General features: G+C 54.6%; 104 protein-coding genes, 4 tRNA genes, 3 rRNA genes and 1 riboswitch (2 of these 112 cut by a window edge). Of the genes, 60 read left to right on the top strand and 51 right to left on the bottom strand.

Translation table 11 applies throughout. The features are described from left to right. Positions 1-339 carry the beginning of a nucleoside transporter C-terminal domain-containing protein gene (locus tag VIJ98_RS19565; protein WP_323275608.1) on the bottom strand. The gene continues 846 nt to the left of window position 1, outside the view, so only the first 339 of its 1,185 coding nucleotides appear in the window; the start codon lies at positions 337-339; its stop codon lies off the left edge, out of view. Between the two features lie 144 nt (positions 340-483). On the opposite strand from VIJ98_RS19565, the gene rph reads away from it, so the two are divergent. After that, positions 484-1,200, top strand: a complete 717-nt coding sequence (rph, locus tag VIJ98_RS19560) for a ribonuclease PH (RefSeq protein ID WP_323275606.1) — start codon at positions 484-486, stop codon at positions 1,198-1,200. A gap of 49 nt (positions 1,201-1,249) precedes the next feature. Then, positions 1,250-1,891, top strand: coding sequence for an orotate phosphoribosyltransferase (gene pyrE / locus VIJ98_RS19555; RefSeq protein WP_008109749.1), 642 nt, complete (start codon positions 1,250-1,252; stop codon positions 1,889-1,891). 153 nt (positions 1,892-2,044) lie between these two features. Here pyrE and slmA read toward each other — a convergent pair whose 3' ends face one another. The 3 genes from slmA to coaBC all read right to left on the bottom strand — a co-directional run bounded on the left by slmA (position 2,045) and on the right by coaBC (position 4,414). Beyond that, positions 2,045-2,641: a nucleoid occlusion factor SlmA gene (slmA, locus tag VIJ98_RS19550; RefSeq protein WP_008109747.1), complete on the bottom strand. Its 597-nt coding sequence runs from the start codon at positions 2,639-2,641 to the stop codon at positions 2,045-2,047. A gap of 116 nt (positions 2,642-2,757) precedes the next feature. Further along, on the bottom strand, positions 2,758-3,216 hold the full coding sequence (gene dut / locus VIJ98_RS19545; protein WP_008109745.1) for a dUTP diphosphatase: 459 nt from the start codon (positions 3,214-3,216) through the stop codon (positions 2,758-2,760). Then, positions 3,194-4,414, bottom strand: coding sequence for a bifunctional phosphopantothenoylcysteine decarboxylase/phosphopantothenate--cysteine ligase CoaBC (coaBC, locus tag VIJ98_RS19540; protein ID WP_323275604.1), 1,221 nt, complete (start codon positions 4,412-4,414; stop codon positions 3,194-3,196). Before coaBC ends, dut begins: the two co-directional genes overlap by 23 nt. 185 nt (positions 4,415-4,599) lie before the next feature. On the opposite strand from coaBC, the gene radC reads away from it, so the two are divergent. The 4 genes from radC to mutM all read left to right on the top strand — a co-directional run bounded on the left by radC (position 4,600) and on the right by mutM (position 6,794). Continuing rightward, positions 4,600-5,256, top strand: a complete 657-nt coding sequence (gene radC / locus VIJ98_RS19535; protein ID WP_091004304.1) for a DNA repair protein RadC — start codon at positions 4,600-4,602, stop codon at positions 5,254-5,256. Positions 5,257-5,499: 243 nt separating this feature from the next. Continuing rightward, complete coding sequence (rpmB, locus tag VIJ98_RS19530; RefSeq protein ID WP_007885297.1) at positions 5,500-5,736, top strand: 50S ribosomal protein L28; 237 nt, start codon at positions 5,500-5,502, stop codon at positions 5,734-5,736. An 11-nt stretch (positions 5,737-5,747) separates the two neighbouring features. Then, complete coding sequence (gene rpmG, locus VIJ98_RS19525) at positions 5,748-5,915, top strand: 50S ribosomal protein L33 (RefSeq protein ID WP_001051798.1); 168 nt, start codon at positions 5,748-5,750, stop codon at positions 5,913-5,915. A 69-nt stretch (positions 5,916-5,984) separates the two neighbouring features. Beyond that, the gene (gene mutM / locus VIJ98_RS19520) at positions 5,985-6,794 is read left to right on the top strand and encodes a bifunctional DNA-formamidopyrimidine glycosylase/DNA-(apurinic or apyrimidinic site) lyase (protein WP_323275559.1); all 810 of its coding nucleotides are present in this window, start codon (positions 5,985-5,987) and stop codon (positions 6,792-6,794) included. A gap of 1 nt (position 6,795) precedes the next feature. On the opposite strand, the gene coaD is transcribed toward mutM, so the two are convergent. From coaD to VIJ98_RS19480, 8 genes are all read right to left on the bottom strand, one after another. Next, entirely contained in the window at positions 6,796-7,281 is a 486-nt protein-coding gene (gene coaD / locus VIJ98_RS19515) for a pantetheine-phosphate adenylyltransferase (RefSeq protein WP_008109737.1), read from the bottom strand. Next, the gene (locus VIJ98_RS19510) at positions 7,278-8,054 is read right to left on the bottom strand and encodes a glycosyltransferase family 2 protein (protein ID WP_258144181.1); all 777 of its coding nucleotides are present in this window, start codon (positions 8,052-8,054) and stop codon (positions 7,278-7,280) included. Before VIJ98_RS19510 ends, coaD begins: the two co-directional genes overlap by 4 nt. A 3-nt stretch (positions 8,055-8,057) precedes the next feature. Next, the gene (waaA, locus tag VIJ98_RS19505; RefSeq protein WP_008109734.1) at positions 8,058-9,332 is read right to left on the bottom strand and encodes a lipid IV(A) 3-deoxy-D-manno-octulosonic acid transferase; all 1,275 of its coding nucleotides are present in this window, start codon (positions 9,330-9,332) and stop codon (positions 8,058-8,060) included. 85 nt (positions 9,333-9,417) lie between these two features. Beyond that, positions 9,418-10,551 carry a glycosyltransferase family 4 protein gene (locus VIJ98_RS19500; protein ID WP_323275555.1) on the bottom strand — a complete coding sequence of 378 codons (1,134 nt, stop codon included), beginning with the start codon at positions 10,549-10,551 and terminating at the stop codon, positions 9,418-9,420. Beyond that, positions 10,544-11,620, bottom strand: coding sequence for a putative lipopolysaccharide heptosyltransferase III (rfaQ, locus tag VIJ98_RS19495; protein ID WP_323275873.1), 1,077 nt, complete (start codon positions 11,618-11,620; stop codon positions 10,544-10,546). Before rfaQ ends, VIJ98_RS19500 begins: the two co-directional genes overlap by 8 nt. 73 nt (positions 11,621-11,693) lie before the next feature. Further along, positions 11,694-12,644: a glycosyltransferase gene (locus tag VIJ98_RS19490; protein WP_407330311.1), complete on the bottom strand. Its 951-nt coding sequence runs from the start codon at positions 12,642-12,644 to the stop codon at positions 11,694-11,696. Between the two features lie 47 nt (positions 12,645-12,691). Further along, a complete protein-coding gene (locus VIJ98_RS19485) occupies positions 12,692-13,801 on the bottom strand; it encodes a glycosyltransferase family 9 protein (RefSeq protein ID WP_323275551.1) in 1,110 nt (369 codons plus the stop codon). Between the two features lie 42 nt (positions 13,802-13,843). Next, positions 13,844-14,968, bottom strand: coding sequence for a glycosyltransferase (locus VIJ98_RS19480; RefSeq protein WP_323275871.1), 1,125 nt, complete (start codon positions 14,966-14,968; stop codon positions 13,844-13,846). A 319-nt stretch (positions 14,969-15,287) separates the two neighbouring features. On the opposite strand from VIJ98_RS19480, the gene VIJ98_RS19475 reads away from it, so the two are divergent. Then, on the top strand, positions 15,288-16,256 hold the full coding sequence (locus VIJ98_RS19475) for a polysaccharide deacetylase family protein (RefSeq protein ID WP_323275549.1): 969 nt from the start codon (positions 15,288-15,290) through the stop codon (positions 16,254-16,256). 15 nt (positions 16,257-16,271) lie between these two features. Here VIJ98_RS19475 and rfaC read toward each other — a convergent pair whose 3' ends face one another. Genes rfaC through rfaD form a run of 3 tightly spaced genes read right to left on the bottom strand, consistent with a single transcriptional unit; the run spans position 16,272 to position 19,236 of the window. Further along, the gene (gene rfaC / locus VIJ98_RS19470) at positions 16,272-17,240 is read right to left on the bottom strand and encodes a lipopolysaccharide heptosyltransferase RfaC (RefSeq protein WP_008109720.1); all 969 of its coding nucleotides are present in this window, start codon (positions 17,238-17,240) and stop codon (positions 16,272-16,274) included. 2 nt (positions 17,241-17,242) lie between these two features. Beyond that, positions 17,243-18,286, bottom strand: coding sequence for an ADP-heptose--LPS heptosyltransferase RfaF (gene rfaF, locus VIJ98_RS19465; RefSeq protein ID WP_154183199.1), 1,044 nt, complete (start codon positions 18,284-18,286; stop codon positions 17,243-17,245). Positions 18,287-18,303: 17 nt separating this feature from the next. Beyond that, entirely contained in the window at positions 18,304-19,236 is a 933-nt protein-coding gene (gene rfaD / locus VIJ98_RS19460; RefSeq protein ID WP_323275547.1) for an ADP-glyceromanno-heptose 6-epimerase, read from the bottom strand. Between the two features lie 231 nt (positions 19,237-19,467). On the opposite strand from rfaD, the gene VIJ98_RS19455 reads away from it, so the two are divergent. Then, positions 19,468-20,676 carry a glycine C-acetyltransferase gene (locus tag VIJ98_RS19455; RefSeq protein WP_154157442.1) on the top strand — a complete coding sequence of 403 codons (1,209 nt, stop codon included), beginning with the start codon at positions 19,468-19,470 and terminating at the stop codon, positions 20,674-20,676. Further along, positions 20,673-21,701, top strand: coding sequence for an L-threonine 3-dehydrogenase (tdh, locus tag VIJ98_RS19450; protein ID WP_101760674.1), 1,029 nt, complete (start codon positions 20,673-20,675; stop codon positions 21,699-21,701). Before VIJ98_RS19455 ends, tdh begins: the two co-directional genes overlap by 4 nt. 29 nt (positions 21,702-21,730) lie before the next feature. Here the strand turns inward: tdh and VIJ98_RS19445 are convergent, their stop codons facing one another. Genes VIJ98_RS19445 through envC form a run of 4 tightly spaced genes read right to left on the bottom strand, consistent with a single transcriptional unit; the run spans position 21,731 to position 26,077 of the window. Beyond that, positions 21,731-22,642, bottom strand: coding sequence for a hypothetical protein (locus tag VIJ98_RS19445; RefSeq protein ID WP_154157441.1), 912 nt, complete (start codon positions 22,640-22,642; stop codon positions 21,731-21,733). Next, the gene (locus tag VIJ98_RS19440) at positions 22,635-23,855 is read right to left on the bottom strand and encodes a glycosyltransferase (RefSeq protein ID WP_154157440.1); all 1,221 of its coding nucleotides are present in this window, start codon (positions 23,853-23,855) and stop codon (positions 22,635-22,637) included. The genes VIJ98_RS19445 and VIJ98_RS19440 overlap by 8 nt, the downstream gene beginning before the upstream one ends. A 20-nt stretch (positions 23,856-23,875) precedes the next feature. Further along, entirely contained in the window at positions 23,876-24,772 is an 897-nt protein-coding gene (locus VIJ98_RS19435) for a divergent polysaccharide deacetylase family protein (protein ID WP_154157439.1), read from the bottom strand. A gap of 3 nt (positions 24,773-24,775) precedes the next feature. Next, the gene (gene envC / locus VIJ98_RS19430; protein WP_323275544.1) at positions 24,776-26,077 is read right to left on the bottom strand and encodes a murein hydrolase activator EnvC; all 1,302 of its coding nucleotides are present in this window, start codon (positions 26,075-26,077) and stop codon (positions 24,776-24,778) included. A gap of 249 nt (positions 26,078-26,326) precedes the next feature. Between envC and VIJ98_RS19425 the strand changes: the two genes are divergently transcribed. The 5 genes from VIJ98_RS19425 to cysE all read left to right on the top strand — a co-directional run bounded on the left by VIJ98_RS19425 (position 26,327) and on the right by cysE (position 29,440). Next, positions 26,327-26,758: a rhodanese-like domain-containing protein gene (locus VIJ98_RS19425; RefSeq protein ID WP_008109709.1), complete on the top strand. Its 432-nt coding sequence runs from the start codon at positions 26,327-26,329 to the stop codon at positions 26,756-26,758. An 18-nt stretch (positions 26,759-26,776) separates the two neighbouring features. Further along, positions 26,777-27,031, top strand: coding sequence for a glutaredoxin 3 (grxC, locus tag VIJ98_RS19420; protein WP_007885328.1), 255 nt, complete (start codon positions 26,777-26,779; stop codon positions 27,029-27,031). Positions 27,032-27,071: 40 nt separating this feature from the next. Beyond that, positions 27,072-27,536: a protein-export chaperone SecB gene (gene secB, locus VIJ98_RS19415; protein ID WP_007885330.1), complete on the top strand. Its 465-nt coding sequence runs from the start codon at positions 27,072-27,074 to the stop codon at positions 27,534-27,536. Continuing rightward, positions 27,536-28,555 (top strand): NAD(P)H-dependent glycerol-3-phosphate dehydrogenase, encoded by a 1,020-nt coding sequence (gene gpsA / locus VIJ98_RS19410; RefSeq protein WP_154194956.1) that lies wholly within the window; start codon positions 27,536-27,538, stop codon positions 28,553-28,555. The genes secB and gpsA overlap by 1 nt, the downstream gene beginning before the upstream one ends. Positions 28,556-28,624: 69 nt before the next feature. After that, positions 28,625-29,440, top strand: coding sequence for a serine O-acetyltransferase (gene cysE, locus VIJ98_RS19405; RefSeq protein ID WP_008109705.1), 816 nt, complete (start codon positions 28,625-28,627; stop codon positions 29,438-29,440). Here the strand turns inward: cysE and trmL are convergent. From trmL to cpxR, 3 genes are read right to left on the bottom strand one after another with little or no spacing between them, the layout of a single operon-like run. Further along, positions 29,437-29,910: a tRNA (uridine(34)/cytosine(34)/5-carboxymethylaminomethyluridine(34)-2'-O)-methyltransferase TrmL gene (gene trmL, locus VIJ98_RS19400; RefSeq protein WP_008109703.1), complete on the bottom strand. Its 474-nt coding sequence runs from the start codon at positions 29,908-29,910 to the stop codon at positions 29,437-29,439. The genes cysE and trmL overlap by 4 nt on opposite strands. 35 nt (positions 29,911-29,945) lie before the next feature. Next, entirely contained in the window at positions 29,946-31,322 is a 1,377-nt protein-coding gene (gene cpxA / locus VIJ98_RS19395) for an envelope stress sensor histidine kinase CpxA (RefSeq protein WP_008109701.1), read from the bottom strand. After that, entirely contained in the window at positions 31,319-32,017 is a 699-nt protein-coding gene (gene cpxR / locus VIJ98_RS19390; RefSeq protein ID WP_007885339.1) for an envelope stress response regulator transcription factor CpxR, read from the bottom strand. The genes cpxA and cpxR overlap by 4 nt, the downstream gene beginning before the upstream one ends. Before the next feature lie 150 nt (positions 32,018-32,167). Between cpxR and cpxP the strand changes: the two genes are divergently transcribed. The 5 genes from cpxP to VIJ98_RS19365 all read left to right on the top strand — a co-directional run bounded on the left by cpxP (position 32,168) and on the right by VIJ98_RS19365 (position 36,958). Then, a complete protein-coding gene (gene cpxP / locus VIJ98_RS19385) occupies positions 32,168-32,680 on the top strand; it encodes a cell-envelope stress modulator CpxP (RefSeq protein WP_008109700.1) in 513 nt (170 codons plus the stop codon). A gap of 202 nt (positions 32,681-32,882) precedes the next feature. Beyond that, positions 32,883-33,785: a CDF family cation-efflux transporter FieF gene (gene fieF / locus VIJ98_RS19380; protein ID WP_008109699.1), complete on the top strand. Its 903-nt coding sequence runs from the start codon at positions 32,883-32,885 to the stop codon at positions 33,783-33,785. A 209-nt stretch (positions 33,786-33,994) separates the two neighbouring features. Beyond that, a complete protein-coding gene (pfkA, locus tag VIJ98_RS19375) occupies positions 33,995-34,957 on the top strand; it encodes a 6-phosphofructokinase (RefSeq protein WP_007885343.1) in 963 nt (320 codons plus the stop codon). Between the two features lie 144 nt (positions 34,958-35,101). Then, positions 35,102-36,091 (top strand): sulfate ABC transporter substrate-binding protein, encoded by a 990-nt coding sequence (locus tag VIJ98_RS19370; RefSeq protein ID WP_061720313.1) that lies wholly within the window; start codon positions 35,102-35,104, stop codon positions 36,089-36,091. Positions 36,092-36,199: 108 nt separating this feature from the next. Further along, entirely contained in the window at positions 36,200-36,958 is a 759-nt protein-coding gene (locus VIJ98_RS19365) for a CDP-diacylglycerol diphosphatase (protein WP_323275539.1), read from the top strand. Between the two features lie 144 nt (positions 36,959-37,102). Here VIJ98_RS19365 and tpiA read toward each other — a convergent pair whose 3' ends face one another. The 3 genes from tpiA to fpr form a co-directional block, all read right to left on the bottom strand. After that, complete coding sequence (gene tpiA, locus VIJ98_RS19360) at positions 37,103-37,870, bottom strand: triose-phosphate isomerase (protein ID WP_008109693.1); 768 nt, start codon at positions 37,868-37,870, stop codon at positions 37,103-37,105. A 120-nt stretch (positions 37,871-37,990) separates the two neighbouring features. Then, complete coding sequence (locus VIJ98_RS19355; RefSeq protein WP_154157435.1) at positions 37,991-38,581, bottom strand: YiiQ family protein; 591 nt, start codon at positions 38,579-38,581, stop codon at positions 37,991-37,993. Positions 38,582-38,687: 106 nt separating this feature from the next. After that, positions 38,688-39,434 (bottom strand): ferredoxin--NADP(+) reductase, encoded by a 747-nt coding sequence (gene fpr, locus VIJ98_RS19350; protein ID WP_154194964.1) that lies wholly within the window; start codon positions 39,432-39,434, stop codon positions 38,688-38,690. A 289-nt stretch (positions 39,435-39,723) separates the two neighbouring features. Between fpr and emrD the strand changes: the two genes are divergently transcribed. Beyond that, positions 39,724-40,920 carry a multidrug efflux MFS transporter EmrD gene (gene emrD, locus VIJ98_RS19345; protein WP_323275536.1) on the top strand — a complete coding sequence of 399 codons (1,197 nt, stop codon included), beginning with the start codon at positions 39,724-39,726 and terminating at the stop codon, positions 40,918-40,920. Here emrD and glpX read toward each other — a convergent pair. From glpX to VIJ98_RS19330, 3 genes are all read right to left on the bottom strand, one after another. Then, on the bottom strand, positions 40,910-41,920 hold the full coding sequence (gene glpX, locus VIJ98_RS19340; RefSeq protein ID WP_323275534.1) for a class II fructose-bisphosphatase: 1,011 nt from the start codon (positions 41,918-41,920) through the stop codon (positions 40,910-40,912). The two genes, emrD and glpX, sit on opposite strands and share 11 nt — an antisense overlap. A gap of 97 nt (positions 41,921-42,017) precedes the next feature. Beyond that, on the bottom strand, positions 42,018-43,526 hold the full coding sequence (gene glpK / locus VIJ98_RS19335) for a glycerol kinase GlpK (RefSeq protein WP_008109683.1): 1,509 nt from the start codon (positions 43,524-43,526) through the stop codon (positions 42,018-42,020). 30 nt (positions 43,527-43,556) lie between these two features. Continuing rightward, entirely contained in the window at positions 43,557-44,405 is an 849-nt protein-coding gene (locus VIJ98_RS19330; RefSeq protein WP_061720295.1) for an MIP/aquaporin family protein, read from the bottom strand. A 420-nt stretch (positions 44,406-44,825) separates the two neighbouring features. Between VIJ98_RS19330 and zapB the strand changes: the two genes are divergently transcribed. Further along, a complete protein-coding gene (zapB, locus tag VIJ98_RS19325; protein ID WP_007885384.1) occupies positions 44,826-45,065 on the top strand; it encodes a cell division protein ZapB in 240 nt (79 codons plus the stop codon). Positions 45,066-45,115: 50 nt separating this feature from the next. Here zapB and rraA read toward each other — a convergent pair whose 3' ends face one another. From rraA to priA, 6 genes are all read right to left on the bottom strand, one after another. Continuing rightward, on the bottom strand, positions 45,116-45,601 hold the full coding sequence (gene rraA, locus VIJ98_RS19320; RefSeq protein ID WP_061720294.1) for a ribonuclease E activity regulator RraA: 486 nt from the start codon (positions 45,599-45,601) through the stop codon (positions 45,116-45,118). 154 nt (positions 45,602-45,755) lie between these two features. Further along, on the bottom strand, positions 45,756-47,093 hold the full coding sequence (hslU, locus tag VIJ98_RS19315; RefSeq protein ID WP_008109676.1) for an HslU--HslV peptidase ATPase subunit: 1,338 nt from the start codon (positions 47,091-47,093) through the stop codon (positions 45,756-45,758). A 5-nt stretch (positions 47,094-47,098) separates the two neighbouring features. Next, positions 47,099-47,635: an ATP-dependent protease subunit HslV gene (gene hslV, locus VIJ98_RS19310; RefSeq protein ID WP_008109674.1), complete on the bottom strand. Its 537-nt coding sequence runs from the start codon at positions 47,633-47,635 to the stop codon at positions 47,099-47,101. Positions 47,636-47,724: 89 nt separating this feature from the next. After that, complete coding sequence (gene ftsN, locus VIJ98_RS19305) at positions 47,725-48,639, bottom strand: cell division protein FtsN (protein ID WP_323275532.1); 915 nt, start codon at positions 48,637-48,639, stop codon at positions 47,725-47,727. Between the two features lie 151 nt (positions 48,640-48,790). Beyond that, positions 48,791-49,795 carry a DNA-binding transcriptional regulator CytR gene (gene cytR / locus VIJ98_RS19300; protein WP_374990650.1) on the bottom strand — a complete coding sequence of 335 codons (1,005 nt, stop codon included), beginning with the start codon at positions 49,793-49,795 and terminating at the stop codon, positions 48,791-48,793. 199 nt (positions 49,796-49,994) lie between these two features. Further along, on the bottom strand, positions 49,995-52,193 hold the full coding sequence (gene priA, locus VIJ98_RS19295) for a primosomal protein N' (protein WP_061720290.1): 2,199 nt from the start codon (positions 52,191-52,193) through the stop codon (positions 49,995-49,997). 210 nt (positions 52,194-52,403) lie between these two features. Here priA and rpmE point away from each other — a divergent pair, with 210 nt between their 5' ends. Beyond that, positions 52,404-52,619 (top strand): 50S ribosomal protein L31, encoded by a 216-nt coding sequence (gene rpmE / locus VIJ98_RS19290; protein ID WP_007885402.1) that lies wholly within the window; start codon positions 52,404-52,406, stop codon positions 52,617-52,619. Positions 52,620-52,696: 77 nt separating this feature from the next. Here the strand turns inward: rpmE and metJ are convergent, their stop codons facing one another. Then, positions 52,697-53,014 (bottom strand): met regulon transcriptional regulator MetJ, encoded by a 318-nt coding sequence (gene metJ, locus VIJ98_RS19285; RefSeq protein WP_007885403.1) that lies wholly within the window; start codon positions 53,012-53,014, stop codon positions 52,697-52,699. A gap of 274 nt (positions 53,015-53,288) precedes the next feature. On the opposite strand from metJ, the gene metB reads away from it, so the two are divergent. The 3 genes from metB to metF all read left to right on the top strand — a co-directional run bounded on the left by metB (position 53,289) and on the right by metF (position 57,999). Then, entirely contained in the window at positions 53,289-54,449 is a 1,161-nt protein-coding gene (gene metB, locus VIJ98_RS19280) for a cystathionine gamma-synthase (protein WP_008109665.1), read from the top strand. A gap of 2 nt (positions 54,450-54,451) precedes the next feature. Beyond that, the gene (locus VIJ98_RS19275) at positions 54,452-56,884 is read left to right on the top strand and encodes a bifunctional aspartate kinase/homoserine dehydrogenase II (protein WP_323275528.1); all 2,433 of its coding nucleotides are present in this window, start codon (positions 54,452-54,454) and stop codon (positions 56,882-56,884) included. A gap of 218 nt (positions 56,885-57,102) precedes the next feature. Beyond that, complete coding sequence (gene metF / locus VIJ98_RS19270) at positions 57,103-57,999, top strand: methylenetetrahydrofolate reductase (protein ID WP_154157428.1); 897 nt, start codon at positions 57,103-57,105, stop codon at positions 57,997-57,999. Between the two features lie 124 nt (positions 58,000-58,123). Here the strand turns inward: metF and ppc are convergent, their stop codons facing one another. Together ppc and argE are read right to left on the bottom strand one after the other, a co-directional pair. Continuing rightward, entirely contained in the window at positions 58,124-60,775 is a 2,652-nt protein-coding gene (ppc, locus tag VIJ98_RS19265) for a phosphoenolpyruvate carboxylase (RefSeq protein ID WP_008109660.1), read from the bottom strand. 257 nt (positions 60,776-61,032) lie between these two features. Next, entirely contained in the window at positions 61,033-62,181 is a 1,149-nt protein-coding gene (gene argE, locus VIJ98_RS19260) for an acetylornithine deacetylase (protein ID WP_007885409.1), read from the bottom strand. Positions 62,182-62,348: 167 nt separating this feature from the next. Here argE and argC point away from each other — a divergent pair, with 167 nt between their 5' ends. The 5 genes from argC (at position 62,349) to oxyR (ending at position 68,028) form a co-directional block, all read left to right on the top strand. Then, positions 62,349-63,353 (top strand): N-acetyl-gamma-glutamyl-phosphate reductase, encoded by a 1,005-nt coding sequence (gene argC / locus VIJ98_RS19255; RefSeq protein WP_110868176.1) that lies wholly within the window; start codon positions 62,349-62,351, stop codon positions 63,351-63,353. A 15-nt stretch (positions 63,354-63,368) separates the two neighbouring features. After that, on the top strand, positions 63,369-64,142 hold the full coding sequence (gene argB, locus VIJ98_RS19250; protein ID WP_007885411.1) for an acetylglutamate kinase: 774 nt from the start codon (positions 63,369-63,371) through the stop codon (positions 64,140-64,142). Between the two features lie 14 nt (positions 64,143-64,156). Further along, the gene (locus VIJ98_RS19245) at positions 64,157-65,374 is read left to right on the top strand and encodes an argininosuccinate synthase (RefSeq protein WP_008109655.1); all 1,218 of its coding nucleotides are present in this window, start codon (positions 64,157-64,159) and stop codon (positions 65,372-65,374) included. A gap of 75 nt (positions 65,375-65,449) precedes the next feature. Continuing rightward, positions 65,450-66,823, top strand: coding sequence for an argininosuccinate lyase (gene argH / locus VIJ98_RS19240; RefSeq protein ID WP_323275524.1), 1,374 nt, complete (start codon positions 65,450-65,452; stop codon positions 66,821-66,823). A gap of 287 nt (positions 66,824-67,110) precedes the next feature. Next, complete coding sequence (oxyR, locus tag VIJ98_RS19235; protein ID WP_008109652.1) at positions 67,111-68,028, top strand: DNA-binding transcriptional regulator OxyR; 918 nt, start codon at positions 67,111-67,113, stop codon at positions 68,026-68,028. On the opposite strand, the gene sthA is transcribed toward oxyR, so the two are convergent. Then, positions 68,011-69,411 (bottom strand): Si-specific NAD(P)(+) transhydrogenase, encoded by a 1,401-nt coding sequence (gene sthA / locus VIJ98_RS19230; protein WP_008109650.1) that lies wholly within the window; start codon positions 69,409-69,411, stop codon positions 68,011-68,013. The genes oxyR and sthA overlap by 18 nt on opposite strands. Before the next feature lie 194 nt (positions 69,412-69,605). Between sthA and fabR the strand changes: the two genes are divergently transcribed. Together fabR and VIJ98_RS19220 are read left to right on the top strand one after the other, a co-directional pair. Beyond that, on the top strand, positions 69,606-70,250 hold the full coding sequence (gene fabR, locus VIJ98_RS19225; protein ID WP_008109648.1) for an HTH-type transcriptional repressor FabR: 645 nt from the start codon (positions 69,606-69,608) through the stop codon (positions 70,248-70,250). A gap of 18 nt (positions 70,251-70,268) precedes the next feature. Continuing rightward, positions 70,269-70,622 carry a YijD family membrane protein gene (locus VIJ98_RS19220; RefSeq protein WP_008109647.1) on the top strand — a complete coding sequence of 118 codons (354 nt, stop codon included), beginning with the start codon at positions 70,269-70,271 and terminating at the stop codon, positions 70,620-70,622. 76 nt (positions 70,623-70,698) lie between these two features. On the opposite strand, the gene trmA is transcribed toward VIJ98_RS19220, so the two are convergent. Further along, positions 70,699-71,802 carry a tRNA (uridine(54)-C5)-methyltransferase TrmA gene (gene trmA / locus VIJ98_RS19215; protein ID WP_323275522.1) on the bottom strand — a complete coding sequence of 368 codons (1,104 nt, stop codon included), beginning with the start codon at positions 71,800-71,802 and terminating at the stop codon, positions 70,699-70,701. A gap of 112 nt (positions 71,803-71,914) precedes the next feature. After that, a riboswitch (cobalamin riboswitch) is annotated at positions 71,915-72,096 on the top strand. Positions 72,097-72,164: 68 nt separating this feature from the next. On the opposite strand from trmA, the gene btuB reads away from it, so the two are divergent. The 9 genes from btuB (at position 72,165) to VIJ98_RS19170 (ending at position 80,843) form a co-directional block, all read left to right on the top strand. Next, positions 72,165-74,051, top strand: coding sequence for a TonB-dependent vitamin B12 receptor BtuB (gene btuB / locus VIJ98_RS19210; protein WP_323275520.1), 1,887 nt, complete (start codon positions 72,165-72,167; stop codon positions 74,049-74,051). Beyond that, the gene (murI, locus tag VIJ98_RS19205) at positions 73,996-74,847 is read left to right on the top strand and encodes a glutamate racemase (RefSeq protein ID WP_008109644.1); all 852 of its coding nucleotides are present in this window, start codon (positions 73,996-73,998) and stop codon (positions 74,845-74,847) included. Before btuB ends, murI begins: the two co-directional genes overlap by 56 nt. Positions 74,848-75,242: 395 nt before the next feature. Further along, a 16S ribosomal RNA gene (locus tag VIJ98_RS19200) occupies positions 75,243-76,782 on the top strand. Between the two features lie 73 nt (positions 76,783-76,855). Beyond that, positions 76,856-76,932, top strand: a tRNA-Ile gene (locus VIJ98_RS19195). 143 nt (positions 76,933-77,075) lie between these two features. Next, positions 77,076-77,151: transfer RNA gene (locus tag VIJ98_RS19190), tRNA-Ala, on the top strand. A gap of 202 nt (positions 77,152-77,353) precedes the next feature. After that, a 23S ribosomal RNA gene (locus tag VIJ98_RS19185) occupies positions 77,354-80,259 on the top strand. Positions 80,260-80,464: 205 nt separating this feature from the next. Beyond that, positions 80,465-80,580 (top strand): 5S ribosomal RNA (rrf, locus tag VIJ98_RS19180). Together the 16S, 23S and 5S rRNA genes with 4 tRNA genes alongside form the textbook arrangement of a ribosomal RNA operon. 102 nt (positions 80,581-80,682) lie before the next feature. Then, a tRNA-Asp gene (locus VIJ98_RS19175) sits at positions 80,683-80,759 on the top strand. Positions 80,760-80,767: 8 nt separating this feature from the next. Then, positions 80,768-80,843, top strand: a tRNA-Trp gene (locus VIJ98_RS19170). A gap of 105 nt (positions 80,844-80,948) precedes the next feature. On the opposite strand, the gene hdfR is transcribed toward VIJ98_RS19170, so the two are convergent. Next, positions 80,949-81,770 (bottom strand): HTH-type transcriptional regulator HdfR, encoded by an 822-nt coding sequence (hdfR, locus tag VIJ98_RS19165; protein WP_008106614.1) that lies wholly within the window; start codon positions 81,768-81,770, stop codon positions 80,949-80,951. A gap of 121 nt (positions 81,771-81,891) precedes the next feature. Between hdfR and VIJ98_RS19160 the strand changes: the two genes are divergently transcribed. Beyond that, positions 81,892-82,230: a DUF413 domain-containing protein gene (locus VIJ98_RS19160; RefSeq protein WP_008106616.1), complete on the top strand. Its 339-nt coding sequence runs from the start codon at positions 81,892-81,894 to the stop codon at positions 82,228-82,230. 30 nt (positions 82,231-82,260) lie between these two features. On the opposite strand, the gene VIJ98_RS19155 is transcribed toward VIJ98_RS19160, so the two are convergent. Continuing rightward, a complete protein-coding gene (locus tag VIJ98_RS19155) occupies positions 82,261-83,781 on the bottom strand; it encodes a YifB family Mg chelatase-like AAA ATPase (protein ID WP_323275518.1) in 1,521 nt (506 codons plus the stop codon). A gap of 328 nt (positions 83,782-84,109) precedes the next feature. Between VIJ98_RS19155 and ilvL the strand changes: the two genes are divergently transcribed. The 6 genes from ilvL to ilvA all read left to right on the top strand — a co-directional run bounded on the left by ilvL (position 84,110) and on the right by ilvA (position 90,670). Beyond that, positions 84,110-84,208 carry an ilv operon leader peptide gene (gene ilvL / locus VIJ98_RS19150; RefSeq protein ID WP_071531048.1) on the top strand — a complete coding sequence of 33 codons (99 nt, stop codon included), beginning with the start codon at positions 84,110-84,112 and terminating at the stop codon, positions 84,206-84,208. A gap of 149 nt (positions 84,209-84,357) precedes the next feature. After that, the gene (gene ilvG, locus VIJ98_RS19145) at positions 84,358-86,004 is read left to right on the top strand and encodes an acetolactate synthase 2 catalytic subunit (protein ID WP_323275516.1); all 1,647 of its coding nucleotides are present in this window, start codon (positions 84,358-84,360) and stop codon (positions 86,002-86,004) included. Then, positions 86,001-86,258: an acetolactate synthase 2 small subunit gene (ilvM, locus tag VIJ98_RS19140; protein ID WP_008106624.1), complete on the top strand. Its 258-nt coding sequence runs from the start codon at positions 86,001-86,003 to the stop codon at positions 86,256-86,258. Before ilvG ends, ilvM begins: the two co-directional genes overlap by 4 nt. A gap of 18 nt (positions 86,259-86,276) precedes the next feature. Beyond that, positions 86,277-87,206 (top strand): branched-chain amino acid transaminase, encoded by a 930-nt coding sequence (locus VIJ98_RS19135; protein WP_007888821.1) that lies wholly within the window; start codon positions 86,277-86,279, stop codon positions 87,204-87,206. Positions 87,207-87,268: 62 nt separating this feature from the next. Beyond that, entirely contained in the window at positions 87,269-89,119 is a 1,851-nt protein-coding gene (ilvD, locus tag VIJ98_RS19130; protein ID WP_061719837.1) for a dihydroxy-acid dehydratase, read from the top strand. Between the two features lie 3 nt (positions 89,120-89,122). Then, positions 89,123-90,670, top strand: coding sequence for a threonine ammonia-lyase, biosynthetic (gene ilvA, locus VIJ98_RS19125; protein ID WP_154157306.1), 1,548 nt, complete (start codon positions 89,123-89,125; stop codon positions 90,668-90,670). Here ilvA and ilvY read toward each other — a convergent pair whose 3' ends face one another. Further along, positions 90,671-91,552: an HTH-type transcriptional activator IlvY gene (ilvY, locus tag VIJ98_RS19120; protein WP_008106630.1), complete on the bottom strand. Its 882-nt coding sequence runs from the start codon at positions 91,550-91,552 to the stop codon at positions 90,671-90,673. A gap of 162 nt (positions 91,553-91,714) precedes the next feature. On the opposite strand from ilvY, the gene ilvC reads away from it, so the two are divergent. Next, positions 91,715-93,190, top strand: a complete 1,476-nt coding sequence (gene ilvC / locus VIJ98_RS19115; protein WP_008106632.1) for a ketol-acid reductoisomerase — start codon at positions 91,715-91,717, stop codon at positions 93,188-93,190. A 167-nt stretch (positions 93,191-93,357) separates the two neighbouring features. Here ilvC and VIJ98_RS19110 read toward each other — a convergent pair whose 3' ends face one another. The 3 genes from VIJ98_RS19110 to VIJ98_RS19100 all read right to left on the bottom strand — a co-directional run bounded on the left by VIJ98_RS19110 (position 93,358) and on the right by VIJ98_RS19100 (position 96,934). After that, positions 93,358-94,692 (bottom strand): MFS transporter, encoded by a 1,335-nt coding sequence (locus VIJ98_RS19110; protein ID WP_061719834.1) that lies wholly within the window; start codon positions 94,690-94,692, stop codon positions 93,358-93,360. A gap of 289 nt (positions 94,693-94,981) precedes the next feature. Further along, positions 94,982-95,989, bottom strand: coding sequence for an inner membrane protein YhjD (gene yhjD / locus VIJ98_RS19105; protein ID WP_154157305.1), 1,008 nt, complete (start codon positions 95,987-95,989; stop codon positions 94,982-94,984). 45 nt (positions 95,990-96,034) lie between these two features. After that, positions 96,035-96,934, bottom strand: coding sequence for a LysR family transcriptional regulator (locus VIJ98_RS19100; RefSeq protein ID WP_036648956.1), 900 nt, complete (start codon positions 96,932-96,934; stop codon positions 96,035-96,037). A 115-nt stretch (positions 96,935-97,049) separates the two neighbouring features. Here VIJ98_RS19100 and VIJ98_RS19095 point away from each other — a divergent pair, with 115 nt between their 5' ends. After that, positions 97,050-97,808 (top strand): SDR family NAD(P)-dependent oxidoreductase, encoded by a 759-nt coding sequence (locus tag VIJ98_RS19095; RefSeq protein ID WP_154193914.1) that lies wholly within the window; start codon positions 97,050-97,052, stop codon positions 97,806-97,808. A gap of 70 nt (positions 97,809-97,878) precedes the next feature. Here VIJ98_RS19095 and VIJ98_RS19090 read toward each other — a convergent pair whose 3' ends face one another. Then, positions 97,879-98,727: a PhzF family phenazine biosynthesis protein gene (locus VIJ98_RS19090; RefSeq protein WP_323275512.1), complete on the bottom strand. Its 849-nt coding sequence runs from the start codon at positions 98,725-98,727 to the stop codon at positions 97,879-97,881. Positions 98,728-98,840: 113 nt separating this feature from the next. Between VIJ98_RS19090 and VIJ98_RS19085 the strand changes: the two genes are divergently transcribed. Beyond that, the gene (locus VIJ98_RS19085; RefSeq protein ID WP_008106644.1) at positions 98,841-99,464 is read left to right on the top strand and encodes a glutathione S-transferase family protein; all 624 of its coding nucleotides are present in this window, start codon (positions 98,841-98,843) and stop codon (positions 99,462-99,464) included. Here VIJ98_RS19085 and VIJ98_RS19080 read toward each other — a convergent pair. Beyond that, positions 99,431-100,921 carry a PLP-dependent aminotransferase family protein gene (locus VIJ98_RS19080; RefSeq protein ID WP_323275510.1) on the bottom strand — a complete coding sequence of 497 codons (1,491 nt, stop codon included), beginning with the start codon at positions 100,919-100,921 and terminating at the stop codon, positions 99,431-99,433. The genes VIJ98_RS19085 and VIJ98_RS19080 overlap by 34 nt on opposite strands. Positions 100,922-101,057: 136 nt before the next feature. On the opposite strand from VIJ98_RS19080, the gene VIJ98_RS19075 reads away from it, so the two are divergent. Next, positions 101,058-101,645 carry a LysE family translocator gene (locus VIJ98_RS19075; RefSeq protein WP_154157301.1) on the top strand — a complete coding sequence of 196 codons (588 nt, stop codon included), beginning with the start codon at positions 101,058-101,060 and terminating at the stop codon, positions 101,643-101,645. 74 nt (positions 101,646-101,719) lie between these two features. Here the strand turns inward: VIJ98_RS19075 and VIJ98_RS19070 are convergent, their stop codons facing one another. The 4 genes from VIJ98_RS19070 to VIJ98_RS19055 form a co-directional block, all read right to left on the bottom strand. Next, on the bottom strand, positions 101,720-102,025 hold the full coding sequence (locus tag VIJ98_RS19070; protein ID WP_008106651.1) for a hypothetical protein: 306 nt from the start codon (positions 102,023-102,025) through the stop codon (positions 101,720-101,722). Between the two features lie 38 nt (positions 102,026-102,063). Further along, positions 102,064-102,501 carry a DUF417 family protein gene (locus VIJ98_RS19065; protein ID WP_323275508.1) on the bottom strand — a complete coding sequence of 146 codons (438 nt, stop codon included), beginning with the start codon at positions 102,499-102,501 and terminating at the stop codon, positions 102,064-102,066. Positions 102,502-102,757: 256 nt separating this feature from the next. After that, positions 102,758-104,368 (bottom strand): malate dehydrogenase (quinone), encoded by a 1,611-nt coding sequence (gene mqo / locus VIJ98_RS19060; RefSeq protein WP_179453139.1) that lies wholly within the window; start codon positions 104,366-104,368, stop codon positions 102,758-102,760. Positions 104,369-104,903: 535 nt separating this feature from the next. After that, positions 104,904-105,143: a DUF1158 domain-containing protein gene (locus VIJ98_RS19055; protein ID WP_007891898.1), complete on the bottom strand. Its 240-nt coding sequence runs from the start codon at positions 105,141-105,143 to the stop codon at positions 104,904-104,906. Between the two features lie 284 nt (positions 105,144-105,427). Between VIJ98_RS19055 and mntP the strand changes: the two genes are divergently transcribed. From mntP to VIJ98_RS19015, 8 genes are all read left to right on the top strand, one after another. Continuing rightward, complete coding sequence (mntP, locus tag VIJ98_RS19050) at positions 105,428-106,000, top strand: manganese efflux pump MntP (protein WP_154183236.1); 573 nt, start codon at positions 105,428-105,430, stop codon at positions 105,998-106,000. A gap of 482 nt (positions 106,001-106,482) precedes the next feature. Next, positions 106,483-107,490, top strand: coding sequence for an N-acetyltransferase DgcN (gene dgcN, locus VIJ98_RS19045; RefSeq protein WP_061719826.1), 1,008 nt, complete (start codon positions 106,483-106,485; stop codon positions 107,488-107,490). Between the two features lie 2 nt (positions 107,491-107,492). Continuing rightward, the gene (gene dgcA, locus VIJ98_RS19040; RefSeq protein ID WP_154157296.1) at positions 107,493-108,458 is read left to right on the top strand and encodes an N-acetyl-D-Glu racemase DgcA; all 966 of its coding nucleotides are present in this window, start codon (positions 107,493-107,495) and stop codon (positions 108,456-108,458) included. An 18-nt stretch (positions 108,459-108,476) separates the two neighbouring features. Beyond that, positions 108,477-110,339, top strand: coding sequence for an ABC transporter ATP-binding protein (locus VIJ98_RS19035; RefSeq protein ID WP_323275505.1), 1,863 nt, complete (start codon positions 108,477-108,479; stop codon positions 110,337-110,339). 21 nt (positions 110,340-110,360) lie between these two features. Beyond that, the gene (locus VIJ98_RS19030) at positions 110,361-111,902 is read left to right on the top strand and encodes a glutathione ABC transporter substrate-binding protein (RefSeq protein WP_323275503.1); all 1,542 of its coding nucleotides are present in this window, start codon (positions 110,361-110,363) and stop codon (positions 111,900-111,902) included. A gap of 92 nt (positions 111,903-111,994) precedes the next feature. Beyond that, positions 111,995-112,924: an ABC transporter permease gene (locus tag VIJ98_RS19025; RefSeq protein WP_154193928.1), complete on the top strand. Its 930-nt coding sequence runs from the start codon at positions 111,995-111,997 to the stop codon at positions 112,922-112,924. Further along, positions 112,924-113,808: an ABC transporter permease subunit gene (locus tag VIJ98_RS19020; RefSeq protein ID WP_323275501.1), complete on the top strand. Its 885-nt coding sequence runs from the start codon at positions 112,924-112,926 to the stop codon at positions 113,806-113,808. Before VIJ98_RS19025 ends, VIJ98_RS19020 begins: the two co-directional genes overlap by 1 nt. Positions 113,809-113,810: 2 nt before the next feature. Continuing rightward, a protein-coding gene (locus tag VIJ98_RS19015; RefSeq protein WP_323275498.1) for a P1 family peptidase crosses the window boundary here: on the top strand, positions 113,811-114,438 show its 5' portion. 419 nt of this gene lie beyond the right edge of the window; only the first 628 of its 1,047 coding nucleotides appear in the window; it begins with the start codon at positions 113,811-113,813; the stop codon falls past the right edge of the window.

Genomic DNA, 114,438 nt, shown 5'->3' with positions numbered 1-114,438 from the left:
AATGCGCCAGTGCTGCAAAATGCCGATCAGTGCGGAAATAAACACAATCGGGCAGAGCACGCCGAGGAAAATAAAGGCTAATCCCTGATCCGCCATATTACCGAAGACAAAGTTGGTCCCTTGCGCGGCGTAGGTTAATAAGGTTTCAAAGAAGCCGCCCACCGCAGAGACCACCGATTGGCCGCCCGCCGAATGCAGGAAGAACCAGCCCAGCGCGGCTTCAACAATCAGCAGCTGAATAATAAAGCGGGGACGAATGCGTTTGCGGTCGTGGCTGACCAATAGCGCAAGGGCAAAGATCACCACCAGCGCCAGCAGGAAATGGAGTATCGCGATCATCATTTATCTTTTTTAGGGAGGAAACGCGCATTTAGCCACAGCCACCACAGAATTTCATCCAGGATTGTGGCGATCGCGGGCAGGACAGCCGCAGCTGAAGTCCGTATAATGCGCAGCCAAACCTAAGCAAGCCGGAGAGAAACCATGCGTCCAGCAGGCCGTAGTGCATCTGAAACACGTCCCGTCACACTCACTCGTCACTACACCAAACATGCAGAAGGCTCTGTGCTCGTTGAGTTCGGCGAAACCAAAGTGCTGTGCACCGCAACCGTCGAAGAGAGCGTGCCGCGTTTCCTCAAAGGCAAAGGTCAAGGCTGGATTACCGCAGAATATGGCATGCTGCCGCGTTCTACCCACAGCCGCATGGCGCGTGAAGCGGCCAAAGGCAAACAGGGTGGCCGTACGCTGGAGATTCAGCGTCTGATCGCCCGTTCACTGCGCGCGGCAGTGGATTTGGAAGCGCTGGGTGAATTCACCATCACGCTGGATTGCGACGTGATTCAGGCCGATGGCGGCACGCGTACCGCATCCATTACCGGTGCCTGCGTGGCGCTGGCCGATGCGTTGAATGCGCTGGTTGCAGCTGGCAAGCTGAAATCCAGTCCACTGAAAGGCATGGTGGCGGCGATTTCTGTGGGTATCGTCGGCGGTGAAGCGCTGTGCGATCTGGAGTATGTGGAAGATTCCGCCGCAGAAACTGACATGAACGTGGTGATGACCGAAGACGGTCGCATGATTGAAGTGCAGGGTACCGCAGAAGGTGAGCCCTTCAGCCACGACGAGTTACTGCAGCTGCTGGCGCTGGCGCGAGGCGGCATTGAGCAGTTGATTCAGGCGCAGAAAGCGGCGCTAACTAATTGATGTAACAGGCGACCATAGAGTCGCCTTTTCTTTATTTGAGGAGTGAGAAATGAAAGCCTGGCAGCGTCAGTTTATTGAATTCGCCCTGAACAAAGGGGTGCTGAAGTTTGGTGAGTTCACCCTGAAATCGGGACGTAAAAGCCCCTATTTCTTCAATGCCGGTCTGTTTAACACCGGTCGCGATTTAGCGCTGTTAGGTCGTTTCTACGCGCAGGCGCTCGTCGATGGCGGTGTCGATTTCGACCTGCTGTTTGGCCCGGCGTATAAAGGCATCCCGATTGCCACCACTACCGCAGTAGCGTTGGCCGATCATCATGAGCGTGACGTGCCTTACTGCTTTAACCGCAAAGAAGCCAAAGATCACGGTGAAGGCGGTTTGCTGGTCGGCAGCCCGCTGCAAGGCAAAGTGATGCTGGTGGATGATGTGATCACTGCTGGCACCGCGATTCGTGAATCAATGGATATCATCAGTGCGCATAACGCGACGTTAGCGGGCGTGCTGATTTCGCTGGATCGTCAGGAACGCGGCCGCAGCGATATTTCGGCGATTCAGGAAGTGGAACGCGACTATAAATGCAAAGTCACCGCGATTATTACGCTGGCTGAATTGATTGATTATCTGGAAGAGAAGCCGGAAATGGCTGACCATCTGGCGAAAGTGCGCGCGTATCGCAAAGAGTACGGGATTTAAGGAAGTGAGGGACAGTGCGTGCTGTCCCTCACCCCGACCCTCTCCCGCAGGCGGGAGAGGGAGACGCTGCCATATGTTCGATCAAACAGCGCCGATCGGTTCCCTCGCCCGCTTGCGGGAGAGGGCTAGGGTGAGGGGCAGCGATCTGGAAAATTAAACCAACTGCGCAGCCATCAGCGGCCAGCGGCTCTCGAAATCGGCGGTTGGACGAAAACGAAACTCCGAGCGCACATAGCGCGACAGCAGCCCTTCACAAAACGCCAGCAACTGGCTCGCCAGCAGCGTTTCGTCGTTCTGGAAACCTTCACCATCACGCATTTTTTTCTCGCGCATCACCTGACGCAGCTGCACTTCAATACGTTCGAACAGCTGGTTGATACGCCCTTGCAGGCGATCCTGTTCAAACATCAGCGCGTGGCCGGTCAAAATACGCGTCAGCCCCGGATTACGCTCACCAAATCCCAGAATCAGCTGCACGATTAAACGCAGTCGCGTCAGCGTCTCTTTTTCATCTTTCAGGATCAGATTGATGCGGGTAATCAGACTGTCTTCAATAAACTCGATCAGGCTGTCAAACATGCGCGTTTTGCTGGGAAAGTGGCGATAAAGCGCCGCTTCCGACACGCCGACATTAGCGGCCAGCTTCGCGGTGGTGATGCGCTGACTGCCATCGCCCGACTCCAGCATTTGCGCCAGCGCCTGCAAAATCTCTTCGCGACGATTCCGTTTCGCGACTTTTTTTTCTGCCATGACCTTCAACACCCCTGAAATTCACCAAAAACAGGCAATACTGCCTCATCTGCCACAGACATAGCGGCCTGTGGCGACAAGAAATAAAAAGATGGCTTAGCGAAAAGTGTCGCGTGTTACTGACGGCCTGAGTGACCGAAGCCGCCTGCGCCGCGATCGCTGGTGTCAAAATCTTCCACCAGGTTAAATTCGGCCTGCACGACCGGCACGAAGACCAGCTGTGCCAAACGGTCGCCTGGCTGCAGCGTGAAGCTGTCCTGGCCACGGTTCCAGACGGAAACCATCAATTGGCCCTGATAATCGGAGTCGATCAAACCGACCAGGTTGCCCAGCACGATGCCATGTTTATGGCCAAGACCGGAGCGCGGCAGAATCACGGCTGCCAGACCTGGATCGCCAATGTGAATCGCCAGTCCGGTTGGAACCAGCGTGGTCATGCCCGGTGCGATTTCCAGTGCATCATCCAGGCAGGCGCGTAAATCGAGACCTGCGGAACCAGAGGTTGCATAAGTCGGCAGCGGGAATTCGTTGCCCACACGTGCATCAAGAATTTTAACGTCGATTTTTTTCATCATAACGGCTGACAATCTCGTCTATTAATTGTTGGCCAAGGAGCGTCTTATCACTGAGCGGTAAGACTTTTTCTCCTTCCTGCCAAAAAAGGTGAAGAGCATTGGTGTCGCTATTGAAGCCCTGACCCGCCTGCGCCACATCGTTGGCACAAATCAGATCCAGGTTTTTTCGCACCCGTTTTTGCCGCGCGTATTCTTCCACATTCTGGGTTTCGGCAGCAAATCCCACAACGTAAGGGCGATTTTTCTGCAGCGCCGCCACGCCTGCGACAATATCGGGGTTCTTCACCAACTGCAGCGTGACGCTATCGTCGCCACCCTGTTTTTTGATTTTCTCTGCGGCAATGTTAGCCGCCCGGTAGTCTGCCACGGCTGCGCTGGCAATGAAAATATGTTGTTGCTGGATTTGCGCCATCACCGCCGCTTCCATCTCCAGCGCGCTGTCGACGTCCACGCGTTGCACGCCGGTTGGCGTTGGCAGCGCCACCGGACCGGCAACCAGCGTCACCTTCGCACCGCGTTTTGCTGCCGCAGCCGCAATCGCAAAGCCCATCTTGCCCGAGCTGTGATTGCTGATGTAACGCACCGGGTCCAGCGCTTCGCGTGTTGGACCGGCGGTGATCATAATGTTGAGATGTTGCAGATCGTTGACGGGCGCAGCCCACTCCAGCGCGTGCGCCACAATCGCCAGTGGATCGAGCATGCGGCCCGGACCAATATCGCCGCACGCCTGACTACCGCTGTCTGGCCCCCAAATCAGCACGCCGCGCTGATGCAGACGTTGCAGGTTCTCTTGCGTGATCGCCGCGCGGTACATCTGCTGATTCATGGCCGGGACGATGGCAATGGGCGCGGCGGTTGCCAGGCACGCGGTGGTGACCAAATCATTCGCCATACCGGCGGTCACGCGGGCAATCAGATCGGCGGTTGCCGGCGCCAGCACAATCAAATCGGCCCATTTTGCCAATTCAATATGGCCCATCGCCGCTTCCGCCGCCGGGTCGAGCAAATCATCAAATACCGGATAACCGGAAACCGCCTGCAGGCTCAGCGGGGTAATAAAAGCTTTGGCCGCTTCGGTCATCATTACGCGCACATCAGCGCCGCGATCGCGCAGCCGACGCACCAGCTCCGGCGCTTTATACGCAGCGATGCCGCCGCTCACGCCCAGCAGAATTTTCTTTCCGGCTAATCCCGTCATGTTGTTCGCCTCAAAGCAGATTGCCGCGTCAGGGGCGGCAGATGCAGGCAACTTTATCACAAAATCCGCAACGCGCCTTTTCACTGCCTGCGGCCTTTGCGAGCCGGCTCTGAAATCGTTCAATGCGTGCTGGCGCTGAATGTGGTGGACGCGCAAAATCGCCGCAACGCAGGGAGGAGAAGGTCATGACGGAACTGGCACCACGGGAAAAACTGATGTTAATGGGCGCAGAAGTGCTGAGTGATGCTGAGCTGCTGGCGATTTTTTTGCGCACCGGTATCAGCGGCACCAGCGTGCTGCTGCTGGCGCATCAGATGCTGAACGAGTTTGGTTCGCTCTATCGCATTATGACGGCCAGCAAAGAGGAGCTCGGGCAGATTAAAGGTGTGGGCAGCGCCAAAATGACGCAGCTGTATGCCATAGCCGAATTGGGAAGACGGTTTTTTGCCAGCCAACTGGCGCGGGAGAACGTGATGGAGAATCCACAGGTGACACGCCATTATCTGCAAAGCGTACTGGCGCACCAGGAGCGCGAAGTGTTTATGGCGCTGTTCCTTGATAACCAGCACCGCGTGTTGCAGGCGCAGAAGATGTTTTCCGGCTCGATTGCCAGCGTGGAAGTTCATCCGCGCGAAATCGTGCGCGAAGCGCTGAAACTCAACGCGGCAGCGGTGATTCTGGCGCACAATCACCCGTCGGGCATCGCTGAACCCAGCCGAGCCGATCGCGAGATTACCGGAAAAGTAGGACAAGCCTGCGCGCTGCTCAATATCCGTTTACTTGATCATTTGGTGATCGGTCACGGCGAGTTTACCTCTTTCGCCGAGCGCGGTTGGTTGTAATTCATCGATTCAACTGAACAGAAATGAGTCATTTTTGCGCGATCCAGAGGGATCTTTATCTGTTCGGGACTTGAGCACTCGGGCTGAGCGGCGTATACTACGCCACCTTTGAGAATCTCGGGTTTGGCGTTTGGGCCAGCTTAGCGGGTTCACATGGAACTCGCCTGGGCGGGCTAAGGCCTGACGAGGCGGCCAAAACCTAGTTTTTAAAGCTCGAGCTGATTTGATTTTTGGAGAATAGAAATGTCACGAGTCTGCCAGGTAACTGGAAAGCGTCCGGTAACGGGTAACAACCGTTCCCACGCAATGAACGCGACGAAACGCCGTTTCCTGCCGAACCTGCACTCTCACCGTTTCTGGGTTGAGAGCGAAAAGCGCTTCGTTACTCTGCGTGTATCTGCTAAAGGTATGCGTGTTATTGATAAAAAGGGCATCGATACGGTTCTGACCGAAATCCGCGCCCGTGGTGAGAAGTACTAAGGAACTGAATCATGGCTAAAGGTATTCGTGAGAAGATCAAGCTGGTTTCCTCTGCTGGTACAGGTCACTTCTATACCACCACGAAGAACAAGCGTACTAAACCAGAGAAATTAGAACTGAAAAAGTTCGATCCGGTTGTACGTCAGCACGTGATCTACAAAGAAGCTAAAATTAAGTAATTTTAGTGTTCTGTGAAAAACCCGGCTTCGGCCGGGTTTTTTGTTTCTGCGATTCGTTGAGGAGATGAGATGCCTGAATTACCTGAGGTAGAAACCAGTCGTCGCGGTATCGAACCCCACATGGTGGGGGCCACGATTCTGCATGCAGTGGTGCGCAATCCACGTTTGCGCTGGCCGGTCTCGCATGAAATCCACGCGCTGAGCGATCAACCGGTATTGAGCGTGCAGCGTCGCGCTAAATATCTGCTGCTCGAACTGCCGCATGGCTGGATCATCATTCACCTCGGCATGTCCGGCACCCTGCGTGTGCTACCCGGCGAACAACCGGCCGCTAAACATGACCACGTCGATTTGGTGATGAGCAACGGCAAAGTGCTGCGCTACACCGATCCACGTCGCTTTGGCGCCTGGCTGTGGAGCAATGACCTCGCAGGCAGCAGCGTGCTGGCGCATCTCGGTCCGGAACCGCTCAGCAACGAATTTGATGGCGCTTATCTGTTTGAAAAGTCACGCGGCAAACGCACCGTGATTAAACAGTGGCTGATGGATAACAAAGTGGTGGTAGGCGTCGGGAATATCTACGCCAGTGAATCGCTGTTTACCGCCGGGATCTTGCCCGATCGTTCGGCGATGAGTTTGAGTCAGGAAGAGGCGGAACTGCTGGTCAATACCATCAAAGCGGTGTTACTACGCTCGATTGAGCAGGGCGGCACCACGCTGCGTGATTTTCTGCAGACTGACGGTAAACCTGGCTACTTTGCGCAGGAGCTGCAGGTTTATGGTCGCGCCGGTGAACCTTGCCGCGCCTGCGGTACGCCGATTGTCAGCGGCAAGCATGGCCAGCGCAGCACCTTCTGGTGTCCACGCTGCCAACATTGAGTTAAGGCTGCGCCAGTCGCGCTAGTAACGCCTTATGCACCACGGCAGGCAGAAATGCCTGCACGTCACCGGCGTGGCGCGCCACTTCTTTGACCAGTGAAGAAGAGACGAACGAGAAACCTTCTGACGGCATCAGAAACACGCTTTCCAGCGTGGGCAGCAGATGTCGATTCATCTGCGCCAGCTGCAGCTCATACTCGAAATCCGACACCGCACGCAATCCACGCACCAGCACATTGGCATTCTGCGCCTGGGCAAAGTTCGCCATCAGGTCGCTAAACCCAATAACTTCGACATTCGGCAGATGTGCCGTCACCTGACGCGCCATATCCACGCGCTCATCCAGAGTGAACAGCGGCTTTTTACTCGGGCTGGCGGCAATCGCCACGACGATGCGGTCAAACATCTTCGCTGCGCGCGTCACAATATCCAGATGGCCTAAGGTAAAGGGATCAAAGGTGCCGGGATAAATCGCTTTGGTACTCATACGCGGCCTTGTGTTGAGGTGTGATGCAGCGCCCAGAGCGCCGAGTATTTGTTGAAAGTGTACTGCGCGTTAACCACCGCCAGAATCCAGCCCTGTTTTCCATCGAGAAAACCGGCGCGCAGCAGCAGCGTTTTAACGAACGCGCCGAGCGTATGGCTAAAGATCGAGAACAAGCCGCAGCGTTTGCCGCGCTGGAAACGCTCTTTTGCCCAGGCTTCGGCGTAGTTCATCTGCTTACGCTGAAATGCAATCAGGTCGCGGCAGGTGAGATGTTGCAGATCGCCCGCCAGCTTCACCACCGGCGCACCTTGCGTCTCCAGTGATTCGTGTACCAGATTGTCGTTGTAATTGAGCTTGCGCGGATAAAGACGCATGACGCGGTCAGGATACCAGCCGCTGTGGCGCATAAAGCGGCCGAGAAACAGATTGCTGCGGCCGAGGCTGTAAACGTTGTCCGATGCGGGCTGCGCGAGAACCTGCTCGATAGCGCGACGCAGTTCTGGTGTCACACGTTCGTCGGCATCGATCATCAAAATCATTTCGCCTTGCGCATGGGCCTGCGCGCGCTGGCGCTGCTTGCCAAATCCCTGCCAGCCTTCAGCCTGGAAAACCTGCGCGCCATGTTCGCGAGCCACCTGCACCGTGTTGTCGCTGCTGCCGGAATCCAGCACCACAATCTCATCCGCCCAACTGACAGAAGCCAGCGCCTCCGGCAGCAGTTCAGCTTCGTTTTTGGCGATCATCACCACGGAGAGACGTTGGCGTTGCGACATGAATTAGTGAGCTCGCGGCGGTAAGTGAGGTTCGAGTAACTGTAGCAGACGCTGTAATGCGCCCTGATTTTGATGCAGCACTTCCACTGCATGGCGGCCGTAATAACGGCGATAATCGTCATCCTGCAGCAGGTTAGCGACCTCTTTCTGCAGCGATACCACGTCAGTGACGGTAATCAGTCCTTCGGCTTGCTGCAGCTTGGCGCAGATATCTTTGAAGTTCCAGATATGCGGGCCCATCAGCACCGGAATGGCATGCGCTGCCGGTTCCAGCGGGTTGTGACCGCCGCGCTCAACCAGGCTACCGCCCACAAAGGCGAGATCGGCGATGCCGTACAGCATCATCAACTCGCCCATGGTGTCGCCAATCACCACTTGCGTGGAGCTTGAAGGAATTTCGCCGCTGCTGCGCAGGGTAAAGCTGAAGCCACGTTTTTGCGTCAGGTCGCAGGCATCTTTGAAACGTTCCGGATGGCGTGGCACCAAAATCAGCAACAGATCGGGGAACTGTTGCAGCAGGCGACGATGTGCATCGAGCACAATCGCTTCTTCGCCTTCGTGGGTGCTGGTGGCGATCCACACCGGACGACGCGATGCCCACTGACGACGCAGCGTGACCGCTTTTGCCGCCAGCTCTGGCGTCACGGAAATATCAAATTTGAGGCTGCCGGTAACGGTGAGATGCGAACGCTTCAGGCCAAGGCTGAGGAAACGGTCGCCATCTTCGGCGTTTTGCGCGGCAATCAGCGTGATGCGCTGCAGCAAGTCGCGCATAAAGCCGCCAAGTTTTTTGTAGCCTTTGGCCGAGCGCTCAGACAGGCGCGCGTTGGCAATCACCAGCGGAATCTTGCGCTGATGAAGAATACGAATAATGTTTGGCCACAGCTCGGTTTCCATGATGATCACCAGGCGTGGATCGACGGTATCAAGGAAACGGTTGATGGAACCGGGTAGATCGTAAGGCAGGTAAACGTGGTGCACATCTTTGCCAAACGCTGACTGCGCACGTTCGGAGCCGGTTGGCGTCATGGTGGTGACGGTAATCGGTAGCGTCGGATAGCGGTGACGCAGCGCGCGCACCAGCGGCACCGCCGCCAGCGTCTCGCCGACGGAAACCGAGTGCAACACAATGCCATGCGGCAGCACTTTTCCAGTGCAATAGCCGTAGCGTTCTGCCCAGCGTTTACGATAGGCCGGTGCTTTTCGACCGCGCAGCCACAGGCGCAGCCAGATTAGTGGCTGAATCAGATAGAGCAAGGCTGTGTATAGAGTCGTCATAGTTACCGTTACGACAGAATCGCGTCAAAAAACAGAGGAAAGGCGGCATGTTATCAGAAATTAACCGCCTGCTCATACCACTTCGTCAGCGGGTCTGCAGCACTTGCTGATACAGCGAGGTCAGCGCTTGTGCCAGCCGCTGCGGACCATAAGGTTCAATTCTGCGACGTGCGGCTTCGCCCATGGCAGAATTGTGTGAAAGCGCCGGTGTTGCTTTTACGGCTTCGTTTAACGCTTTGATATCTAATGCATCGCAGACAAAACCTTCCTGGCCTGCAGCGATAAACTCCGCGCCGCCGCAGCCGGTGCTGGTGATCACCGACAAACCGCAGGCCATCGCTTCCAGCACCACATTCGGGAAGGGATCATATAGTGTGGGCAGCAGCAGCGCATCGGCTGCATGGTAGAACGGTTGCACGTCCTGCTGCACGCCAACAAAGCGTAAGCGGTCAAGGCAATTTAGCTGGTTTGCCAACTGCTGATAGCGCGACAGTTGCTTATCCTGGCCGACCACCACCAGATAACGATCGCTCTTAGCCACCGCTTCAATTGCCGCTTTCAGCCCTTTGCGCTCAAAGCCCGAACCTACGTAAATCATTACCGTGGCATCTTGCGGCAGTTTGAGCTGCAGGCGTGCCGCATGGCGCAGCGCTTCGCTGGCTGGCTGGAAGCGTTGGTTATCAATGGCGTTGTGAATAACATGGATCTTGCTGGCATCAAGCGTGAAGTGCCGCAAAATATCCTGCTTCACCATCTCTGAATTACAGATCACCGCTTTCAACGACGGCGCGTTGAACATTTCGGCTTCCGCCTGCAACACATAACGATGATAAGGGCTGAGGCGGGCACTTAAGCGCTGCCACGGCGACACGATGCGCGCGCGCTGCTCCAGCCAAACGCGATGCACGCCATCACCGGCACGAAAGATATCGCAACCGGCGATGCGTTCGTGGCTCTGCACAATATCGAACTTCTCGCGTTCCCAACATTCACGTGCGGCACGCGCAAAGCCGCGCTCGCGTGAGATGCGACCAAATTTCGTCGGATTGCAGATGTGCAGATGCCAGGCCGGATTCGGCGTGCCCTGCCAGCTGCGGGTGATGATATTGAGATCGAGCTGCTCGCTATCCAGCGCTTCCAGCGCACGCGAAATAAAACGTTCTGCGCCGCCGTCTGGGCGGTATTTCTGCCGGACGATCGCCAGGCGTAACTTACTCATGCAAAAAACTCCGGGCGGCAGTTACCACATCCTCAACGGGAATGGCAGAAAGATAGCGCTGTTGCGTGTTGGTATCGATGGCGTCTGGCGAGGGCAGCGGACCATAATCGCCGGCCCAAATCACGCGGTTGTTATCGCCCCATGGACGCCAGTGTTGCAGTTTGGTAGGACCAAACAGCGCCAAACAAGGCGTTTCCAGCGCGGCGGCCATATGCATCGGCGCAGAATCCACACCGATAAACAGCTGTGCCGCATCGATCAACGCCGCCAGCTGCGGTAAGGATAATTCACCGGCCAGCGACACCACGTTGTGGCTATGGCACAGCGACTGAATATTGGCGATCATCGCCATTTCTTTCTGGTCCGGCGCCGCAGTCAGCACCACGGTGCGGCCTTCGGCGACCAGCGCATCGATCAGCTGTGCGACTTTTTCATCTTCCCAGCATTTGAACAGCCAGCGTGAAGTGGGTTGCACTACAACAAACGGCATTTTCACCGCGTGCTGCGCCAGCACATCCTGCACTTTCTGTTGATCGGCTGCGCTGAAATGCATTGAGGCTTTTGCGCCGGTCGCGCTTATGCCCAGCGGCTTCAAGGCGGCCATATTCTGTTCGACCGTATGCAGCTGGTTATGATCTTCCGTACTGACCAGCTGATTGTGCATCCAGCGCCATAAGGCGTTATCACGTTTGCGGAAGGCAAACCCAATGCGCACTGGCGCGCCAGAGAATCCGGTGATGATGGCGCTGCGCCACTGATCGGCAAGGTTAATCACAAGGTCATAATGGCAAGCGCGCACCGCTGAAAGCAGCGCCATTTCATGTCGGAATTTCTGCCAGCCGCCTTCCTTCTTCCAGTTGCGATCGATGATGTGTAACTGGCGAATGGCCGGATGCGCTTCCAGCATCGGACGGGTTTCTTTATACAGCAGAACGTCAATGTTGGCCTGCGGATAGCGCTGGCGAAGAGCGTTGATAGCGGGCGTAGTCAGCAGCATATCGCCGTGATGGCGAAGCTTGATCAGCAGAATATTTTTCGGTGCAAATTGGTCTGGAATCGGGCTTGCCATACTCAAATGATCTCAGAATTCAGTCAGCTGATTGTAGGGCAAACCCCAAAGGGGTGAAAGCCAGACGCGGCGCTTATTTCTTACGCCAGCGGTAAATCCGGCTCAGCCACAACAGCAGTTGATACCATTGGCGTACGCCGCGCGCATTACGCAGCATGCGCTTATGGGTTTGCGTGGCGAATAGATCGGCAATCATCGCCTGGCGCGCGCTTTCTTCGGGCTCGCGTCGGATGCAGTGACAGACGCTGAGCGCCTCATGCGTAATCTGATAATGAAACGCCGGGTAGATTTTCACTTGATGGCGATAGCGTGCGTTGAGTTCTTCCAGTAACTGCGCAATTTTCAGGTAATGACGCTGATACTCGACGTTGCGCTGGCCAGTACGTTTACGGTTACTGATTGAGGCATCATGCATGTAATAACGGTAAAGCACCCGATCGGTGTAGCGCACGCGTTGGGCATTCAGCATGAACTCGGTGGTCCACGGAATGTCCTGATGATGCAGGCCAGGTTCAAAGTAGAGTTTGAGCCGTTCGATCAAGTCGCGACGATAAATCCCCAGCCAAACCACATGCATATAGCGATGCGTTTGCAGCGCCTTGTTAAGCCACTCAGGGCCGCCGAGTACTTCGGTGCTGGTCAGGCGATCGAGAGGAATCAGCGGTTTAACTTGCTGACTGGCTTTGAAAAACCACTCTGCGTTGCACTGCGCAGCATCGAGATTGTCGCGTTCTGCCATCTCAACCAGCGTTTGATACATCGCCGGATCCATGGTGTCGTCGGCATCTGGAAACGAAACGTACTTACCGCGCGCTAACGCTAAGCCGGCATTGCGGGCACGCGATACGCCGCCGTTGGCCTGGTGGATCACTCGCACATGTGGGTGCTGCTGCGCGTAGGCGTCGGCACGTTCGCCGGACCCGTCCGTGGAGCCATCATCGACAACGATGATTTCCAGTGAGGTAAGCGTTTGCGCCAGCAACGACTGCATGCAGGCGGCAAAATCACTGCCCGCATTGAACATGGGAATAATGAGGCTGAGTAACGGGGATGATCTTTCAGGCTGCATGGTCATGCTGTTTTCATGTTCTTCCGTCGCGCCAAACGTTGCTGCTGACGCGCGCTGATAAAATCGTGAATGTCGTCTAACTTCCGCTGATCCAGTTCAAAAAGCTGTTCAGTGGGATGCATAAATTTGTACTGCGCCGCGAACACAAAGGATGAAGGCGCAATATGATTTGGGCCAATCAATAATACTTCGCCCAGAGGGCGCTGCTCTTCGACGCAACATGGGCCATAAATCAAAATGATCGGCACCTGCTGCGCATCGGCGATATAGACATTGCCGGAATCTGACGCGATATAGAAATCCATTTCACCGATAGCCGCTGGCACGTCTTCTAATGGCACCTTGCCAACCAGGCTGATGAGGTTCTCGCGCGCGCCGACAACTTTATACAGCTCCTGCAAGCGTGATTGTTCATTCGGTGCGCCAAAGGCGTAAAAATGACAGGGCAGATCGCTCAAGTGGTCAAAAAGTCGCTGCCAAATCATCGGCGGGATAGTCTTTGCCTGGTTACCTGCGGTGATGCTGATGCCAATACGAATGCCATCATGCTGGAATATTTCATCCGGCAACGATTTGGGTTGCCAAAGTGGTTGTGTGGCATGCTTCGGATAGCTCTCTTTAGTAAATGAGCGATCGGCGAGTTTTAGGTAATTTTCCAGTGTCAGGGTATTTTTCTCATGCTCGACCACGCCGCTTGCGGTGAGATAAAACAGTCCCTGATAACCTTTGCGGCGATAGCTGGAAAGAAACTGTTTGTTGCTGGCATTACAGCAAGCGGCAATAAACAGATTAAGATTGGTTGGATGTAATAGATAGATGTTGTCGTAGCGGTTGAGTATCAGCCACACCAACTTCATTTTTTTGACTAAGCCTGAACGATGCTCTTCGATATACCAGATGTTTTCCAGCGTGTTGTCGCGCGTGGCAAGAGCGGCAACGCTATTGCTCAATAGCGCATCGCTTTTTCCCAGATGGGTTAATAGCGGGGTGATATTAATGAAATCACCGATCTTGGCTGTTTGAATGACCAGATTTTTACCGGTTCGGCCGTGGAAGATTTTCATCACCCATTTGACCGGTAAAAAAAGTATAAAGAGTATTACATACGTCAACGATCTATCCCCATGATACGGCCACACCGACATGGGGACCTATTAACCTGAAACGTGCTGAGTGCCTGAAAATAGAGGTTCTTCCACTTCTGCCAGTTGCAAATACTGCTGACAAATAACGTTGAGACTATAAATGCTTAAGTCCAGATGTTGCAACTCAGGTGGATTAACATAGATTTCATGCATTTTTTGCGCCAGTGACTCAACATTCAACTCTGCAAGTCCACGCGCCAGATCGCCGCGCATAATTGAAGATGGCGCGCCGGGGCAGCGTGTACTGACCACCGAGGTGCCACAGCTTAAGGCTTCGACCAGCACATTGCCAAATCCTTCGCTGTCTGAACTGACCACTAACAGGCGAGCATGGCGAATCCACGGGTAAGGATTTTTATGAAAACCTTCAAAGCGCACGCGCTCCGCGATGCCTAAATCAGTGGCTTGCTGGCGTAATCTTTCCGTGATTTTTTCGCTTCCCTGACCTAATAACACTAGCGGAGCCGTGATGCCACTTTGAGCATAGGCGGCCAGCAAGCGATCGTGACGCTTGGTTTCATGAAAACGGCCAACATGAAGCACAAAATTACTCCCTGCTAACGGGCAAGGTTCTGCTGCCAGGCGGGAAATAAGATCGAAATCAAACGGGTTAAAGATCACCTGCGCTTTGGCAGGCTTCACGCCGATATTTTGGATAACATCATCAATCACATATTGTGAGACGCCAATAAGCTGCTTGCCGTGGTAAGTATCACGAATTTTCAGCCGCTTAAGCCATAAAGAGAAACCTGATTTGCGAGCAAGATAGGAAGCTGAAAAAACGCCGTGCAAACAATACCAGGTTTTACTCGCATCCAGAGTATGCGCATGGCGGACAATGCGATCGGTTTTGTGCAGATTAGACAAAACCAAATCGAATTTTCCGTGCAGCGCTTCGCTTTGAAGCACGGCTTCATCTAGCAAATGTGCACGACGATGGGTTTCAGTCAGCTTGCGCCACGGACGTGAACTTTTATCAATCACGGTCTGATAATCCACACCCGCAGGAATAGGGTATTCACATACTTTGCGTAAGGAGAAAAGCGACACCCGATGTCCCTGACTGATAAAACCTTCAGCCAGTGTCAGGACGACTTTTTCGGCACCGCCGCCCGGCAGGCCATCAATCACCATCAGAATGCGCTTCGACAAATTCTTTTGCTCCTAATCGCCAGCCTGTTTTGTATGACAATGCAGCTATCATCCCCTGATAAAACAGAGCTGAATATAAGATAAATCAATTTATTAGGTATGTTTGGCTTCAGACATCACGCATTGATCTTAAGATGAACATTCTGCGTATTCGTGCCGTTGTGTAGTCTAATTTACTCTAGTTTAACCACACTTATACTGCTAACAACATCTGCGCGAACACGGCAGATGAAATGTTTGCCCTCATTCATTGGCTTGCGTACCATAACGACGAGGAATTGCTCATTTTATCGGATAAGTTATGGATAAGCCTGCGTTTTTAATCACTCTCGATACTGAAGGCGATAACCTGTGGCGCAATCGCAGCGGCAAGGTTACCACGCGAAATGTTCAGTTTCTGCCGCGTTTTCAGTCGCTGTGTGAGAAATACAATTTTAAACCCACCTGGCTAACCAATTACGAAATGGCGAGCGATCCTGCCTATGTTGAATTTGGTCGCGATCTGCTGGCGCGCGGGCAAGGTGAAATCGGTATGCATCTTCATGCATGGTATAGCCCGCCGGAATACGCGTTGACCGATGATGACTGGCGTTATCAGCCTTATTTGATTGAATTTCCGGAAAATATTTTGCGCGACAAGGTCGCATACATGACCGATTTGCTGGAAAGTGCTTTTCAGCAGAAAATGACCAGTCATCGTGCCGGACGCTGGGCTTTTGATGAAGTTTACGCCCGAGCATTGATCGACAACGGTTATTTGGTAGATTGCTCCGTCACACCGCGCGTGGATTGGCGTAATTCATCTGGCGCGCCGCAAGGCAAAGGCGGCACCGATTACAGCCTTTTCCCCGATCATGCTTATTACCTTGATATTAACAACATCTCCCGCGCGGGTGACAGCCCGTTGTTAGAGTTGCCGATGAGCATTCAATATCGCTATGGCGCTTTCACTAATCAGCTGAAAAAAGTGTGGAATGACGTGCGCGGTAAGAAACGTGGTCCCTCTGTTAATTGGCTACGTCCGGTTGGGGGCAATGTGGAGCAGATGAGGCAGGTGGTTGAGCAAACACTCAGCCAGGGAAATGATTATGTCGAGTTCATGCTGCATTCATCAGAATTCATGCCAGATGGCAGCCCCACATTTAAAAATGAAGCTGACATTGAGCGCCTTTATGATGATTTAGAGCAGCTTTTCAGTTGGCTACAATCACGTACTCAAGGTATGACGCTGACGGAATATGCGCTGCAGAAGAGAAACAGCGCTATCTAGCGAAGCGGTATAAATTTATACCGCAATTTCTTTCATCATCGTTGCAACATCTGTGGCTTGAATATCCGCCATGCTGTGTCCTTGAGCAGGACGCAGCACATACTGATTCTTACCATAACCGCCAATCAGCCCCGGATCAGTTGGACCGTAAAGTGTGATATTCGGACGGTCCAGCGCTGCAGTAAGATGACTCAAACCGGTATCCACCGACACCACCGCGCGCGCGCCGGCTAACTGCTGCGCTACCTGCTCCAGCGTTAGCTTTGGCAGCACCTCAACATGGTCAAAGCCTTCCGCCAAACGTTGTGCGCGTTGATGTTCATGCTCAGCGCCCCACGGCAACTTCACGCGCAAACCTGTTGGCTGCACTAACTCAATCAGCTCACGCCAGTGTGATTCGGGCCAGTGTTTGTTATCACGCGTGGTGGCGTGCAGAAACACCAGATAAGGCTGAGCATCATCAGTCTGCGTTGACTGGAAATGGCCAGCAATCGCGTAGTCGCCCTGCGATGCAGGCTTTTCATAGCCGAGGCTTTTGGCAAACAGCTCGCGCGTACGTTCCACCGCATGCTGCTGCTTGTTGATTTCATGGCGTTTGTCATACCACCAGCTGGCGAAAGGTTCGCGTGCGCTGCGGCTGTCTTGTCCGTGCTTCTCGCCTTTGGCCAGGCGCGTAACCAGCGCGGCGCTTTTGATTAGGCCTTGCGCATCCAGCACCACATCATACTGACGTGATTGCAGCTCACGCTTAAATTGCACACGCTCTTCACGCTGCTGACTGCCGAACCAGTGCTTGCGCCAGCGGCGAATCGCCACTGGCAGCACTTTATCGACCGCCGGATGCCAGGCTGGGATTTGAGCGAAGTTCTCTTCAACCACCCAATCAAACCTGATGCCAGGAATCGCCTGCATCGCATCTGTCAGCGCCGGTAAGGTGTGCAGCACGTCTCCCATTGAGGAAGTTTTAACAATCAAAACGTGCATCTTTACTCCTGCACCGGATGCAACAGCGCGCTCAGTTCCTGATGAACGCGCGCTGGCTGAATATCAATCAGGCTCTGGTGATAACCTTGCTCGGCATCGCCTTTGCGGACTTTGTGATAGCCGCTGATCAAACGAATAATGCGCGCTTGCTGGGACAATGGCGGCGTGAAGTCCGGGCTGCTTGGGCCATACAGCGCCACCAGCGGGCGATTCAATGCAGCAGCGATATGCATCAGACCGGAATCGTTACTGACAACCGCCGCGCAGTTCGCCAACAGAATCACCGCTTGCTCGAGTTGCGTATCGCCGGCCAGATTTTTGCAGTGCGCACGCGCCGCTTCGGACAGCGTCTGCACAATGGTGTCGCCGGTTTCGCGGTCTTTCGCTGAACCGAACAGCACCACCTGATAACCTTCGCCAATCAGCTGCTCTGCCAGCGCGGCATAATGATAATGCGGCCAGCGCTTCGCCGGGCCAAACTCCGCGCCTGGGCAAAAGCCGATCACCGGACGATCGGCCGACAGCGCAAACTGCGCCGCCGTCATTTGCTTTTCATCGTCATCAACGCGCAATTGCGGCCACAGCAATGGCTGCGGCAGCTGCTGTGCGGAAGCGACTGGCTTGTCGTAGCCAAGCGCCACATAGCGCTCAACCATCAACGGAAAGGCCGCTTTATCCAGCGTGCGCACATCATTCAACACGCCATAGCGCATTTCGCCGCGCCAGCCGGTGCGACGTTTGATCCCGGCAAAAAACGGCACCAGCGCAGATTTGAAGGAGTTCGGCAGCACATAGGCGCGGTCATAGCCGCTGGCCTGCAGGGTTTTCCCCAAACGACGACGTTCACCCAGCGCTAATGCGCCGTGGCCGAGCGGCATCGCCAGCGCCTGATTCACTTCCGGCATACGCGACAGCAATGGGCGGCACCAGGCCGGCGCCATCACGTCGATCACCGCTTCAGGATGCTCAGCCTTGAGCGTGCGATAGAGACTTTGCGACATCATCATATCGCCGACCCATGATGGGCCAATTACCAGAATTTTCATCGCTGCTGCCGATTTCCTTATGCGTTACGGTTCAGCCAGGCCATGTATTCGCCGACACCTTGCGCGACGGTTTTGAACGGCTTGTCGTAACCCGCCGCACGCAAATTGGTGAGGTCAGCTTGGGTAAACGCCTGATAACGGCCTTTCAGCTTGTCCGGGAACGGAATGTATTCAATCTGGCCTTTCTGATGGAAGTTCAGCACCGCATCCGCCACTTCCTGGAAAGATTCAGCGCGACCGGTACCGCAGTTATAGATACCGGAAACGCCGTTTTCCCAGCACCACAGGTTCACCGCGACCACGTCATCAACATGGATGAAGTCGCGACGGAAGCCATCACTGCCTTCGAACAGTTTTGGATTTTCATCATTGCTGATCTGCGTGTTGAGGTGGAACGCCACGCTCGCCATGCCGCCTTTGTGGCCTTCACGCGGACCGTACACGTTGAAGTAACGGAAGCCGCACACCGGCGATTCGGCTTCTGGCAGAATCTGGCGCACATAGTGATCGAACAGCATTTTCGAGTAGCCATATACGTTCAGCGGCTGCTCGTACTGGCGCTCTTCGATAAAGTTCTCGTTGCGGCCGCCGTAAGTGGCAGCGGAAGAGGCGTAGAGGAACGGGATTTCACGCTCGAGGCAGAAATGCAGCAAATCTTTCGAGTACTGATAGTTGTTATCCATCATGTACTTGCCATCCCATTCAGTGGTGGCTGAACACGCACCTTCATGGAAAACGGCTTCGATGGGGCCGAGATCTTCGCCAGACATGATGTAGCTGAGGAATTCCTCTTTATCCATGTAATCGGCGATGTCGAGATCCGCCAGATTCACGAACTTGGTGCCATCCTTCAGATTATCCACCACCAAAATGTCGGTCAGACCGCGGTCGTTCAGCGCTTTAACAATGTTGCTGCCAATCATGCCAGCGCCACCGGTTACGATAATCATATGCTTTGCCTTTAAAGAGTTGGGGGGAAACAGGAGGTTTCACCCACGAATGCCTATCATCATAACATTTCAGCCAGACGCAGGCAGCCAGATGACTCCGTAAGCGCTGCACAAATCCTGTCCGCAGCGTGAACTATGCTGCAAAATCGAGATATTGATGGCTGAAATGTCGTTGGTTCGCTTTTCGATCAGTAATATGTGCCAAATATTTGCTATCTGAGGAGCATAATCATGTCAAATCAGTTTTATTCGCAAATCCGTCAACAGCTTGAGACAACACGCCAGGACGGATTGTTCAAACAAGAACGCACCATTACGTCGGCGCAGCAGGCAGAAATCAACGTTGCCAATAGCCCGCCCGTTATCAACTTTTGCGCCAATAACTATTTGGGTTTAGCTAATCATCCGGCATTGATCCAGGCGGCGAAAGACGGCATGGATTCGCACGGTTTTGGCATGGCCTCGGTGCGCTTTATCTGCGGCACGCAGGACATCCATCAGCAGCTGGAACACAAGCTGGCCGAGTTCCTTGGCATGGAAGACGCGATTCTGTTCTCGTCCTGCTTTGATGCCAACGGCGGCCTGTTTGAAACGCTGCTGAGCGCCGAAGACGCAATTATTTCCGACGCTCTCAATCACGCCTCGATTATTGATGGCGTGCGTCTGTGTAAAGCGCAGCGCTATCGTTACGCCAACAACGACATGAGTGAGTTGCGTGCACGTTTACAGGAAGCACGCGACAAAGGTGCGCGCCACATCCTGATTGCCACCGACGGCGTGTTCTCGATGGATGGCGTGATCGCCAATCTGCAGGGCATTTGCGATCTGGCCGATGAGTTCGATGCGCTGGTGATGGTCGATGATTCTCATGCGGTGGGCTTTGTCGGTTCTGCCGGACGCGGCACGCACGAATATTGTGACGTGATGGATCGCGTCGACATTCTGACCGGCACGCTGGGCAAAGCGCTGGGTGGTGCATCGGGTGGCTACGTGGCAGCAAAGAAAGAAGTGGTTGAATGGCTGCGTCAGCGCTCGCGTCCGTATCTGTTCTCCAACTCGCTGGCACCGGCGATTGTTGCCGCCTCGCTGCGCGTGCTGGAGTTGCTGAGTGAAGGCGACGGTTTACGTCAGCGCCTGTGGGAAAACGCCCGCTTCTTCCGCGAACAGATGACTGCCGCAGGCTTCACGCTGGCCGGCGCCGATCACGCCATCATCCCGGTAATGCTGGGCGATGCCAAAGTGGCGCAGCAGTTTGCCAGCCTGTTGCAGCAGGAAGGTATCTACGTCACTGGCTTCTTCTATCCGGTGGTACCGCAAGGTCAGGCGCGTATCCGCACACAGATATCTGCCGGACATACACAGGCGCAGCTGGAACACGCTGTGGCTGCCTTTACCCGTATTGGTCAACAGCTGGGCGTTATTTCAGGAGCAGGGAAATGAAAGCACTCGCCAAATTAAAAGCCGAAGAAGGTATTTGGATGGTTAAGGACGCGCCGATTCCCGAACCTGGCCATAACGACCTGCTGATTAAGATTCGTAAAACCGCTATCTGCGGCACCGACGTGCATATCTACAACTGGGATGACTGGTCGCGCAAAACCATTCCGGTGCCGATGATCACTGGCCACGAATATGTCGGTGAAGTGGTGGGAATGGGTCAGGAAGTTAAGGGCTTTGCCGTTGGCGATCGCGTTTCCGGTGAAGGCCATATCACCTGCGGCCATTGCCGCAACTGCCGCGCCGGACGCACGCATCTTTGCCGCAATACGGTAGGCGTTGGTGTCAATCGTCAGGGCTGCTTCGCCGAATATCTGGTGATCCCGGCGTTTAACGCCTTCAAAATACCTGACAACATTTCCGATGAACTGGCGGCGATTTTCGATCCCTTCGGCAATGCGGTGCACACCGCGCTGTCGTTCGATTTGGTAGGTGAAGATGTGCTGATCTCTGGCGCCGGGCCGATTGGCATTATGGCGGCGGCGGTGTGTAAGCACGTCGGCGCGCGCCATGTGGTGATCACCGACATCAACGACTATCGCCTCGATCTGGCGCGCAAAATGGGTGTAACGCGCGCCGTGAACGTGGCGCAGGAAAATCTGCGTGACGTGATGGCTGAACTCGGCATGACCGAAGGCTTTGATGTCGGTCTGGAGATGTCCGGTGCGCCACCGGCGTTCCGCACCTTGCTGGAGGTGATGAACCACGGCGGCCGCATCGCGCTGCTGGGTATTCCGCCGGGCGAGATGTCAATCGACTGGAATCAGGTGATCTTTAAAGGCTTGTTCATCAAAGGCATCTACGGCCGTGAGATGTTCGAAACCTGGTACAAGATGGCGGCGCTGATTCAGTCCGGCCTCGATCTCACGCCGATCATCACCCATCGCTATCACATTGATGAGTTCCAGCAGGGCTTTGATGAGATGCGCTCGGGAAGATCCGGCAAAGTGGTGTTGAGCTGGGATTAACTTTTCTCCGGCCTGATGGCCGGAGAATTTCAGGACTGCTGTTTTTCCGCATCCGTCAGATAACGTACTTTGCGCGTATAATCCTGGCCTCTAAAAGTGAGTGGCTGAGTGGGATCATGTAAATACTTTTGCCATTCACTCAATGGAAAACCACCGTGCGCGCCAATGACCTGCGATGGAATAACTGCTGGTTGTCCGCCAATTCGCTTAGAAACAGGCCAGTTGACCCAATCACCTAAGTTAATTGTTTTAATATCCAGCAGATCTAATAATGCTGCGAGTGGTAATTGGTCTGTTGGTGGCTGATTATCGCTCATCAGCTCCCATGTGTCCTGAAAAAGTGCGGACCATAAGGGACAAAGGCGTTTCCACGTTGATCGCGTTGCTACAAGATATGCGCTATTAACGTGATCCTCAAAGACTGGTCGCACCGCATTTTTATAATAAGCAGGAATGAGTTCCTTAGGTATTTCAGCCATTTTGGCAATCATCTTTCCCTGTCGGAAGCTGCTATAAAGAGAGTGTTCTTGTATTTTAGCTTCTGGGTCTTGTAGCAAATTTAAATCAGAATCAATCATTAAGATTCCATCGCCCTTAGCCTGCAATGGCGCCTGAATTTTAATTAGGCGGCTGCGATAAATTTGCTTATAACGATAGCTCTCCTCCCGCAAAGGTACATCAAGAGTTGCTACCCGCACTTTCTGCGGTAGCGCAGGAAAAAGCGAGGCAGGTTGATCGCTGACTATAACAATTTCTTCAAGATTTTTTGCAAAGCGACTTGCGAACTCAGCGCTTAAAACGGCTTCTTCAATGTAATCTGATCCGGTACAGGGAATAACCACTGAGCTGATTGCAATCTTACCTTTTTCCGCTTCTTGCTTATAAGGAATATTATGCCGAGAGCGCACGTATCGGTGATTTTTATTAAATAATTCAAACATGAGATCTCCTTTCAATACTCTTTTCCAATATCATTTCAACCCCCGCGACATAGTTTTCAATCGCGTAGCATTCGCGCACGCGTGATTCCGCAGTATTAATCAGGCGCTGGCGCAAGCTTGCGTCTTGCCATAAAGCGGCAAGATGAACGCTTAATTGTTTAACATCGCCGTATTCAAAAATTAATCCGGTCTCATTGTGGTTAATTAACTCTGCGGTGCCCACGACATTCGAACCAATAACGGCCGTTTTCACCAGCATGGCTTCCAGCACTACGCGCGGTAAGCCTTCACTGCGCGAGGCGAGAATAAAGGCATCAAACGCTGCGAGGTAATCCAGCGGGTTGTTTTGAAAACCGGTAAAAACAACATTCGCTTCAATGTTTTCTTTAAGTGCCAGCTGAACCAGATTTTCATGTTCCGGCCCGGAACCCACCACCACCATTTTCCATTTAGCTTCAGGATGCATGCGTTTAAATTGGCCTAGCGCCTGGAAAATATGATGATTCGCTTTACGTGTAATAAGGGATCCGATCGAGCCAAAAATAAAAGTATCGGGCGAATAAGCAAAGCGCTCGCGCACTTCCTCGCGATGCGGTAACACCTGATGAATATCAATCGCGTTTGACACGGTGAAGCAACGTTGCGCATCAACTCCGCTCTGGCGCAGAGTAAGGTTTACGCCATGCGAAACTGCGATAACGGCATCAACACGTTCATTAACCATCTCGACCAGCGCAGAGTTCATTTGCGGCTCAATGCGGCAGTGTTGAATCAGCGCAACCGGCATACCCTGCACAGCGTGATAGCCTTCAACATTGGTGCTGGGCTGATTATTCATATACAGCGCGTCATATTGCCCAGTCTGCAAGATTGATGAAATTTGTTGGGCGTTTGGCAACACACGCCATTTTTCATCAACCTGGTCAATCATCTGCTTCTTCAGCGAACGGTTAAAAATGAATAGCGTGCGTAACAGCTCTTTAGTGATTTTCGCCCATTTCGGCTGACGACGCTGGGCGATAAAAACCACCGGAATGCCAATCGAATTGAGAATTGACTCAATGGTTTCACTGTTGCCGCGAGAATAGTTGTTGTAGAAACAGCAGGTGATATCGAACCTCTGCCGATCAATGCGCTTGAGCAACTCGAGCATACTGTTGGTACCGCCGCCCCATTCGCGGCCGGTATCCAACAGCAGAATTTTTCTTCTCATTGAATTTCCTTTTCCCGATCTCAGAAGAGCTGCTTTATTGACTGAACCAATGGGCTTTGCACAATGCTGTCATTGATCAACTCAACGGCGTGGCGCTGCGGCACCGGCGACAACGGCTTGTTCGGCTTACACACGCCTGGCGCGCGGAAACGCGGAGGCTGCGTTTTGGATGGCGGCGGAGTCGTGCCCTGATGCAGCGGCTCATTCAGTAACTGGCTTGGCCGCACTAACGTGATATCGGCTGGTAGTGTCGGCAGCATCTGCTGCAGGACACGCACCGTCGTAGGATGCGGATGACCAATGGCGATGGCATAACCATCGCGCTGCGCCAGTTTCACCGCGCGGGTAAACTGCGTGCGGATTGAAGCCTCATCCTGGCTATCGTCAAGGAATACGCGACGCTTCAGTACTTTAACGTTAGTGCCTTGCGCGGCCGGGATCGACTGACTGTTGCCAATCGTCATGCTATCGAGAAAGTAGTAGTTGTAATGATTGAGCACCTGCATCACTTTCTGCATACCGGGCAAGCTGGACGTCATTTTGCTGCCCATATGGTTATTCAGCCCGACGGCGTAAGGCACTTTGCCACTGGCTTCACGAATAATCCGTTCGATTTCCGTGCTGCTCATCTCTGGCGTCAGCGTGTCTTTCTCCAGCGGCTGTTTGCTCAGCGGCGCCATCGGCAGGTGAATCAGCACTTCGCGACCGCCCTGATGCGCTTTCGTCGCCATCTCACGCGCATGAGGCGCATTCGGCAGGACCGCAACGGAAATCGCGGTGGGCATCTGCAGCACTTTATTCTCTTCTTTTGGCCGATAACCGAAGTCGTCGATCACGATGGAGAGTTTTCCCGCATGGGCGGAAAGTGAGAGAAACAGGCCGCACAGGGCGGCCGAGAGCTTAGAGGGTTGAAACAAAACTTATCTTCCTAACCACGGTAGTGGATTGACGGCCTGTCCCTGGCGTCGGATTTCAAAGTAGAGCGAAGGCGTGCCGCGGCCGCCGCTGGTGCCCACAAGGGCGATAGGCTGTCCTGCCTTCACCTGAGCACCCACGCTCACCAGTGCGCTTTGGTTGTAGCCATAAAGGCTCATATCACCTTTACCGTGTTCCAGAACCACAACCAGACCATAGCCTTGCAGCCAGTCGGCCATCAATACGCGTCCATCAGCGATGGCTTTCACTTCGGTGCCTTCTGGCGCATCAACCACCAGACCTTTCCAGCGCAATTCGCCCTGCATCGATTCACCGAAGCGATGTTCAATGCGTCCACGTACCGGCCAAACCGCTTGCCCGCCGGGCTTGCCTAATCCTCCGGTACGCGCCATCAGCTCGCGCTCACTCTGCGTTGGCTGATAGTTTGATCCTTTGGCTTTCGCCTGTGCCTGACGTTGACGCACTTTTTCCGCCTCGCGCGCTTCACGTTCGGCACGTTCACGCGCTTCACGCTCAGCCTTGGCGATTTTGCTCTGCAGTCGGCTTTCGTTCTCACGCATCTCAACCAGGTCAGCCTGATCTTTCTCCAGCGAGCTTTCCAGTACGGTGAGCGTTTTCTTACGCGCCGCGCTAGCTACTTCCAGCTTGCTTTGCTGCGTCTGCTGCTGAGCTAACAACGATTTTTGCTGATCCTGTTTACCCCGCAATGATTGGCGCTGTTCCGCTAATTGCTGTTGGGTTTGCTTGAGATCGTCGATGTTTTTCTGGCGAGCGGCATTGAGATAGCCGAAATAGGCAAGGATACGCTCACTGCGCTGGGCTTCTTCGCCACCAAGCAGCAACTGTAGACCATTGTGCTGTCCCTGACGAAAGGCGGCATCAAGCTGTTGTGCCAGCAATTTTTCCTGCTGCGCTTGCTGCTTTTCTAACCGGGAAATAGAGGAGGTGACCTGCGCGATTTCACCCTCGAGCGTGCTAAGGCTGTTACGCGTTTCGCGTAGCTGACGGCTGGCCTGCGCAATCACTTTTTCCTGACTTTGCAGTTGATCCAATAGTTTACTGCGCTGCACTTTCTGTGCTTTAACGCTTTTCTCTTTCTCAGCGATATCCTGCTGAATGGACTTCAATTGCGTTTTACTGTCATCCGCACTGCGAGCGGCAGCAGGAAGTAATAATGTGCCCGCCAGAAGCAGACTCAGGGAGATTTCGGACCAGCGAAATGACAACGGAATCGCAGTGCCGTTGTGACGGGTCCTTGTGTGTGTAACGGTCGCTTTTCCCTTCATAGTCGATAATTATTCCACGATGAACAGCCGCTTACCAGTTAGCCCGGCCGGGTTTTACTTTGCTAAAAATGTCTGTACCGAGCTTACCGGCATAAACTTTGTCTTAATTTTGGGATTAGAACACTTTTTTTGGAAAATGACGCACAAATCGTAACTCTGTTCCCTTAGCGACTGTACATGCGAAGTGGCGCAGGTATACTCAGAACCCTTGTTTTAGCTTATCAGCCCGGTTTGGAGTCGTTACCCCTCATGCAAGAAATTATGCAGTTTGCAAGCAATCACCCCATCCTCAGTCTGGCATGGGTCGCTTTACTCGTTCTCGTGATTGTGACCACCGTTAAAGGTATGTTCTCTAAAGTAAAAACCATCAGTCGTGGTGAAGCAACCCACCTGATTAACAAAGAGGACGCGGTGGTGGTAGACGTTCGTTCACGTGACGATTACCGCAAAGGACACATTTCTGGGGCTATCAACGTAGCGGCAGCAGACATCAAAAAAGAGAGCTTTGGCGAGCTGGAAAAGCACAAGTCACAGCACATAATTGTAGTTTGCGCGACCGGTCAAAGTGCGGGTGAATCTGCGGCGAAATTGAGCGCAGCGGGCTTCGAGAAAGTCTCCGTATTGAAAGATGGCGTGAGCGGCTGGAGTGGTGAAAATCTGCCACTGGTGCGCGGTAAATAACTTCTTCGAGGTAACCGTATGGCGAATGTAGAGATCTACACCAAAGTCACTTGTCCTTATTGCCACCGTGCAAAGGCGTTGTTGGATCAGAAAGGCGTGTCGTTCCAGGAGATTCCCATTGACGGGAACGCGGCGAAACGTGAAGAGATGATTCAACGCAGCGGCCGTACGACGGTGCCACAGATTTTTATTGATGCGCAGCATATTGGCGGCTGTGACGATCTTTACGCGCTGGATGGGCGTCAGGGACTTGATCCTCTACTCCAGGCATAACTTTTCGGTCAGACAATTTTAACTCACAGGATTTAGACACATGTCAGAGCAAAGCAACAGCGAAATGCAGTTCCAGATTCAACGTGTTTACACCAAAGATGTTTCTTACGAAGCGCCAAACGCACCACAGGTTTTCCAGAAAGAGTGGGAACCGGAAGTGAAGCTGGACCTGGACACCGCCTCTTCTCAGCTGGCTGATGGCGTTTTTGAAGTCGTTCTGCGTGTTACCGTAACCGCAACCGTTGGCGAAGAAACCGCATTCCTGTGCGAAGTCCAGCAGGCGGGTATTTTCACCATCAGCGGTATCGAAGGTACGCAGATGGCACATTGCCTCGGCGCGTACTGCCCGAACATTCTGTTCCCGTATGCACGCGAATGCGTAACCAGCCTTGTGTCTCGTGGTACTTTCCCGCAGCTCAACCTGGCGCCAGTTAACTTTGATGCGCTGTTCATGAACTATCTGCAGCAGCAAGGTGAAGGCGAAGCGCCACATCAGGATGCCTGATGACTACACTCAACGCTTCAATTAGCGTCATCGGTGCCGGCTCGTACGGCACCGCATTGGCCATCACGCTGGCCCGTAATGGCCATCCGGTCCTGCTCTGGGGCCACAATCCTCAAAGCGTGGCGCAGCTGCAAGCTGACCGCTGCAATGCCGCTTTCCTGCCCGATGTTCCTTTCCCTGATAATCTCGTTCCTGAAGCCGATCTGGCTACCGTTGTTAACGCCAGTCGCGATCTGCTGGTCGTGGTGCCGAGCCATGTATTTGGCGACGTGCTGACGCAGCTCAAGCCGCATTTGCGTGCCGATTCACGGATTGTCTGGGCGACTAAAGGACTGGAAAAAGAGACCGGCCGTTTGCTGCAGGATGTGGCGCGTGAAATCCTCGGCGATGCAATTCCGTTAGCGGTGATTTCCGGACCAACCTTTGCTAAAGAGCTGGCTGCTGGTATGCCAACGGCTATCGCACTGGCATCCACCGATGCGGAGTTCGCTGAAGACCTGCAGCAGAAGCTGCACTGCGGCAAAAGTTTCCGCGTCTACAACAATCAGGATTTCATCGGCGTGCAATTAGGCGGCGCGGTGAAGAACGTGATTGCGATTGGTGCGGGGATTTCTGACGGCATTGGCTTTGGTGCCAACGCGCGTACCGCCTTAATCACGCGTGGCCTGACGGAAATGAGCCGCCTCGGTGCAGCGCTGGGAGCCGATGCCACCACCTTTATGGGCATGGCCGGTTTAGGCGATTTGGTGCTGACCTGTACCGATAATCAGTCGCGCAACCGTCGTTTCGGCATGATGCTGGGGCAAGGCGAGAGCGTAGACGATGCGCAACGCATTATCGGACAAGTTGTAGAAGGCTACAGAAACACCAAAGAAGTCAAAGCATTGGCCGCACGAGTTGGCGTAGAAATGCCAATTACCGAGCAGATTTATCAGGTGCTCTATTGCGGAAAATCAGCGCGAGAGGCAGCATTGACTTTACTTGGCCGTGCAAGGAAGGACGAAAACAGCCAAAGCTGAAGCAGGATGCGCCAGCGTCACCACCTGTAGCGCCCTATCAGGCGCTTTTTTTATCGGGAGCAAACAGCAATGTCGTCTGAAGAGTTAGAACTGGTCTGGAACCATATCAAAGCTGAAGCCAGAGCACTGGCCGACTGTGAACCGATGCTGGCCAGCTTTTACCATGCGACATTGCTTAAACACGAAAACCTTGGCAGCGCGCTGAGTTACATGCTCGCCAACAAGCTGGCGAACCCGATCATGCCAGCCATCGCCATCCGCGAAATCGTGGAAGAAGCCTATCGTGAAGACCCAGAGATGATTGTCTCCGCGGCCTACGATATTCAGGCTGTGCGTCAGCGCGATCCCGCCGTTGATAAATACTCCACGCCGCTGCTCTACCTCAAAGGTTTCCACGCCCTGCAGGCCTATCGCATTGGTAACTGGTTATGGAGAGAAGGTCGCCGCGCACTGGCGGTTTATCTGCAGAACGAAATCTCCGTCTCGTTTGCCGTGGATATTCATCCGGCGGCGCGCATTGGTCGCGGCATCATGCTTGACCACGCCACCGGCATTGTTATCGGCGAAACGGCCATCATTGAAAATGACGTTTCAATCCTGCAATCGGTGACGCTCGGCGGTACCGGGAAAACCAGCGGCGATCGCCATCCGAAAATCCGTGAAGGTGTAATGATTGGCGCGGGTGCCAAGATTCTTGGCAACATTGAAGTGGGGCGCGGTGCGAAAATCGGTGCTGGTTCCGTTGTCCTGCAGCCTGTACCGCCGCATACCACGGCGGCCGGCGTGCCAGCGCGCATTGTCGGTAAACCGACCAGCGACAAACCGTCGATGGATATGGATCAGCACTTCAACGGTGCGGGCTTTGAGTACGGCGACGGCATCTAGCCTTTGATCAGTGCGCCAGCATAATCGAGCTGGCGCCACGCTTCATACACGACCACAGAAACCGCATTAGACAAATTCATGCTGCGGCTTTCCGCCATCATCGGAATACGGATTTTCTGCTCAGCGGGTAGCGCGTTGAGGATATCTGCGGGTAAACCACGACTCTCCGGACCAAACACCAAATAATCACCCTTTTGATAACTCACTGCGCTGTGCGCAGGCGTTCCTTTGGTGGTGAGCGCGAACATGCGCTGAGGCGCTTCCGTCGCCAGAAATGCCGCGTAATTGGCGTGTTTTTTTAAGGCGGTATATTCGTGGTAATCCAGCCCGGCGCGGCGCAGGCGCTTATCATCCCAGGCAAAGCCCAGCGGTTCAATCAGGTGTAACTGGAAACCGGTATTTGCGCACAAGCGAATGATGTTGCCGGTATTTGGCGGAATTTCAGGTTCAAATAAGACAATGTTTAGCATAAGGCCCCCAGAAACGAGGGCCGAAGCATAACAAATTATTGACGGGCGGAGTACAGCGGCAGCCACAGCGTAAGGCGTAAACCCCCGAGCGGGCTGTCATCGGCTTTGACCCAGCCGCGATGCTGCTGGATGGCCGTTTCGACGATCGCCAGGCCCAATCCGGTGCCGCCTGATTCACGATCGCGCGCCTCATCGGTGCGGTAGAACGGACGGAAAATCTGCTCGCGATCTTCTGGGCTGACGCCCGGACCATCATCATCGACGTGAATGGTAATGCCTTCGATATCCACCGAGAAGCTGACGCTGATATGCGAATTCGAATAGCGCAGCGCATTACGCACGATATTCTCCAGCGCACTCTCCAGCGCATGTGGATTACCGTACAGCGGCCACGGACCAGGCGGATAAGGCACTTCCATTAGTTTGCCCATCTGCTCGGCTTCAAATTTGGCATCTTCCAGCACGCCGTTCCACAGCTGGTTGGCCTTCATTGCTTCGCTAACCAGCGCGTTATTGTGCTGCGTACGCGACAGCACCAGCAAATCGTTAATCATGCCATCAAGACGCTGCGCTTCCGTTTCGATGCGTTGCAGCTCTTTGCCTTCACCATTACGGCGACGCAGTAACGCGGTTGCCAGCTGCAAGCGAGTCAATGGTGTACGCAGTTCATGGCTGATATCAGATAGCAAACGCTGTTGCGCCGTCATCATGCGTTCGAGTGCGCTCACCATTTGGTTGAAACTCGAACCCGCCGCCAGAAACTCTTGCGGCCCCGATTCCAGTTCCGGATGCTGACGTAAATTGCCGCTTGCCACTTCATCCGCTGCATATTTAAGTTTGCGGGCGGGACGCGCCAGGCTCCACGCCAGCCACAGCAGCAGTGGTGAGCTAATCAGCATAGTGACAATCAGCAGCAGAAGCGGACGGTCAAACAGCAGATTGACGAAATCGAGCTGTGAGCTGGTGGCAGGACGAATCAGGTAGAGCTGATAGTTGTCTTCGCCATCGCGTACCGCGAAAGGCCCAACCATTTCAACGCGACCATACTTTTTCTTTTGTGGGTGGTCGGCGTTATCCGACTGCCCAATAAAGTTACGGATGATCTGCATTTCATTGTGCTGCGCGCCAATCACCCGGCCTTCGCTGGTCACCAATAACAAGCGCTGGCCGGGCGGCGCCCATTTGTCGATGGAACGGAACAGGCGACGCCACCACATTAAGTCGTTTGGCGGATCTTGTGACAGCTCCGCTTCAACGTGCTGTTCAATCATGGTGCCCTGACGCTGCTCGCTTTCCAGTAATGCGGTCATCTGGCGCGAATCGAGTTTGGGCACCATTAAAACCAGCATCAACACCAGCGCTAGCGTGAGCCAGAAGATGGCGAAGATGCGTGTGGTTAAACTTCCAATCATGATGCCGAAACCATCAGATAGCCGCGTCCGCGCAGGGTTTTAAACCACGGATGACCATCACGACGTTCCGGCAATTTACGACGCAGATTAGAAATGTGCATATCAATAGCGCGGTCAAAAGGCGTCAGACGTTTGCCCAACACTTCCTGACTAAGGTGCTCACGCGATACCACCTGACCCAGATGCTGTGCCAGCAAATAGAGCAGGGTGAATTCGGTACCGGTGAGATCCAACGTTTCGCTATCAAAGCTGGCTTCCTGACGACCTGGATTCAGGCGCAGGCAGTCGACTTCCAGCGTCGGTGAGCTGTTATCGTGCTGCTGTTGCTGCTCGCTCCAGTTTGAACGGCGCAAAATGGCACGAATACGCGCCACCAGTTCGCGATCGTTAAACGGTTTAGGCAGATAGTCATCTGCGCCCAGTTCAAGGCCCAGAACGCGGTCCAGTTCGCTGCCACGTGCAGTCAGCATAATGACCGGAGTTTGGTGCTGTTGGCGTAGTTCTTTCAACGTGTCGATACCGTTCTTCTTCGGCATCATTACATCAAGCAATAACAAGTCCACGGTGTTGTCTAGCAGGTTAAGCGCCTGCTCACCATCGCTTGCCACAATGACTTCAAAACCTTCCATCTCAAGCAGTTCTTTAAGCAGCGAAGTTAATTCGCGGTCGTCATCAACCAACAGGATTTTATTCATTTTTTATTGCCCTCCGCAGGCAAAATACCGTGTTCCTTGACTTGCAATCCAACGCTTTACGTAGTTTTACACCCCCTGACGGATGTTTGCAGCCACCGCCGTACACTGGCTCTCGTTGAATCGCAAAACGGAACGAACTGGGAGTTAACGATGCGCTACTTAACCGCCGTCGTCATTGCCTCAGCGATGGTTCTCAGTCACGCCAGCGCCGAAGCAGCAGACACGACGACGATTGACGAGATGCATCCGAACAGCGGATTGACGACAGGCAGTATGACGCAAAATCCGCAAAGCTACATGTTCGATGGTATTGAGCTGACTGAACAACAGCGGCAACAGATGCGAGACCTGATGCAGCAAGCGCGACACGAACGCCCAACAATCAGCGTTCAAGATATAGAAACTATGCATGACCTTGTGATTGCAGACAAATTTAACGAATCGGCTATTCGACAGCAGGCAGAGAAACAAGCCCGCGCAGCGATAGAACAGCAAGTCGAGATGGCTCGGGTTCGTAATCAGATGTACCACCTGCTAACGCCTGCACAGCAAGCGACATTGCAGAAAAATTATGAGCGACGATTAGCTGAAGTTCGTCGACTCTCAGGATTGCAGCCATCATCACCGCTGCAAGCAGTGAGTAGTACCAGCAGTAACCAGTAACATAGTATCCCTGTTTTCCTTGCCATAGACACCATCCCTGTCTTCCCCCGCATGATGCGGGGGTTTTTTTTGCCTGTCATTTCTCTCTAACATCATTGTCTTAAAATTCAATCACGCAGCACACTTCTGCCGATGATAAACTTTAGCCATCTTGAGACCTAAAGGCCGCACCCATAAAGCGTGCGACCCGGCGAGGCATAGCATGGATTCTTCCTATGCAAAGTTAGTCAATCGGGCGGCGTTAGCGGCGACTACGCTGGCGACGTTGCTGTTAATCGTGAAAATTTTTGCCTGGTGGCACACCGGTTCAGTCAGCATGTTGGCGGCGTTAGTGGATTCATTGGTCGATATTGCCGCTTCACTCACCAACTTGCTGGTGGTGCGCTATTCATTGCAGCCGGCCGATGACGATCACACCTTCGGCCATGGTAAAGCCGAATCATTGGCCGCGCTGGCGCAAAGCATGTTTATCTCCGGCTCGGCGCTGTTTCTGTTTCTCACCGGTATTCAGCATCTGGCATCGCCCGAAACCTTACATGCGCCGCTGGTGGGCATTGTGGTGACGGTGATTGCGCTGTTTTCAACCCTGACGTTGGTTGCCTTCCAGCGCTGGGTGGTGCGTCGCACGCGCAGCCAGGCGATTCGCGCAGACATGCTGCACTATCAATCTGATGTGGTGATGAACGGCGCAATATTGGTCGCACTCGGTTTGAGCAGCTATGGTTTTGTACGGGCGGATGCATTGTTCGCGCTCGGCATCGGCGTTTACATTCTCTATAACGCCTTGCGGATGGGCTATGACGCGGTACAGGCGCTGCTAGACCGCGTACTGCCCGAGCATGAAACGCAGGAGATCATCAACGTGGTGACCAACTGGCCGGGCGTACGTGGCGCACATGCATTGCGCACACGGCAATCGGGCCCTACGCGTTTTATCCAGCTGCATCTGGAGATGGAAGATCAGTTGCCGTTGGTGCAGGCGCATCAGGTGGCCGATCAAATTGAGCAGGCATTACTAAAGAAGTTTCCCGGCTCAGACGTGATCATCCATCAAGATCCCTGCTCTGTTGTGCCGAGCAATCAACACGGCTTTTTTCAAGGTTAGCGATTTAAAATCATGCAATTACACAAAAAAAGTGACGTAACGCTAACAACTCTGTAAAAAATTAGCGAAAACTTGTCTGACCTGAATCAATTCAGCATCAAGCCTTTGATATACTATTCTGCAACTATTAAGCCATGCGATCGCGAGCTGGTCCACGCCGGACACATGGCAGGAATAATCCTTAGTTTTTGAACAATCCAGAGGTTGTCATGATCAAAAAAATCGGAGTACTGACCAGCGGCGGCGACGCCCCAGGCATGAACGCAGCCATTCGCGGAGTTGTACGTTCCGCGCTGAGTGAAGGACTGGAAGTTTTTGGTATTTACGACGGCTATCTGGGATTGTACGAAGATCGCATGATCAACCTCGACCGCTACAGCGTGTCAGACATGATCAACCGTGGCGGCACCTTCCTCGGTTCCGCACGCTTCCCAGAATTCCGCAACGATGAAGTACGCCAGACCGCGATAGATAACATGAAAAAGCGCGGCATTGATGCGCTGGTGGTTATCGGCGGTGATGGTTCCTACATGGGTGCGAAGCGCCTGACCGAAATGGGCTTCCCATGCATCGGCTTGCCGGGCACCATCGATAACGACGTAGCAGGTACCGATTACACCATTGGCTACTTCACTGCGTTGGAAACTGTAGTTGAAGCGATTGACCGTCTGCGCGACACCTCATCTTCTCACCAGCGCATCTCCATCGTAGAAGTGATGGGCCGTTACTGCGGCGATTTAACGCTGGCGGCAGCGATTGCCGGTGGTTGTGAGTTCATCGTGCTGCCTGAAATCCCATATACCCGTGAAGAGCTGGTTTCAGAGATCAAAGCGGGCATCGCCAAAGGTAAAAAACACGCCATCGTGGCGATTACCGAGCACATCTGCGATATCGACGATCTGGCGCACTTCATTGAAGCTGAAACCAAACGCGAAACCCGCGCCACCGTTCTTGGTCACATTCAGCGTGGCGGCGCACCTTGTGCCTATGACCGCATCCTGGCATCGCGCATGGGTTCTTACTCCATTGAGCTGCTGCTGCAAGGTTATGGCGGCCGCTGCGTCGGTATTCAGAACGAGAAGATGGTGCATCACGACATCATCGATGCGATTGAAAATATGAAGCGTCCATTCAAACGCGACTGGCTTGATACCGCGAAAAAACTCTACTAATTCCCTATCAAGGCGCGACGAGATTCGCGCCTTTTTTAATGCCTGCTTATATTCCCTCCAGTTATAACAGCTTATTTTTAATTCTTTAATCCGTGGATAAGTTTGTGTCAGTCTTGTTCTATAACGACCTCGGGAGAGCAAGCAATGAATAAGTGGAGTATTGGTGTCACCCTGTTACTGGCTTCAACCAGTGTTCTGGCAAAGGATATTCAGCTGTTAAACGTCTCTTACGATCCAACCCGTGAGCTGTACGAACAGTACAACAAAGCGTTTAGCGCGCATTACAAGCAGGAAACCGGCGACAACGTGGTAATTCGCCAGTCGCACGGCGGTTCCGGTAAACAAGCGACCTCAGTGATCAATGGCATCCGTGCTGATGTGGTTACGCTGGCGCTGCAATCTGATGTAGATGCTATTGCTGACCGTGGTCGTATTAATAAAGACTGGATTAAACGCCTGCCGGATAACTCCGCGCCATACACCTCGACCATCGTGTTCCTGGTGCGTAAAGGCAACCCGAAAGGCATTCATGATTGGCCGGATCTGATTAAACCGGGCGTTTCCGTCATCACGCCCAATCCGAAAACCTCGGGCGGCGCACGCTGGAACTATCTGGCTGCATGGGGCTGGGCGCTGGATCAGAATCATGGCGATCAGGCCAAAGCGTTGGCTTACGTGAAATCGCTGTTTAAGAACGTGGAAGTACAGGATTCCGGTGCACGTGGCGCGACTAACACCTTCGTAGAACGCGGCATTGGCGATGTGCTGATTGCGTGGGAAAACGAAGCCTATCTGGCGGTGGATAAGCTGGGTAAAGACAAGTTTGAAATCGTGACCCCAAGTGAATCGATTCTGGCGGAGCCAACGGTTTCAGTGGTAGATAAAGTGGTCGACGAGCAGGGCACTCGTAAAGTGGCCGAAGATTACCTCAAGTATCTCTACTCGCCGGAAGGCCAGACCATCGCGGCGGAGAATTTCTACCGTCCACGTGATGAAGCCGTTGCGAAGAAGTTTGCCAATAAATTCGCGCCGGTAAAACTGTTCACTATCGACAGCAAGTTTGGTGGCTGGACGCAAGCCCAGAAAACCCACTTCGCCGATGGCGGCAGTTACGATCAGGTGATGAAGCCATAACGAATAAAAAAACGGCCAGCGAGAATGCTGGCCGTTTTGTTTTAGTCCGTGACTTTCATCACCTGCCAGGCGAGGATGCTGGCAGGTGATGAACAGAGGAATCGGGCTATGCAGGGCAGTCGTCGTACCCTGAAGTTACTTACCGCATTATTGGTGCTGTTGATTGTTGGACTGATCGCCGGCGCCATCCATTTCCATAAAAACTCCAACGCCCTGTGGCAGATTATCAGCGAGAAGTGCGTGCCAAATATGGCGGCGACGGGCAAACCCGCGCCATGCCAGCAGGTGAACAGCGCGCAGGGTTACGTCACGCTGAAAGATCTCAACGGTCCGTTGCAGTATCTGCTGATGCCGATTGAAAAAATTACCGGTATGGAAAGTCCGATCCTTCTTGAAACCGCAACGCCGAACCTGTTTGCCGAGGCCTGGCAGCAACGCACATTGCTGGCGCAGAAGCACGGCGCGCCGATCCCCGATAGCGCGCTGTCGCTGGCCATCAATGCGCAATACGGGCGTACGCAGAATCAGCTGCATATTCATATTTCCTGTCTGCGGCCGGATGTGCGTCAGCAGCTGGATGCGCTGGCACCGAGGCTGAACGTGAAGTGGCAGAGTGAAACGCTGCGTAAGCATCGTTATCTGGTGCGGTCGATTTCTAAGGAAGAACTGGCGCAGCAGAGTGCGTTTATCCGTCTGGCGGATGAAGTGCCGCATGCGCGCACCGAGATGGGGAAATACGGGTTGGCGCTGGCACAATTGCCGGATGGCCGTTTAGCGCTGTTGGCGCTGGAGCGTAACTGGCTGAAACTGAATAGCGGCTCGGCGGAAGAGTTGCAGGATCATAAATGCAGCATATTGCCGCAATAATCGTTGAGGCGATAACCAGGTGCGCATGAATGCGCACCCTACAAAACCGACGTACGGCTCCATTTGTCGTAGGGTCGCCATTCATGGCGACCAATAAAAAAAGGCGGCTAATCAGCCGCCTTTTTCTGCATCAAAAACGCTGACTTACGCGTTTTTCGCTGCTGCTGCCGCTTTCACGATCACCGCAAAAGCATCCGCTTTCAGTGAAGCACCGCCAACCAGCGCGCCATCGATATCTGGCTGGGTGAACAGCTCAGCGGCGTTTTTGTCGTTGACCGAGCCGCCGTACTGAATGATCACTTGCTGAGCGATAGCTGCATCTTTCTTCGCGATATGGTCACGAATGAATTTGTGCACCGCCTGAGCCTGCGCTGGAGTAGCTGATTTGCCGGTACCGATAGCCCAAACTGGCTCGTAAGCGATAACCGCGCCTTCGAACGCTGCAGCGCCCTGAGTTTCCAGCACGGCGTCGATCTGGCGTGCGCACACTTCTTCCGTTTTGCCCGCTTCGTTTTCTGCGTCAGTTTCACCGATGCACAGAACCGGCACCAGGCCAGCTTCTTTCACTACGGCAAATTTCTTCGCGATGAACTCGTCGCTCTCTTTGTGGTAGGTGCGGCGCTCAGAGTGGCCGATGATGATGTATTTCGCGCCAACGTCTTTCAGCATGTCTGCGGAAGTTTCGCCAGTGAATGCGCCAGACAGATTAACGTCAACGTTCTGAGCACCCAGAGCAATGTGGCTACCGGAAATGGCGTGTTTCGCCAAGTCCAGATAGATGGCTGGCGGTGCAATCGCGACGCCACAACCATCAACACCAGACAGCTCTTTGCGCAGGCCTTCAATCAGCTCTTTAGTGATCTGCTTGCTACCGTTCAGTTTCCAGTTACCCATAACCAGTGGATGTCGCATTCTTTCCTCCGCATAACGCGATTCATGAAATAGCGCTGCCATCGGGCAGCGATGTCTGCGAGACAGTATAGAGATCAAATGCGTTGCTGGCTTTGCTTTTCGTCATTTTTGCCGGTGCGATCAGGGCGTCGCGAGCGCCAGTTTTATCGGCTCAACGGCGAAGGTCAAACCCTTGTCGCCGTTGTCTGCTACCACGAAACGCAAGGCACCTTCGGTGCGGGCAAAATAGCGTGCACCTTTACCGGCGCTGAGCAGGGAATCGAGTTTTTTACGCCCATCTTCGGGCGATAAACCGGGGATGAAGAAGCGCAGCAGGGCGGTCATATAATCCATGGCGCGTGCCTGTGCAGCTTTCATATCGGGGCCGGGAACTGGCAGCCAGGTGATTTGCAGAGTTTTGATTTTGCCGGTGCCTTGCTCCAGCGCCGTTGAGGCATACAGCGTTTCGCTGATTTTGCTGGCGGCACGCGTCAGGTTGCTTTTATCGCCGCGATTATCAATAGCGCGATATTCCTGCAGCAGTTCATTGGGATTGGCCGCGTTGTACTTCTCACGGAACTGAGCAACGGTCATATCGAAGGTCGGCGCACCCGCGAGCAGATAGGGCGCAGCAGGCAGATGATCGCTACGATCTAACGTGGGGGCATCCTCCGCCCAGACGGGAAATGTCAGTGCGAGGCCAAGCAGCAGCGCGACTGGCAGGTTGTTCATTGCTTCGGCCCTAAATCATTCACTTAGCCCACGATTAGAACGGTTTTTACCGGGCAAAGTCAAAACCCACACTGGGAAAAATCTCACATTCTTTGTGCCGCGCCGATTACCAGTAATGCTCGCTGGTCATATGGCCGGGTTTACGTTTGAAATGTTTGCGCATCTCACGCGTGTCTTTCAGTAACTGCTGGGTATCGCGCACCATCTGTGGATTGCCGCACAGCATCACATGGCTGGTTTCTGCCGTCAGCGGCAAGCCAACCGCACGCTCCAGTGCTCCACTTTCAATCAGCTGCGGTACGCGACCGTGTAGCGAACCGGCGATCTCTTCGCGGCTGACTACCGTTTGAATGTGCAATTTGCCCTGATAGCGCTGCTGCAGCTCTTGCATCAAAGGCAGGAAGCTCAGGTCATCGGCGAAACGCGCGGCGTGCACCAGTACAATATTGTCGAAACGATCCAGATCTTCGCCCTGTTGCAGAATCGATAAATAGGGGCCGATCGCCGTGCCGGTCGCCAGCATCCACAGCGTTTGGCAGTCTGGAATTTCGTCGAGTACAAAGAAACCCGCCGCCTCTTTGGTGATCATTACTTGGTCGCCGGGTTGCAGCGCCTGCAAACGCGGACTCAGTTTGCCTTCCGGCACCGTGACCAGATAAAACTCCAGCAGCGAATCCTGCGGCGCATTGACGTAAGAATAGGCGCGCTGTACGCGCTCACCGTCAATTTCCAGTGCCAGCTTGGCAAACTGCCCCGCCGTAAAGGTATCAATCGGTGCTTCGACGCGCAGGCTGAACAGTGCATCGGTCCAGTTTTTTACTTCTTTAACTTCAGCATTGATCCACTCTGCCATGTTGGCTCCTTATTAATGATTATTCAGGCTCGTTACTATCATCGCCATCGGCCTGATGGATTTCCAGTCGGTACAGCGTCAAAGGGCTCTCAGCGACAAACGCAGCGCACAGATCAGCAACTGTAGCGGGCAGTTTACAATCTGGACTATCAACTTGACGGCTTAAGACATACAGCTTTGCCCGCGCCTCTCGATTTGTCACTGAATCCTGATATTTTTGCCGCCATAAATCCGAGGCGGCCTGTTTTGTGCTGCTTATCCTTTGTTTCTCAGGCAGACATTTTGTTCCATGTTGATAAGTAAAACGCAAAATCGCTTTCTGTTATTCATGCTGATCGTGCTGGTGGCGGTTGGGCAGATGGCGCAAACCATCTATGTACCTGCAATGGCCAACATGGCCGAAACGCTCAATGTGCGCAGCGGGGCGATCCAGCAGGTGATGGCCGCCTATCTGATGACCTACGGCGGATCGCAGTTGATCTACGGCCCGCTCTCGGACAGTTTTGGCCGCCGTCCGGTGATCCTGATTGGCATGACGATCTTTGCCGTCGGCGCGTTGATCGCCATGTTCGCGCCCTCGCTCGACATTCTGGTATTGGGCAGCGCGGTGCAAGGTTTAGGGACTGGCGTCGCGGGCGTGATGGCGCGCACCATGCCGCGCGATCTCTATTCTGGCATCGCCCTGCGTCAGGCGAACAGCCTGCTGAATATGGGCATTCTGGTGAGTCCGCTGCTGGCGCCGGTGATTGGTGCACTGCTGACGCATCTGTTTGGCTGGCATGCCTGCTTCGCCTTCCTGCTGCTGCTGTGCGTCGGCGTCACCGCCTCGATGGCGCGCTGGCTGCCGGAAACGCGTCCTGTTGATACGCCCGCCACACCGTTCCTGCGCCGTTATGCCACTTTGCTGAGCGACGGCAACTTCGTGCGTTATCTGCTGCTGCTAATTGGCGCGCTGGCCGGTATCGCGGTGTTTGAAGCCAGCTGCGGCGTGCTGATGGGCGGCGTATTGGGGCTGGATGGCTTGACCGTCAGCATCCTGTTTATCCTGCCGATTCCGGCGGCGTTCTTTGGCGCCTGGTTTGCCGGACGTGAGCAGAAATCCTGGCACACGCTGATGTGGTACGGCGTAAACAGTTGCCTGTTGGCTGGATTATTGATGTGGGTTCCCGCCTGGTTTGGCGTGATGAACATCTGGACGCTGCTGGTGCCCGCTGCGCTGTTCTTCTTTGGCGCGGGCATGCTGTTTCCGCTGGCAACCTCGGGCGCGATGGAGCCGTATGCTTGGCTGGCGGGCAGCGCCGGTGCATTAATCGGTGGTTTGCAGAACCTCGGTTCCGGTGTGGTGGCGTGGCTTTCTGCACTGTTGCCGCAGCACGATCAATCCAGCCTTGGCATGCTGATGTTCGTGACGTCGCTGGTGATGTTGCTGTGCTGGTGGCCGCTCTCTCGTCATCCAGAGAGCGGCAAGCAGGTGATTACAGGATAAATTGATGCAGCGCCGCGTCTTTGCGATCCAGATAGTGGATTGACTGGATGCGGCGAATGGTGCGCGATTTGCCGCGCACCAGCAGGGTTTCGCTGGTGGCGATGTTGCCGTTACGCGTGATGCCTTTCAGCAAATCGCCGGTGGTGATGCCGGTGGCAGCGAAGATAACGTTATCGTTGCGTGCCATCTGATCCAGCTTCAGCACCTGACCGGCTTCAATGCCCATCTCGGCGCAGCGTTGCAGTTCATTCTCGCCGAGGCGACGATTCTCTTCGCTATCGCCTTTCACCTCGTGACGCGCCAGCAGGCGCGCCTGCATGTCGCCGTCCATCGCGCGAATGACTGCCGCCGACACCACACCTTCCGGTGCGCCACCGATGCCGTACATCACATCCACTTCGCTATCCGGCATACAGGTCAGAATCGAGGCCGCGACATCGCCATCCGGGAAGGAGAACACGCGCACACCGAGCTGCTGCAGCTGGGCAATCACCGCATCGTGGCGTGGCTTAGCCAGAATCGACACCGTTAATTGGCTGAGCGGTTTGCCCAATGCCAGCGCGATGTTTTTCAGGTTGATATCAAGCGGCAGATTGAGGTCGATGGCGCCACGCGCGCCCGGTCCAACAATCAGCTTTTCCATGTACATATCAGGTGCGTGCAGGAAGCTGCCTTTGTCTCCAACCGCCAGTACCGCCAGTGCATTGGCCTGGCCCATCGCCGTCATGCGCGTGCCTTCGATCGGATCGACCGCGATATCCACTGCATCGCCACGGCCGGTACCGACTTTCTCATCGATATACAGCATCGGCGCTTCGTCGATTTCGCCTTCGCCAATCACAATCTGGCCGTCGATATCGATGGTGTTGAGCATAATGCGCATGGCGTGAACGGCTGCGCCGTCGGCCGCATTTTTATCGCCGCGTCCTAACCAGTGATAGCCCGCCAGAGCGGCGGCTTCGGTCACGCGGGAAAATTCAATCGCGAGTTCTCGTTTCATGGTGGCACCTGATAAAAAACAGGCAGGCAGTTTAACACAGCGGGGAAAAGTGGCAGGGGGAAAAACCCGCGGCAGGGCGCCGCGGGTTAGCAGGATTTTACTCTTCGTCTTCCCACGCTTTAGCGCGAGCGACCGCTTTCTTCCAGCCGGCGTAACGGACGTTACGTTCGGTGGTTTCGATGCTTGGGCGGAACTCACGCTCAATCACCGCTTTAGCGCGAACTTCTTCCAGATCGTTCCAGAAGCCAACCGCTAAGCCCGCCAGATACGCCGCACCCAGCGCCGTAACTTCACGCACTTCCGGACGCTCAACGCGCGTGCCGAGAATGTCAGACTGGAACTGCATCAGGAAGTTGTTGGCAACCGCACCACCATCCACGCGCAGTGATTGCAGGCGGGTGCCCGCATCGTTCTGCATCGCTTCCAGTACGTCGCGCGTCTGGTAAGCAATCGACTCCAGAGTTGCACGGATTATGTGGTTAGCGTTCGCACCGCGCGTCAGACCGAAAATCGCGCCGCGTGCATACGGATCCCAATATGGCGCACCCAAACCGGTGAAGGCTGGCACCATATACACGCCGTTGGTGTCTTTCACTTTCAACGCGAAGTATTCAGAGTCGGTTGAATCGCTGATCAACTTCATCTCATCACGCAGCCACTGAATCGACGCACCACCGATAAACACCGCACCTTCCAGCGCATAGTTCACTTCGCCGCGTGGGCCGCACGCGATGGTGGTCAGCAGGCCATGCGTTGAGGTCACAGCTTCGGTGCCGGTGTTCATCAGCATGAAGCAGCCAGTGCCGTAAGTGTTTTTCGCCATACCCGGTTGTACGCACAGCTGGCCGTACAGCGCCGCTTGTTGGTCACCCGCGATACCAGCGATTGGAATACGCGTACCACCTTTACCACCAATGTTGGTCTGACCGTACACTTCAGAAGAGCCTTTCACTTCTGGCAGCATTTCACGCGGGATATCGAGGATCTCCAGCATGCGCTCATCCCACTCCAGCTTGTGGATGTTGTACATCATGGTACGTGAGGCGTTGGTGTGATCGGTGACGTGCACACGTCCCTGCGTCATTTTCCAAATCAGCCAGGTATCAACGGTACCGAACAGCAGTTCGCCGCGTTTGGCACGGTCACGCGCGCCTTCCACGTTATCCAGAATCCACTTCACCTTGGTGCCTGAGAAGTACGGGTTAATCACCAAACCGGTGGTGTGCTGGATGTACTCTTCCAGACCCTCTTTCTTCAGCTTGTTACAGTAATCTGCGGTGCGTGGATCCTGCCAGACGATGGCGTTGTAAACCGGTTTGCCGGTCTCTTTATCCCAGACGATGGCGGTTTCACGTTGGTTGGTGATACCAATCGCCGCGATTTGATCGGAGTTAATGTCGGCGTGTGCCAGCACTTCAACCAGCGTTGAGCTTTGTGACGCCCAGATATCCATTGGGTCATGTTCAACCCAACCCGCTTTCGGGTAGATCTGGGTAAATTCGCGCTGAGAAACCGCGACGATGTTGGCATCATGATCAAGCACCACGGCGCGTGAGCTGGTTGTGCCCTGATCGAGTGCAACTATATATTTTTTATCAGTAGTCATTGTGCTTTCCTGATGTGGTATCGATGAAACTTACGCTTTACGCTGCTGAGCGCGCGCAACCGGTTTTTCTGCTGTGCTGGCTTCCGCGACGTTAACTGGCAGATGGCGGCCAATCAGCGAACGGTAACCAAAGGCTCCGAGGCAAGCACCGACCAGCGGGCCAAAAATCGGAACCAGGAAGTAAGGAATATCTTTGCCACCGGTGAAGGCTACGTTGCCCCAGCCAGCGAAGAAGGCGAACAATTTTGGACCGAAGTCACGCGCCGGGTTGAGTGCGAAGCCGGTCAGTGGACCCATTGAGCCACCGATTACCGCGACCAGTAAACCAATCAACAGCGGAGCCAGCGGACCACGCGGTACACCGTTGCCGTCATCGGTCAGCGCCATGATCACCGCCATTAATACAGCTGTAATCACCATCTCAACCAGGAACGCCTGAGCGACGCTGATGTGCGGGTTCGGATAGGTAGAGAAGATACCGGCCAGATCGAGGCTTTCAACGCTGCCGCGCACCATTTGATGGCCCGCTTCGTAATCAAAGAACAGATTGTAGTAGAGACCGTAAACCAACGCGGCAGCGCAGAACGCGCCGGCAACCTGCGCCAGAATATAGGGAACAACTTTGCGACCTTCGAAATTAGCGAACAGGCACAGCGCGACGGTAACGGCTGGGTTAAGATGCGCACCAGAAACGCCTGCGCTTAGATAGACTGCCATGGAGACGGCTAAACCCCAGATAATACAAATTTCCCACTGACCGAATGACGCACCGGCCAGTTTCAGTGCAGCAACACAGCCTGCACCAAAGAAGATAATCAAACCTGTGCCGAGAAATTCAGCGATGCACTGACCTTTTAGTGTGTTAGTTGTCTGACTCATAATGGCATTCCTGAAGCGAGGTTAAATTTTATCAGTTTTTGTTCTCATCCATGAGTCGCCCAGCTATCAATGTAGGGTTGATGTGAATTTATCGTTAACGAGCATAAACGAGAAATAGCGAAATTGAAAACTGTGTACTCCATCATAAAAATGCGCGTTTTCGCGTCTTTTGCGTTGCTTTGAGACCCATTTTTCCCGCTTTGCTGGTCGATGCTGATGTGATCGCGCACACAGATGCGCGAAGATGCGCATTTTTTTAGGCATAGACTGAAAAGTGTTACAGACTGCCCTCGCAGGCCTTGTGGCGCTGGACTTGCTGGGTTCGGCTACATACAATCGAGTCATCGTGGCTGAGCGCACCATAATAAGGCATGCACTAGCCCCATCAACGCCTTGCAAGATTTAGGAGAGGTCAGAAAGATGTCATTTGAAGTGTTCGAGAAACTGGAAGCGAAAGTACAGCAGGCGATTGATACCATCACTCTGCTGCAGATGGAAATTGAAGAGCTGAAAGAGCAAAACAATACGCTGAAAAACGAAGTCAGCCAGGCTTCAGGCAACCAGGATGCGCTGGTGCGTGAAAATCAGCATCTGAAAGAAGAGCAGCATGTCTGGCAGGATCGTCTGCGGGCACTGCTGGGAAAAATGGAAGAAGTTTAAGCGTCGATGCTTAAACCAACGGGTGCCGCGGCACCCGTTTTTGTTGCGGCTTACTCGATGTCGAGTGCGTCTTCAGACAAGATGATGCCGGTATTGTCGGCATACAGATGGTCACCAGAGAAGAAGGTCACGCCGCCGAAGTTAACGCGCACGTCACTTTCGCCAATGCCTTCACCCGCTGCACCCACCGGAATCGCCGCAATCGCCTGAATGCCGATTTCCAGCTCTTCAAGGTCGTCTACCTGACGCACCGAGCCGTAAACCACAATGCCTTCCCACTCATTTTGCGCCGCCAGACTCGCCAGCTGAGCATCGACCAGTGCGCGACGGACCGAACCGCCGCCATCCACCAGCAATACGCGACCCCGACCGTTCTCTTCCAGCAAATCGTAGAGTAAGCCGTTATCTTCGAAACATTTCACTGTGGTGATTTGACCACCGAATGAGCTGCGCCCACCAAAGTTCGAAAAAAGCGGTTCAACAACATTCACAGCTTCGTGGTAGATGTCACAGAGTTCAGATGTATCGTATTTCATGAGGGTTTTCGTCTGTTTGCCACAGGAGCGCTAAGTATATCGCTATCTGGCGATTGTTGGCAAAATCATCAACCGCCAAAAAAAGCGCTGCATCAATATCCTGCGTAAAAAAAAGCCCGGCACAGTGGCCGGGCAGCGATTTCGCGGGTGAAGCTTACAGAATGAAGCGGCTGAGATCTTCGTCGGCCACCAGCTCATCCAGATGCTTACCAACGTACTCGGCATCGATAGTGATCGATTCACCGTTACGATCGCTGGCGTCATAGGAGATATCTTCCATCAGACGCTCCAGCACGGTATGCAGACGACGCGCACCGATGTTCTCGGTGGTTTCGTTCACCTGCCAGGCGGCTTCGGCGATACGACGCACGGCGTCATCGGTGAAGTCGATATTGACCCCTTCGGTGCCCATCAATGCTTTGTACTGCACGGTAACCGACGCGTTCGGCTCGGTGAGGATGCGCTCGAAGTCATTGACGGTCAGCGCCTGCAGCTCAACGCGAATCGGCAGACGACCTTGCAGTTCTGGGATCAGATCTGACGGGCTAGCGACCTGGAACGCGCCGGAAGCGATAAACAGAATGTGGTCGGTTTTCACCATGCCGTGCTTGGTGGAAACGGTGCAACCTTCTACCAGCGGCAGCAGGTCGCGCTGCACACCTTCACGTGACACGTCTGGACCGCCCGCATTCTGGCCGCCGCGCTTACAGATTTTGTCGATTTCGTCGATGAACACGATACCGTGCTGCTCAACGGCATCGATGGCATCCTGCTTCAGCTCTTCCGGGTTCACCAGCTTGGCCGCTTCTTCTTCAATCAGCAGCTTCATGGCTTCTTTGATTTTCAGCTTACGCGGTTTTTGCTTCTGGCCACCGAGGTTCTGGAACATCGATTGCAGCTGGCTGGTCATCTCTTCCATGCCCGGAGGCGCCATGATTTCAACGCCAGCCGATGAAGCAGCCAGATCGATCTCAATCTCTTTGTCATCCAGCTGGCCTTCGCGCAGTTTCTTGCGGAACGACTGACGCGCTGTTGATGGCTCAGCCGCTTGTTCAGCCTGACCCCAGTTATTTTTCGCGGGTGGGATCAGCACATCGAGGATGCGCTCTTCCGCCATCTCTTCCGCGCGGTATTTGTTCTTCTCGATCGCCTGGCTGCGCACCATCTTGATGGCAGAATCGGTCAGATCGCGAATGATGGAATCCACCTCTTTACCGACGTAACCGACTTCGGTGAATTTGGTGGCTTCCACTTTGATGAACGGTGCGTTAGCCAGTTTGGCTAAACGACGGGCGATTTCGGTTTTACCGACGCCGGTTGGACCAATCATCAGAATGTTTTTCGGCGTCACTTCGTGGCGCAGCTCTTCGTCGAGCTGCATGCGGCGCCAGCGGTTACGCAGGGCGATCGCGACCGCCTTCTTTGCGCCGTCCTGGCCGATAATAAAGCGGTTAAGCTCGCTGACAATCTCGCGTGGAGTCATCTCAGACATGATGTTTAGTCCTTAGCCTTAGACGGTAATGCTTCGAAGTTAATATTGTGGTTGGTGTAGATACAGATATCGCCGGCGATGTTCAGCGCTTTCTCCACGATATCGTGCGCACCAATGTCGGTGTTTTCCAGCAGCGCGCGTGCCGCTGCCTGGGCGTAAGGCCCACCAGAACCAATTGCAATCAGGTCATTTTCCGGCTGGATAACGTCGCCGTTGCCGCTGATGATTAATGAGGAGTTTTCGTCGGCCACCGCCAGCAGCGCTTCGAGGCGACGCAGCATGCGATCGGTACGCCAATCTTTAGCAAGTTCGACCGCCGCTTTCACCAGATGGCCCTGGTGCATTTCCAGCTTGCGCTCAAACAGTTCAAACAGGGTGAAGGCATCTGCGGTACCGCCAGCAAAACCGGCGATCACTTTATCGTTGTAAAGACGACGGACTTTTTTAACGTTGCCTTTCATTACGGTATTGCCGAGCGTAGCCTGGCCATCACCGCCAATCACTACCTGGCCGTTGCGTCGTACACTTACTATTGTTGTCACGGGCAGACCCCTTGTTGCAGTAGAAAAGGAACTCCGCGCACTCGGCGCGGAGTATCATGCAACCAGATATGGGGTAGGAAAAAGGGGTTTCAACCCCCAGCAGCGAGGGGAATACAACTTCCGTGGCCGGAACTGTGTAAGCGTTTGACTGTGCTGTCGGCGCTGCTGCGATCTTTGAACGGCCCGATCACCACGCGATTCCAGCCACCGCCGGTAGTAATGCGGCTCTCGAATCCTTCAAATGCCAGACCGGCGCGTACTGATTCCGCCTGATCGGTACCTTTGAACGATCCACACTGCACCATCCAGCGCTGTGAAGAGGCTTTCTCTTCGGTTTTCGCCTTGGCCGTTTCCTGCGGTTTGCTCTGCTGCGTTGGCTCACGCGTGATAGGCGCAGCTTGCTGTTGTTGCTGCTGACGCGCGGCCTGTTGTTGCTGCAACTGTTGCTGACGCTGCTGCTGTTGTAACTGTTGCTGCTGACGTTGCAACTGCTGCTGTTGTTGCTGCTGAACCTGCTGCTGCTGTTGTTGCACCTGCTGACGCTGCAGCGTTTGCTGGCGCTGCGCCGGGGTTTGTTCGTTCCACGGCACTTCGTTCAACTGCGTCGGCTGCTGGCGCATATCGGCCTGCATCTGCTCCAGCAACTGGCGCTGTTCATCGGTCAGCTGAGTTTGAGATTGCACGCCACCGGCCGAAGGCTCAGTCGGCGACGGAACGGTAATTTGGCGATTTTCCAGCTCTTTGATGTACTTCCAGCGCTCTTCCGGCTTCGGCGGCAGGCCGTTACCGTTGGCTTTGTGGTTTGGAATGACCTCAATCTCTTCTTTCTTATGATGCGAGATGAACCATAAACCACCGGCAAAGGTGACCAGCACGGCCACGGCCAGTACCATCATGAGCTTTGAAGTGCCTGATCCGCCTTTGCTTTTCTTGCTGCGGCTGGCGGGTTTTTTGCGACGCGTCCCTGTTGAACGCCCGCGGCCTACATAATCTTTCTGTGCCACTTTCGTTCTGCTACCCTTCAAAAAAATGCCAATGGGCATGTAAATGTGCTGTTAATTGCCCGGCAATGAATGCGCCATGTTACGCAAGGGCTGGAACTTTGACCAGCACAGTCTGCCTTCAGAATCCGCTGAAAATGCAGGCTTCTACGCGCTATTTTTCTCGTTTTGCTGCCGGTGCCGTACTGCCACGCACGCGCAACTCCGCATCCAGCAGGCGCGAGCCGTTATTCACGCGTTTACCCTGCAGCTCATCAAGTAATAGCAGCATCGCTTCACGACCGATAGCAAAGCGCGGCTGTGCCACGGTGGTCAGCGGTGGATCGTAGTATTGCGCCAGTTCGATATCATCAAAGCCCACTACCGACAAATCCTGTGGAATGCGCATGCCCAATTTGCGTGCCTGATTCATCGCGCCCAGCGCCATTAAATCGCTATGGCAGAAGATCGCTTTCGGAGGCTGCGGCAAACTCATCAACTGCTTAAGCGCATTTGCACCGGCTTCAAAGGTGAAGTCGCCGTGCACAATCATCGTCGGATCGATGGCGATGTTGCTGCGACGCAGCGCCTGAATGTAGCCCTGCAAACGATATTGGCTCAGCGGAATATGTTCTGGCCCGGTGATGCAGGCGATTTGGCGATGACCGAGCTGCAACAGGTGATTTACTGCTTCAAAAGCGGCGGTCAGGTTATCGATATGCACCGTTGGCAAGGCCATTTCCGGCGCAAATTCGTTGCCCATCACCATTGGCGGCAGGTTACGCTGATCTTCAATGCCCGCCTCAAATGGCAGCTGTGAACCCAACAGCACCATGCCGTCGATTTGTCGCGTCAGCATTAAATTCAGGAAGGTCTTTTCCTGTTTGTTCTGATGGGCGCAATCGCCAATCAGTACCAGATAACCTTCATGCGCAGCGGTAACTTCCACGCCGCGAATGATCTCACTGAAGAAGGGATCGCAGATGTCCGGCACAATCACCAGAATGGTTTGCGTTTCACCGCGTTTGGCATTGCGCGCCAAACCGTGCGGCGCATAACCCACGGCAATCACGGCTTTTTCGACCTTGAGCCGGGTCGCAGCAGAGACTTTTTCTGGATTCATCAACGCACGTGAAACCGTGGCGGTTGAAACGCCTGCTTTCTCGGCCACATCTTTCATGGTGGCGGCGGTGGAGGGTTGCTTCTGGTCCAACGTATAACTCCTGACGCGGTACAGCGCATTGATTTTCTGACATTACCGGGCTTCAACCGGGTCGGCACTATTGTTAACCCAAGGTCGCGCCGGGTTGTTACTTAATTTGCATAAAAATTGTGACTTGTGCGACTTTTTTCGATCTGGCTCGCAGATGTGGCGTGGCTTAGCTCTCGGTGGGATCGATATCCAGCGTCCATTTCACTTTACGTGACGCGGGCAAGGTGGCGATCAGCGGCAGCGATCCGCTCAACAGCTGTTGCAGACGTTTGCGTGACGGATGCTGCAACAGCAGTTGCCAGCGCCAGCGTCCGCTGCGTTTCGGTGCCAATGCCGGAACCGGCCCCATCAGCCACATCGCCTCATCTTTTAGCGGACTGGCTTCCAGCAAATTGCGCAGCTGAGTAAGGAATTCCGCCGCTTGTTGGTTATCCATATCTTCTGCGCGGAACAGCGCATGGCTGGTCCACGGCGGCAGCTGCACCGACTGACGTTCCAGCAACGTTTGATCGGCAAAAGCAAAATAGCCGCGATGCAGCAACGTTTGCAGCAGCGGATGTTCCGGATGATGAGTTTGCAGCAACACTTCGCCCTGTTTGCCGGCTCGACCTGCGCGGCCCGCGACCTGCGTGTAAAGCTGAGCGAAGCGCTCGGCGGCGCGGAAATCGGCAGAGAACAGCGCGCCATCGACATCCAGCAGCGACACCAGCGTGACATCCGGGAAGTGATGACCTTTCGCCAGCATTTGCGTGCCCACCAGAATACGCGCGCCGCCGCGATGCACATCGGCCAGATGCTGCTCAAGCGCACCTTTACGGCTGGTGGTGTCGCGATCGATGCGCGATACCGGCACGCCGGGGAACAGCGTGCCCAACTGCTGCTCCAGCTGTTCGGTGCCGACGCCAACCGGCATCAAATGCGTCGAACCACAGCTCGGGCACTGATTCGGCAGCGGGCGCTGGCTATCACAATGGTGGCAGCGCAGCTGGCGATGGTTCTGGTGCAGCGTGTAGTAGCTATCGCAGCGTTGACACTCCGCCAGCCAGCCGCAATCGTGGCACATCAGCGCCGGAGAGAAGCCGCGGCGATTGAGGAATAGCAGAACCTGATTGTCGGCCTGTAGATGTTGGCGCATTTTGCCAAGCAGCGCCGGTGCCAGCCCGCCTTTCAGCTGCTGGCCTTTAAGATCGATCAGCTGCTGCAACGCCGGTTTAGCATTGCCCGCGCGTTTGGTGAGATTGAGCTGGCGATATTTGCCGACGCGCACGTTGTGCAGCGTTTCCAGCGCCGGCGTGGCCGAACCCATCACAATCGGAATGTCTTCCTCATGCGCGCGGAACACCGCCAGATCACGCGCCTGATAGCGCCAGCCTTCCTGCTGTTTGTACGAGCTGTCGTGCTCTTCATCAATAATGATGACGCCGGGACGCGCCAGCGGCGTGAACAGCGCCGAGCGTGTGCCGATAACAATCGCCGTTTCGCCGCTGCGCGCACGCAGCCAGACGGCCAGGCGTTCGCTGTCATTCAGCGCCGAGTGCAGCACATCAATCGGCGCATCGAAACGTTCGCGGAAGCGGGCGATGGTTTGCGGCGTCAGGCCGATTTCCGGCACCAGCACCAAAGCCTGTTTGCCGCGTGCCAGCACGTTTTCCAGCACGCTGAGATACACTTCGGTTTTACCCGAACCGGTAATGCCGGCCAGTAGCCACGGCGCATAGTGATCGTCTTCACTGCGCATCGCGCCCACCGCCATCGCCTGATCGGTATTCAGGCGCAGGCGATCACCTTTGACGGCAAAGCTGGTGCGCCAGTCGTGCATCTGCGGCGTATGTTCACGCAAATCGCACAAGCCTTTAGCGCGCAACGCTTGCAGCGCGGCATCGGTAAAATCGTGTTCGCTGACCTGATGACGATAGAGCGGTCGCTGACGCAGCATCGCCAGTGCTTGCTGCTGCTTCGGCGCGCGCTTCAGGCTCTCCATCGCCACTTCACGGCCAGCATCATTTATCACCCATTGCCACAGCGGCGCTTCCTGCGCCGGTTTGCCCTGACGCAGCAGCACCGGCAGCGCATGGCTCAGCACTTCGCCGAGCGGAGAATGATAATAGGTGGCGGCCCAATGCAAAATGCGCCACAGGGCGGGCGAGAACAGACTTTGATCGTCGAGCACGCTTTCTATCTGCTTGAGCTGCGTCAGTGGCAGATCGCTGGTCTCGCGCGTGCCGACCACAATGCCGATCATTTTGCGATTGCCGAACGGCACATTCACGCGTGCGCCCGCCACCGGCTGCGGCGCATCGGCAGGCAGCAAGTAGTCAAACAGGCGAGGTAGCGGAACGGGCAGGGCAACCTGAACAACGGGCATCTGAATCTCTATCCAGTTCTGAATTAAGGAGAAGTAGTGTACACGCCTAATTAGGAAGCTGCTATTTGCTAAAACCGGTTAATTTCTGTATACTATGCCGCCTCCGATGAGATCGCTTGTCGGAGCATACACTTAATGTTCAACCGCGTGTGGTGCTGTGCAGGCTGAGCCTGGCACGGAGAGCGACACGGCCTTTTATGAGGTTCTCCCATGAAACAAGGTATTCACCCTAAGTACGAAGCAGTAACCATGACTTGCTCTTGCGGTAACGTGATCAACACCCGTTCAACCATGGCTTCTGGTCTGAACCTGGACGTGTGCGGCAAATGCCACCCGTTCTACACTGGTAAGCAGCGTATTGCTGACACCGGTGGCCGTGTAGATCGCTTCAACAAGCGTTTCAGCGTGCCAGCAAGCAAGAAATAAGATTTTTGGCCGTCGAATCTTCGCGATTCGGCAGCAAGAAAAAACCCAGCCTCGGCTGGGTTTTTTTATTTCTGGCTTCAGTATTCCCAGCTATCGGGATCGATGCCCATTTCACGCATAATCTGTTTCGCTTCTTCCGGAATCTCATCGCTGCGTTCTTTACGCAAATCGACATCGTTCGGCAGAGGCTGCCCGGTGAAAGCATGCAAAAAGGCTTCACACAGCAGTTCGCTGTTGGTGGCGTGACGCAGGTTATTCACCTGACGGCGGGTGCGCTCATCCGTTAAAATCTTCAGCACTTTCAGCGGGATAGAAACTGTGATTTTCTTAACCTGCTCGCTCTTCTTGCCATGTTCAGCGTAAGGGCTGATATATTCGCCGTTCCATTCAGCCATGGGTTACCTTAATCAATAAAAGTTGAATATGGGGAAATCCGTTGATTATGCCCGATTTTTCGATGCCTGACCCCTTAAACCGCAGGTTTTATGCTTGAGCACCGCTTCTGCAAAGGAAAGCGCGCTGAACACCAGGCGATGACGGACAATTTTAGCGGTTATTGATGATTTGCTCAATCTATACGCAAAGACATTTAGATGTCCAGATGTATTGACGTCTATGTGCGGAATGTTATTCTGTTGCTCTTCTTTTTCTTCAGGAACAGTAAGCACCATGACGCGTAAACAGGCAACCATCGCAGTCCGTAGCGGTTTGAATGATGACGAGCAATATGGCTGCGTTGTCCCACCGATTCATCTCTCCAGCACCTATAACTTCCTCGACTTCAATGAGCCGCGTGCGCATGACTATTCACGTCGTGGTAACCCAACGCGTGATGTGGTGCAGCGCGCGTTGGCAGAGCTGGAAGGTGGTGCAGGCGCGGTATTAACCAATACCGGCATGTCGGCGATTCATCTGGTGACAACCGTGTTCCTGAAGCCGGGCGATCTGCTGGTTGCGCCGCACGATTGTTATGGCGGTAGCTATCGCCTGTTCGACAGCCTGAGCAAGCGCGGTGCGTATCGCGTTAAGTTTGTCGATCAGGGCGACAAAGCTGCGCTGGCCGCTGCTCTGGCCGAGAAGCCAAAACTGGTGCTGGTTGAAAGCCCAAGCAATCCTTTATTGCGCGTGGTGGATATCGCCAGCATCTGCGCCGCCGCGCGTGAAGCGGGCGCCATTAGCGTGGTGGACAACACCTTCCTCAGCCCGGCGTTGCAAAACCCGCTGGCGCTGGGTGCCGATCTGGTTGTTCACTCCTGCACCAAATACCTGAATGGTCACTCTGATGTGGTGGCGGGCGCGGTGATTTCGAAAGATCCGGCGATGGCCACCGATCTGGCGTGGTGGGCGAATAATATTGGTGTAACCGGCGCAGCGTTTGATAGCTACCTGCTGCTGCGCGGTTTGCGCACGCTGTCGCCGCGCATCGCCGCAGCACAACGCAATGCATTGGCGATTGTTGATTACCTGAAGCAACAACCGCTGGTGAAAAAACTGTATCATCCGTCTCTGCCGGAAAATGCCGGTCATGAGTTTGCGGTACGTCAGCAGCGTGGCTTTGGTGCCATGTTGAGTTTCGAAATCGATGCCGATGAGGCTCGCCTGCGCCGCTTCCTGAAAGCGCTGCAGCTGTTCACGCTGGCCGAATCGCTCGGCGGCGTAGAGAGTTTGATTTCGCATACCGCAACCATGACGCATGCCGGCATGTCTGCAGAAGCGCGCGCGGCAGCGGGAATATCGGAAACACTGCTGCGTATTTCTGTTGGGATTGAAGATCACGAAGATTTAATCGCCGATCTGGATAATGCATTCCGGATCGCAGCCGAGGAGTAATCATGACGAGTTCAGTGGGCGCGGGAACGCCGATCAAGCAGTTGCATAAATTTGGTGGCAGTAGCCTGGCCGACGCACGTTGCTATCAGCGCGTGGCCAGCATCATGGCGGATTACAGCCAGCCAGGCGACTTAATGGTGGTCTCTGCCGCAGGCAGCACCACTAACCAGTTGATCAGCTGGCTGAAATTGAGCCAGAGCGATCGCTTATCTGCCCATCAGGTGCAACAGGCTTTACGGCGTTTTCACAGCGAGTTAATTGCTGCGCTGCTGCCTGCTGAATATGCCGAAACCCTGACGTCTTCCTTTATACGCGATCTGGAAAGACTGGCGGCGCTGCTCGATGGCACCATCACCGATGCGGTGTATGCCGAAGTGGTGGGGCACGGTGAAATCTGGTCAGCGCGCTTGATGGCTGCCGTGCTAAGCCAGCGTGAGATCGAAGCCGCCTGGCTGGATGCACGTGACTTCCTACGTGCCGAACGTGCCGCGCAGCCGCAGGTTGATGAAGGCAAATCCTGGCCGCTGTTGCAGGAGTTGTTAACACAGCATCCGCATAAGCGTTTGGTAGTGACCGGATTTATCAGCCGCAGTGAAGCGGGTGAAACCGTACTGCTCGGTCGTAACGGCTCGGATTACTCGGCTACGCAAATTGGTGCGCTGGCGGGCGTCGGTCGCGTCACCATCTGGAGCGATGTGGCGGGCGTTTACAGTGCCGATCCGCGCAAAGTTTCTGATGCGTGCCTGCTGCCGCTGCTGCGTCTTGATGAAGCCAGCGAGCTGGCGCGTCTGGCTGCGCCGGTGCTGCACACTCGTACCTTGCAGCCGGTTTCCAACAGCGACATCGATTTGCAGCTGCGTTGCAGTTATCAACCGGAGCAAGGCTCGACGCGTATTGAACGCGTGCTGGCCTCCGGCACCGGCGCGCGTATCGTCACCAGCCACGATGATGTGTGTCTGGTGGAGATTCAAATCCCCGACAATCACGATTTCAAAACGCAGCAGAAAGAGATCGATCTGCTGCTGAAGCGCGCGCAGCTGCGTCCGCTGGCGATCGGCGTGCATCCCGATCGTCGCCTGCTGCAGCTGTGTTACACCTCGGAAGTAGTGAATAGCGCCTTCAACCTGTTGCAGGATGCCGCACTGCCGGGCCATCTGCAGCTGCGCGACGGTTTAGCGCTGGTGGCGCTGGTGGGCGCGGGCGTGACGCGTAATCCGCTGCACAGCCACCGCTTCTGGCAACAGATCAAAGATCAGCCGGTGGAATTTGTCTGGCAATCCGAAGATCACATCAGCATCGTGGCGTTACTGCGCGTCGGCCCTACGCAGCACCTGATTCAGGGACTGCATCAGTCGCTGTTCCGCGCAGAAAAACGCATCGGTTTGATGTTGTTCGGCAAAGGCAACATCGGTTCACGCTGGCTGGAGCTGTTTGCCCGCGAGCAGGAAACATTGTCGGCGCGTACGGGATTTGAGTATGTGCTGGCGGGCGTGGCAGACAGCAGCCGTAGTTTGCTGAGCTACGACGGTCTGGAAGCCAGCCGCGCATTGGCGTTTTTTGATGATGAAGCGGTCGAGCGTGATGAAGAGTCGCTGTTCCTGTGGATGCGTGCGCACCCGTTCGATGATTTAGTGGTGCTGGACGTCACCGCCAGCGAGCAGCTGGCGCAGCAGTATCACGATTTCGCCAGCCACGGCTTCCACGTTATCAGCGCCAACAAGGTTGCCGGTGCGTCGAGTGGTCAGAGCTGGCGTCAGGTGCGCGATGCTTTCGCCAAAACCGGTCGTCACTGGCTGTATAACGCCACCGTCGGTGCCGGTTTGCCGGTCAATCACACGGTGCGCGATCTGCGCGAAAGCGGCGACAGCATTCTGGCAATCAGCGGCATTTTCTCCGGCACGCTTTCCTGGCTGTTCCTGCAATTTGACGGCACGGTGCCATTTAGTGAGCTGGTCGATCAGGCGTGGCAGCAAGGCTTGACCGAACCGGACCCGCGCGTTGATTTATCCGGGCAGGATGTAATGCGCAAGCTGGTGATTCTGGCGCGTGAAGCGGGCTACGACATCGAGCCGGATCAGGTACGTGTCGAATCGCTGGTGCCGGCGATTTGCGACGGTGAGTCGATTGATCACTTCTTCGAAAACGCCGATGAGCTGAATGACCAGATGCTGCAGCGTCTGGAAGCGGCGCAGGAGATGGGCTTAGTGCTGCGTTACGTGGCGCGTTTTGATGCCAATGGCAAAGCGCGCGTCGGCGTCGAAGCGGTACGTCCCGAGCATCCGCTGGCCGCGTTGCTGCCGTGCGATAACGTGTTTGCCATCGAAAGCCGCTGGTATCGCGATAATCCGCTGGTGATTCGCGGACCGGGCGCGGGCCGTGATGTCACGGCGGGCGCGCTGCAATCGGATATCAACCGCCTCGCACAGCTGCTGTAATCTGCCTCACTCTGCAGACGGCATCGTCCGTCTGCACTCTTCACCTTCTCCCGCGCATCATGAAACGCTTTCACCTTGATTGAAGATTTGTCACGCCCGTACATTAATTTTCTGTTGACGCTGGCGCGCGAATCGTTCATTTTGTGCATCTGGACGTCTAAACGTATGGATGTTCGAAGGCCGCAAAATAATCGATATGTGATGACGAGGTAATTAGGATGAGTTTCTTTCACGCCAATCAACGCGAAGCGTTGAACCAGAGCCTGGCTGAGTTGAACGGGCAAATTAATGTCTCTTTCGAATTTTTCCCGCCACGCACCAGTGAAATGGAAGAAACTCTGTGGAGCTCAATCGATCGACTGAGCAGCCTGAAGCCGAAATTCGTCTCCGTCACCTACGGTGCCAACTCGGGCGAGCGCGACCGTACGCACAGCATCATTAAAGGCATTAAAGATCGTACCGGTCTGGAAGCGGCACCGCATCTGACCTGTATCGATGCCACGCGTGATGAGCTGCGCGCTATCGCACGTGATTACTGGGATAGCGGCATTCGTCATATCGTGGCACTGCGCGGTGATTTACCGCCGGGCAGCGGCAAGCCGGAAATGTACGGTTCGGATTTGGTTGAATTGCTGAAAGACGTCGGCGATTTCGATATCTCGGTGGCGGCCTATCCGGAAGTGCATCCTGAAGCGAAAAGCGCGCAGGCTGATTTGATCAACCTGAAACGTAAAATCGATGCCGGTGCTAACCGCGCCATCACCCAGTTCTTCTTCGATGTGGAAAGCTACCTGCGCTTCCGCGACCGCTGTGTCGCAACCGGTATCGATGTGGAAATCGTGCCGGGTATTTTGCCGGTTTCTAACTTCAAGCAGCTACAACGCTTCGCCACCATGACCAATGTGCGTGTGCCGGGCTGGATGAGTGCGATGTTTGAAGGTCTGGATAACGATCCGGAAACGCGCAAAATGGTGGGTGCAAGTGTCGCTATGGACATGGTGAAAATCCTGTCGCGAGAAGGCGTGAAGGATTTCCATTTCTATACGCTGAACCGCGCAGAGTTGAGTTACGCGATTTGCCACACGCTGGGCGTGCGTCCGGCGATGGGTGGATAAGATTGGCGGTCGCCATGAATGGCGACCCTACAGGTTTCCGGTTTTGTAGGGTGCGCATTCATGCGCACCGGTAAAACAATAAAAAAGGAGCCGGTTGGCTCCTTTTTTACATCATTTCACTAGATTAACCGGTATTACGCATTCCCGCCGCGACACCCGCGATCGTCACCATCAGCGCTTGTTCTACACGCGCATCAGGCTCATCACCGCGCTCTTCTTGCGCACGTGAACGATGCAGCAGTTCAGCCTGCAACACGTTCAGCGGATCGGTATAGACGTTACGCAGCGCGATAGATTCAGCAATCCATGGTTGGTCGGCCATCAAATGCGCATCGTTGGCGATGGTCAGCACCGCTTTGATATCCGCATCCAGCTGATCGCGCAGTTGCTTGCCGAGTGGCCACAGTGATTTATCCACCAGACGCTGATCGTAGTACTCCGCCAGCCACAGATCGGCTTTCGAGAACACCATCTCCAGCATGCCAAGACGTGTGGCGAAGAACGGCCATTCGCGGCACATGTTCTCCAGCTCATCCTGATGACCTTCATCCATCGCTTTCTGCAACGCGGCACCCGCGCCCAGCCAGGCTGGCAGCATCAGGCGGTTCTGCGTCCAGGCGAAGATCCATGGAATAGCACGCAGCGATTCCACACCGCCGGTTGGGCGACGTTTAGCCGGACGTGAACCCAGCGGCAATTTACCCAGTTCCTGCTCTGGCGTGGCCGAGCGGAAATAGGGCACGAAGTCCGGGTTTTCACGCACATAACCGCGATACATCGCACAGGAGTGCGCCGACAGACCATTCATGATCTCCTGCCATTCGCGCTTTGGTTCCGGCGGTGGCAGCAGGTTGGCTTCCAGAATCGCACCGGTATACAGCGACAGGCTGGCGATGGTGACTTCTGGCAAACCGTATTTGAAGCGAATCATCTCGCCCTGTTCGGTCACGCGCAGGCCACCTTTCAGGCTGCCCGGCGGTTGTGACAACAGCGCAGCATGGGCTGGCGCGCCGCCACGACCGATTGAGCCGCCGCGTCCGTGGAACAGCGTCAGCGTGATGCCCGCGCTTTCACAGGTTTTGATCAGCGCATCCTGCGCCTGATATTGCGCCCAGCTGGCGGCCATCACACCGGCATCTTTCGCCGAGTCGGAATAGCCAATCATCACCATCTGTTTGCCGTTGATAAAGCCGCGATACCAGTCGATGTTCAGCAACTGCGTCATCACGTCGTTGGCGTTGTTCAGGTCATCAAGGGTTTCGAACAGCGGCGCAACCGGCATGGCGTAAGGAATGCCGGCTTCTTTTAGCAGCAGATGCACGGCCAGCACGTCCGACGGCGTTTTCGCCATGGAGATCACGTAGGAAGCGATTGAACCCTGCGGCGCTTCGGCCACCACTTTGCAGGTATCCAGCACTTCACGCGTCTCATCGCCCGGTTCCCACTGATGCGGCAACAGCGGACGCTTAGAATTCAGTTCGCGGATCAGGAAGGCTTGTTTATCGGCTTCTGACCAGCTTTCGTAATCACCGAGGCCAAGATAACGCGTTACTTCGGCAATCGCCTGGGTATGGCGGGTGCTCTCCTGACGGATATCGATACGTACCAGCGGCACGCCGAAACACTTCACGCGGCGTAGCGTGTCCAGCAGCTGGCCGTTGGCGATGATGCCCATGCCGCACTGTTGCAGAGATTGATAGATAGCGAACAGCGGTTCCCACAGCTGATCGTTGGAGACCAGCAGATCGGCCGGACGCGGCAGGCGCTCGCCTTTCAGACGGCGGCCAAGATAGGCCTGCGTGGTCATCAGCTGGCTGCGGATGCGCTTCAGCACCATACGGTACGGCTCGAGCGCTTCCGGATCGCCGCACAGCTCGCGCACTTCGTCGCTACATTCGGACATCGACAGCTCAGAAACCAGCACGCCGATATCGCGCAGGAACAGGTCCGCGGCTTTCCAGCGGCTCAGCTGCATCGCGTGGCGGGTAATCGGTGCGGTGACGTTCGGGTTGCCGTCACGGTCGCCGCCCATCCACGAGGTAAATTTAATCGGCACGAAATCGACCGGCAGCTTAATGCCAAAGGTCTCTTCAACTTGCTCGTTCAGCTCACGCAGGAAGGCTGGCACGCCTTGCCACAGGCTGTTTTCCACCACGGCAAAGCCCCATTTGGCTTCATCGATTGGCGTTGGACGGTATTTGCGGATTTCGTCGGTATGCCACGCTTGTGCCACCAACTGGCGCAGACGGCGCATCACCTGCGTGCGCTCGTAATCGGAAATGTCGCTGTGATCGAGTTGCTGCAAACAGCTGTTCACTTCGCCCAGCATATGGATCAGCGTGCGGCGGGTAATTTCGGTGGGGTGCGCAGTCAGCACCAGCTCCAACGACAGCTCTTCAATCGACTGACGGATTGCCGCTTCGCTGATATCGCCTTGCTGTTTCAGGCGCTCGAAAGTCTTTTTCAGCAGTTCAGGATGGTTCGCGCCATCACCGCTACGGGAAATGGTTTGGTACTGTTCAGCGACGTTGGTGAGATTAAGGAATTGGCTAAAGGCACGCGCCACCGGCAGCAGCTCGTCATTCGACAGATTTTGCAGCGTGGTCAGCAGTTCCTGACGATGGGTGTCATTTCCCGCACGGGATGACTTAGAGAGTTTACGGATGGTCTCCACCTGGTCGAGGATGTTCTCTCCTAGTGCATCCTTAATCGTATCCCCGAGCAGTTTGCCGAGCATACTGACATTACTTCGCATTGCGGAATATTGTTCGTTCATTGGACCCTGACACCCTCATCATCTTTTTAAATATCCCCACGGGAATTATTTACCCACGGGCATAACATCGTCTTTTATCTAGCCACGTATCTTCCTGCACGTCAATTGCCTTAAATCTACGTAAATGTGCTGCTAAATGGCGGAAATTCAAAGAATTTGCTTGCAGCGAAGCGAGATAAGTTATTCTTATTATCAAATCCCGAACAATGACGGGGCAATTTGCTGATTTAACAGTGAAATGCCCCATCTGTTGTTCATCAATGACAAAAATGCTGCACGACTTGAGTGATAAGCGCATGAGTCGGCTTGATAAATGCGGTATCAATAAACTCATCAGGTTGGTGGGCTTGATTGATAGATCCCGGGCCTAAAACCAGCGTTGGACACAATTGCTGGATAAAAGGCGCTTCAGTGCAATAGTTCACCACTTCGGTTGGCACGCCCAGCAGCTTCTCCACCACTTGCACCAGCTCATGATCGGCCGGGCATTCGTAGCCTGGAATCGGCGGATGCAGTTCGCCCACGGTTAATCGTCCTGGCCAGCGTGCACTCACCGGTGCCAGCGCGTCATTCAGCAGACCATCTAAATCGCTCAGGGTTAAGCCCGGCAGCGGACGAATATCCATGTGCAATTCACAGCAGGCGCAGATGCGGTTAGCGGCGTCGCCACCATGAATATGGCCGAAGTTCATGGTTGGATAAGGAATGGCAAAACCATCGTGGTTGTAACGCTCTTTCAGCGTGTTACGCAGCTGCATCAGCTGGGTAATGGATTCATGCATCAGCTCAATGGCGTTGACGCCGCGCGACGGATCGCTGGAGTGGCCCGATTGTCCCTGAATACGAATCACATTCGACAGATGACCTTTGTGCGCGCGCACCGGCTTGAGTGAGGTTGGCTCGCCGATGATGGCGCAATCCGGACGCAGTTGCGTTGATTCAGAGAAATACTTCGCGCCCGCCATGGTGGTCTCTTCATCGGCGGTGGCGAGGATGTAGAGCGGCTTGCTGAGTTTGGTCACGTCAACGTCACGCAGCGCATCCAGAATAAAGGCGAAGAAGCCTTTCATATCGGCGGTGCCCAGGCCGTAAAGCTTGTTGTCGTGTTCCGTCAGCGTGAAGGGATCGCGCGTCCAGCGGCCATCATCGTAGGGAACGGTGTCGGTATGACCGGCCAGTAACAGGCCGCCTGCGCCCAATCCGCTGCGCGCCAGCATGTTGAATTTATGCCGCGTGCCAGGCACCGGCTGCACTTCTACACTGAAGCCAATATCGCGGAACCAGCCGGCCAGCAAATTGATTAAAGTTTCATTACTCTGATCCAGTGCGCTATCGGTTGCGCTGATTGATGGCGTGGCAATCAACTGGCGGTAGAGTTCGATAAAAGGTGGTAATTTTGTCTTCACTGTTGACGGTCCTTGGGTTAGGATGTATCAATATTCATGCATTAATAGTGAATAAAAATACAATAGCGTCGCTTGCATGTGAAGCATCAAATCTTCTGCAAACGGCATTCTGGGCAACGGGGCAAGGCCGCGACCCGATACGTGACTGTAATAAGGTATACAGCCTGATGTTGAATACGCTGATCGTTGGTGCCAGTGGTTACGCTGGCGTAGAGCTTGCCACCTACCTGAATCGCCATCCGCATATGAACATAACCGCTTTGGCGGTTTCAGCGCAAAGCCCGGATGCTGGAAAGTTATTGTCGGATTTGCATCCGCAGCTCAAAGGCATTGTCGATTTGCCGCTGCAGCCGCTGAGCGATGCTGCTGAATGGGCCGACAAAGTGGATGTGGTGTTCCTCGCCACCGCCCATGAAGTCAGCCACGATCTGGCACCTGAATTCCTCAAAGCCGGTTGCGTGGTGTTCGATCTCTCCGGCGCGTTCCGCGTAAACGACGACGCTTTCTATACCCAATATTACGGTTTCAGCCATCAGCATCAGGATTGGCTGGATAAGGCGGTTTACGGCCTGGCCGAATGGCAGCACGACAAAATCAAAGATGCGGAGCTGGTTGCGGTGCCGGGTTGCTACCCAACCGCAGCCCAGCTTTCGCTGAAACCGCTGATCGCAGCGGGCTTGCTTAACGATGCACAGTGGCCAGTGATTAACGCCACCAGCGGCGTGAGCGGTGCAGGGCGCAAAGCCAACGTTGGCACCAGCTTCTGTGAAGTGAGCTTGCAGCCGTACGGCCTGTTTAATCACCGTCATCACCCGGAAATCGTGGCACATCTCGGTACGCCGGTGATCTTCACGCCACATCTGGGCAGCTTCCCGCGCGGTATTTTGTCGACCACTACCTGCCGCCTGAAAGCGGGCGTGACGCAGCAGGATGTGGCGGATGCTTTCCATAATGCATACCACGACAAACCGCTGGTGCGCGTGTATGACAAAGGCGTACCGGCGCTGAAAGCGGTGGTCGGTTTGCCGTTTTGCGACATCGGCTTCGCCATGCAAGGCGAGCACCTGATTGTGGTGGCTGCCGAAGATAACCTGCTGAAAGGCGCCTCATCGCAGGCGGTTCAGTGTTTGAACATTCGTTTCGGCTTCCCCGAAACGCTGTCTTTGATTTAACGAACGGATAACGCAATGAATCCATTGATCATTAAACTGGGTGGCGTGCTGCTGGATAGCGAAGAAGCGCTGGCCCGTCTGTTTGATGCCCTGCTGGCGTACCGCAATGAACATCAGCGTCCGCTGATCATTGTGCACGGCGGTGGTTGCGTGGTGGACGAGCTGATGAAGAAGCTCGCGCTGCCGGTGAAAAAGAAGAACGGTTTGCGCGTGACGCCAGCCGATCAGATTGACATTATTACCGGTGCGTTAGCCGGTACCGCCAACAAAACGCTGCTGGCGTGGGCGAAGAAATATGGCATCGGCGCAGTCGGTTTGTGCCTCGGCGACGCCGGTTTGGTTAATGTGGCGCAGTTCGATGAAGAGCTGGGACATGTTGGCAACGCAACGCCTGGCAATCCGGCGCTGGTGAACACGCTGCTGGCGGCGGGCTACATGCCGGTAATCAGTTCAATTGGCATCACCGACGGCGGCGAGTTGATGAACGTCAACGCTGACCAGGCGGCGACTGCGCTGGCGGCGACCATTGGTGCCGATTTAGTGCTGTTGTCTGACGTTAGCGGCATTCTCGATGGCAAAGGTCAACGCATTGAAGAGATGACCGCCGCGAAAGCGGAACAGCTGATTGCGCAGGGCATCATCACCGATGGCATGATCGTGAAAGTGAACGCGGCGCTCGATGCCGCTCGCACGCTCGGTCGCCCGGTCGATATCGCTAGCTGGCGTCATGCTGAACAACTGCCAACCCTTTTCAACGGCGTGTCGATTGGCACCCGGATTCTCGCATAATCAAGGATTAAGACATGAGCACGCAAAACATCAAAAAAATCGTTCTGGCCTACTCAGGCGGTCTGGATACTTCAGCCATCATTCCATGGTTGAAAGAGAACTACGGCGGCTGTGAAGTGGTGGCGTTCGTGGCGAACATTGGCCAGGATCCGGCAGATTTAGAAGGCGTTGAGAAGAAAGCGCTGCAGTCAGGTGCGTCTGAGTGCCACGTGGCCGATCTGCGTGAAGAGTTCATCAGCGAATACGTTTATCCGGTGCTGCAAACTGGCGCACTGTACGAAGGTACTTACCTGCTGGGTACCTCAATGGCGCGTCCGATTATCGCCAAAGCGCAGGTTGAGCTGGCACTGAAAGTCGGTGCAGATGCGCTGTGCCACGGCGCAACCGGTAAAGGTAACGATCAGGTGCGCTTCGAAACCACCTACACCGCGCTGGCACCACAGCTGAAAGTGGTTGCGCCATGGCGTGAATGGGACCTGCGTTCACGTGAAGCGCTGCTGGATTACCTGAAAGAGCGCAATATCCCGACCACCGCGTCGCTGGAAAAAATCTACAGCCGTGATGAGAACGCATGGCACATCTCTACCGAAGGTGGCGTGCTGGAAAGCCCAGCCAATGCTCCGAACAAAGATTGCTGGGTGTGGACCGTTGATCCGCTGGAAGCGCCAGATCAGCCAGAAAACGTCACCGTTACCGTCGAGAAAGGTCGCGTGGTTGCGGTGAACGGCGAGAAGCTGAGCCCGTTCCAGTGCCTGGAAAAACTCAACGTGCTGGGTGCGAAACACGGCGTCGGTCGTATCGACATCGTGGAAAACCGTCTGGTAGGCATCAAGTCTCGCGGCTGCTACGAAACCCCGGGCGGCACCATCATGGTGAATGCGCTGCGTGCGGTTGAACAGCTGGTGCTGGATCGCGATAGCTTCAAATGGCGTGAGCAACTGGGCCATGAAATGTCTTACGTGGTTTACGATGGCCGCTGGTTCGCGCCGCTGCGTAAATCCATCCAGGCCGCTGCTGAATCACTGGCAGAAGAGGTGAACGGCGAAGTGGTACTGCAGCTGTACAAAGGCCACGCCACGGCGATTCAGAAAACCTCTGCTAACAGCCTGTATTCAGAAGAGTTCGCTACCTTTGGCGAAGACGAAGTTTACGATCACCGTCACGCGGGCGGCTTTATCCGCTTGTTCTCACTCTCTTCACGCATTCGCGCGCTGAACGAGCAGAAGAAGTAATACCGCGGCAATCGACATAATTTGCAAGGGCGGCTTCGGGCCGCCTTTTCTATAACGGATTCAGGAGTAATTCAGATGGCACTTTGGGGCGGACGTTTTTCGCAGGCAGCAGACCAACGGTTCAAACAGTTCAACGACTCGCTGCGTTTTGACTATCGCCTGGCCGAGCAGGACATTACCGGCTCGATTGCCTGGTCAAAAGCGCTGGTAACGGTCAACGTGCTGACCAATGAAGAGCAGCAACAGCTGGAAAGCGCGTTAAATGAGCTGCTGGCCGAGGTACGCGCCAATCCGGAGCAGATTCTGCAAAGCGATGCGGAAGATATTCACAGCTGGGTGGAAGGCAAGCTGATCGATAAAGTCGGCGCGCTGGGCAAGAAATTGCACACCGGCCGTAGCCGTAACGATCAGGTCGCGACCGATCTGAAACTGTGGTGCAAAGAGCAGGTTGCCGTGCTGCTGGAGGCGACGCGCGAACTGCAGTCGGCGCTGGTTGCCACGGCAGAAGCCAATCAGGACGCGGTGATGCCAGGTTATACGCACCTGCAGCGTGCGCAGCCGGTGACTTTCGCGCATTGGTGCCTGGCGTACGTTGAGATGCTGGCGCGTGACGAGAGCCGTTTGCAGGATGCACTGAAGCGTATGGATGTCAGTCCGCTGGGTTGCGGCGCGCTGGCCGGTACCGCTTACGAGATCGATCGTCACCAGCTGGCCGGCTGGTTAGGTTTTGCTTCTGCCACGCGTAACAGCCTCGATACCGTTTCCGATCGCGATCACGTGCTGGAGCTGCTGTCAGACGCCTCGATTGGTATGGTGCATCTATCACGCTTTGCCGAAGACCTGATCTTCTTCAACACCGGTGAAGCGGGCTTCCTTGAGCTCTCTGATAAAGTCACTTCCGGCTCTTCGCTGATGCCGCAGAAGAAAAACCCGGATGCGCTGGAGCTGATCCGTGGCAAATGTGGCCGTGTGCAGGGCGCATTGACAGGCATGATGATGACGTTGAAAGGCCTGCCGCTGGCGTACAACAAAGATATGCAGGAAGACAAAGAAGGGCTGTTCGATGCGCTTGATACCTGGCTCGACTGCCTGCATATGTCGGTGCTGGTGCTGGATGGCATTCAGGTAAAACGTCCGCGTTGCCAGGAAGCCGCTGAGCAGGGCTACGCTAACTCTACCGAGCTGGCCGATTATCTGGTGGCAAAAGGCGTTCCGTTCCGCGAAGCGCACCACATTGTCGGTGAAACCGTAGTGGAAGCGATCAAGCAAGGCGTGGCGCTGGAAGCGCTGACTTTGGCGCAGTTAAAGCAGTTCAGCGCGGTGATTGAGGATGACGTGTATCCGATTCTGTCGCTGCAATCCTGTCTCGATAAGCGTAATGCGCAGGGTGGCGTGTCGCCTCAGCAGGTCGCCTTCGCCATCGGCGAAGCGCAGAAGCGTTTAGGTTAATCTCTTCGTAGAGTCGCCATTCATGGCGACCAATAAATCCAACGCAAAAAAAAGCGGGCACCTCTTCGGTAGCCCGCCAACCTCTAGCTTCGGAATTACATTTTGTTATAGGCACATCATCAAGGGCAGGCCACTCCCGGCCAGCACAGTGATTTGTTTTAAGCAGTTTGCAGGTTCTGCTCCAGATCATTTGATGCGCGCATTATTCCCGCTCACGCCTTGATAGGGCCAATCGTTCATTGCTATTCTATCTATCGCCACGGGCTATCGTGGTTTGGAGGATTTCAATGAATATTCGTGATCTCGAATACCTGGTTTCACTTGCGGAGCATCGCCATTTCCGGCGTGCAGCTGACGCATGTCATGTCAGCCAACCCACCTTAAGTGGACAGATTCGTAAGCTGGAAGATGAACTTGGTGTGATGCTGCTGGAGCGTACCAGCCGTAAGGTGTTGTTTACTCAGGCTGGACTGTTGCTGGTGGATCAAGCGCGAACCGTGCTGCGCGAAGTGAAAGTGTTGAAGGAGATGGCGAGCCAACAGGGCGAAGCGATGTCTGGACCGCTGCACATTGGTTTGATTCCAACCACCGGGCCGTATCTGCTGCCGCACATCATTCCGATGCTGCATAAAACCTTCCCCAAACTCGAAATGTATCTGCATGAAGCGCAGACGCAGCAACTGCTGGCACAGCTCGACAGCGGCAAGCTGGATTGCGCCATCGTGGCGTTGGTGAAAGAGAGTGAAGCCTTTATTGAGGTGCCACTGTTTGATGAGCCAATGACGCTGGCGGTGTATGCCGATCATCCGTGGCGCGATCGCGATCGCGTTCCAATGTCGGATCTGGCCGGTGAGAAATTGCTGATGCTGGAAGATGGGCACTGCCTGCGCGATCAGGCGATGGGCTTCTGCTTTGAAGCCGGTGCCGATGAAGACACGCATTTCCGCGCCACCAGTCTGGAGACGCTGCGCAACATGGTTGCCGCCGGAAGCGGTATTACCTTGCTGCCTGCGCTGTCCGTGCCGAATGAGCGCGAACGTGATGGCGTCTGCTATTTGCCGTGCTACAAGCCCGTTCCACAGCGCACCATCGCGTTGGTCTATCGTCCAGGATCGCCTCTGCGCAGCCGCTATGAGCAGTTGGCAGAAGCAATCAAAACCCACATGAAGGGTTATCTGGATACCTCGTTAAAACAGGCGGTTTAAGCCGTTTAACGCTGCTACACGATAGGCTTCGGCCATGGTGGGATAGTTGAAGGTGGTATTCACGAAGTACTCAATCGTGTTGCCGCCGTTCTTCTGTTCCATGATGGCCTGGCCGATGTGAATGATCTCCGCAGCACGCTCGCCAAAGCAGTGAATCCCTAAAATCTCTTTGGTTTCGCGGTGGAACAGAATCTTCAGGCTGCCGACGTGCATACCAACAATCTGCGCACGCGCCAGATGTTTGAACTGCGCACGACCTACTTCATACGGCACTTTCATCGCCGTCAGCTGCTGTTCGGTTTTACCTACTGAGCTGATCTCCGGAATGGTGTAAATCCCGGTTGGAATATCCTCGATCAGATGCGCGGTGGCTTCACCTTTGATGATCGCCTGCGCGGCGATGCGGCCCTGATCGTAAGCAGCAGAGGCCAGGCTTGGATAACCAATCACGTCACCGACTGCGTAAATATGCGGCAGCGCGGTTTGGTACATGCTGTTCACTTTCAGCAGGCCACGGCCATCCGCTTCCAGTCCCACGTTCTCCAGCGCCAGCGAATCGGTGTTACCGGTTCGACCGTTTGCGTACAACAGGCAATCGGCTTTCACTTTTTTGCCCGATTTAAGGTGAATAATCACCCCGTCATCGACGCCTTCAATCTTCTCGAACTCTTCGTTGTGACGAATCACCACGCCGCTGTTCCAGAAGTGATAGGAGAGGGAATCTGACATCTCCTGATCGAGGAACGCCAGCAGGCGGTCGCGGGTGTTAATCAGGTCAACCTTGACATTCAGGCCGCGAAAAATCGAGGCATATTCACAGCCAATCACGCCGGCGCCGTAAATGATCACGTGGCCAGGTTCATGGTGCAGGTTGAGGATGGAGTCGGAATCGTAAACGCGTGGATGGGTAAAATCGACATCCGCTGGATGATACGGACGAGAACCGCAGGCAATAACGAATTTCTCGGCGGTTAAGCGCTCGCGGGTACCGTCGGGTTGTTCCACTTCGATGGTGTTGGCATCAACAAAACGGGCATCGCCCTGATAAAGTTCACAGCGGTTGCGCTCATAGAAACCCTGACGCATCGCGGTTTGCTGACTGATCACGTTCTCGGTGTGGTTGAGAATGTCGGCGAATGAGGAGCGCAGGAGTCGAGTGTGATCGCTGTAAAGTGGGTTTTGATTGAACTCGATGATACGGCTGACAGCGTGACGCAAGGCTTTGGAAGGGATGGTTCCCCAGTGAGTACAACCGCCGCCGATGTTGTGGTAGCGTTCGATCACTGCAATACGCGCTCCCTGCTTCACCAGCCCCATCGCCGCACCTTCGCCGCCCGGACCGGAGCCAATCACAATGGCATCGTAATCGTAAGACTTTTGCATACCAGTACGTCCTATTTTTTTATCACATTTTTACAACGAGATTCTAACATCTCGCCGCGCACATCTGAATTCTAACAGCGTAAATTGCTGAAGTTTGACAAAGCGTGAGGTTCACAGGCGTTCACAAAGTTTGCACCGCTGTACGCTGAAAAGTTTGTTATAGTGCCTGCCAAATCACCTAAAAGGCCGGGAAAATGGGCGTCAGAGCGCTACAAAAAGAACGTACACGACGTTCACTGATTGAAGCTGCCTTCAGTCAGTTAAGTGCAGAAAGGAGTTTTGCCAGCCTGAGTTTGCGCGAAGTTGCACGCGAAGCGGGGATTGCGCCGACCTCATTTTATCGTCACTTCCGCGATGTCGACGAGCTGGGCTTGACCATGGTGGATGAAAGCGGCTTGATGCTGCGCCAGTTAATGCGTCAGGCGCGCCAGCGTATTGCCAAGGGCGGCAGCATCATCAAAACCTCGGTGGCAACTTTTATGGAGTTCATCGGGAACAATCCCAACGCTTTTCGGCTCTTACTACGCGAGCGCTCCGGAACCTCGGCAGCATTTCGTGCCGCCGTTGCCCGTGAGATTCAGCACTTCATCGCCGAACTGGCCGATTACCTTGAACTGGAAAATCGCATGCCGCGCAGCTTCACCGAAGCGCAGGCCGAAGCGATGGTGACGATTGTGTTTAGCGCGGGTGCTGAAGCGCTGGACGTTGATATTGAGCAGCGCCGCAAGCTGGAGGATCGATTAGTGCTGCAGCTGCGCATGATCGCCAAAGGCGCTTATTACTGGTATCGCCGGGAGCAAGAGCGCCTGGCGGTTACCCTGGAAAAACCCGAAGAGTAATGTGATAAGGATAATGAAATGATTGAGCAAAACCCACGCGATAAAGGAACGCTTTTATTGGCTTTTATCACCGGTTTAGCGATCAACGGCTCCTTTTCGGTGCTGTTCAGCACGTTTGTTCCCTTTTCGATATTCCCGCTGATCGCGCTTGGCCTGGCGGCCTGGTGTCTGCATCAGCGTTATCTCAACCGCAATATGCCAGACGGCATGCCTTCACTGGCGGCGGCGTTCTTCCTGCTGGGTATTTTGGTTTATAGCGCGCTGGTGCGGGCTGAATATCCGGATATCGGCTCCAACTTCATCCCGACCATTCTGATGGTGGCGCTGGTGTTCTGGATTGGTATGCGTTTCCGCCGTAAAAACCGTAACTAAGACTTCGACTGCTGTTCGGTGCGCATGAATGCGCACCCTACAAACCGTAGGGTCGCCATTTATGGCGACCGATTCATCAGGCCTTGCGCGTCAGCAGCACGCCGCATTCCATATGATGGGTATACGGGAACTGATCGAACAGCGCCAAACGCGTGACATCATGCGTTTCTCCCAGCACCGCGAGGTTGTCGCACAGCGTTTGCGGGTTGCAGGAGATATAAAGGATGCGCGGATAGGCCTGCACCATCTTCACAGTTTCCTCATCCAGCCCGCTGCGCGGCGGATCAACAAAAATGGTTTCGCACTGATAACTCTTCAGGTCGATGCCTTCTAAACGATTGAAGCTGCGCACACCCATCATCGCCTGAGTAAACTCTTCGGCGGCCATACGAATAATCTGCACGTTATCAATCTGGTTGGCGGCAATGTTGTATTGCGCGGACGCGACTGACGGCTTGGCAATCTCGGTGGCCAGCACGCGGCGGAAGTTACGCGCCAGCGCCAGCGAGAAGTTGCCGTTACCGCAATAGAGTTCCAGCAGATCGCCACGCGAATTCTGCGTCACGTCCAGCGCCCACTCCAGCATCTGAATATTCATCGCCGCGTTTGGCTGGGTGAAGCTGTTCTCCACCTGACGATAAATCATCTCTTTTCCGGCGACCGGCAGGCGTTCATCAACGTAATCACGATCGAGGCAGATTTTGGTTTTGGTGGCGCGGCCAATCAGCTGCACGTCAAAGCCTTCGGCACGCAGGCTGTCACGCAGGGCGCTGGCGGCGGCGGTCCACTCCTCTTCCAGCTTGCGGTGATAGAGCAGCGAGATGACGATCTGGTTGCTCATCGTCGACAGGTAATCGATCTGGAACAGCTTAAAACGCAGCGCGCGGTTGTCGCGGATCGCCGCGATCAGTTTTGGCATCAGCTGGTTGATCAATTCACTGGCCGCCGGGAATTGATCGACGCGGATACGTTGCTTGGTCTGTTGATCAAAGATGATGTGGTAGAGATCGTCACCGTCGTGCCAGATGCGGAATTCGGCACGCATCCGATAGTGGCTGACCGGCGAACGGAACACCTCCACGTCGGGCGCAGCAAAGGGCACCATCATCGCCTGTAAGCGGCTGACTTTTTCCGCCAGTTGCGCGTCGTATTGTTCAATCGGGAGCTGTTCGGGTGTCATCTTTAATCCTGGTAATAAGCTGGCTTGCCGGGCGATTGTAGGCATTCAACTGCTGATGTCCAGCCCTGCGGAAAACAAGATGGCTGGAAGTCTGGATTTCCGGCCTTCCTGGCCGTAGACTGCGCCTGCCGGCCTCCTTGAGTTAAAAGGGAATCCAGTGTGAATCTGGAGCTGACGCGCAGCGGTAAAGAATGTCGTGGTGATGGCACTTACAAACACTGTCCTGCCGGATGGGAAGTTTTTCACCATTTATGATTCTCAGCCCGAAGACCTGCCGGTGTGACGTCGCAATACATACGACCATCGCGAGCTATTGGTTGTAGTCGTGCGGCATCCTGCTTCGTCTTTTGGATGCTATAACAATGAAAAAAACACATGCTTCGCTGTTTGCCTTTAGTGCAACGGCGTTGTCTCTCTGGGCGCAATTTGGCTACGCGCAGCAGAATGATGATACGCAAATCGTTACCGCTAACCGCTTCGCACAGCCAGTCTCGTCGGTGCTGGCTTCGACTTCTGTTGTTACCCGCGACGAGATCGATCAGTGGCAATCTAAGAACCTGCTGGAAGTGTTGCGTCGCTTGCCGGGCGTGGATATCGCGCAAAGCGGCGGCATTGGGCAAAGCGCTTCTATGTATGTGCGAGGTTCGGAAGCGCGTCACACGCTGATTCTGGTTGATGGCGTGCCGTTCTCTAAACCGGGTATAACCGGCGTTGCTGACTTTAACCAAATCCCTGTTTCTATTATCCAGCGCGTTGAGTTTATTCGCGGCCCGCGTTCTGCCGTTTACGGCGCTGATGCGATTGGCGGCGTGGTGAATGTCATTACGCAAAACCCGAATAATCAAAACTCGCTGACGGCTGGCTTTGGTTCGAAGGGGTATCAGGAATACAGCGGCGGCATCAATCAAAATGTCACGGACCAGACGCGCGTAACGGTGGCGGGTTCTTATCAGGCCACCAATGGCTACAACGTTCAGCCGGGCTCAACATCGCCAACCGATCGCGATCGTGATGGCTGGCGCAATAAGGCGTTCTGGGCCGGCGTTGATCACAAGTTTAATGATGCGTTCTCTGGCTTCTTCCGTGGTTACGGTTACGCCGCTAACTCAGATTACGATGCGGGTTACGTCGGTGGTCAGGATGAGCAACAGATCTACAATCACTCGTTCGATACCGGTCTGCGCTTTAATAAAGAGGATTACTCCTCGCAGCTGACCGCCAGCTATCAAAAGTACAAAATCTACAACTACGTTGGGTCTGACGGCCGCTATGCGGATTCCAATAGTCTGGATGACATGGAGCAGCGCAACCTGCAATGGGGCAACACCTTTGCGGTGGGACATGGCATGGTCAGCGCGGGTCTGGATTGGCAGCAGCAGAAACTGAGCTCGGTTGGACAACTCTATTCTGGCGCACCGCGTGATGAAGATGGCTACAAGCAAGACAACACAGGTGCTTACCTGACGGCTCAGCAGCAGTTTGGCAATGTCACCCTCGAAGGTTCGGCGCGTGGCGATGATAATGAAGACTTTGGCCGTCATGGCACCTGGCAAACGGCTGCGGGTTGGGAGTTTGTGCCGGGCTACAAGGCTTCACTCTCTTACGGTACGGGTTTCCAGGCGCCGACATTAGGTCAGCTTTATGGCCTGAAGCGTTTTGGTATCAGCTCTAATCCCGATCTCAATCCTGAAAAATCAAAACAGTGGGAAGCCGCGCTGGAAGGCTTAACCGGGCCGGTCAATTGGCGTGTTTCGGCGTATCATAATAAAGTCAGCGATCTCATTACTTACGCTTCTGATCCTGTGACTTTTGAGGGCGGCTATTACAATGAAAAAGCCGTTACGATGAAAGGTATTGAAGCCACCGCTGATTTTGATACCAGCTTCCTTCATCACCAGATCACTTTGGGTTATCTGGATGCTCGTCGTGATTCAGATGGTGAAACGCTGGCGCGTCGCGCGCGTGAGCAGGCCAAATATCAGCTGGGTATGACGGTGTATGACTTTGATATCGATGTCATCTACCAATACTTTGGTAAGCGCTACGATAACAACACCAGCGAATATGCCAGCGAGCAACGTCGTTTACCGAGTTACAGCACGGTAGATCTCGCTGTCTCGTATCCGGTCACATCACAGCTCACCGTTCGTGGTAGAATTGCCAACCTGTTCGATAAAGATTATGAGACAGCGTATGGCTATCCAACTCCAGGAACGGAGTATTACCTCAGCGCCAGCTACAGCTTCTGATCTGCGTCCCACCGTGCTGGTGTTTGACTCCGGCGTGGGTGGGCTGTCTGTTTATGATGAGGTCCGGCATCTACTGCCGGATCTTCACTATCTCTACGCCTTCGATAATGAAGGTTTCCCGTACGGCGAAAAATCTGAAGACTTTATTGTCGAGCGTGTAGTGGCGGTGGTGACGGCCATCACTCAGCGTTTTCCGCTTGCGCTGGTGATTATCGCCTGTAACTCGGCCAGTACCATCTCTTTGCCGGCTCTGCGTGAGCGCTTCGAATTCCCGGTTGTGGGTGTGGTGCCTGCGATTAAACCTGCTGCGCGTCTGACGCGTAACGGCGTGGTGGGATTGCTGGCCACGCGCGGCACGGTGAAACGTCCTTATACCCATGAGTTGGTGGCGCAATTTGCCCGAGACTGCAAAATCGAAATGCTCGGTTCTGCTGAGCTGGTGGAACTGGCGGAAGCCAAGCTGCATGGCGAAGATGTTGAATTGGCCGATGTGCGCCGCGCTGTGCAACCTTGGCTACGTATGAAAGAGCCGCCCGATACCGTGGTTCTCGGCTGTACGCATTTCCCTTTATTACGTGATGAGCTGCAATTGGTACTGCCGGAAGGGACAAGGTTGGTGGATTCGGGCGCTGCCATCGCGCGTCGTACCGTTTGGTTATTAGAGCATGAAGCACCGCAGGCGGTTTCGTCCGGGCAGAATTTAGCGTTCTGTACGCGTATGGATGATGAAGTGACGAAATTGTCACCGATTTTGCAGCGTTATGGCTTCCCGTTGCTGGAAAAATTAGCAGTTTAGTGGCGTTTCGACGAAAAAATCAGCACTCGGAAATTAATTTGAAATTAGCACTTGTCAGCCCCGAAGAAATCCCTATACTGCGCCTCCACTGACACGGAACAACGGCTTACGAAGCGATGTGTTCAGGAGGTGGCCTTCAAGGCAACCTTCAGAAAAGCAAAAATAAATGCTTGACTGAGAATGCGGAAAGCGTAATATACGCATCCCGCGCCGCTAGAGAAATCGCGGCATGCTCTTTAACAATTTATCAGACAATCTGTGTGGGCACTCGCAGGATTGATATCAGCGTCTCCGGACGTAAAAAATATCAAAGCCTCACGAGTGAACACATAATGAAATTCATTATGACGTTTTACAGATGAGCACCGCTGAACTTGTTTCAGCAAATCAAACTTAAATTGAAGAGTTTGATCATGGCTCAGATTGAACGCTGGCGGCAGGCCTAACACATGCAAGTCGAACGGTAGCACAGAGAGCTTGCTCTCGGGTGACGAGTGGCGGACGGGTGAGTAATGTCTGGGAAACTGCCCGATGGAGGGGGATAACTACTGGAAACGGTAGCTAATACCGCATAACGTCGCAAGACCAAAGTGGGGGACCTTCGGGCCTCACACCATCGGATGTGCCCAGATGGGATTAGCTAGTAGGTGGGGTAATGGCTCACCTAGGCGACGATCCCTAGCTGGTCTGAGAGGATGACCAGCCACACTGGAACTGAGACACGGTCCAGACTCCTACGGGAGGCAGCAGTGGGGAATATTGCACAATGGGCGCAAGCCTGATGCAGCCATGCCGCGTGTATGAAGAAGGCCTTCGGGTTGTAAAGTACTTTCAGCGGGGAGGAAGGCGGTGGAGTTAATAACTTCACCGATTGACGTTACCCGCAGAAGAAGCACCGGCTAACTCCGTGCCAGCAGCCGCGGTAATACGGAGGGTGCAAGCGTTAATCGGAATTACTGGGCGTAAAGCGCACGCAGGCGGTCTGTCAAGTCGGATGTGAAATCCCCGGGCTTAACCTGGGAACTGCATTCGAAACTGGCAGGCTAGAGTCTTGTAGAGGGGGGTAGAATTCCAGGTGTAGCGGTGAAATGCGTAGAGATCTGGAGGAATACCGGTGGCGAAGGCGGCCCCCTGGACAAAGACTGACGCTCAGGTGCGAAAGCGTGGGGAGCAAACAGGATTAGATACCCTGGTAGTCCACGCCGTAAACGATGTCGACTTGGAGGTTGTTCCCTTGAGGAGTGGCTTCCGGAGCTAACGCGTTAAGTCGACCGCCTGGGGAGTACGGCCGCAAGGTTAAAACTCAAATGAATTGACGGGGGCCCGCACAAGCGGTGGAGCATGTGGTTTAATTCGATGCAACGCGAAGAACCTTACCTACTCTTGACATCCAGAGAACTTAGCAGAGATGCTTTGGTGCCTTCGGGAACTCTGAGACAGGTGCTGCATGGCTGTCGTCAGCTCGTGTTGTGAAATGTTGGGTTAAGTCCCGCAACGAGCGCAACCCTTATCCTTTGTTGCCAGCGGTTCGGCCGGGAACTCAAAGGAGACTGCCAGTGATAAACTGGAGGAAGGTGGGGATGACGTCAAGTCATCATGGCCCTTACGAGTAGGGCTACACACGTGCTACAATGGCGCATACAAAGAGAAGCGACCTCGCGAGAGCAAGCGGACCTCATAAAGTGCGTCGTAGTCCGGATCGGAGTCTGCAACTCGACTCCGTGAAGTCGGAATCGCTAGTAATCGTAGATCAGAATGCTACGGTGAATACGTTCCCGGGCCTTGTACACACCGCCCGTCACACCATGGGAGTGGGTTGCAAAAGAAGTAGGTAGCTTAACCTTCGGGAGGGCGCTTACCACTTTGTGATTCATGACTGGGGTGAAGTCGTAACAAGGTAACCGTAGGGGAACCTGCGGTTGGATCACCTCCTTACCTGAAGATACCTTCCCGCGTAGTGCTCACACAGATTGTCTGATAGAAAGTAACGAGCAGAAAAAACCTCTACAGGCTTGTAGCTCAGGTGGTTAGAGCGCACCCCTGATAAGGGTGAGGTCGGTGGTTCAAGTCCACTCAGGCCTACCAAATTTCTTCTCATGCTGCGTTAAAGCGCCGCTCGTATAGTGAACTATACGTCGCGACACTTTGCCTTGCCTGAAAAGAAATTACCGTTTGTCGAAAACGGAACTCCTGGTGAGTGGTAGTAGTGGTCTCTGCAGTAACTGTATGGGGCTATAGCTCAGCTGGGAGAGCGCCTGCCTTGCACGCAGGAGGTCAGCGGTTCGATCCCGCTTAGCTCCACCATTACAGTGACTCAAAACAATACTTCAGAGCGTACCGGAAACGGTGTGCTGCGAAGTATTATGCTCTTTAACAATCCGGAACAAGCTGAAAATTGAAACGACGTATCGTATTCATTCTCCGTAATAAGAATGAAGCTGCGATATGTTCGAGTCTCTCAAATGCTTGCAGTCTGCACGCGTTGCAAAACGCCTGTGGGTTGTGAGGTTAAGCGACTAAGCGTACACGGTGGATGCCCTGGCAGTCAGAGGCGATGAAGGACGTGCTAATCTGCGTAAAGCGTCGGTAAGGTGATATGAACCGCTACAGCCGACGATGTCCGAATGGGGAAACCCGGTGCACTCAGTGCATCATCGCAACATGAATACATAGTGTTGCGAGGCGAACCTGGGGAACTGAAACATCTAAGTACCCAGAGGAAAAGAAATCAACCGAGATTCCCCCAGTAGCGGCGAGCGAACGGGGAACAGCCCAGAACCTGAATCAGTTTGTGCGTTAGTGGAAGCGTCTGGAAAGTCGCGCGATACCGGGTGATAGCCCCGTACACGAAAGTGCACATACTGTGAGTTCGAAGAGTAGGGCGGGACACGTGGTATCCTGTCTGAATATGGGGGGACCATCCTCCAAGGCTAAATACTCCTGACTGACCGATAGTGAACCAGTACCGTGAGGGAAAGGCGAAAAGAACCCCGGCGAGGGGAGTGAAACAGAACCTGAAACCGTGTACGTACAAGCAGTGGGAGCCTCATTTATGGGGTGACTGCGTACCTTTTGTATAATGGGTCAGCGACTTATATTCTGTAGCAAGGTTAACCGTATAGGGGAGCCGCAGGGAAACCGAGTCTTAACTGGGCGTTAAGTTGCAGGGTATAGACCCGAAACCCGGTGATCTAGCCATGGGCAGGTTGAAGGTTGGGTAACACTAACTGGAGGACCGAACCGACTAATGTTGAAAAATTAGCGGATGACTTGTGGCTGGGGGTGAAAGGCCAATCAAACCGGGAGATAGCTGGTTCTCCCCGAAAGCTATTTAGGTAGCGCCTCGTGAACTCATCTTCGGGGGTAGAGCACTGTTTCGGCTAGGGGGCCATCCCGGCTTACCAACCCGATGCAAACTGCGAATACCGAAGAATGTTATCACGGGAGACACACGGCGGGTGCTAACGTCCGTCGTGAAGAGGGAAACAACCCAGACCGCCAGCTAAGGTCCCAAAGTCATGGTTAAGTGGGAAACGATGTGGGAAGGCACAGACAGCCAGGATGTTGGCTTAGAAGCAGCCATCATTTAAAGAAAGCGTAATAGCTCACTGGTCGAGTCGGCCTGCGCGGAAGATGTAACGGGGCTAAACCATGCACCGAAGCTGCGGCAGCGACACTATGTGTTGTTGGGTAGGGGAGCGTTCTGTAAGCCGTTGAAGGTGTCCTGTGAGGGGTGCTGGAGGTATCAGAAGTGCGAATGCTGACATAAGTAACGATAAAGCGGGTGAAAAGCCCGCTCGCCGGAAGACCAAGGGTTCCTGTTCAACGTTAATCGGAGCAGGGTGAGTCGACCCCTAAGGCGAGGCTGAAAAGCGTAGTCGATGGGAAGCAGGTTAATATTCCTGCACTTGGTGTTACTGCGAAGGGGGGACGGAGAAGGCTAGGTTATCCGGGCGACGGTTGTCCCGGTTTAAGCGTGTAGGCTGATATCTTTGGTAAATCCGGGATATCTTAAGGCTGAGGCGTGACGACGAGCCACCACGGTGGTGAAGTAACTGATGCCCTGCTTCCAGGAAAAGCCTCTAAGCTCCAGGTAACACGAAATCGTACCCCAAACCGACACAGGTGGTCAGGTAGAGAATACCAAGGCGCTTGAGAGAACTCGGGTGAAGGAACTAGGCAAAATGGTGCCGTAACTTCGGGAGAAGGCACGCTGGCGCGTAGGTAGAGGGACTTGCTCCCCGAGCCGAAGCCAGTCGAAGATACCAGCTGGCTGCAACTGTTTATTAAAAACACAGCACTGTGCAAACACGAAAGTGGACGTATACGGTGTGACGCCTGCCCGGTGCCGGAAGGTTAATTGATGGGGTTATCCGCAAGGAGAAGCTCTTGATCGAAGCCCCGGTAAACGGCGGCCGTAACTATAACGGTCCTAAGGTAGCGAAATTCCTTGTCGGGTAAGTTCCGACCTGCACGAATGGCGTAATGATGGCCAGGCTGTCTCCACCCGAGACTCAGTGAAATTGAAATCGCTGTGAAGATGCAGTGTACCCGCGGCAAGACGGAAAGACCCCGTGAACCTTTACTATAGCTTGACACTGAACATTGAGCCTTGATGTGTAGGATAGGTGGGAGGCTTTGAAGCGTGGACGCCAGTCTGCGTGGAGCCAACCTTGAAATACCACCCTTTAATGTTTGATGTTCTAACGTAGGCCCGTGATCCGGGCTGCGGACAGTGTCTGGTGGGTAGTTTGACTGGGGCGGTCTCCTCCCAAAGAGTAACGGAGGAGCACGAAGGTTGGCTAATCCTGGTCGGACATCAGGAGGTTAGTGCAATGGCATAAGCCAGCTTGACTGCGAGAGTGACGGCTCGAGCAGGTGCGAAAGCAGGTCATAGTGATCCGGTGGTTCTGAATGGAAGGGCCATCGCTCAACGGATAAAAGGTACTCCGGGGATAACAGGCTGATACCGCCCAAGAGTTCATATCGACGGCGGTGTTTGGCACCTCGATGTCGGCTCATCACATCCTGGGGCTGAAGTAGGTCCCAAGGGTACGGCTGTTCGCCGTTTAAAGTGGTACGCGAGCTGGGTTTAGAACGTCGTGAGACAGTTCGGTCCCTATCTGCCGTGGGCGCTGGAGAATTGAGGGGGGTTGCTCCTAGTACGAGAGGACCGGAGTGAACGCACCACTGGTGTTCGGGTTGTCATGCCAATGGCATTGCCCGGTAGCTAAGTGCGGAAAAGATAAGTGCTGAAAGCATCTAAGCACGAAACTTGCCCCGAGATGAGTTCTCCCTGACTCCTTGAGAGTCCTGAAGGGACGTTGAAGACTACGACGTTGATAGGCCGGATGTGTAAGCGCAGCGATGCGTTGAGCTAACCGGTACTAATGACCCGTGAGGCTTAACCTTACAACGCCAGAGGCGTTTTGGTCTGAGAGACCGGATTTTCAGCTTGTTTTACGGATTAAGATTTAGCGGAAACGAAAGATTTTACGCTGAGGCGAGGCGCCGACCGAGACGGAATGAAGGAGCATACTGAAGTATGTGACTGAGTAACGCGAGGGAAAGCAACGTGGCATCAGTGAAAAATATTCGTTTCGTGCACAAGAATTTGCCTGGCGGCTGTAGCGCGGTGGTCCCACCTGACCCCATGCCGAACTCAGAAGTGAAACGCCGTAGCGCCGATGGTAGTGTGGGGTCTCCCCATGCGAGAGTAGGGAACTGCCAGGCATCAATTTAAGACCCGCTATCGGGTCGTGACCTTCCCGGTGACGCGGGAAGGGCGAAACACCTGAAATCAGAACGATTGTCTGATATCAGTACAGAATCGGTGGAGCGGTAGTTCAGTTGGTTAGAATACCTGCCTGTCACGCAGGGGGTCGCGGGTTCGAGCCCCGTCCGTTCCGCCACCCTAATTAGGGGCGTAGTTCAATTGGTAGAGCACCGGTCTCCAAAACCGGGTGTTGGGGGTTCGAGTCCCTCCGCCCCTGCCAGAAAATAATCCTTTGCTTCGGCAAAGGATTTTTTTTGTCCAAAATTTGGCAGTGAAATGAGTTTGAGTTTCACTGTGATCCACTCAAACTCCCTCATTTATTATCTTATTGTGTCAAAACCGGATATTTAAGCAGCTGACGAATGTGACTTTGCTGATCGCTATTCTGCAGCCACACCGCATATAACGGTCGCACGGCGACGGGTGTATCTGGAATAACCATCAAATCACTATAAATGCCGTGCCAAAAATCAGGTAAAAATGCACATGCACCGGTGGTATGCAGTAATTCACGCGTTAAATGTGCCGATGTCGTGGTTAATACGGGGACATCATCACTGGACAGATAACTTTCATGCTGATGAAAATCTGCGCCCCATTCCAGCTTGATATAGTCATATTTTTCACGCTTCTCAGTTTTACGCGCCCGGAATAATGCGAGCGAAATATGGCCTATTTGCTGGCTGGTTAACTCATCCATTTTTGGTGCTTCGGTCGTGATCAATAGGTCCAACTGACGTTCATGCAACTGCTTAACCAGCAAATGTCGCTGGGCAATGCGTGCCTCGAGGTGAAGGCTTTCGCGATTCTCATAAAGTGTTTGCAACCAAGGAGTTAAATAAGCTTCCCAAAGGGATGCGCTACCTCCTATCGAAAGCTCATGATGCTGTTGTGTATGTGAAACTTCCTTTTTGGCCATCAGCCAGGTACTCATCAAGCTTTCGGCATAGGGCAATAAACGCTCGCCCGCTGAAGTCAGCCGGATGTTATTACGGTGACGAGTAAAAAGGTTTACGCCCAGCTGGTTTTCCAGCTGACGAATGCGAAAACTAACGGCAGATTGCGTGAGGTAAAGCGCTTCAGCAGCACGCCCGAAATGGCGTGTTCTGCTCACTTCGAGGAAAGTTTTCAGTAATTCCGTATCCACTGCATTCTCCCAAAAATTGTTTGTCGTACTGATTTAAATGTTTTGTTTTACACTCTGTCAAGCCTATCTAATACTCCGCGCCATAAATAGCACGGCCATATGAGAGTCAGGAGCGTGTAAAATGGCGGATAGCTTCGCAACAACGAATCGTTTCTTTGATAACAAACATTACCCACGTGGTTTTTCGCGTCATGGTGATTTCACCATTAAAGAAGCTCAGCTTCTGGAGCGCCACGGTTACGCCTTTAATGAACTGGATCTCGCTAAGCGTGAACCCATTACAGAAGAAGAGCGTTCATTTTTAGAAGTATGTCGTGGTCTTCGTGAGCCGCAAACGGAAGCTGAACGTGTATGGTCGAAATATACCGCACGTATCAAACGACCTAAGCGTTTCCACACGCTATCTGGCGGCAAGCCGCAGATGGACACGGTGGAAGATTTTAGCGATAGCGATGATTAAGAATAGCGGGGCTTATATGAGCCCCGTTTTTTATTCCAGAGTTTTGTGCAGATAGATCATTAAGCGGTCGATGCTGCGATATCCCACTGCTTCCTGCAAATGACTCCGCGTAATCAGCTCTTCACCTGCCAAATCAGCGATTGTCCTCGCCACCTTTAAAATCCGCTGCCAGGCGCGTACCGAAAGCCCCAACGAATTCAACACCTCTTCCAGCCATTCAGCATCCTGCTGCTTCAATGGACACCAACGTAAAATCTCCGGGTTTGAGAGATGAGCATTCACTTTTCCGCTGCGTGCTGTTTGAATCTGTCGCGCGGCAAGGACGCGAGTTAAAACTTCAGCGCTGCTTTCACTGACTTGTTGTTTCTTACTCAGCGATCCGCTCGGAAGAAGTGGAACTTCTAACGATAAATCAAAGCGATCGAGAAAAGGTCCTGATAGGCGATTGAGATAGCGCAACACTTGCTGAGGTGATGAGCGATTATGATTGCCCTGATAATGCCCGGTCGGGCTAGGATTCATTGCACCGATCAATTGAAAGCGCGCGGGATAAGTCACTTTAGCGCGTGTGCGTGAAATGGCGATTTCCCCGGATTCGATCGGCTCGCGCAATGCATCCAGCGTTCTGCGCTCAAACTCTGGCAGCTCATCGAGAAATAACACACCGTTGTGTGCCAAAGATATTTCCCCAGGCCGTGGCAATGAACCACCCCCAACCAGCGCATAGAGTGATGCACTATGGTGAGGCGCTCTGAACGGCCGTTTGCGCCACTGATGATGGAGATTGCCGCTGCTTACCAGACTGGCGATAGCAGCGCATTCCAGCGCTTCCTGGTCGTCCAATGGCGGCATGATACCGGGCAGACGCGTTGCCAACATGGTCTTGCCGGTGCCCGGCGGTCCAATCAGTAACAGGTTATGCCCGCCAGCTGCGGTGATCTCAAGTGCGCGGCGGCCCTGATCCTGACCAATGATGTCGCTGAGGTCCTGCTTTTCCTGTTCAAGCGTTTCAGGCTGATAGTGCGCGATGGTGAGGGTAGTTTTGTTATGCAGAAACGCACAGATTTCTACCAGATGTTTTCCAACCAGCGTCTCGCCTTGTTGAATCAACCCGACATCCTGTTGATTCTGTTCAGCTAACACCATTTGTCTGCCCGCTTGCAGCGCCGCCATCGCCGCCGGAATAGCGGCCTGAACGCCACAGAGCGCGCCGTTAAGCGCTAACTCCCCCAGGAATTCATATTGCCCTAGTTTTGCGTCTGGCAGCTGCTCAGAGGCTGCCAGAATGGCGATAGCGATGGGAAGATCATAGCGTCCGCCTTCTTTAGGCAGATCAGCAGGTGCCAGATTGATGGTGACGCGTTTCGCCGGGAAGGTGAATCCGCTATTAATAATTGCGCTACGCACCCGTTCCCGCGCTTCTTTTACGGTGGTTTCAGGCAGTCCAACCAGCGTCAGGGCCGGCAAGCCGTTGCTGATGTGTACTTCTACCGTCACCAGCGGAGCCTGAACACCTAGCGCAGCTCGTGTTAATACTTTGGATAAAGACATAACCGCTCCTTGTTGTCCTTATCATCAGAGCAGCCAGGTGGATGAACAATGGCTATCTGCTCAACATCAGAATCAGATTCCTGACATTCGCTGAGAATTGCAGCGGTTTCACAAAAAAACAGAGCCTGTTCGTAAACCGCAAATGAAGATTGCGAAGCGGGCGTTATGAATTTTTATCACAAATGTAAATAACCTTTTACTTACAATGTGATAACGCACAACCGCCAGCGCCGTCATAAAAATTCCCAATGAAAATTATTGTCAATGACGTGCTAACTATGATAACTCTGTAGGTATTACTTCGAACAATCGAAAAAACAAACAACACATGAAAGCCCTTCTACAAGTGATTAGCCTAGTCGTGATTAGCGTGGTGGTGATTATTATCCCACCGTGCGGGGCATCGCTTGGAGAAAGAAAGGCTTAAAAATCAAGTCTGGAATTCCAAAAACCCCCGCACCGAAAGGTTCGGGGGTTTTTTTTTAACCAGCCTAAATATCAGCAAATTAGCGAGGAACAGATTATGAGCAGTAGCATAAAATTCTGTTGTTCCCCTAGGAATACAGGAGAATAACCATGACAGGTGCACAGTGGGTAGTTCAGGCTTTACGCGCGCAGGGTGTCGATACAGTGTTTGGCTATCCTGGCGGCGCAATCATGCCAGTGTACGATGCGCTCTACGATGGCGGCGTGGAACACCTACTGTGCCGTCATGAGCAGGGTGCGGTGATGGCGGCCATCGGTTATGCCCGCGCAACCGGCAAGACTGGCGTCTGTATCGCCACTTCGGGTCCGGGCGCCACCAACCTGATCACCGGTCTGGCGGATGCGATGATGGATTCGATCCCGGTTGTAGCGATCACTGGGCAAGTCTCATCGGCCTTTATCGGTACCGACGCCTTCCAGGAAATTGACGTTCTCGGTTTATCCTTAGCCTGCACCAAACACAGTTTCCTCGTTGAATCGCTTGATGATTTACCTTCAGTGATGGCAGAAGCTTTTGCCATCGCGCAATCTGGTCGTCCCGGTCCGGTTCTGGTTGATATCCCAAAAGACATTCAGATCGCCAACGGCGAACTGACGCCACATCTGCTGCCGGTTGAGCAACAAGTCAGCCACTCAGCGCAGCACATTGCGGAAGCGCGCGCATTGATGGCGCAGTCGCATAAGCCAATGCTGTATATCGGTGGCGGCGTTGGCATGGCGCAGGCGGTTCCTGCCTTACGAGCCATGGCACTGGAGACCGGTATCCCGATGGTTTCCACCCTGAAAGGGCTCGGCAGCGCGGATGCCAGCAGCGATCTCTATCTCGGCATGCTGGGCATGCATGGCACCAAAGCCGCTAACCTCGCAGTACAATCCTGTGATTTGCTGATTGCAGTTGGTGCACGTTTTGACGACCGCGTCACCGGCAAGCTGGATACCTTCGCGCCGCACGCCAGTGTTATCCATATCGATATCGATCCTGCCGAACTGAACAAACTGCGCCGCGCGCACGTCTCACTGCAGGGCGATATGAATCAGGTGCTGCCTGCACTGAGTATGCCAATGCACATTGATGGCTGGCGCAAAGAAGTCAGCGCGATGAAAAAAGAGTTCGACTGGCGTTACGATCACCCAGGCGAAGCAATCTACGCGCCGTTGTTGCTGAAGCAGTTATCCGATCGTAAAGCGGATAGCGCAGTGGTCACCACCGACGTCGGCCAGCACCAGATGTGGGCCGCACAGCACATGAGTTTCACCGCGCCAGAAAACTTCATCACTTCAAGCGGTCTCGGCACCATGGGCTTTGGCTTGCCGGCGGCGATTGGTGCGCAGGTTGCACGTCCTGAAGATACGGTTATCTGCGTATCTGGTGATGGCTCCATCATGATGAACATTCAGGAGCTGGGCACCATCAAGCGCGGCAAATTGCCGGTGAAGATTCTGCTGCTGGATAACCAGCGTCTCGGCATGGTGCGCCAGTGGCAGCAATTGTTCTTTGATGGTCGCTACAGCGAAACCATTCTGACCGATAACCCCGATTTCCTCACGCTGGCCAGCGCCTTTGATATTCCAGGCCAGCGCATTAGCCGTAAAGATCAGGTCGACGCCGCCCTCGATGCTCTGCTGAACAGTGAAGGTCCTTACTTCCTGCATGTTTCGATAGATGAGCATGAAAACGTCTGGCCATTGGTACCGCCGGGTGCCAGCAACGCAAACATGATGGAGAAAACCGCATGAATCAGCATCAATTGTCTATCGAAGCCCGCTTTCGTCCTGAAATATTGGAGCGCATTTTGCGTGTCGTGCGTCACCGTGGTTTCCAGGTGTGTGCGATGAATATGGCCTCCGCGGTCAATGCCGAGAACATTAATATCGAAATGACCGTTGCCAGCCAACGCTCAGTCGATTTACTGTCTTCGCAGTTAAGCAAACTTATGGATGTCGCTTGCGTCGAGATCCAACAACAGACAACACAACAAATCCGCGCATAGTCGCCAAAGGAAAAAGCAATGAGTACGAAGAAAGCAGACTTTATTTGGTTCAATGGTGAGATGGTTAAGTGGGAAGACGCCAAGGTCAGCGTTATGTCCCACGCACTGCACTACGGTACTTCTGTGTTTGAAGGCGTGCGTTGCTACGACTCACACAAAGGTCCAGTAGTGTTCCGCCACCGTGAGCACATGAAGCGTCTGCATGAATCCGCCAAAATTTACCGTTTCCCGATTAAAGCCAGCGTTGATGAGTTGATGGAAGCGTGCCGCGAAGTAATCCGCGTGAACAAACTGAAAAGCGCTTATATCCGTCCGCTGGCCTTCGTCGGTGACGTGGGTCTGGGTGTGAACCCGCCAGATGGCTACACCACCGATGTAATCATCGCCGCCTTCCCTTGGGGTGCTTACCTGGGCGCTGAAGCGCTGGAAAACGGCATCGACGCCATGGTTTCTTCGTGGAATCGCGTTGCACCAAACACCTTGCCGACCGCCGCGAAAGCGGGTGGTAACTATCTTTCTTCTCTGCTGGTCGGTAGCGAAGCGCGCCGCCACGGCTATCAGGAAGGTATCGCCCTCGACACCAACGGCTATATTTCAGAAGGTGCTGGCGAAAACTTGTTCGAAGTGAAAGATGGCATTCTGTTCACGCCACCGTTCACCTCTTCTGCGCTGCCAGGCATCACCCGTGACGCCATCATTAAGCTGGCGCAAGACATGGGTATCGAAGTGCGTGAGCAGGTTCTGTCGCGCGAATCTCTGTATCTGGCAGACGAAGTCTTCATGTCAGGTACTGCAGCGGAGATCACTCCGGTGCGTAGCGTCGATGGCATTCAGGTCGGCGAAGGTAAACGTGGTCCGGTCACCGGTCGTATCCAGAAGGCATTCTTTGGCCTGTTCACTGGCGAGACGGAAGACAAGTGGGGCTGGTTGGATCCGGTTAACGCATAACGAGATTTTTTGCGGGCGTCAGATGGCGCCCGCAACCTGATTATTACTGGAGTAAATAGAGCATGCCTAAGTACCGTTCCGCCACCACCACCCATGGACGTAACATGGCCGGTGCCCGTGCCTTGTGGCGCGCGACAGGAATGACCGACGACGATTTCGGTAAGCCGATTATCGCCGTGGTCAACTCATTCACCCAATTCGTACCGGGCCACGTGCACCTGCGCGATCTTGGCAAACTGGTTGCTGAGGAAATCGAAGCAGCCGGCGGCGTGGCTAAAGAGTTCAACACCATTGCGGTGGATGACGGTATCGCCATGGGTCATGGCGGCATGCTGTATTCACTGCCTTCACGCGAGCTAATTGCCGATTCAGTGGAGTACATGGTCAACGCGCACTGCGCCGATGCCATGGTGTGTATCTCCAACTGCGACAAAATCACCCCAGGCATGCTGATGGCGTCACTGCGCCTCAACATTCCGGTGATCTTTGTGTCTGGCGGCCCGATGGAAGCCGGTAAAACCAAACTTTCTGATCAAATCATCAAACTGGATCTGGTTGATGCAATGATTCAGGGCGCCAACCCGAACGTCAGCGACGCCGACAGCGATCAGATCGAACGTTCTGCTTGCCCAACCTGCGGTTCCTGTTCCGGTATGTTCACCGCCAACTCGATGAACTGTCTGACCGAAGCGCTGGGCTTATCTCAGCCAGGTAACGGTTCACTGCTGGCCACGCACGCCGATCGTAAAGAGCTGTTCATTAATGCCGGTAAGCGCATCGTTAGCCTGACCAAACGTTATTACGAGCAGGATGACGTCAACATGCTGCCGCGTAACATCGCCACCAAAGCCGCATTTGAGAATGCGATGACGCTGGATATCGCCATGGGCGGTTCCACCAACACCGTTCTGCACCTGCTGGCAGCGGCGCTGGAAGGCGAAATCGACTTCAACATCTCCGATATCGATCGTTTGTCTCGCAAAGTACCGCAGCTGTGTAAAGTGGCGCCAAGTACGCCGAAATATCACATGGAAGATGTGCACCGTGCGGGTGGCGTTATCGCCATTCTCGGTGAGTTGGATCGCGCCGGTTTGATCGACACCAGCGCGCGCAACATTCTGCAGCAGAGCATGCGTGAAACTCTGGATCAGTACGACATCATGCTGACCAAAGATCAGGCGGTGAAGGATATGTTCCGCGCCGGTCCTGCTGGTATTCGTACCACCAAGGCGTTCTCGCAGAATTGCCGTTGGGACACGCTGGATGACGATCGTGCCGAAGGTTGTATTCGTACTCGCGAACACGCTTATTCGCAGGATGGCGGCTTAGCCGTGCTTTACGGCAACATTGCGGAAGATGGCTGCATCGTTAAAACCGCGGGCGTAGACAAAGAGATCCTCACCTTCAAAGGCCCGGCCAAAGTGTACGAAAGCCAGGATGATGCGGTTGAAGCAATTCTTGGCGGCAAAGTTGTGGCTGGCGATGTCGTAGTAATTCGCTACGAAGGACCGAAAGGTGGACCGGGCATGCAGGAAATGCTCTATCCGACCACCTATCTGAAATCCATGGGCCTCGGCAAAAGCTGCGCACTGATCACCGATGGTCGCTTCTCTGGCGGTACGTCGGGCTTGTCGATTGGTCACGCCTCTCCGGAAGCGGCGAGCGGCGGCACTATCGCGCTGGTGAAAGATGGCGACATGATTGAAATCGATATCCCGAACCGTGGCATCAAGCTGGCGGTACCGGATAACGAACTGCACGCACGTCGTGAAGAAGAGCAAGCGCGTGGCGATGCGGCTTATACCCCGCACGGCCGTGTGCGTGAAGTCTCCTTTGCCCTGCGCGCCTATGCATCACTGGCGACCAGCGCAGACAAAGGCGCGGTGCGCGATAAGTCTAAGCTGGGAGGCTAACCAATGGCTGAGTCTCAACCGCTCTCCGCAAAGCCAAACGGCGCGGAGTATTTGCGCGCAGTGTTACGTTCACCGGTGTATGAAATTGCCCAGGTGACGCCGCTGCAAAAAATGGAAAAAATTTCATCGCGTCTTGGCAACACCATTCTGGTGAAGCGTGAAGATCGTCAGCCCGTGCACAGCTTCAAGCTGCGCGGGGCCTACGCGATGATTGCCGGGCTGAACGAAGAGCAAAAAGCGCGCGGCGTGGTGACGGCTTCGGCCGGCAACCATGCGCAGGGCGTGGCGCTCTCGGCCAGCACGCTTGGCATCAAATCACTGATTGTGATGCCGTTGGCCACGGCAGACATCAAGGTTGATGCAGTACGCGCATTTGGCGGTGAGGCTTATCTGTTTGGTGCCAACTTCGATGAGGCGAAAGCTAAGGCGATTGAGCTGTCAGAGCAGCAGGGTTACACCTTCGTTCATCCGTTTGACCATCCGGCGGTGATCGCCGGGCAAGGCACGCTGGCGATGGAACTGCTGCAGCAAGATGCGCATCTCGATCGCGTCTTCGTGCCGGTCGGCGGCGGCGGTCTGGCGGCGGGCGTTGCGGTGCTGATCAAGCAGCTGATGCCACAGATCAAAGTGATCGCCGTGGAGTCGGAAGATTCAGCCTGTCTGAAGGCGGCGCTCGATGCGGGTGAGCCCGTTGATTTGGCGCGCGTGGGTTTGTTTGCTGAAGGCGTGGCGGTCAAACGCATCGGCAGCGAAACCTTCCGCCTGTGTCAGGAGTATCTCGATGACATCATCACGGTGGATAGCGATGCGATTTGCGCAGCGGTGAAAGATCTGTTCGAAGATGTGCGCGCCGTGGCGGAACCTTCTGGTGCGCTGGCGCTGGCGGGGATGAAGAAGTACATCCAGCTGCACGACATCAAAGGCGAGCGCCTGGCGCATGTGTTGTCGGGTGCTAACGTGAACTTCCACGGCTTGCGCTATGTCTCCGAGCGTTGCGAACTGGGCGAACAGCGTGAAGCGCTGCTGGCGGTCACCATTCCAGAGCAGCAGGGCAGTTTCCTCAAGTTCTGTCAGACCATCGGCGGACGCTCTATCACCGAGTTCAACTATCGCTACGCAGATGCGGATAACGCCTGCATTTTCGTTGGCGTGCGCTTAACGCGCGGGCTGGAGGAGCGCAGTGAGATCATCAGCCAACTGAGCGAAGCCGGTTATAACGTGGTGGATCTGTCGGATGATGAAATGGCCAAGCTGCACGTGCGCTACATGGTGGGCGGACGTCCATCGAAGCCGCTGCGCGAACGCCTGTTTAGCTTTGAATTCCCGGAAGCACCGGGCGCGCTGCTGAAGTTCCTGCAGACGCTTGGCGCGCACTGGAATATCTCGCTGTTCCATTATCGCAGCCACGGCACCGATTATGGCCGCGTGCTGGCGGCGTTTGAAGCTAACGATCAGGAACCGGAATTCGAAACCCATCTCACCGCGTTGGGCTACGAATGGCATGACGAAGCGAATAACCCGGCGTTCCGTTTCTTCCTCGCCGGGCAGTAATTACAGCTGGTGCCAGAACGCATTGATAAGCGGCTCTCCGAGCCGCTTTTTTTGTACGCAAACGCCGAGTTCCAGCGGCGCGACAGACTCCACATTCTCCAGCGTTAACACGCGATTGCGCACCGGTTCCGGGCTGTTCTCCAGCACCACATCCGGCAACAGTGCAATACCACATCCCAGCGCCACCATCGACACAATCGCCTCATGACCAGAAACCGTGGCATAGATCTGTGGATTGGGAATGCGCTGGCGGCGAAACCATAAATCGATGCCACGGCGTGCAGGTCCTTGTTCCGGCAGGATAAACGGAATCTGCGCCCAATCGGGTTGCTCCTGCGTTGCCTGATTGCGTACCGGACAAGGCAGCGCCGGGGCGATCAGCACCAGCGGAATCAGGCCCAGTGGCGTAAAATCTATGCTGGCGGGCAGCGATTCAGGGCGACCGGCAATGGCGAGATCTGCATCACCGGATTGCACCATCTCAATCGCATCGGCGGCATCACCGGTAGTAAGTTTGATCTCTACCTGCGGATGTTCGGCGCGAAAGCGGTCAAGAATCGGTGGCAGATGGCTGTAAGCGGCGGTTACCGAGCAAAACAAGCGCAGCTCGCCGCTCAGTGAAGGGCCGTTAAGATCCATCACATGGCGCAACTGCTGATACTGCAGCAACGTCTGCTGCGCAAACTGGCGCAGGCGCTCACCGGCTTCTGTTAGCGTCACGGTGCGGTTATCACGCAGGAACAGCGCGTGACCGACATCCTCTTCCAGGCGCTGAATCTGGCGCGATAGGGTTGAAGGGCTGACGTGCATGGCACGCGCAGTGCGGCCAAAGTGGCAGCTTTCAGCCAGATGAAGGAAGAGTTTCAGGTCTCGTAAATCCATGCGCGTATCGCCTCAAGGTTATGTTGCAAATTTTGCAATGTGACCTTGCTAATATATCAATTTAAGCAACGGATTTCCTGTCATATGATGGGGTCATTCGCGGCGTAAGAGACAACGTCGTTACTGAACAAAAAACAAACACAACATCTAACCGGAGTACCCATGGCTAATTACTTCAACACATTGAATCTGCGCAACCAGTTAGCGCAGCTGGGCAAATGTCGTTTCATGTCACGCGACGAATTCGCAGATGGCGCTAGCTTCCTGAAAGGCAAGAAAGTGGTCATCGTTGGTTGTGGTGCTCAGGGTCTGAACCAGGGCCTGAACATGCGTGATTCTGGTCTGGACGTGGCGTATGCCCTGCGTGCTGAAGCGATTGCTGAGAAGCGTGCCTCTTTCCGCAAAGCGACCGATAACGGCTTCAAAGTCGGTACTTACGAAGAGCTGATCCCACAGGCCGATCTGGTAGTAAACCTGACGCCAGACAAGCAGCACTCCGCGGTAGTTCAGGCTGTTCAGCCGCTGATGAAAGATGGCGCTGCGCTGGGTTACTCACACGGTTTCAACATCGTTGAAGTGGGCGAAACCATTCGTAAAGACATCACCGTAGTGATGGTGGCACCGAAGTGCCCGGGTACTGAAGTACGTGAAGAGTACAAGCGTGGTTTCGGTGTTCCTACGCTGATCGCCGTTCACCCGGAAAACGATCCAAAAGGCGAAGGCATGGCGATTGCTAAAGCCTGGGCAGCAGCGACCGGCGGCGACCGTGCGGGCGTGCTGGAATCTTCTTTCGTTGCGGAAGTGAAATCTGACCTGATGGGCGAGCAGACCATTCTGTGCGGTATGTTGCAGGCTGGTTCTCTGCTGTGCTTCGACAAGTTGGTGGCTGAAGGTCACGACGCGGCTTATACCGAAAAACTGATTCAGTTCGGCTGGGAAACCATCACCGAATCACTAAAGTTCGGCGGCATTACGCTGATGATGGATCGCCTGTCTAACCCGGCGAAAATCCGTGCTTATGCGCTGTCTGAGCAGCTGAAAACCATCATGGCACCGCTGTTCCAGAAGCACATGGATGACATCATCTCTGGCGAATTCTCTTCAGGCATGATGGCTGACTGGGCTAACGACGATAAAAACCTGCTGACCTGGCGTGAAGAGACCGGCGCAACCGCATTCGAAAACGCACCGCAGTTTGATGGCAAAATCGAAGAGCAGGAATACTACGACAAAGGCGTCGTGATGGTTGCGATGGTGAAAGCAGGCGTTGAGCTGGCGTTCGAAACCATGGTTGACGCGGGCATCATCGAAGAGTCGGCTTACTACGAATCACTGCACGAGTTGCCGCTGATTGCCAACACCATCGCACGTAAGCGTCTGTATGAGATGAACGTAGTTATCTCGGATACCGCAGAATACGGTAACTACCTGTTCTCCTTCGCGGCAGTTCCACTGCTGAAAGAGTTCATGACCACGCTGCAGCCGGGCGATCTGGGCAAAGCAGTTGAAGGTACTCAGGTTGATAACGCACAGCTGCGTGACGTCAACGAAGCCGTTCGTCAGCATCCAATCGAATCTGTAGGCCGCAAACTGCGTGGCTACATGACCGATATGAAACGTATCGCTGTCGCTGGCTAAGCCACGCACGACACCGTTTTCAGCACAATAAAAACCCCGGCTTGCCGGGGTTTTTTGTTATGTAAGATTGTCGATTACAACGTAGGGTCGCCATTCATGGCGACCTGGTTTAAACCGCACCCAATAAAAAACCCGGCCTACGCCGGGTTCTCTCAACGCTCAATCAATCACACCGCTTCATACAGCGTCTGATTACGCGTCTCTTTACAGGCAATCAGCGCGATCAACGTCAACACCGCCATCGAGGCCAGATAGAAACCCACCGCCTGCAAACCGTAATTGGCGTTCAGCCAGGTGGCGATATAAGGCGCCACAGAAGCTCCAAGAATCGACGACAGGTTGTAGGAGAAGGATGCACCGGTATAACGCACTTCCGTCGGGAACAGTTCTGGCAGCAGCGCGCCCATTGGACCGAACGTCAGGCCCATAATGCTCAGACCAAGGATCAGGAAGCCCATCACCAGCACCTGAGAGCCAGAACCCAGCAGCATTGGGAACATCAATGCAAAGGCGATAATCATCAACGTAATGGTGATCATGGTTTTACGACGACCAAAGCGATCGGCCAGCAGACCGGCAATCGGTACCATCACACCAAAACCAATCACCGCCACCATCAGCATCCACAGGAAGCTGTTACGCGAATAGCCAAGACCAGCCGGCGCGGGCGCGGTGCCGTAACTCATCGAGTACACGGTCATGATGTAGAACAGCGTGTAAGTGGCGAGCATGATGAAAGTGCCGAGAATGGTGGCGGTCAGATGCTTGCTCAGCAGCGTGCCAATCGGCATTTTCACCTGCTTGTTCTCTTTCTGCACTTTGGCGAATACCGGGCTTTCATGCAGCGAAACGCGCACATACAGGCCAATTAACACCAATACCGCAGAGAGAATAAACGGCACGCGCCAGCCCCAGTTCATGAACTGCTCGTCGGTCAGTAACCATGAAAGCAGCAGGAAGGTGCCGTTAGCGAAGAAGAAGCCAATCGGCGCGCCGAGCTGTGGGAACGAACCATAAAGCGCGCGTTTTTTCGCCGGGGCATTTTCGGTCGCCAGCAGTGCTGCGCCGCCCCATTCGCCACCGAGTCCAAGGCCCTGACCAAAACGCGCCAGCGCCAGCAGCAGCGGCGCTGCCACGCCAATGGTTTCATAACCTGGCAGCAAACCAATCAGCACCGTCGAAACGCCCATGGTCAGCAGCGATGCCACCAGGGTTGCTTTACGGCCAACGCGGTCGCCAAAGTGGCCAAACACGGCAGAACCGATAGGACGCGCCACGAAGGCGATCGCGAAGGTTGCCAGCGACTGCAGCGTGGCCACGGTCGGATCGCCCTGCGGGAAGAAGATATGCGGGAAAATAATCACCGCAGCGGTGGCATAGATATAGAAATCGAAGAACTCAATGGCGGTGCCGACAAGCGATGCCACAACCACTTTGCCACGTGAATTGACCGGCGCGTCGTCGTGTTTTTTGTCGAGTGTTTCTGTGATGGAGGCTTGCATAAGTGTTTCTTAATTGTAAATGTAGACAGAGAATCTTACGCACCTGGTTTGCGGCATTCAATGGCGAAAAACCGCGTCAGACCGGGCTTTTTCGGCGAATAAGTGGATAATTTCTGAGTTGCTGCAATCAGTGGCGGATGGGAACGGGAAGTGTCATTTTTTTGGCGGGAATCTCTGCAAAAGGGCCAAATTAAAGTGACCCTTTAGCGTTTCCTGCTGGTTTTTGCTGAAAAAGTAGCCAGCAGGAAACATTTTTAGCTAGTACGGCAAATGTAACAACCTCGTCGGCTTATTTAGCCTGATGCGGCTGCGGCATCTCTTTGTCATCTTTGTATTTAGCGGTGGCGATCCACGCCGCGCAGAACAGCGTCAAACGCGCAAAGAAGTAGAAGAACGCCATCAAGCCGAGCACGGAACCAAAGGCGGCACCCGATGGCGAAGTCGCCAGCTTCGGCAGCGTCAGCGTCATCACAAACTTAATCACCTCAAAACCAATCGCCGCCAGCAGCGTGCCACGGAACAGTGCTTTTTTACGAGGCTTGTGGCGCGGCAGAATCCAGAAGATCCACAGGAACAGCAGATAGTTAGCAAAGATGGAGATAGATAACGCAATCACCGTCATCGCCGGGCGCAGCCACTCAATGTCTTCCAGCCCGAGCGCATTAACGATCGCCGCCTGCGCCGCACCGGCAATCGAGGTCAGCGACAGCGTAATCACCAGCGCAAACATCAAACCTAGCAGCGAAAGCAGATCGCGTGCGTACTTCTTCCAGAGTTTCTCCTGATCGTCTGGCGTGCGTTCCCACACGTCGCGCGACTGCGCACGTACCGCTTCACGCAAATTGCCCATCCAGTTAATGCCGGAGTAGAGCGCCAGCAGCAAACCGGTTATCCCCACTGTGGCGCGCTGTTGAATCGCGGTGTTCACCGTATTCTTAAGCGTGGTTGCCAGCGTCGGATCGCTGATGCTGTTAACGATTTTGTTGATCAACTCGGTGAGCAAATCCTGATTCGACGCCAGCACAAAGCCGACCGCCGCAAAGGAGACCATCAAAATCGGTATCAGTGAAAGAAATGAGAAGTAGGTGATCGCCGCGCCAAACTGGCTGCCAAGGCGATCGTTAAAGCGTTCCAGCGCGCGCATAAAATGCGCCACTGCCGGAATCGCCTGAAACCAGGCAGCGAAGCGCGACACATTTTGAATCGAGCCATCCACGGTTTTATTGCCGGTTTTAATATCAATTAGCGGCTTGGCTTCTGCCTTGGCCGCTGTCTCTATAGGTTTTTTGTCCGTCATAGACGATAGTCATCCTGTTCACTGCGAAAATACAATTATAGCGCCTTATGTGACGTACTCCTGCAAGACGTGGCTTAACCACTCCATAAACACGCGTACGCGGCGCGCCACGTTACGGCGATGCGGGTAAAGCAGCGAGATCGGCATCGGTTTCGCCGGGAAGTGATGCAGTACTTCAACCAGTTGTCCTGACTCCAGCAGCGGTTGCACGCCAATCGCTGGCACCTGAATAATGCCAAGCCCGGCCATGCATGCCGCGCGATAGGTTTCGGTGCTGTTTACCGTCACCACGCCGCCGGTTTGAACGTAATGACACTGTTTGCCATCAAAATATTCAAAGCCCAGTGAAGGTTGCCCAAGCTGCTGGGTGTAATGCACCATCGCGTGTTGCGACAGATCTTCCAGCCGCACCGGCATGCCGAAGCGGGAAAGGTAGCCGGGGCTGGCGCAGTTGATCAAGGCATGTGAGCCGATTTTCCGCGCAATCAGCCCGGAATCTTTCAGCTCGCCAACGCGCACCACGCAGTCAAAGCCTTCGCGAATCACATCGACCTGGCGATCGCTACTGCTCAGCTCAATTTCCAGACCGGGATAGTGCTGCAAAAATTCTGGCAGGCGCGGCAGCACAAAGCCGGTTGCCATTGCCACCGACATATCCACGCGCAGCTTACCGCTTAAGGTGCCGGGATCGTGCTGGAACAGGCTGTCCATGTCGTCGAGCATCGAGAGCAAATCGAGACAGCGATCGTAATAAACCAGGCCGTCCTGCGTCAGATGCACGCGCCGCGTGGTGCGATGCAGCAGGCGCGTTCCCATTTGATTCTCCAGCGCCTGCAGCTGGCGCGATACGCTGCCTTTCGGTAAACCCAAACTTTCTGCCGCACGGGTAAAACTGCCCATTTCTGCCACTCGCACAAAAACCTGCATTGCGTGAATTTTATCCATGTTGTTCACCGATTGTTGTTGTTAGTGAAACAGTGCTGCGTATTCCTCTGCGTTTATAGATCAATTATTCACGAATATCCTTAACACGTGTTCAATTTTCCAACTGGAGCGAAACATGAGTCATAAAATTGCATTGATTACCGGCGGAAATCGCGGTTTAGGCAAGAATGGGGCGCTGAAACTGGCCGCCAAAGGCACCGATATCCTGTTTACCTATCGCGGTCACGCGGAAGAAGCGCAGGCGGTAGTGCAAGAGATTGAAGCGCTGGGTGCGCGTGCGGTGGCGTTGCAGCTGGATGTGGGCGATACCAGCACATTCGACGGCTTTGTGGCGCAGGTGAAAGAAGCGCTGCAGAAAACCTGGCAGCGTGAAAACTTTGATTATTTAGTGAACAACGCCGGTCACGGTCACTACAAGCTGTTCGCCGAGACCACCGAAGATGAGTTTGACGCGCTGGTGAATGTGCACTTCAAAGGACCGTTCTTCCTGACGCAAAAACTGCTGCCGTTGATCGTTGATGGTGGACGCATCCTGAATATCTCCAGCGGTTTAACCCGTTTGACGCTGCCGGGTTCAGGCACTTACGCCTCAATCAAAGGCGCGATGGAAGTATTAACTCGCTATCAGGCAAAAGAGTTGGGCGAGCGCCATATTCGCGTCAACATTCTTGCGCCAGGCGCGATTGAAACCGACTTCGGCGGCGGCCGCGTGCGTGATACCAAAGATCTCAACGATCATATCGCCTCGGTGACCGCACTGGGCCGCGTCGGCTTGCCGGATGATATCGGCGATGCCATCAGCGCGATCCTCAGCGATGAAACCGGCTGGATCACCGCACAACGCATCGAAGCCTCAGGCGGCCAAGGCCTGTAATCCGTAGGGTCGCCATTCATGGCGACCTCGTTAAACAGCTACGCCAGCCAGGTTGCCATAAATGGCAACCTTACAGATCAATCGTCCCATCAATCACCGTCACCGTTTGGCCGCCAATCCAGATCGCCTTATCCGTAAAACTCACCTGAATCCGACCTTCACGCTGAATCGCGCTGCCCTGACGCGCCCGATAATCCCGCGTTTGGTGGTTAGCCTCGAAGTAGCGAGCCAGACAGGCATTGGCGCTGCCGGTCACCGGATCTTCGGTCAAACTGCCGTTCTCAACCAGCAATGCGCGCACTTCATACTGCTCGTTTTCGTCCGCCGGTAACGCACCAAAAATCGCTGTGCCGTTCACCTCGGCATGCTGCTGTAAACGGTGTAAATCGGCAGCTGACGGCACCACATCCAGCACAGCTTGCGCGCTACTCATCGGAATCAGCAACCAGCGAATGCCCATATCAACGATGGTCGACGTTTGGCTGAGATCGAAAGCTTCACTGTTCAGCGCGCTGCTCATCAGGGCATCGCTGAAGGGCGTTAAGCGAGCGGCGGGTGCCGCAAAGGCCAGCGCACCGTCATCGCTGATTTTCACCTCAACCAGACCTACGCCGCACTCCTGCACGATTTTGCCCGGCGTTTTCAGCGGCCAGCCCGCTTCCAGCAGCGCATGCGCCGTGCCGAGCGTCGGATGTCCGGCAAACGGCAGTTCGCCTTCCACGGTAAAAATGCGCACGCGGTAATCTGCCGCCGCATCCTGTGGCGGCAGCACAAAGGTGGTTTCGGACAGATTGGTCCAGCGCGCAATCGCCGTCAGCTGCGCGTCACTCAATCCCTGTGCATCCATAATCACCGCCAGCGGATTACCTTTAAACGCCGATGAGGTAAACACATCCACCTGTTTAAATGCGACCTTCATTGTCACTCCTTCCTCGTTGAGGTTGTCTGAAATCGGGATTTACATCCTGCTGATTGCGAAAGGCCAGCAACAGGGCTATGAATAGATTAAGAATTCTGGAATCGGAGTCCGCAATGTTAAAAGTTCTTGGCCGTACTTCTTCAATTAACGTGCGAAAAGTTCTGTGGCTGTGCGCAGAACTCGATATTGCGTACGAATTAGAACCCTGGGGCGATGATCCGCAATCGCTGCACTCGCCAGAGTTTATGGCGCTCAATCCCAACGCCATGGTCCCGGTAATTATTGAGGACGACTTCGTGCTGTGGGAATCCAACACCATTCTGCGCTATCTCGCCAACAGCAATGGCGGCGAATGGCTCTATCCTGACAATCCACGCGCACGCGCGCCGGTCGATCAGTGGATGGATTGGCAAGCCACCGAACTCAATACCTCATGGCGCTACGCGTTTATGTCACTGGTGCGCAACTCGCCAGCGCATCAGGATCCCCGTTTGCTGGCGGCGGCCGTTAAAGGCTGGACGCACACCATGAACATTCTCAACCAGCATCTGGAGAAAACCGGGCGCTACGTCGCAGGCCGCAACTTCTCGCTGGCAGATATTCCGGTTGGTCTGGCGGTGAATCGCTGGTTTGAAACCCCGCTGGAGCATCCTAACTTCCCGGCGGTCCAGACCTATTACGAGCGTCTGACCGAGCGCGAGCCTTACACCACCTGGGGCCGCAACGGCAAACCCTGATCCTGTCCCGGCGCCAGACCTGTCATCTCGCAGGCCAGCGCGCCGGTACGCTGCAATGCCCACGTATAACGCTCATCGAACGGATAGCAGCAGGAGAGACGCAAGGCGTGTTTATAACGATCGCTCAGCGAGTAGAGCGCGCCTGGCGTCACACAGATTTGCTCCTGCAGCAGACGATGGAACATCTCCACGGTATCAATATTTCCCGGTAGTTCGACCCAAAAAACAAACCCGCCGCGCGGCAGGGTAGCGCGCGTGCCCTGCGGAAAGTGGCGGGCCAGGATACCGCGCGCCGCATCCAGATTGGCGGCATAGCGCCGACGCAGCGTGCGCAGATGATGATCGTAGCCGCCGCTGGCAAGGAATTCGGCCAGGGTTTCACTCAACAAGCGTGATTCCGCCATCGACGAAACCGCTTTGAGGTGAGCGATGGCGTCATGAAAACGCCCGGCGGCAGTCCAGCCGACGCGGAAATCGGGCGCCACGGTTTTGGTAAAGCTGGTGCAGTAAATCACCCAGCCATCGCTATCAAACGCCTTCACCGGCGGCGACAGCGGCCACTCAAACTGCAATTCGTCATACAAACCATCTTCCAGCAGCGGAATGTGGTAAGTATTCACTAACTTCGCCAGCCGCTTTTTGTTCTCCAGCGGCATCACGTATCCCAACGGGTTCTGCGCGCCCGGCATGGCGATCACCGCCTGAATCCGCTTCTCCTGTAACAACATCTCCAGCGCATCCAGCGACAATCCCTGATGCGGATCGGTCGGGATTTCCAGCGCTTTCAGGCCCAGTGATGCCAGCAGCGGGAACAGGAAGAAATAGGTTGGCGATTCCAGACCAATACAATCGCCGGGTTTGGTCACCGCACGCAGCGCCAACTGGAGCGCTTCCATACAGCCATGCGTCAGCGTGATCGCCTGCGGCGGCAGGTTGATGCCGTTGTGCAGGGCGCGACGCGCAATCTCCTCCCGTAAGCGCTCACTACCAGGCGGAAGCGCATAGCGTCCGATAATGTCGGGATTCTGGCGCAAAATCGACGCAGTAATTCGCGCTATTCGCGCCGCCGGATAGAAGGTGCCATCCTGCGGACAGGCCAGCGAGATATTGGTGTAATCGGGATTATTTTGCGCCGCGAACACTTGCTCAATCAGCTCCAGCTTTTGCGCGCTAGGATCGTTGATTTTTGCTGGCAGCGGTTTTACCGGGCGCGTCACGGCGGGCAGCACGCCACGTACGTAATAACCCGACTGCGGACGCGATTCAATCAAGCCGCGATCTTCGAGAATTTGCCACGCATTAAGCACGGTATTGATACTCACCTGATGCGATTGTGCCACGCGACGTATCGCCGGCAGCCGCTTGCCAGGCTTCAACGTGCCCTGATGAATCGACTCGGCAAAGCTATCGACCAGCTGCTGATACAGCGTTTGACCAGATGAAAGTGGAAGGGACACAAAAGCCTCCGCGCACAATGGGTACAATTCATTTTTGAGACAACTGTATCCATTACAATAGTGGTTTTGTGTCTCTGTTTCCATTGCAGCGTTCGCACTAGCATGAAGACATCATTGATACTTCAGGAAGCGCATCATGCTCGATCCCTCATTCTTCAGCTACGTCACCGTTATGTCGATCACGCCAGGCCCGAACAACCTGTTGCTGGCGACGTCGGGCGTTAACTTTGGCTTTAAACGCACGCTGCCGATGCTGTTTGGCATCCTGCTGGGCTGTGCGATACAGATGCTGCTGGCGAGTGTGGCGCTGGATGCGCTGCTGCACTGGATGGGTGCGATTCGCCTGCCGCTGACGGTGGTTGGCTGTAGCTATCTGCTGTGGCTGTCGTGGAAGATTTTCCGTGCCGGCGCGCCGCAACTGCGCGAACGTCCGCGTCCCATGACGCTGGTGGGCGGTATCCTGTTTCAAGCGGTCAATCCCAAAGCCTGGCTGATGGTCACCAACGTGGCGCTGATGTACGCCAACAGCAACGGCGTGCTGACGGTATTGCTGGGATTTGCGGCACTGAATCTGCCGTGCATTTTGATATGGGCAGCGCTCGGCGATCGTTTACGCAATCATCTGCAAATCGCGTGGAAGCGCCAGGCGTTTAACAGTTTGATGGCGCTGTCGCTGGTGGCGACAACGGGCTGGATGTTGTACGACGCGGTATTGTTGAGTTAATCATATTCATTATCCACGTTGCTGCTTATTACGCAGCAACGTGGGTTTAAAAGTGTTTTCATTGCGATAAAATATTAACACCGTTTTAGCTCTATTCCCGCTTGCTTACCCATCATCGTCAGCATTAATTCAGCTAAGTCTTTATCTCCGGCGTGGAGTTTATGAAAAAGCGTTTCAACCACGCTGATTGTCAAAAAATCGGCATTAGCGGGGAAGTGGTCATTAAAGGTAATGCCGCGCGAAACAAAATCCCAGCTGGCAGTCGTTTCTGTTTCAATAATTTTGTCATTAATCTTCTCAACCAACGCATCTATATATTGAGGTATTTTTTTTGTCATATAAGCTTCATCAGCTTCAGAGAATTGTTGTTCCATGATCATATTATCTCTTTGAATAATTCATTGTTTGGGAGGTGAGCTTAAGCTTGCTGCCAGCGAATTAAATCTTTTTTAAGCAATGTTAAACCAATAGCTACAACCATAATATCTTTTAGTATAAAACTATCGATCGTGCCAAGCTGTGGTAGTAGGCTCAATGTCACCACACCCGTTAAAACGATCAACGTGGCGCCAGCGGCACCCGCCATCGGATTTTTGAATCCCAGCACCAGCAGCGCCACGGTGGTTAATTCCACTACGCCAAGAAAGTAGCTGGTGCCATGCAGTCCCAGCATGTCCTTCAAAATACTGAGCCATGTTGTGGTAATTATCGGAGTCAGCGCCTCCACTTCAAATTCAAACCACTTGGCGATACCAAAAAATAGGAAAACAACGATCAAGGATAACCGCAGGGCGATGGTGTCTTTTTTATTGAGAAAACGAATAGCGCAGAATAAATAATCATTTTTCACTGTCATCGCAATGACCTCATTATACATTAAGAGATATTTGATGCGGATTATTATGGTTGCATCAATTCGCGTATAGAGAGTATGCGAAGTCAGTTAAATAAATTTTATACAGGAAAAGGTTTTTAGCATTTAATTAACGCAATCATTAAATATAATCAACGATGTCATTAATTACCGGGGAATAGAAAAAAGGAATAAGGGGCGAGCGGCGCTCACCCCTTATAGGGTCGCCATTCATGGCGACCAGGATAGAACTACCTTATTACTTCCCCACCACATGCGCCGTTTCGCGCGCTTCATCGTTGGCGGCATCAGGTGTAATCACCGGCTCGTAATCGAGTTGCAGCACACGGCTGGTATCGGCCAGCACTTTCTCGGTCAATGCGACGTCGCCATTCAGCTTGCGGCCCCACGATGGGATAACCATGCGGATTTTGGTCTGCCATTCCGGTGAACGCATCTGTTCCGGGAAGGCTTTCGCCATCAGCTCAAGCATAATCGGCGCGGCGGTGGAGGCGCCTGGCGAAGCGCCCAGCAACGCCGAAATCGAACCATCTTCCGAGGTCACCACTTCGGTACCGAGACGCAGCACGCCGCCTTCAACGGCATCGTTCTTGATGATCTGCACGCGCTGGCCGGCAGTCACTAAACGCCAATCTTCCTGCTTCGCCTGCGGCACGTAAGCGCGCAACGCTTCCATACGATCGCTGTCGCTTTGCAAAACCTGATCAACCAGATATTTCACCAGGTCGAAGCTCTTCAGGCCAACCTGCACCATCGGCTTGAGGTTGCTGGTGTTCATCGCGCCGAACATATCCAGCAGCGAACCCTGCTTGAGGAATTTGGTAGAGAAGGTCGCAAACGGCCCAAACAGCAGCACCTGCTTGCCATCCAGCACGCGGGTGTCGACGTGCGGCACCGACATCGGCGGTGCGCCGACGCTGGCTTTGCCATAAACCTTCGCCATGTGCTGTTTCACGACGTCAGGATTTTCCGTCACCAGGAATGAACCGCCCACCGGGAAACCGGCGTAGCCTTTCACTTCCGGAATGCCGGATTTCTGCAGCAGCGGTAACGCCGCGCCGCCCGCACCGATAAACAGCTGGCGCGTGGTCAGCACGCGATTTTCACCGCTGGCCAGATTATGCAGCGTGACCTGCCAGCGACCGTCGCTCAGGCGTTTGATATCACGCACTTCCTGGCGCAGACGCAGGCGGAAATTGGCTTTCTTTTCTAAAGAAGCAATCAGCTGACGCGTTACTTCACCGAAGTTCACATCGGTGCCCATTTCGGTCCAGGTGGCCGCCACTTTCTGTTTGCTGTCACGGCCGTTCATCACCAGCGGAATCCACTCGGTGATTTGATCGCGGTCTTCAGAGTAATTCATGCCACGGAACAGCGTGCTTTTCTGCAACGCATTGAAACGCTTGCGCAGGAATTCAACGTTATCGTCGCCCCAAACGAAACTCATGTGCGGCGTACTGTGGATAAAGCTTTTGGGATTGCGCAGGTTGCCTTTCTGAACGTGATACGCCCAGAACTGGCGCGAAATCTGGAACGATTCGTTAATCGCCACAGCTTTGGCGATGTCGATGCTGCCATCCGCCTTCTGCGGCGTATAGTTCAGTTCCGCCAGCGCGGCGTGGCCGGTTCCGGCGTTGTTCCAGCCATTAGAAGATTCAACGGCCACGTCATCAAGACGTTCAACCATCTCAATCGACCAGTCAGGTTCGAGATCTTGCAGCCATGCGCCCAAAGTCGCACTCATCACGCCTGCGCCAATCAGCAGTACGTCGACGTCTTTTCGTTCCTGAAGGTTTGCACTTTCCATGCCAGCGGCGGCGAGCGCCAGATTTACCGCAGTAGTACTCATGAGGCGACATCTCCTCTCTCTGTTGACCTGAAGCTCAACAGGTTCGCAGGCGAAATAGCCGCGCTTCTTTCGAGCGCGTGGCGCTATCTCTCAAAGGTTAAGACTCAGGTATAAGTCATGGGGACGATAACGGTTAACTGCACGTTATGCATATGCATTCGAATATAACATTCTCGTATCGGAATTAAACGTTTGTTTATTTTTTAAAGGCGGAAATGATTCAGCATAAGAATTAATCAGCTCAACCCCGCGGTCATAAGGGATTTTTATCTCTTAATCAGACGGTTAGAGTAATGCAGTTGTTACGCTATTGTGAGTGCTTTTGGTGGGGTTGAAAACGGTGAGTGAGGTGTGTCACATTTTAATGTGTTGAAAATTATGAGTTTTAACTAAATTGATTATTTATGCGGATTTTATGTTGCGCGATATTTCGCCATGCCGTGTAAAAGTAATGTTACATTTTTGTGGTGATGAATTTCATCATGTACGGCGTTGCCCGCCAGAAGAAAAATGCATCACCTTGCCGGAAAAATGATCAGCGCGATCGGCGGCGCCAGAGGAAGCGAATCACGAAAAACTCAATCGCGCCCAGCAGTAAAAACCACAAACTAAAGACAATGGTATACAGCTGATTAACATCCATCAGATGCAGGCTTTCCTGCAGCTGTTTTGCCAGCTCAATACCAAATGAAGGTGCGGGCAGCAGCAGGGCAGAAAGAAAGCCCAGCAGCAGAATGCCGCCTGGGATGATCAGCGTTTCGAATGGGTTATTCATGGTCATTTTCCAAATCAGTTAGCGCGGGCATTAGCGCATAAAACCGCGCTACGGTGCAATCCCCGTGCCGAATCGCTCTAAGAAATTTCTTCTATTCCATTCACTTAGCGTCAAAAATAGCGAAAGTTAAGAGTTATAGCCTTTGCTATACTTAAATCCCTGATTTTACTGTCTTTTTTTTGCCGTTTTTGCGTGTTAGACTGCGCGCACTTTTTCATTACTGAACAATAAATGCGGAGAAGTAGCGGCTTTAGCGCCTGTTCCGCAGCATTGATTGAAAACCCATGACATTTATCGCAACCCTGATTTTGGCCTTTGGCATGTCGATGGACGCTTTTGCCGCAGCATTGGGCAAAGGCGCATCACTGCATCGCCCGAATTTCAAAGAAGCGCTGCGTACCGGTTTGATCTTTGGCGTCATCGAGATGTTAACGCCGCTGATTGGCTGGGCAATTGGTCTTGCGGCCAGCCGCTACATCATGGCGTGGGATCACTGGGTGGCGTTCGTGCTGTTAACCGTGCTGGGCGGCCGTATGATGATGGAGGGCTTCCGTCAAACCGCCGATGAGCCTTGCGAAGCGCCGCAGCGTCACGGTTTTATGGTGCTGGCGTTAACTGCTGTCGCTACCAGTCTTGATGCGCTGGCAGTGGGTGTTGGCCTGGCGTTCCTGCAGGTGAATATCATCATGACCGCCATCACCATTGGCGCCGCTACCACTATTATGGCGACCACCGGCGTGCTGGTTGGCCGATTTATCGGTCCGGTGATGGGCAAATGGGCCGAAGTGCTGGGCGGTGTAGTGCTGATCAGCATTGGCTGCACCATTTTAAGCGAGCATTTAGGCTGGTTTAACTAACCACATTGTAGGGTCGCCATTCATGGCGACCTCTTCTTCGCATCCGCACCAAACCCCAATTCTGTGATCTACTTCAAAAATAATTGCGGTAAAAACGCTCAGCGGCTATACTTTTTGCGTATTTCTTCAACAATTTTTGAACCAGGTGCCTTATGAAACGCTTTTTCCGCTACGTGTTTAACGCTTACGTTGAAACCTTCAAGCACGTACCGCCAGGCGCACAGCATTAATCCAGCGCTAACAGAATACCCTCGATAATCGCGGTCAGGGATCGACCTGTGGTTATCAACTGTTTTCTTATCTCTCCAGCCGCAATTCCCCCCATTTTCTCCCTAACTTGCTGATAAAACCCTTCAGCCATCAGATTTCGATCTGGCTATAGCCGCACGTTATACCCCGCAACTAAACAAGCATTCGTCACCCCATCTCCTGCATGAAATAGTCAATTCAGGCCCTATAAACCGTCTGAAACGAGAAACATCATGCTGATCCCACAACCTTATTTACTCTTCCTCGGCGACGTAACCGATCCACTGGCCGCTAAAACCGCACGCGGCATCCACGTCTGGCGTCCAGAGCAGTGCGTTGGCGAAATCAAATTGCCGGGCTGCACCGTATCGCTGGGCCTCGACGTCCTCGACATTGCCGCTGCCAAAGCGCGCGGAGCCAAAACGCTGGTGCTCGGCACCGCGAATGCCGGTGGTTACTTGCCCACGCATTGGCTCGACACGGTAAAGAGCGCCATCTCAGCCGGGATGAACGTTGCCAGCGGTTTACACCATCGTCTGGTGGATGAGCCGGAGCTGGTGGCGCTGGCCAAAGAGTTCGGTGTTGAGCTGTTCGACCTGCGCCACATGCGTCCAAAACTGGAAGTAGGCAGCGGTAAAAAGCGTACAGGTAAGCGTGTACTTACTGTCGGCACCGACTGCTCGGTAGGCAAGATGTACACCTCGCTGGCGCTGGAAGCCGCGATGCGTGAACGCGGCATGAAAGCCGATTTCCGCGCCACCGGCCAGACCGGCATTTTGGTGGCAGGCGAAGGTATCGCGATTGATGCAGTGATTGCAGACTTCATCGCCGGTGCGGTCGAAGCGCTGTCGCCAGCCAATGACGCCGATCACTGGGATATCGTCGAAGGCCAGGGTTCACTGTTCCATCCTTCCTATGCTGGCGTCAGCATGGGCCTGATTCACGGTGCGCAGCCGCATTGGCTGGTGATGTGCCATGAAATGGGCCGTCCGCATATGCGTCATCTGCCGCATCAGCCGATGGTCAGCCTGAAAGATTGCGTCGAAGCCAACCTGCGCGCGGCGCACGTTACCAGCGACGCGGTGCAACTGGCCGGTTTCGCTATCAACACCTCAAACTACAGCGAAGAAGAAGCGCGCGCCTATTGCGCAGAAATCAGCGCAGAATTCGGCGTGCCAGCCACCGATCCGGTGCGTTTCGGCATTGCGGATATCGCCGCGCTGCTGCAGGAGCGAGGCTAATTATGCGGCGCATGCAGATTGAAGTGCTGGAGCTGCCGCTGGCGCGTCCGTTTGCCATCTCGCGCGGCACACGCACGGCGGTCACGGTGATTCGTGTGACGCTGGAGCAGAACGGCTTTATTGGCCGCGGCGAATGCACGCCCACGCCGCGCTACGATGAAACGCCAGAAAGCGTCAACGCCGAACTGGAAGCGTTGCGCGCCGACATGGAAGCGGGCCTGAGCCGCCTCGATCTGCAAAGCCGTTTGTCTGCCGGTTCAGCGCGTAATGCGCTGGACTGCGCGCTGTGGCGTCTTGATGCCGCGCTGGCGAAGCACACGCTGTGGCAACAGTGCGAGCGTCGTCAGCCGCCATCGGTAATCACCGCCGAAACCCTCAGCCTCGATTCCATCGAGAACATGGCCGCCGCCGCTGCCGATGCGGTATCACGCGGCGCCATCCTGCTGAAAATCAAACTCAATCGCGACGAGATTCTGGAAAAAGTCGCCGCGATTCGTGCCGCCGCGCCGCGCGCCACCTTAATCATTGATGCCAATGAAGCCTGGTCGGGCGTGGATTTGCCCAGCCTGTTCAACGCGCTGGCGAGTTTTAACATCGCGATGGTCGAGCAGCCGCTACCGGCGGGCCAGGATCAGGAGTTGCAGCGCTTCGCGCACCCGATTCCGGTGTGTGCCGATGAGAGCTGCCACACACGTGAAGACATCGCGCAGCTGCGCAATCGCTACGAGATGATCAACATCAAGCTGGATAAATGCGGCGGGTTGACCGAAGCGCTGGCGATGGTGGAAGAGGCGCAGAAGCGCGATATGCGGTTGATGGTCGGCTGCATGCTTGGCTCTTCACTGGCGATGGAAGCAGCGCTGCCGGTGGCGATTGCCGCTGAGCATGTCGATCTCGATGGCCCAATCTGGCTGGCCGCCGATAGCTCGCCCTTCCTTTCTTACGCTCAAGGCCAAATCTGGCTGTAACCCGCACGCGGAGCAACGATGACGGACACTTTACTTACACCCAACGCCGCCAGCGTTGCCGGTTCAGCACCGGTGCTCGCGATTCAGGATCTCAGCGTCAGTTTTCGCGGCCGCAGCGGCGAAAATCAGGCGCTGAAAGGCATCAGTTTTAACATTCATCAGGGCGAAATTGTCGCCGTGGTCGGTGAAAGTGGCTCGGGTAAATCGGTCACCTCGCTGGCGGTAATGGGTTTGCTGGCCGCATCCGGGCGTATCGATCGCGGCAGCATGCAGTTCCGCGATCGTCAGGGCAACGCGCATCAGCTTGCCGCGCTAAATGAAGCGCAACGCCGTGCTTTACGTGGCCGCGAAATGGCGATGATTTTTCAGGAGCCGATGACCTCGCTCAATCCGGTGTTGCGCGTCGGCGATCAGCTGACCGAAGCGCTGCGGGATCATCAGATTTGCGACAAAAGTCAGGCCGAGGCGCGCGCACGTGAATTACTGCGCCAGGTGCGCATCGCTGATGTGGATCGCGTAATGAAAAGTTATCCGCATTCGCTGTCGGGCGGCATGCGCCAGCGCGTGATGATTGCGCAGGCGCTGGCCTGCGATCCGCAACTGCTAATCGCCGATGAGCCGACCACCGCGCTGGATGTCACGGTGCAGGCGCGCATTCTGCACATCCTGCGTGACCTGCAGCGCGAGAAGCAGATGGCGGTGCTGTTCATCACTCACGACATGGGCGTGGTGGCAGAAATCGCCGATCGCGTGGTGGTGATGCTGCGCGGCGAAGTAGTTGAGCAGGGCACGGTAACTGAAATCTTCAACGCGCCGCAGCATCCTTACACCAAAGCATTATTGGCCGCAGTGCCGAAGCTCGGCGATATGCGCGAACACGCATGGCCGCAGCGCTTTCCGCTATTGGGCAGTAATTCCAGCGATAACAGCGAGCAGCGCACCGCGCGCTACGACGAAACGCCGCTACTGGATGTACGCGGCCTGAAAGTCTACTACCCGATTCGCAGCGGCATTTTCTCGGCGCTCACCCATCAGGTGCACGCGGTGGAGCAGATCGATTTCAGCCTGTGGCCGGGCGAAACCCTGGCGATTGTCGGCGAAAGCGGCTGCGGTAAATCCACCACCGGTCGTGCGCTGATGCGGCTGATCAACAGCGACGCCGACAGCATTCATTTCCAGGGCAATGAAATCGCCAACCTGAAAGAGGCGCAGTTCCAGCCGCTGCGCCGTGAAATCCAGATGGTGTTTCAGGACCCTTACGCCTCGCTCAATCCGCGTCTCACCGTCGGTTTCACCATTGCCGAACCGCTGCTGCTGCACGGCATGGTGAAGTCGCTGGAAGAAGCGTCGCCGCAGGTCGATGCGTTGCTGAAAAGCGTGGGCTTATTGCCGGAACACGCGCAGCGCTATCCACATGAATTTTCCGGCGGCCAGCGTCAGCGTATCGCTATTGCACGCGCCATGGCACTGAAACCCAAAGTGATCATCGCCGACGAAGCCGTCTCGGCGCTGGATGTGTCGATTCAGGCGCAGGTGGTGAACCTGATGATGGATCTGCAAAAGCAAACCGGCGTGGCGTGGATTTTTATCTCGCACGACATGGCGGTGGTGGAACGTATCGCTAACCGCGTGGCGGTAATGTATCTCGGCCAGATTGTTGAGCTGGGGCCGCGTCAATCGGTGTTCAACCAGCCGCAACATCCGTATACCCAACGTCTGCTGGCCTCGGTGCCGGTGGCCGATCCCCAGAACCGTCAACCCCGCACTTTCGAGGACGGCGAAATTCCTTCGCCGCTGCGCAAGGTGGGAGAAACGGTCGTTAAACCGCGTTATCGCCAGGTTGCTCCGCAACACTGGGTCGCTGATTTTGTTTCGCGCTAACCCTCAATACCAGGAGATTTCATGAACCCGATTTTCCGCCGTACTGCGCTCGCGCTGGGATTGACCCTCTCGCTGGCCGCCGCCGCTCAGGCGCAGGATCTGCGCATTTCGATGTATGCCGACATCACCGGCCTCGATCCGCACGATACCTCCGATAACGTCAGCTACTCGGTGCAGAGCGGCATCTTCGAACGTCTGTTCCAGTTCGATGCCAGGATGAAGCTGCAGCCGTGGCTCGCCACCAGCTACACCAGCAACGACAGCGCCACCGAATTTACCCTGACGCTGCGTAAAGACGTGACCTTCCAGGACGGCACGCCGTTCGATGCCGCAGCGGTGAAAGCCAACCTCGATCGCCTTGCAGATCAGACCAAAGGCCTCAAGCGCAACAGCCTCTACAAGATGATTGCCAAGGTAACGGTGCTGGCACCGGATCAGGTGAAAATCGATCTGAACCAATCCTTTGGTGCTTTCATCAACACCCTGGCGCATCCGTCGGCGGTGATGTGGAGCCCGGCGATTCTCAAACAGTATCCGGAAGAAGCGCAGCTGCGCCTGCATCCGGTCGGCACCGGTCCGTTCAAATTCGTGACCTGGCAGCCGGGTAAAGCCGTGACGCTGGCGAAGTACGATGGCTACTGGCAAAAAGGCTGGCCGAAAGTGGATAACGTGATCTTCTCGCCAAGCCCGGAAGATGCCACGCGCGTTGCGGCGTTGAAATCCGGTCAGGTGGATGCGATCTGGCCGCTGCCATCCGATCTGATCGCCACCGTGCAGAGCGACAGCAAACTGGCGGTACAGCGCGATCCGAGCATTTATCTCTATTACATGGCGATCAACACCCAGCACAAACCGCTGGCTGATGTCCGTGTGCGTCAGGCGATCAACTATGCCATCGACCGCGATCTGTGGCTGAAAGTGGCATTTGCCGGCATGGGCAAACCGGCCAGTTCGGCGATTCCGGAAGGCGTGCAGTTCTACCAGAAGCAGAGCGCGCCGAACTATCGCTATGCGCCGGATGAAGCCAAAGCGCTGCTGAAAGCCGCCGGTTATCCGAACGGCCTCGATCTTAAACTGTGGGTCACCAACGCCACCGCCAGCGTGCGTGCCGCGCAGGTATTAAAAGCGCAGCTGGCAACGGTGGGCATTCGCGCCACGGTCACGCCGATGGATTCCGGCACGCGCAACGCTAAACTGTGGGGCGTGAAGGACCCGAAAGAGGCGGAATTTGATCTCTATTACGGCGGCTGGTCGACATCAACCGGTGATGCCGATTGGGCCTTGCGTCCACTCTACGCCACCGAATCCTGGGTGCCGACCTCGTATAACGTCTCGTACTTCAGCAATGCCGAAGCCGACAAAGCGATTGCCGGCGGCCTAGCCACCGCCGATCCAGCTAAGCGTGGTGAAGCCTACGCCGAGGCGCAGAAAGTGTTGTGGAAAGAGGCGCCAGTCGCCTTCCTCGGCACGCCAGACAATCTGGTCGGCAAACGCAGCACGCTGAGCGGTGTGTCGATGCTGCCGGATGGCAACTTCCTGTTTAATCAGGCGACGTTTAAGTAAAGGTTGGCGGTCGCCATTCATGGCGACCCTACGTTGTAGGGTGCGCATTCATGCGCACCTGGAACAATCCGCACCCAACCAAAAGGAACCGCATGTTCGCATACATCATTCGCCGACTGCTGGAGATGATCCCCGTATTGCTGGTGGTCTCGCTGCTGGTCTTCGGCTTCATCAAACTGCTGCCTGGCGATCCGGCGCGTATCTACGCCGGACCGGATGCGCCTTTGGCCGCGGTGGAAGCAGCGCGTCAGCATCTCGGACTCAACGATCCGCTGCCGCAGCAATATATCAACTGGATCGGCGGCCTGCTGCGCGGCGATCTGGGCGTCACTTATCGCACTCAACAGCCGGTGCTGGAAGTGATCAAACAGGGCTTTATGCCCACGCTGTGGCTGGCGCTGGCCGGTTTTGCCTGGTCGGTGATTCTGGGCCTATTCCTCGGCGTATTTGCCGCCCTGAAACGCGGTAAATGGCAGGACTGGACCTTAATGAGCGTCGCCGTTGGCGGCATCTCGATGCCCACTTTCTGGCTCGGCCTGCTGCTAATCCAGTTCGTCGCCATGCCGTTTGGCCTGTTCTCCGTCAGCGGCTTTAACCAACCCAGCGACATCGTGTTACCGGCAATCACGCTCGGTTCCTCGGTGGCGGCGGTGATGGCGCGCTTCACCCGCTCGGCATTTCTCGAAGTGGCGCAGGAAGATTACGTGCGCACCGCCAAAGCCAAAGGGCTGCGCAATCGGCTGGTGACGTGGAAACACGTGATGCGCAATGCGTTGATCCCGGTGATCACCATGCTCGGTTTGCAGTTCGGTTTTCTGCTCGGCGGATCGATCGTGGTCGAGAGCGTGTTCAACTGGCCGGGATTGGGCTGGCTGTTGATCGAGTCGATCAAGGCGCAGGATCAGCCGGTGATCCAGGCGTTAGTCATGCTGTTCGTGTTTGAATTTATTGTCATTAACCTGCTGGTCGATCTGCTGTATGCCGTGGTCAACCCAGCGATTCGCCTGCGACAGGAGCCCTGATGAGTCTGCAATCTCTGCCTGCCCACGCGCAGGAGGCGATCCGTTCGCCGTGGCGCGATTTTCTGCACGCGCTGGTGCGTAATCCGCTGGCGCTGGTCTCCGGCGGCTTTGTGCTGCTGCTGGTGCTGGTGGCCATTTTCGCACCCTGGCTGGCGCCATGGGATCCGATGGCACCCGACTGGATGGCGCTGTCATCGCCGCCGTCCAGCACGCACTGGATGGGTACCGATGAACTGGGTCGCGATCTGTTCAGCCGCATCATCTTTGGCGCGCGTATCTCGCTGTATGTCGGCGTGTTGTCGGTAACGCTCGGCATGGTGGTTGGCGTGCTGCTCGGCATGCTGGCGGGCTATTACGGACGCTGGATCGATATGCTGATTATGCGTGGCTCCGACGTGTTGTTCGCCTTTCCCGGCATGCTGCTGGCGATTGCGGTGGTGGCGATTCTCGGTCCGGGACTCAACAACGTCATTATTGCAGTGGCGATCTTCAGCGTGCCGGTGTTTGCCCGCATCGTGCGTGCGTCCACGCTGTCGCTGAAACAGGCAGCGTATGTTGAAGCGGTGCGCTGTGCCGGTGCGCCGGATCGCGTGATTCTGCTGCGCCACATTCTGCCGGGCACGCTGTCAAACGTGATTGTCTATTTCACTATGCGTATCGGCACCAGTATTCTGACCGCCGCCGGGCTGAGTTTTATCGGCCTCGGCCCGGAACCCGATGTGCCGGAGTGGGGCAATATTCTGGCGATGAGCCGCAGCATGATGATGGCTGGCTTGTGGCATGTCAGCGTGTTTCCGGGTCTGGCGATATTTATTACCGTGCTGGCGTTTAACCTGCTGGGTGATGCGCTGCGCGATACGCTCGATCCCAAACTGAAGGGCTAAGCATGGACTTTCAACAACTGCAGCGCGACCTGCTGCTGCAACGCTGGCGCAGCGAGCGCCAACTGGGACAACCGCGCAGCGCCAGCGGGCCAACTAATCGCATTAGCGATGTGCCGGGCGTGCGCGTCGGTCACTACACGTTAGCCGATGGCGAACGGCAAACCGGCGTCACCGCGATTGTGCCGCCGGGCGACAATCTGTTTACCCAGCCGCTGCCTTGTGCGGCGGCGGTGTTTAACGGTTTCGCCAAGCCGGTTGGCCTGGTGCAGGTTGAAGAGTTGGGCGTGCTGCAAACGCCGATATTGCTAAGCAACACGCTGGCGGTCGGCACGCTGTTTACCACGCTGGTGCGCGATGCCATCAGCCGCAACAGCGAGTTGGGCCGCAGCTTGCCCACGGTCAATCCGCTGGCGCTGGAGTGCAACGACGGCTGGCTCAACGATATTCAGGCGCTGGCGATCACCGAGACGATGGCGCAGCAAGCACTCTATGACGCCACTGCAGATTTCGATCGCGGCAGCGTTGGTGCCGGGCGCGGCATGAGCTGTTTCAGTTTGAAAGGCGGCATTGGTACGGCCTCGCGCATCATTCCGTCGCTCAATGCCACGCTGGGCGTGCTGGTGCTGGCGA

It is taken from the genome of Pantoea sp. S18, assembly GCF_045689705.1.
Lineage (GTDB): Bacteria > Pseudomonadota > Gammaproteobacteria > Enterobacterales > Enterobacteriaceae > Pantoea > Pantoea symbiotica.
The sequence above is the reverse complement of the archived record's forward strand: the minus strand, read 5'-3'. Positions and strand labels throughout refer to the sequence as shown.

Excerpts from the sequence above, each read along its gene's own strand:
- VIJ98_RS19220 (WP_008109647.1), top strand. The coding sequence starts at position 70,269 with ATGATTGAGCAAAACCCACGCGATAAAGGAACGCTTTTATTGGCTTTT.
- fpr (WP_154194964.1), bottom strand. The coding sequence starts at position 39,434 with ATGGCAGAGTGGATCAATGCTGAAGTTAAAGAAGTAAAAAACTGGACC.
- VIJ98_RS19020 (WP_323275501.1), top strand. The coding sequence starts at position 112,924 with ATGAGTCTGCAATCTCTGCCTGCCCACGCGCAGGAGGCGATCCGTTCG.
- VIJ98_RS19445 (WP_154157441.1), bottom strand. The coding sequence starts at position 22,642 with ATGTTTGAATTATTTAATAAAAATCACCGATACGTGCGCTCTCGGCAT.
- VIJ98_RS19275 (WP_323275528.1), top strand. The coding sequence starts at position 54,452 with ATGACGAGTTCAGTGGGCGCGGGAACGCCGATCAAGCAGTTGCATAAA.
- VIJ98_RS19085 (WP_008106644.1), top strand. The coding sequence starts at position 98,841 with ATGTTAAAAGTTCTTGGCCGTACTTCTTCAATTAACGTGCGAAAAGTT.
- emrD (WP_323275536.1), top strand. The coding sequence starts at position 39,724 with ATGTTGATAAGTAAAACGCAAAATCGCTTTCTGTTATTCATGCTGATC.
- VIJ98_RS19475 (WP_323275549.1), top strand. The coding sequence starts at position 15,288 with ATGGATAAGCCTGCGTTTTTAATCACTCTCGATACTGAAGGCGATAAC.
- dgcA (WP_154157296.1), top strand. The coding sequence starts at position 107,493 with ATGCGGCGCATGCAGATTGAAGTGCTGGAGCTGCCGCTGGCGCGTCCG.
- VIJ98_RS19480 (WP_323275871.1), bottom strand. The coding sequence starts at position 14,968 with ATGGTGATTGATGGCCTGCCGGGCGGCGGTGCCGAAAAAGTCGTCCTG.
- VIJ98_RS19425 (WP_008109709.1), top strand. The coding sequence starts at position 26,327 with ATGCAAGAAATTATGCAGTTTGCAAGCAATCACCCCATCCTCAGTCTG.
- ppc (WP_008109660.1), bottom strand. The coding sequence starts at position 60,775 with ATGAACGAACAATATTCCGCAATGCGAAGTAATGTCAGTATGCTCGGC.
- mntP (WP_154183236.1), top strand. The coding sequence starts at position 105,428 with ATGACATTTATCGCAACCCTGATTTTGGCCTTTGGCATGTCGATGGAC.
- cpxR (WP_007885339.1), bottom strand. The coding sequence starts at position 32,017 with ATGAATAAAATCCTGTTGGTTGATGACGACCGCGAATTAACTTCGCTG.
- fabR (WP_008109648.1), top strand. The coding sequence starts at position 69,606 with ATGGGCGTCAGAGCGCTACAAAAAGAACGTACACGACGTTCACTGATT.
- VIJ98_RS19035 (WP_323275505.1), top strand. The coding sequence starts at position 108,477 with ATGACGGACACTTTACTTACACCCAACGCCGCCAGCGTTGCCGGTTCA.
- rfaC (WP_008109720.1), bottom strand. The coding sequence starts at position 17,240 with ATGCACGTTTTGATTGTTAAAACTTCCTCAATGGGAGACGTGCTGCAC.
- pfkA (WP_007885343.1), top strand. The coding sequence starts at position 33,995 with ATGATCAAAAAAATCGGAGTACTGACCAGCGGCGGCGACGCCCCAGGC.
- envC (WP_323275544.1), bottom strand. The coding sequence starts at position 26,077 with ATGAAGGGAAAAGCGACCGTTACACACACAAGGACCCGTCACAACGGC.
- VIJ98_RS19245 (WP_008109655.1), top strand. The coding sequence starts at position 64,157 with ATGAGCACGCAAAACATCAAAAAAATCGTTCTGGCCTACTCAGGCGGT.
- VIJ98_RS19370 (WP_061720313.1), top strand. The coding sequence starts at position 35,102 with ATGAATAAGTGGAGTATTGGTGTCACCCTGTTACTGGCTTCAACCAGT.
- rfaQ (WP_323275873.1), bottom strand. The coding sequence starts at position 11,620 with ATGGCAAGCCCGATTCCAGACCAATTTGCACCGAAAAATATTCTGCTG.
- yhjD (WP_154157305.1), bottom strand. The coding sequence starts at position 95,989 with ATGACGGACAAAAAACCTATAGAGACAGCGGCCAAGGCAGAAGCCAAG.
- glpX (WP_323275534.1), bottom strand. The coding sequence starts at position 41,920 with ATGAAACGAGAACTCGCGATTGAATTTTCCCGCGTGACCGAAGCCGCC.
- fieF (WP_008109699.1), top strand. The coding sequence starts at position 32,883 with ATGGATTCTTCCTATGCAAAGTTAGTCAATCGGGCGGCGTTAGCGGCG.
- cytR (WP_374990650.1), bottom strand. The coding sequence starts at position 49,795 with ATGAAAGATGTGGCCGAGAAAGCAGGCGTTTCAACCGCCACGGTTTCA.
- VIJ98_RS19155 (WP_323275518.1), bottom strand. The coding sequence starts at position 83,781 with ATGTCTTTATCCAAAGTATTAACACGAGCTGCGCTAGGTGTTCAGGCT.
- radC (WP_091004304.1), top strand. The coding sequence starts at position 4,600 with ATGACGGAACTGGCACCACGGGAAAAACTGATGTTAATGGGCGCAGAA.
- rfaD (WP_323275547.1), bottom strand. The coding sequence starts at position 19,236 with ATGATTATCGTAACCGGTGGCGCTGGCATGATTGGCAGCAACATTGTT.
- VIJ98_RS19500 (WP_323275555.1), bottom strand. The coding sequence starts at position 10,551 with ATGAGTAAGTTACGCCTGGCGATCGTCCGGCAGAAATACCGCCCAGAC.
- pyrE (WP_008109749.1), top strand. The coding sequence starts at position 1,250 with ATGAAAGCCTGGCAGCGTCAGTTTATTGAATTCGCCCTGAACAAAGGG.
- VIJ98_RS19510 (WP_258144181.1), bottom strand. The coding sequence starts at position 8,054 with ATGTCGCAACGCCAACGTCTCTCCGTGGTGATGATCGCCAAAAACGAA.
- secB (WP_007885330.1), top strand. The coding sequence starts at position 27,072 with ATGTCAGAGCAAAGCAACAGCGAAATGCAGTTCCAGATTCAACGTGTT.
- VIJ98_RS19440 (WP_154157440.1), bottom strand. The coding sequence starts at position 23,855 with ATGAGAAGAAAAATTCTGCTGTTGGATACCGGCCGCGAATGGGGCGGC.
- coaBC (WP_323275604.1), bottom strand. The coding sequence starts at position 4,414 with ATGACGGGATTAGCCGGAAAGAAAATTCTGCTGGGCGTGAGCGGCGGC.
- hslU (WP_008109676.1), bottom strand. The coding sequence starts at position 47,093 with ATGTCTGAGATGACTCCACGCGAGATTGTCAGCGAGCTTAACCGCTTT.
- VIJ98_RS19135 (WP_007888821.1), top strand. The coding sequence starts at position 86,277 with ATGAGTACGAAGAAAGCAGACTTTATTTGGTTCAATGGTGAGATGGTT.
- VIJ98_RS19065 (WP_323275508.1), bottom strand. The coding sequence starts at position 102,501 with ATGACAGTGAAAAATGATTATTTATTCTGCGCTATTCGTTTTCTCAAT.
- mutM (WP_323275559.1), top strand. The coding sequence starts at position 5,985 with ATGCCTGAATTACCTGAGGTAGAAACCAGTCGTCGCGGTATCGAACCC.
- VIJ98_RS19160 (WP_008106616.1), top strand. The coding sequence starts at position 81,892 with ATGGCGGATAGCTTCGCAACAACGAATCGTTTCTTTGATAACAAACAT.
- ilvC (WP_008106632.1), top strand. The coding sequence starts at position 91,715 with ATGGCTAATTACTTCAACACATTGAATCTGCGCAACCAGTTAGCGCAG.
- VIJ98_RS19055 (WP_007891898.1), bottom strand. The coding sequence starts at position 105,143 with ATGAATAACCCATTCGAAACGCTGATCATCCCAGGCGGCATTCTGCTG.
- rpmB (WP_007885297.1), top strand. The coding sequence starts at position 5,500 with ATGTCACGAGTCTGCCAGGTAACTGGAAAGCGTCCGGTAACGGGTAAC.
- tpiA (WP_008109693.1), bottom strand. The coding sequence starts at position 37,870 with ATGCGACATCCACTGGTTATGGGTAACTGGAAACTGAACGGTAGCAAG.
- trmL (WP_008109703.1), bottom strand. The coding sequence starts at position 29,910 with ATGCTAAACATTGTCTTATTTGAACCTGAAATTCCGCCAAATACCGGC.
- waaA (WP_008109734.1), bottom strand. The coding sequence starts at position 9,332 with ATGACGACTCTATACACAGCCTTGCTCTATCTGATTCAGCCACTAATC.
- gpsA (WP_154194956.1), top strand. The coding sequence starts at position 27,536 with ATGACTACACTCAACGCTTCAATTAGCGTCATCGGTGCCGGCTCGTAC.
- VIJ98_RS19095 (WP_154193914.1), top strand. The coding sequence starts at position 97,050 with ATGAGTCATAAAATTGCATTGATTACCGGCGGAAATCGCGGTTTAGGC.
- VIJ98_RS19030 (WP_323275503.1), top strand. The coding sequence starts at position 110,361 with ATGAACCCGATTTTCCGCCGTACTGCGCTCGCGCTGGGATTGACCCTC.
- metF (WP_154157428.1), top strand. The coding sequence starts at position 57,103 with ATGAGTTTCTTTCACGCCAATCAACGCGAAGCGTTGAACCAGAGCCTG.
- ilvA (WP_154157306.1), top strand. The coding sequence starts at position 89,123 with ATGGCTGAGTCTCAACCGCTCTCCGCAAAGCCAAACGGCGCGGAGTAT.
- dgcN (WP_061719826.1), top strand. The coding sequence starts at position 106,483 with ATGCTGATCCCACAACCTTATTTACTCTTCCTCGGCGACGTAACCGAT.
- ilvL (WP_071531048.1), top strand. The coding sequence starts at position 84,110 with ATGAAAGCCCTTCTACAAGTGATTAGCCTAGTCGTGATTAGCGTGGTG.
- rfaF (WP_154183199.1), bottom strand. The coding sequence starts at position 18,286 with ATGAAAATTCTGGTAATTGGCCCATCATGGGTCGGCGATATGATGATG.
- cpxP (WP_008109700.1), top strand. The coding sequence starts at position 32,168 with ATGCGCTACTTAACCGCCGTCGTCATTGCCTCAGCGATGGTTCTCAGT.
- oxyR (WP_008109652.1), top strand. The coding sequence starts at position 67,111 with ATGAATATTCGTGATCTCGAATACCTGGTTTCACTTGCGGAGCATCGC.
- sthA (WP_008109650.1), bottom strand. The coding sequence starts at position 69,411 with ATGCAAAAGTCTTACGATTACGATGCCATTGTGATTGGCTCCGGTCCG.
- metB (WP_008109665.1), top strand. The coding sequence starts at position 53,289 with ATGACGCGTAAACAGGCAACCATCGCAGTCCGTAGCGGTTTGAATGAT.
- glpK (WP_008109683.1), bottom strand. The coding sequence starts at position 43,526 with ATGACTACTGATAAAAAATATATAGTTGCACTCGATCAGGGCACAACC.
- mqo (WP_179453139.1), bottom strand. The coding sequence starts at position 104,368 with ATGAGTACTACTGCGGTAAATCTGGCGCTCGCCGCCGCTGGCATGGAA.
- slmA (WP_008109747.1), bottom strand. The coding sequence starts at position 2,641 with ATGGCAGAAAAAAAAGTCGCGAAACGGAATCGTCGCGAAGAGATTTTG.
- cysE (WP_008109705.1), top strand. The coding sequence starts at position 28,625 with ATGTCGTCTGAAGAGTTAGAACTGGTCTGGAACCATATCAAAGCTGAA.
- ilvG (WP_323275516.1), top strand. The coding sequence starts at position 84,358 with ATGACAGGTGCACAGTGGGTAGTTCAGGCTTTACGCGCGCAGGGTGTC.
- btuB (WP_323275520.1), top strand. The coding sequence starts at position 72,165 with ATGAAAAAAACACATGCTTCGCTGTTTGCCTTTAGTGCAACGGCGTTG.
- murI (WP_008109644.1), top strand. The coding sequence starts at position 73,996 with ATGGCTATCCAACTCCAGGAACGGAGTATTACCTCAGCGCCAGCTACA.
- argC (WP_110868176.1), top strand. The coding sequence starts at position 62,349 with ATGTTGAATACGCTGATCGTTGGTGCCAGTGGTTACGCTGGCGTAGAG.
- ilvY (WP_008106630.1), bottom strand. The coding sequence starts at position 91,552 with ATGGATTTACGAGACCTGAAACTCTTCCTTCATCTGGCTGAAAGCTGC.
- dut (WP_008109745.1), bottom strand. The coding sequence starts at position 3,216 with ATGATGAAAAAAATCGACGTTAAAATTCTTGATGCACGTGTGGGCAAC.
- trmA (WP_323275522.1), bottom strand. The coding sequence starts at position 71,802 with ATGACACCCGAACAGCTCCCGATTGAACAATACGACGCGCAACTGGCG.
- cpxA (WP_008109701.1), bottom strand. The coding sequence starts at position 31,322 with ATGATTGGAAGTTTAACCACACGCATCTTCGCCATCTTCTGGCTCACG.
- rpmG (WP_001051798.1), top strand. The coding sequence starts at position 5,748 with ATGGCTAAAGGTATTCGTGAGAAGATCAAGCTGGTTTCCTCTGCTGGT.
- grxC (WP_007885328.1), top strand. The coding sequence starts at position 26,777 with ATGGCGAATGTAGAGATCTACACCAAAGTCACTTGTCCTTATTGCCAC.
- argH (WP_323275524.1), top strand. The coding sequence starts at position 65,450 with ATGGCACTTTGGGGCGGACGTTTTTCGCAGGCAGCAGACCAACGGTTC.
- VIJ98_RS19330 (WP_061720295.1), bottom strand. The coding sequence starts at position 44,405 with ATGAGTCAGACAACTAACACACTAAAAGGTCAGTGCATCGCTGAATTT.
- priA (WP_061720290.1), bottom strand. The coding sequence starts at position 52,193 with ATGCCCGTTGTTCAGGTTGCCCTGCCCGTTCCGCTACCTCGCCTGTTT.
- tdh (WP_101760674.1), top strand. The coding sequence starts at position 20,673 with ATGAAAGCACTCGCCAAATTAAAAGCCGAAGAAGGTATTTGGATGGTT.
- ilvD (WP_061719837.1), top strand. The coding sequence starts at position 87,269 with ATGCCTAAGTACCGTTCCGCCACCACCACCCATGGACGTAACATGGCC.
- VIJ98_RS19100 (WP_036648956.1), bottom strand. The coding sequence starts at position 96,934 with ATGGATAAAATTCACGCAATGCAGGTTTTTGTGCGAGTGGCAGAAATG.
- coaD (WP_008109737.1), bottom strand. The coding sequence starts at position 7,281 with ATGAGTACCAAAGCGATTTATCCCGGCACCTTTGATCCCTTTACCTTA.
- VIJ98_RS19110 (WP_061719834.1), bottom strand. The coding sequence starts at position 94,692 with ATGCAAGCCTCCATCACAGAAACACTCGACAAAAAACACGACGACGCG.
- VIJ98_RS19365 (WP_323275539.1), top strand. The coding sequence starts at position 36,200 with ATGCAGGGCAGTCGTCGTACCCTGAAGTTACTTACCGCATTATTGGTG.
- zapB (WP_007885384.1), top strand. The coding sequence starts at position 44,826 with ATGTCATTTGAAGTGTTCGAGAAACTGGAAGCGAAAGTACAGCAGGCG.
- rraA (WP_061720294.1), bottom strand. The coding sequence starts at position 45,601 with ATGAAATACGATACATCTGAACTCTGTGACATCTACCACGAAGCTGTG.
- VIJ98_RS19355 (WP_154157435.1), bottom strand. The coding sequence starts at position 38,581 with ATGAACAACCTGCCAGTCGCGCTGCTGCTTGGCCTCGCACTGACATTT.
- VIJ98_RS19075 (WP_154157301.1), top strand. The coding sequence starts at position 101,058 with ATGCTCGATCCCTCATTCTTCAGCTACGTCACCGTTATGTCGATCACG.
- argB (WP_007885411.1), top strand. The coding sequence starts at position 63,369 with ATGAATCCATTGATCATTAAACTGGGTGGCGTGCTGCTGGATAGCGAA.
- VIJ98_RS19070 (WP_008106651.1), bottom strand. The coding sequence starts at position 102,025 with ATGATCATGGAACAACAATTCTCTGAAGCTGATGAAGCTTATATGACA.
- VIJ98_RS19025 (WP_154193928.1), top strand. The coding sequence starts at position 111,995 with ATGTTCGCATACATCATTCGCCGACTGCTGGAGATGATCCCCGTATTG.
- ilvM (WP_008106624.1), top strand. The coding sequence starts at position 86,001 with ATGAATCAGCATCAATTGTCTATCGAAGCCCGCTTTCGTCCTGAAATA.
- metJ (WP_007885403.1), bottom strand. The coding sequence starts at position 53,014 with ATGGCTGAATGGAACGGCGAATATATCAGCCCTTACGCTGAACATGGC.
- VIJ98_RS19490 (WP_407330311.1), bottom strand. The coding sequence starts at position 12,644 with ATGTTCAATGCGGGCAGTGATTTTGCCGCCTGCATGCAGTCGTTGCTG.
- rph (WP_323275606.1), top strand. The coding sequence starts at position 484 with ATGCGTCCAGCAGGCCGTAGTGCATCTGAAACACGTCCCGTCACACTC.
- rpmE (WP_007885402.1), top strand. The coding sequence starts at position 52,404 with ATGAAACAAGGTATTCACCCTAAGTACGAAGCAGTAACCATGACTTGC.
- VIJ98_RS19455 (WP_154157442.1), top strand. The coding sequence starts at position 19,468 with ATGTCAAATCAGTTTTATTCGCAAATCCGTCAACAGCTTGAGACAACA.
- VIJ98_RS19090 (WP_323275512.1), bottom strand. The coding sequence starts at position 98,727 with ATGAAGGTCGCATTTAAACAGGTGGATGTGTTTACCTCATCGGCGTTT.